Source organism: Methylobacterium sp. Leaf117, from assembly GCF_001422985.1.
GTDB lineage: Bacteria > Pseudomonadota > Alphaproteobacteria > Rhizobiales > Beijerinckiaceae > Methylobacterium.
On the sequence record NZ_LMNL01000001.1, the window covers coordinates 57,268 to 171,433 of the forward strand.

A 114,166-nucleotide genomic window follows, 5' to 3' on the forward strand; every position below is an offset into this window, starting at 1 on the left:
CCGGGCGGCGCACCATCGTGCTGACCCGGGATACCGGCTTCGCGGCGCCGGACGTCGCCGTCGCCCATGACTGGACGGGCGCGCTCGCGGCGGCCGAGGGCGCGGACGAGCTGATGGTGGCCGGCGGCGGCGAGATCTACGCGCTGGCGCTGCCGCATGCCGACCGCATCCACCTCACCGAGGTCGATCTGGCGCCGGAGGGCGATACGGTGTTCCCGACCTTCGATCGCGCGCGCTATCGCGAGACCCACCGCGAGGCCCATCCGCCGGGGGAGCATGACGCCTGCGGCTTCAGCTTCGTCGATCTGGAGCGAGCCGGGTGAGGGACGCGACGCAGGCCGGTCCCGTAAACCATTCCGGCGCGACCCATTGCGCATCGGGTTCCCATGCGGTTGTCTTTCGGCGGTCCGATGCCCAAGTGGCAATCTTGACAGGATTCGGTGCGCCCAGGCAGGTGCCAGGGTCGGGTCACGACGAGATCAATACTCTTGTCCACGCGGGGGAGATCCGGCCCGCCTCCTGAGGAGGCCGGGACGGAGAGCGCGGGTGGGCTTCGTGCGCGGCGCAGACGCTGCTGGAACAGGAGAGATCGGCGAGCATGCCTTGGAGCAATCAGAGCGGCGGCGGTAGCGGCAACGGGGGAGGGCCCTGGGGCCGAGGCGGCGGCGGCAATGGCGGCGGGGGTGGCCCGTGGGGGAATGGCGGCGGCGGTGGCGGCAAGACCCCACCCGACCTCGAGGACCTGCTGCGCCGCAGCCAGGACCGGCTGCGCGGCGTGCTCCCCGGCGGGTCCTTCGGTGGCGGGCGCGGCCTGCTGGTGATCGGCGGCCTCCTGGTCGCGGGCTGGCTTCTCACCGGGTTCTACACCGTGGCACCCCAGCAGGTCGGCATCGAGACGGTGTTCGGTCGCTATCTCAGCACCACCGGCCAGGGCCTGAACTACAACTTCCCGGCCCCGATCGGCGCCGTGACCAAGCCGAATGTCGGTCAGGTCAACAGCGTGCAGATCGGCTACCGCGCCGGCTTCGGCAACCAGACCCGCACCGTCGACAAGCCCGAGGAGAGCCTGATGCTCACGGGTGACGAGAACATCGTCGACCTCGACTTCGAAGTGCAGTGGCGGATCAACCCCCTGAAGGCGTCCGACTTCGTCTTCAACCTCGAGAACCCCGAGGGCACGATCAAGGCCATCGCCGAGAGCGCGATGCGCGAGGTCGTCGGCCGGCGCAACATCCAGCCGATCCTGACCAACGAACAGTCGAGCGTCGCCCAGGAGGTCCGGGAGATCACCCAGAAGGCCCTCGACGAATACGGCGCCGGTGTACGCATCGAACTCGTCCAGCTCGTCAGTGTCCAGCCTCCGCCGGAAGTGCGGCCCGCCTTCTTCGACGTGAACGCGGCGCAGCAGGATGCCGAGCGCGCCAAGAACGACGCGCGGACCTACGAGAGCCAGAAGGTGCCGCTCGCCAAGGGTGAGGCGCAGAAGATCATCCAGGCGGCGGAAGCCTACAAGACGCAGTCGACCGCCGACGCGACCGGTCAGGCCGCCCGCTTCACGCAGGTCTACGAGTCCTACAAGGTCGCCCCGGTGATCAGCCGCGAGCGCATCTTCCTCGAAACGATGGAGCGGGTCCTGGGCTCGGTCAACAAGGTGATCATCGATCAGAACGGGGCCGGCGCCGGTACGGGCGCCAGCGCCGCCGGCGTCCTGCCGGTGCTTCCGCTGACCGAGTTCGGTCCCCGCAACGCTGCCGGTGGAGTGGCCCGATGAACAATCAGACCCTCCGCACCGGCCTGATGATCGCCGCCGCCGCCCTGGTGGTCGGCCTCTACGCGTCGGTCTTCACCGTCGGCCAGATGCAGCAGGCCCTGGTGCTGCGCTTCGGCGGCGTCCGCGCCGTCCTGAACCAGACCGGCACCGACAAGCCCGGCCTCTACTTCAAGCTTCCGTTCCTCGAGAACGTGGTGCTGTTCGACAAGCGGGTGCTCGACCTCGATCTGCCGGTCCAGACCCTGCTCACCACCGACCGCCAGAACCTCGAGGTGGACGCCTTCGCGCGCTACCGGATCATCGATCCGCTGAAGTTCTACCAGTCGGCCAACAACATCGCCCGCGCCAACACCCTGCTGGCGAGCTTCACCAACTCGGCCCTGCGCAACCTGCTCGCCCGCTCCACCCGTGACGCCATCGTGCGGACGCAGCGCGCCGAGCTGATGAACCAGATCCAGGCCGACGTGAACCGGCAGGCGAAGGAGCTCGGCGTCGAGATCGTCGATCTGCGCATGACCCGCGTCGATCTGCCGGCTCAGAACAGCTCGGCGGTCTACAAGCGCATGACGACGGAGCGCCAGCGTGAGGCGGCCGACATCCGCGCCACCGGCGAGCAGGCGGCGGTCACCATCAAGGCCAAGGCGGACCGTGACGTGACGGTGCTGCTCTCGGAGGCCAACCAGACCGCCGAGACCCTGCGTGGTCAGGGCGACGCGGACAAGAACCGCATCCTGGCGGAAGCCTACGGCAAGGACGCGGGCTTCTTCAGCTTCTTCCGCTCGATGCAGGCCTATGAGACCGGTCTGAAGGGCTCCGACACCCGATTGGTGATCAGCCCGTCCTCGGACTTCTTCCGCTACTTCAGCGATCCGCAGGGCAGGACCCCGGCGAGCCCGGCAGCACGCACCCGCGCTCCGGCCGAGCCCGGTACCACCGGTTCGACGGGCGCCACCCGCTGAAGCGGGTGACGTGATCCTGCCGAAACGACCCTGGTACGACATGTCCGGCGGCGGCCTTTGGTCCGCCGCCGGACTCTTGATCGGCGGACGGTGGGGACGATCTAAGAGCGTCCCGAGAGAGATGAGGTCGACCATGGTCCCCGTTGCGAGCGCCGTCCGGGCGCCCCGTTCCCGAGCGCTCCACTGCAGCCTGCGCTCGGTCCTGATGGCCGCCACGCTGGCGACCTCCGTCTCGGTCATGGGCCTCGCCGCCCCCGCCTACGCCAAGGGACCGGAATCGCTGGCCGATCTCGCCGATCAGGTCACCGACGCGGTGGTGAACATCTCGGCCTCGACCACCGTCGACGCCCGACCCAACACCCGCTCGGGTCCCCAGCTGCCGCAGGGCACGCCGTTCGAGGACCTGTTCGAGGAATTCTTCAACAAGCGCGGTCAGCGTGGCGGCGGCGGCGACCGCAGCGAGGCCGACCGGCCGAAGCCGCAGCAGCGCAAGTCGAATTCCCTCGGCTCGGGCTTCATCATCGATGCCTCCGGCATCGTGGTGACCAACAACCACGTCATCGGCGACGCCAACGACATCCAGGTCATCCTCCACAACGGCACCAAGCTGAAGGCCGAGATCATCGGCAAGGATGCCAAGATCGATCTGGCGGTGCTGCGGGTGAAGCCGGAGCCGAACAAGCCCCTGAAGGCGGTCCCGTTCGGTGATTCGGAGAAGATGCGCCCGGGCGACTGGGTCATCGCCATCGGCAACCCGTTCGGCCTCGGTGGCTCGGTCTCGGCCGGCATCGTCTCGGCGCGCGGCCGCAACATCGAATCCGGCCCGTACGACAACTACATCCAGACGGATGCGGCCATCAACAAGGGCAATTCCGGCGGACCGCTGTTCAACATGAACGGTGAAGTCATCGGCATCAACACCGCCATCCTGTCGCCCACCGGCGGCTCGGTCGGGATCGGCTTCGCGGTGCCCTCGAACAACGCCGCGCAGGTCATCGACCAGCTGCGGGAGTTCGGGGAGGTCCGTCGCGGCTGGCTCGGCGTCCGTATCCAAAACGTTGACGAGACGACGGCCGAGGCCCTCGACATGAAGGACGGCGTCAAAGGCGCGCTCGTGGCCGGCGTCGACGAGAAGGGCCCCGCCAAGGCGGCGGGTCTCGAGATCGGCGACGTCATCGTCAAGTTCAACGGCACGGCCGTGAAGTCGTCGAGCGACCTGCCGCGCATCGTCGCCTCGACGCCGGTCGGCAAGACGGTGGACGTGCTGGTCATCCGCAAGGGCGCCGAGACGACGAAGTCCGTCACCCTGGGCCGCCTGGAGGATACGGAGAAGCCGACGCTCGCCAGCGTCAAGCAGCCCGAGGCGGAGAGCGCCGTCCGTCAGGTGCTCGGGCTCAACCTGTCCGGCATCACCGACGAGGCGCGCAAGCGCTTCAGCCTGAAGGACAGCCTGAAGGGCGTGCTCGTCACCCGCGTCGACCCGAACTCGACGGCGGCCGACAAGCAGATCAAGCCCGGCGAAGTCATCGTCGAGGTCGGCCAGGAGGCGGTCAGCGCCCCAGCCGACGTGACCAAGCGCATCGACCAGCTCAAGAAGGACGGCCGCAAGTCCGTCCTGCTCCTGGTCGCCAGCGCGAGCGGTGACGTCCGCTTCGTGGCGCTTGGGATCGACTGATCGTCGAAACGACTCTGTGGATACCAAGCCGCCGCCCGAGAGGGCGGCGGTTTTGTCTTGTCCAGGGGAGCGCTTCCCCTCCCTGTTAGGGGAAGGGCGATTGTCGATGGCATTACACCGTCATTCCGGGGCGCCGAAGGCGACCCCGGAATGACGGAGCGGTGCCCGCTGCGCTCAGCCCACGAACTCGGCCGACGCATAGCCCTGCAGATACAGTAGCGCCGTCAGGTCGCCATGGTCGATGCGGACCTGGGCGGCGGCGGCCACCTTCGGCTTGGCCCGGAAGGCGACGCCGAGGCCCGCCTCGTGCAGCATGTCGAGGTCGTTGGCGCCGTCGCCCACCGCAAGGGTCTCGGACCGATCGAGACCGAAGCGCGTGCGAAGGTTGATCAGCGTCGCACGCTTCGTCTCCTTGTCGACGATCGGCTCGATCACCTCGCCGGTGAGGTGCCCGTCCCGTACGCCGAGGGTGGTGGCGTGGGCCTCGTCGAACCCGATCTGCGCAGAGACCGGTCCGGTGAACAGGGTGAAGCCGCCCGAGATCAGGCAGGTGTGGGTGCCGTGCGCCTTCATGGTCTGCACCAGCGTGCGGCCGCCGGGCGTGAGTGTGATGCGCTCGGCGATCAGCGCATCGATCCGGCCCACGGGCACGTCGCGCAGGAGCGCGACCCGCTCGCGCAGGGCCGGGCCGAACGCGATCTCACCCTGCATCGCCCGCTCGGTGATCGCCGCGACGCGATCCTTGAGGCCGATGGTCTCGGCGAGTTCGTCGATGCATTCCTGCTCGATCATGGTCGAATCCATGTCGGCCAGGAACAGGCGCTTGCGCCGGTGCGGGCCGGCCTCGATCACCGCCACGTCGATCGGCTCGGAGGCCAGGGCCGCGCGCAGGCGCCGGGCCAGGGCCGGCGCATCGGCGGGCGCGCCCGGCAGCAGCACCTCGGCGGCGACCTCGCCGTGCAGGATGCGGGGCTGATGTTCGGTGCGCATCACCGCGCGGGTCTCGGCCAGCACCGCATCGGTGATGGCGGGGCGGCTCTCGTTTGCTATCAGGATCGCGACGAGGGTCATCCGGGAGCTTTCCACGCCAGTGTCGCCGGTCCTACAACGCCCACACGCGCAGGTTCTGCCGGCGGCGATCCTCATCGCAGGGCCGACCGCCTCGGGCAAGTCGGGCCTGGCGCTGGCGCTCGCGCGCGATCTCGACGGGGTGGTGATCAACACCGACTCGATGCAGGTCTATGCCGATCTGCGCCGCCTGTCCGCCCGCCCGAGCGCGGAGGAGGAAGCGCTGGCCCCGCACCGGCTCTACGGCCACGTCGACGGAGCGGAGAACTACTCGGCCGGACACTTCGCCCGCGAGGCCGAGCCGCTGATCAAATCGCTGCGCGGCGAGGGCCGCCCGCCGGTCTTCGTCGGCGGCACCGGCCTGTATTTCCGGGCGCTGGAGGAGGGGCTGTCCGAGCTGCCCCCGGTGCCGGATGCGGTCCGGTCGGCCGTGCGGGCCCGGGCCGAGGGACGGGCGACCGAAGACCTGCATGCCGAACTCGCGCTCTGCGATCCGGCCGGCGCGCTCGGGCTTCGCCCCAGCGACCGGGCGCGGGTGATGCGCGCCCTGGAGGTCTTCGCGGCCACCGGCCGGCCCATCGCCGATTTTCACGGGGCACGCCAACCCGGACCGCTCGCCGGCCTGCCCCTGCTCAAGCTGTTCCTGGCGCCCGAGCGCGAGACCCTGCGGCGAGCCATCGATAGGCGGTTCGAGGCGATGATCGCCGGGGGGGCGCTCGACGAGGTCGCGGCCCTGCGCGACCGCCGCCTCGACCCGATGCTGCCGATCATGCGCGCCCACGGCGTGCCGGGCCTGATCGCCCATCTCGACGGCGCGCTGACCCGTGAGGAGGCGATCCGGCGCGGGCAGGGCGACACCCGGCGCTATGCCAAGCGGCAGTTCACCTGGTTCCGCCACCAGATGGGGGCCGACTGGCTCTGGACCCCACCCGAGGAGGCTCTCGGGCGGGCGCGGGCGCTGCTCACGTCTCCAGGCGTGCGATGAGGGACGAAGTGTCCCAGCGATTGCCCCCCATGGCCTGTACGTCGGCGTAGAACTGGTCGACGAGGGCAGTGACGGGCAATTGCGCGCCGTTGCGGCGGGCTTCGGCGAGCAGGATGCCGAGATCCTTGCGCATCCAGTCGACGGCGAAGCCGAAATCGAACGTGCCCGCGTTCATGGTCTTGCCGCGGTTCTCCATCTGCCAGGAGCCGGCGGCGCCTTTCGAGATGACCTCCAGCACGGCCTCGACATCGAGGTCCGCCCGCTTGGCGAAGTGCACCGCCTCGGACAGGCCCTGGACGAGGCCCGCGATGGCGATCTGGTTGACCATCTTGGTGAGTTGGCCGGAGCCCGACGGACCCATCAGGCGGCTGGCGCGGGCAAAGCACAGAATCGCGGATTCGACCTTCGCGTAGGTCTCAGGCTCGCCGCCGCACATCACGGTGAGCGCCGCGTTCTCGGCCCCGGCCTGTCCGCCCGAGACGGGCGCATCGATGAAGCCGAGGCCGGCGGTCTTGGCGGCATCGGCGAGTTCGCGGGCGACCTCGGCCGAGGCGGTGGTGTGGTCGACGAAGATCGCGCCCGGCTCCATGCCGGCGAAGGCGCCATCGTCGCCGAGGGTGACGCTGCGCAGATCGGCGTCGTTGCCGACGCAGGCGAACACGATGGCCTGGCCCTTGGCGGCCTCGCGCGGGGTGGCGGCGAAGGCGCCGCCCTGCGCGGCGACCCAGGCCTCGGCCTTGGCGGTGGTGCGGTTGTAGACCGTGACCTCGTGGCCCTTGGCGGCGAGGTGGCGGGCCATCGGGCCGCCCATCACGCCGAGCCCCAGAAACGCGACCTTCGCCATCATCATCCCCGTTTGTATCCTGAATACGATCGGGGTCTAGGAGCGATGCTGGCGAGCGTCAAACGTTCGCGAACGCTTATCCGCCGGTGACGCTCATGTGGCGCGGCACGGCGGCCGGGCGCGCCCGCTCGATGACGAAGTCGTGGCCCTTGGGCTTGCGCGCGATGGCGTCGATCACCGCCTGGGTCACCAGGGCGTCGTCGGGGGAAGCGCGCAGGGCCGCGCGCAGATCCGCCGCGTCCTCCTGGCCGAGGCACATATAGAGCTTGCCGGTGCAGGTGAGGCGGACGCGATTGCAGCTCTCGCAGAAATTATGGGTCAGCGGCGTGATGAAGCCGAGGCGACCGCCGGTCTCGGCGATGCGGACATAGCGGGCCGGGCCGCCGGTGCGGTCGGGCAGGGGCGTCATGGTGTAGCGCTGTTCGAGCCGGGCGCGCGCCACCGAAAGGGGCAGGAACTGGTCGGTGCGGTCGCCCTCGATCTCGCCGAGCGGCATGACCTCGATGAGGGTCATGTCCATGCCGTCGCCATGGGCCCAGGCGATCATGTCGGCGATCTCGTCCTCGTTGACGCCCTTCAGCGCCACGGCGTTGATCTTGATCTTGATGCCGGCCTTGCGGGCCGTCTCGATGCCGTCGAGCACCACCTTGAGGTCGCCCCGGCGGGTCACCGCGCGGAATTTCTCGGGGTCGAGGGTATCGAGGGAGACGTTGACGCGGCGCACGCCGAGATCGGCCAGCTCCGGTGCGAAGCGGCCGAGTTGGGTGCCGTTCGTCGTCATCGTCAGCTCTTCGAGGGCGCCCGTATCGAGATGGCGGGACAGGCGCCGGAAGAGATGCATGATGTCGCGGCGCACCAGCGGTTCGCCGCCGGTGATGCGCAACTTTCTGACGCCGCGCTGGATAAAAACGGCGCAAAGCCGGTCCAGTTCTTCCAGAGACAGCAGGTCGCGCTTCGGCAGAAACTGCATGTCGTCGGACATGCAGTAGACGCAACGCAGATCGCAGCGGTCGGTCACCGAAATCCGCAGATAGGTAATCGCCCGTTGAAACGGGTCGATCAGCGGCGCTGGCGCGATCGGAGCGGCATCGTCGGTGGCGCGGGGACCCCACATGCGGGATTCTGTGCTCTGTTGGGGTGCGGAAACGTTGGCGCGGTCGCGTGACGATCCTAACATGACGAGACATATGAGGGTTCGTACGGCCGGGGGCAAGTTTGCGCGGGGCGCAGCACCCGTGCAAGGCAGTCGGGCGACCCGGCGGAAGGATGCGACCATGAATCAACAGGCTGTCGACCCGCATGCGGCCCCGGCCGCTCCCGAGCGCTGGCCGACCGAGATCCGCCTCTCGGGCGATAAACGCACCCTGAACGTCGCCTTCGAGGATGGCGGTCGCTTCGCCCTGCCGGCGGAGTACCTGCGGGTGTCGAGCCCGTCGGCCGAGGTCCAGGGGCACTCGCCCTCCGAGCGCAAGGTCATCGGCGGCAAGCAGGACGTGGCGATCCTCAAGGTCGAGCCCATCGGCAACTACGCGGTGAAGCTGACCTTCGACGACATGCACGATACCGGCCTGTTCGGCTGGGGCTACCTCTACGATCTCGGGCGCGAGTACCGGAACCGCTGGGCGACCTACCTGTCCGAATTGCAGGACCGGGGCCTCAGCCGCGAACCCGTGCGCCGGGCTCCGAAGCCGGCCGCGCCCTCGAGCGAGGGGAGCGGAAGCTGCGGCAGCGGCTGCGGTTGCCACTGACCGCCTGATCCGCGCCCCGATCCCGAAAGCCGACCCCGAAAGCCGTCCGATGATGCCGTCCGCATGACGCCCTCGACTCAGCCGGCGACGAGCCGGCGCGTCCTCGCGCTCGCGCTTCCGATGACGCTCGCCAACGTCACGACGCCGCTGCTCGGCTTCGTCGGCGCCACGGTGATCGGCCGCCTGGGCGACGCGGCGCTCCTCGGGGCGATGGCGCTGGGGGCCGTGATCTTCGACGCGATCTTCTGGTCGTTCGGTTCGCTGCGCATGGCCACCGCCGGACTGACCGCGCAGGCGGTGGGCGCCCGCGATGCGGCCGAGGTGGACCGCACGCTGGCCCGCGCCCTGGCGGCGGCTGTGCTCGTCGGCCTGGCGATCGTGGCGCTGCAGGGGCCGATCGGCCGGGCCGCCTTCTCCCTCAGCGGCGCCAGCCCGGCGGTGATCGCCGGCCTGTCGGCCTACTTCCACATCCGCATCTTCGCCGCGCCCTTCACCCTAGCGAATTATGCCATTCTCGGTTCGGTGCTGGGGCGCGGGCGGACCGATCTCGGCCTGATGCTGCAGGTCGCCATCAATCTCACCAACATCGCGCTCACCCTGGCGTTCGTCCTCGGGGCGGACATGAGCGTGGCCGGGGCCGGGCTCGCCACCCTGATCGCCGAGGCGGCCGGCGCGGGTCTCGGCCTGATCCTGCTGGCCCGGCTCGGCTCGCGCCCCTTCGCGGTGCCGTTCCGGGTGGTGCGCGATCCCCTGGCGCTGGCCCGGATGCTCAGCGTCAATGCCGACGTGATGATCCGGACCCTGCTGCTGGTCGGCTGCATCACCCTGTTCTCCGCGCTCGGCGCACGCTCGGGCGACGTGGTGCTCGCCGCCAACGCCGTCCTGTGGAATCTCTTCATGATCGGCGGCTTCTTTCTCGACGGGTTCGCCACCGCCGCCGAGACCCTGTGCGGGCAGGCCGTGGGCGCCCGGGACGAGGCTCGGTTTCGCCGCGCCGCCGCCTTGAGCCTGCTCTGGTGCCTGGCCTTCGGTGGCGCCATCGCGGTCGGCTTTCTTCTGGCCGGCAACCTCTTCATCGACGCGGTGACCACCAGCCCGGAGGTGCGGGCCATGGCCCGGCTCTACCTGCTGCCGGCGGCCCTGGCGCCCCTGATGGCGGCCGTGCCCTTCGCCTTCGACGGCATCTATATCGGCGCCACCTGGACGCGGGCCATGCGCAACCTGATGCTCGCAGCGAGCGCGCTCTACGGAGTCGCCCTGTTGACCGCCCACGCGGCCGGCCTCGGCAATGGCGGGCTGTGGCTCTCGTTCCTGATTCTCCTGGCCGGGCGCGGGATCAGCCAGGCGCTGGCCTATCCTGGACTGGTGCGCCGGACCTTCGCCGGGCGCGACGCGATGCCTCTGGATAAACGCGTGTCGGATTTCACGCCGGCCTGACACCATTTCGCGATGCGGGTTGAATTCCCTTCGTACGGATAGGCTTTGGACACATACGAAGCGGGTATGAACTGTCGGATCATCATCGATCTACTTGCCTGTTCATGCTCTGCCTCAGTTTGGAATGGTTCTGATTAAGGAACGTGACGAAAAAGCCTCTTTGCTTGTTATGTTCGCTGGTCTACGCGCTAGCCACGATGCGCAAGATTCTTTCCTCCCTTCTCCCCGCCACCTTGGCCGCCACCCTGATTGTCGGAGGCGCCGCGTTCAGCGGGCGCGCCGAGGCGAAGGAGACGCCGATCGGTCCCCACGTGACCCAGAACGGGATCGAGGTCGGCGCCGTCTACCTGCAGCCGATCGAGATGGACCCGCCGGACATGATGCGCGCCGCCGCGCAGTCCGACATCCACCTGGAGGCGGACATCCATGCCGCCAAGGACAACCGCAACGGCTTCGCCGAGGGTGACTGGGTCCCCGCCCTGGTGGTGAATTTCGAGATCACCAAGCTCGAGGGCGAGGCCGCCACCGGGCCGAAGGTCGCCGGTTCGCTGATGCCGATGGTCGCCAATGACGGCCCGCATTACGGTGACAACGTCAAGCTGTCCGGCCCCGGGCGCTACCGCCTGAAGCTGACCGTGGCCCCGCCCGGCGCCAACAGCCATTTCGGTCGCCACGTCGACAAGGAGACCGGCGTCGCCGAATGGTTCAAGCCGTTCGACCTGATTCAGGATTTCACCTTCGCGGGAATCGGCAAGAAGGGAGCCTATTGAGCCCCATGGCCGTTCTGCACCGAACCGTTTTCGCAGCCCTCGCGGCCGGCCTCCTCGCCACCGCCCCGGCGCGGGCCGAGGATCTGCCGGTCATCAAGGTCGAGATGAAGGATGGGGCCATCACCCCGAACGTCATCGAGGTTCCGGCCAATACCCGTTTCAAGCTCGAGATCACCAACACGGGTACCAGTCCGGTGGAGTTCGAGAGCCTGGAACTGAAGCGCGAGAAGGCGCTGGCGGCGGGGGCGACCTCGTCCATCGTGTTCCGCACCGTCGATCCCGGCACCTACGACGTGTTCGACGACTTCCATCCGAACGCGAAAGCGACCCTGGTGGCGAAGTGAATCGCTCCACCCCCCTGAAGCGCGTGACGAAGTGAGCCTCCGGGGGCCGCTTCGACGTTGAACTCTAATCCCGGCGAACTCCGACCCCGGCGAACTCCGACCCTGGCGAACTCCGACCCTGGCGAACTCCGACCCCGGCACAGAACCCCTGGTGAATCGAACCGGAATGGCGGCCTCGACTTCCCTCACGCCGCGCGACGCCCGAGATGCCTGGATCGACGCGAAGCTCGCCGATCTCGGGCAGTGGCTGCAGCGCCATGGCGGCACCATCCGCACCATCCAGTGGGGCGTGGTGGCGGTCTACCTCGTGCTGGTCGCCGTGCCGGCCTTCCTGCCGCTGCCCGATCGCAGCGCCCATCTCTGGAACAATCTCACGGTCTTCGCCCAATTCGCCTTCTGGGGCATCTGGTGGCCCTTCGTGCTGGTCAGCATGGTGGTGGTCGGACGGGCCTGGTGCGGCATTCTCTGCCCCGAGGGCGCCCTGACGGAATTCGCCAGTCGCTGGAGCCTGGGGCGCGCCGTGCCGCGCTGGATCACCTGGGGCGGCTGGCCCTTCGTGGCCTTCGCCGGCACCACGGTCTACGGCCAGATGGTCAGCGTCTACGGCTATCCGAAGCCGGTGCTGGCGGTGCTCGGCGGCTCCACCGTGGCGGCGATCGTCGTCGGGCTGCTCTACGGCCGCAACAAGCGAGTCTGGTGCCGCTATCTCTGTCCCGTCAACGGGGTCTTCGCGGTGCTGGCCAAGCTGGCGCCGGTGAGCTTCCAGGTCGACCACGCCGCCTGGGCCACCTCGCCGAAACCGAAATCATCCCCGAACCAGAAAAGCGAGAGCTTCAACTGCGCGCCCCTGGTGCCGGTGAAGACCATGAACGGCGCCGGCGCCTGCCATATGTGCGGGCGCTGCTCCGGCTATCGCGGCGCCGTGCGCCTCGCGCGGCGCTCGCCCACCCACGAGATCGTCCACGTGGCCGGCTCCGAGCCGAGCCTGGACCAGACCGTGCTGATCCTGTTCGGCATGATGGGCCTCGCGGTCGGCGCCTTCCAGTGGTCGTCGAGCCCCTGGTACATCGACGCCAAGCAAGCGCTCGCCACCTGGTTGATCGAGCACGGCCTCACCTGGCCCCTCGAGACCACGCTGCCCTGGTTCATCCTGACCAACTACCCCGAGCACAACGACGTGCTCAGCCTGCTCGATGGCGGGCTGCTGCTGGGCTACATCGCCGCCGCCGCGGTCGTGCTGGGCGTCTCGCTGTCGGCCCTGGTCGGGCTCGCGACCCTGTCGCTCGGCGGCTGGTCCCTGCGTCGCTTCCACCATCTCACCCAGACGCTGATCCCGGTGGCGGGCTGCGGCGTCTTCCTCGGCCTCTCGGCCCTGACGGTGACGTTCCTGCGCGGCGACGGCATCCACATTCCCTACGTCTCGGAAATGAGGGCCGCGCTCCTTCTGGGTACCAGCCTGTGGAGTGTCTGGCTCGCCTGGTCGGTGGCGGGCCTCTCGGCCGGGGGGCTGCGCCGCCTCGGCGCGACCCTCGGCATCGCGGCGGCCTGCTCGCTCTCGGTCTACGGCTGGGCGCTGCTGTTCTGGATCTGGTAGGGCGACCGGTTCGGTCGCGCGTGCCAACACATAAGGAATCCTCCGCATGATCGGAGCCTTCGTCATCGCCTTCCGCGAAGTCATCGAGGCGGGCCTCATCATCGGCATCGTGCTCGCGGCGACGCGCGGCATCGCCGGGCGCGGCCGCTGGATCGGCCTCGGCGTGGTCGGCGGCCTCGCGGGCGCGGCCCTGGTGGCCCTGTTCGCCGAAAGGATCTCCGATGCCTTCGAGGGCGCCGGCCAGGAAATCCTGAACGCCGCCGTGCTCATCGTCGCCGTGCTGATGCTGATCTGGCACAACACCTGGATGGCTAAGCACGGGCGCGAACTGGCCGGCGAGCTGCGCGCGGCCAGCGAGGCGGTCCGCACCGGTCAGAGCACCGCCGCCGGCCTCGCCCTGGTGGTCGGCGCCGCCATCCTGCGCGAGGGCGCCGAACTCGTGCTGTTCCTCTACGGACTCGTCGCTTCCGGCACCTCCGGGTACGACATCCAGTTCGGCGCCTTGGCCGGCGTCGCGGTCGGCGCCGCCACCTCCGCGGTGAGCTATTTCGGCCTCGCGGCGATCCCGACCCGCTACGTCTTCTCGGTGACGAGCGGCCTCATCGTCCTGCTCGCCGCCGGGCTCGCCGCCCAGGCCGCGCAGTTCCTCACCAATGCGGGTCTGATCACCGTGCTCGACCGGCCACTGTGGAACACCTCCTCTGTCCTGCGCGAGGACAGCATGGTCGGCCGCGTGCTCCACGCCCTGGTCGGCTACACCGACCGGCCGAGCGCCATGCAGGTGCTGGTCTATCTCGGCACCATTCTGGTCATGGTCGCGCTGATGCAGGTGTCCTCTGCCGGCAAGCGCCGCCAGCTCCGCACCGCCTGACCGCCGATGCACGTCAGCCACGCCCCCGACGCGCCGGCCAGCCCGGCCATCGGTTTCGACGCCTTCCTGGCGGTCGACATCCGCGTCGGGACGGTCGTCTCGGCCGAGCCATTCCCGGAGGCGCGCAAGCCCGCCCTCAAGCTCGTCATCGATTTCGGGCCGGTGATCGGCCGGAAGCGCTCGAGCGCCCAGATCACCGAGCATTACCCGGCCGAGGATCTGCCCGGCCGGCAGGTCGCCGCCGTGGTGAACTTTCCGCCCCGCCAGATCGGCAGGTTCCTGTCGGAGGTGCTGACCCTCGGTTTCGCCGATGCCGACGGTGCCGTGGTGCTGTTCCGCCCCGATCAGCCGGTGCCGGACGGCAGCCGCCTGTTCTGAGGACAAAGCGTTCGGAGGGCCGCTTGCCCGGAGCGCGGTTTTTCGCCATCCCTGTCCGATGAGCGACCGCGACGACGACGAATCCGGCATCGAGTGGGACGACGGGTTCGCTGCCGAACTGGTCGGCGCCACGCTGTTCGTCGGCGTCACCTATCTCGACCACGATGGAACCCTGATCCGCCGCCAGCAGGTCTTCGGCCGGGTCGAGACGGTGGATGCCGAGGCCGGAATCACGATCCAGCCCTTCGACGGCGCCGCGTCGTTCACGATGGTGCCGATCCTGGAGGCCATCGAGCCGGCCGATCCCGGTTCGTACCAGCTTTCGCCCGAGGATCCGGTGGTCGAGAACCCGGACTATACGGTGATCTTCAGCCTCACGGCCCCGCTTCGTCACTGACGGGCGCCCGCTTCTAGCGACGCAGGGGGGTTCCATGCGTCCAGTCGGCCAGCCGGGCGGCGAGGGACGGTCCGTCGCCGGAGAGGACGACGATCTTGAGGCGGGCGGTTTCGCCGGAGGCGATCCGGATGTCGGATCGACGGAGCTTCAGGGTCTTGGCCAGATACGCGATCAGCGCCGCGTTGGCCGCGCCCTCCACGGGCGGCGCGGCCACCCGGAGCTGCAGGGCGATCCGCCCCTCCGCATCCGCCACCAGACCGTCCAATCCCTCGCGGCTCGCCCGCGGGGTCAGCCGTACGGCGAGGCGGAGACCCTCGGGGATCTGTTGATAGGGCTCGTCCATCCGTCACCGATGCGGGATCGTATCCGGTCTATCCATGTCTCGGTCTCGACTTGTCTCGTCTCGCCCGGAGCCGGACATCCCTCGGTGATCGCGCGGTGCGCTGCAACAAATTCGGTGGAATGCCACGCTAATCCGGCCGTCCCGGGGTGTCCTGGCCGGCGTGCTGCACTAAGCTTCCGGGAAAACCACAGGAAGCCCCGATGTCCGACCTCCGCCTGCGCCGCAGCGTGCTCTATATGCCCGGTTCGAACCAGAGGGCGCTCGATAAGGCCAAGACCCTGTCCGCCGATTCGCTGATCCTCGACCTGGAGGATGCGGTGGCGCCGGACGCCAAGGATCTGGCGCGCGAGCAGGTCTGCGCGGCGGTGAAGGGCGGCGGCTACGGCACGCGCGAGATCATCATCCGGGTGAACGCGCCGCAGACGCCCTGGGGCGAAGCCGACCTCAAGGCCGCCATCGAGGCGCGGCCCGACGCGATCCTGATGCCGAAGGTGTCCTCGCCGGCGGTGCTGGAGAGCATCGCCAATCATCTCGAAGCCCTCGACGCCCATGAGAGCATCGCCGTCTGGGCGATGATCGAGACCCCGGCGGCGATTCTGAATATCCAGGAGATCGCCAAGGCGCAGCGCGACCGGCGCACCCGGCTGACCTGCTTCGTGCTCGGCACCAACGATCTGGCCAAGGACACCTGGGCGCAGCTCGTGCCCGGCCGGGTGCCGATGCTGCCCTGGATGATGTTCACCCTGGCGGCCGCCCGCTCCGAGGGGCTGACCATCCTCGACGGCGTGTGGAACGACATCGAGGACGTGGATGGCTGCCGGGCCGAGTGCCAGCAGGCCCGCGACCTCGGCTTCGACGGCAAGACCTTGATCCACCCCAACCAGCTCGAGCCGGCCAATACCTGCTTTGCTCCCTCGGACGAGGAGGTCCGCCGCGCCCGGCTGGTGATCGAGGCCTTCGAGAAGGCGGAGAACGCGAAGCGCGGCGCCATCAAGATCGAGGGCCGCATGTACGAGCGCCAGCATATCAGTATGGCCCGCCGCGCGGTGAACTGGCGCGAGGCGATTGCCGCCAAGGGCTACTGACAGCCTCGTGCGGCGGCATGGCGGAACACCCTCGGGCGTCGGTGCTTGTCCCGGCTGAAACCGGGCGCCACCGCGCGCCCGCTCCATCCAGGACAGAGCCGACCGCATGAGCCCGATCCTCCAACCCTTCACCCTGGGCGATCTGACGCTCAAGAACCGCGTCGTGATGGCGCCGCTGACCCGCAGCCGGTCCTCGACCGAGGGGGTGCCGCCGGATTTCGCGGTGGATTACTATGCGCAGCGCGCCAATGCCGGCCTCATCATCAGCGAGGCCACCAACATCTCGCCCCAGGCAGTGGGCTACGCCTACACGCCGGGGATCTGGAGCGACGCGCAGGTCGAAGCCTGGAAGCCCGTCACCGCCGGGGTCCATGCCAATGACGGCCTGATCTTCCTCCAGCTCTGGCACACCGGCCGGATCTCGCACCCGGACGTCCAGCCGGACGGACAGCTGCCCGTGGCGCCCTCGGCGCTGAAGCCCGAGGGCACGGCCTTCACGGAATCCGGGATGCAGCCGCACGTCACGCCGCGTGCCCTGGAGACCGACGAGATCCCCGGCATCGTCGAGGATTACCGCCGGGCTGCCGAGAACGCCAAGCGCGCGGGCTTCGACGGAGTCGAGATCCACTCGGCCAACAATTACCTGCTCGAACAGTTCGTGCGCGATTCCACCAACCACCGCACCGACCAGTATGGCGGCTTGATCGAGAACCGCCTGCGCTTCCCGCTCGCCGTGGTGAAGGCGGTGACCGAGGTCTGGGGCGGCGGCCATCGCGTCGGCATCCGGCTCTCGCCCGCCACCACGGAGCCCGGCAAGACGCCGCTCGACAGCGACCCGAAGGCGACCTTCGGCGCCTATGTCGAGGCCCTGAACGCGTTCGACCTGCTCTACGTGCACACGATCGAGGGGGTGACGCAGCAGACCCGCGACGTGCCGGATTCGGTCGATTTCGGGCAGATCCGCGAGCGCTTCAACGGCGCCTATATCGGCAACAACCAGTACACCCTGGAGCTGGCCGAGAAGGATCTGGCGGAGGGCCGGGCCGACCTCTTCAGCTTCGGGCGCCCCTACATCGCCAATCCGGATCTGGTGCAGCGCCTCGAAACCGGCGCCCCCCTCGCCGAGGCCCCGAAGCCATACTGGTACGGCGGCGGCGCCAACGGTTACTCGGACTGGCCGGGGATGAACGGGCCGGTGGCGATCAAGCGCTGAGCCGCCGATTTCTTCTCCCCCGCCGGGAGGGAGCAAGAGTTGGGGCTTCGCTGAGGGACCTTACAGTCTTGGAAGCTGGCGGAGTCACCTGTCTCGTGACCCTTCCCACGCGGGCAGGTGATCGCAAATGGAACCTCAGGGTCATTCCGGGGCGCCGCAGGCGAGCCCGGAATCCAGAGCCGCTGACGGTGCAACGTCTTGCGCCACCTGCGTTTCTGGGTCCCGGGCTCCGCTGCGCGGCCCCGGGATGACTCGGTGGTAAAATTGATCTTTCGGCACGCACCTCAGCGAATGTCATTTCCTTCCATACCGGGAAAGGATCGACATCGCGGCGTTGGCCGGAACTTCCCAGCTCGGAACGAGATGCCTAACCGTGCAGGTGGGCCAGCACAGCGTCGCCGGCCGCGTTGAGCGCGTAGCGTGTGCGCTGGGTCCTGGCGTTTCGCTCGGTCAGTGTCAGCAGGCCCGCATCGCTCGCCAGGGTCTCGACCGCCCGCAGCACCAGGGCGTGCTCGATGCCGAACACCCGGGCGAAGCTGCGGCTGTCGTCGGCGAGCCGGAGGTGGAGGCCGGCGAGGATGCCCGCCTCCAGGGTCGTGAGCCCGGGCTGAAGCGCGGCCACCGAGTCGGTCGCCGCCAGGAAGGTCTCGGCGTCCGCGGGCGGTTCACTCATGCGGCCATCGGGGCGCGCAGGCGCACAAGGACCGACTTCGAGGTCGGCGTGTCGCTCTCCGCGCCGAAGGTCGAGAGCGGAACGAGCACGTTGAGTTCCGGATAGTACCCGGCCAGCGAGCCGCGCGGCATGTCGAAGGGCACGAGGCGGAAGTTCTCGGCCACACGGGTGACGCCGTCCGCATGGGTGCCGACGATGTCGACCCGGTCGCCGGTCAGAGCGCGGATCTCGGCGAGGTCGTCCGGATGGGCGAAGACCACCCGGCGCTCGCCGTAGACGCCGCGATAGCGGTCGTCGAGGCCGTAGATCGTGGTGTTGTACTGATCGTGGCTGCGGAAGGTCTGAAGCACGAAGGTGCCCGGATCGCGCTTCGCCTGCTGATGCTCCGTGCTCTCCGGCAGCGGATGGGCGGCGAAGTTGGCCCGGCCGGTCGGCGTCTCGAAGTTCCGCTCGGCCGCCAGATTGCGCAGCATGAAGCCGCGCGGGCGCCGGACGCGCAGGTTGTAGCCGGTGAAGCCCGGGATCGTGCGCTCGATCAGGGTGCGGATGCCGTCGTAATCGTCGGCCAGAGCCGCCCAGTCGACCCGCTCCGATCCGACCGTCGCCGCCGCCATGCCGGCGATGATGCCGATCTCCGAGCGCAGTTCGTGCGAGGCCGGCTTGTTGATGCCACCCGAGCCGTGGACCATGCTCATCGAATCCTCGACCGTGACGATCTGGGTCCTGCCCTTCGAGTTGCGGTCGATCTCGGTGCGGCCGAGGCAGGGCAGCAGGTAGGCGACGCGGCCCGGCACGAGGTGGGAGTGATTGAGCTTCGTGGCGATGTGGACGGTGAGGTCGCACGAGGCCAGGGCCTTGGCCACCAGGGTGGTGTCCGGCGTCGCCCGGGCGAAATTGCCACCGAGACCGATGAAGGCCTTCGACGAGCCGTCGAGCATCGCCCCGATGGCGGCGAGCACGTTGTGGCCGTGCTTGCGCGGCGCCGCGAAGCCGAACTCCTGCTCAAGGGCGTCGAGGAGGCTCGCGGGTGGCTTCTCGTTGATGCCCACCGTGCGGTCGCCCTGCACGTTGGAATGGCCGCGCACGGGGCACAGGCCGGTGCCGGGGCGCCCGACATGGCCGCGCAGCAGCATGACGTTCGCGAGTTCGCGGACGGTGGCCACCGAGTGCCGGTGCTGGGTCACGCCCATCGCCCAGGTGCAGATCACCTTGTCGGCGGCGAGGTAGACCCCGGCCGCCACCTCGATATCGGCACGGGACAGACCGGACTGATCCTCGATCGCGTCCCAGGTGGTGGCATCGACGACGGCCCGGTAGGCCTCGTAATCGGCGGTGTGGTTGCGCAGGAAGCTGCGATCGAGCAGCGACGGCTTGCCCGCGGCGAGCGCCGCGTCATCGGCCGCGAGCACGGCTTTCGCGATGCCCCGGAAGGCCGCCATGTCGCCGCCGAGGCGTGGTTGGTAATAGTGGCTCGCCACGGGCGCGCTCGCGCCGCGCAGCATCTCCACGGTGTTCTGCGGATCGGCGAAGCGCTCCAGGCCGCGCTCGCGCACGGGGTTGAACACCACCACCTTGGCGCCGCGCTGGGCGGCACGCCGCAGATCGCCGAGCATGCGGGGATGGTTGGTGCCGGGATTCTGACCGACGACGAAGATCGCATCGGCCTTCTCGAAATCCTCGAGCAGGACGGTGCCCTTGCCGACGCCGATCGCCGCCTGCAGGGCGATGCCGCTGGCCTCGTGGCACATGTTGGAGCAGTCGGGGAAGTTGTTGGTGCCGAAATGGCGCGCGAAGAGCTGATACAGGTAGGCGGCCTCGTTGGAGGCGCGGCCGGAGGTGTAGAACTCGGCCTGATCCGGCGACGCGAGGCCGCGCAGAGTGGCGCCGATCTCGGCGAAAGCGGCATCCCAGGTGGTGACGACGTAGCGGTCGGCAGCCGCGTCGTAGCGCATCGGATGCGTCAGGCGGCCCTCGCCCTCCAGGGCATAGTCGGTCCAGCCGCGCAGCTCGGTCACGGTGTGCTTGGCGAAGAACTTCGGCGGGGTGCGCTTGTCGGTGGCCTCCCACGAGACCGCCTTCACGCCGTTCTCGCAGAACTCGAAGGAGGAGCCGTGCTCCGGATCGCCCCAGGCGCAGCCCGGGCAGTCGAAGCCGTCCGGCTGGTTGGCCTTGAGCATCGCCCGCGCACCCGAGAGCGGCGCCCGGCTCCCCAGGAGATGCTTGCCGCAGCTTTTCAACGCGCCCCATCCGCCGGCGGCGGAGGAACGCTTGGGGGACGCGACCGGATGATCCATCGAGGGTCCTGGCTGAGACACGGGTGCTATCGAAGAGACGAGAACGCTACTCCCGATATCGCAGTGCACCGGAAGGGCTCAACGATGCAAAAACGCAGGCCAGTCCTGCGCTTAGGGGTGCCATGCGTTTCGTGCAGGGCGGCTTTCCGAGAGGTTAAACTCATTCGAAACCGCAACGCCGTTCCGGCTATGCAGGACGCATGGGTCTCGGGCATGGAGAGCGGGCCGGAATAACGAGCAAATCTGGCGGGCACGGTTTTTGAGCAAAATCCGCGCAACGAGGCCGTGGTCTCCGGGACACCCGACATGCCGATGAGATCGCAGCTGCGAAAGCCGACATCATGAGGACGCCCGTTCGGGTCTTTGCCGCCCTGGCCACCGCCATCGCCGTCGGGGTGGCGGTGATGGCGCATGATCGCCAGATCGGGGCCGAGTGGGCCGTCTCCCGCGAGCAGATCGCCGATGCCCAGGCCTACGGCAAGCCGGGCGTCGAGATCGCGCCGGGGCGGATGGTGACCGAGCCGCTGCCGAGCGAGGCGGCGGGACGCCTGCCGTTGAAGTGGATCCTGCTCGGCCTCGCGGCCGGAGGGGCGGTTCTGGCCGGCACGGGGCGACGTCGGCCGCGCTGAGCGGTCTGAATGGGTGGCGCCCCGCGATCGGTGCCGGGCCGACGCAGGTGTCAGCCCGCCATGGTCGCGAGGCTGGAGGCGTCGCGGCCGACGACGGAGGCGAGGCTCGTCGCGTGGTCGGCCTTGAGATGGGCGACGAGGCCGCGCTTGATCTCGGGGATGAGCCCCGGCCCGGCATAGACGAGGCTCGAATAGAGTTGCACCAGGCTGGCGCCCGCCCGGATCTTGGTCCAGGCGGTCTCGGCGGAGTCGATGCCGCCGACGCCGATCAGGGGCAGGCTCGCGCCGACCCGCAGGTAGGTCTCGGCCAGAAGGCGGGTCGACGCGGCGAAAAGCGGCCGGCCCGACAAACCGCCCGTCTCCCGGGCGAGGGCGGTGTCCCGCAGGCTCTCGGGGCGAGCGATCGTGGTGTTCGATACCACCAGGCCCGATACGCCGCGCCGCTGCGCCGTGGCGGTCATGGCGTCGAGGCTCGCCAGCGTGATGTCGGGGGCGATCTTGAGCAGGATGGCGGTGGCCGGATGGACGGCGTCGCGGGCATCGACGACCCGGGCCAGAAGCTCGTCCAGGAAGGCCTCGCCCTGAAGATCGCGCAGGCCCGGCGTGTTCGGCGACGAGACGTTGACGGTGACGAAGTCGACCAGCGGCGCCAGGGCGCGGGTGCAGGTCACGTAATCGGCGAGGCGGTTGGTCGAGTCCTTGTTGGCGCCGATGTTGACGCCGATGCGGCCGGGCCGTCCCTGGCGGGCGGCGAGGCGCGCGCGCACCACGTCGAGCCCCTCGCTGTTCAGGCCGTAGCGGTTGATGACCGCGCCGTCCCGCGTCAGCCGGAAGACGCGCGGGCGGGGATTGCCCGGCTGCGCCTTCGGAACGACGCCGCCGACCTCGACGAACCCGAAGCCGAGACCGAGCAGCGCATCCGGCACCTCGGCCCCCTTGTCGAACCCCGCCGCGAGACCGACTGGATTCGGAAAACGTCGGCCCAGAACCTCGATTTCGAGGCGCGGATCGTCGGCCCTCGGGTCGAGAACCGGCAGGGCGGACAGGCCACGCAATGTGAGATTGTGCGCGGTCTCGGCGTCGAGCCGGTGCAGGAGTGGTTTCGCCAGCGGAAACAGCGCGCCAATCATGCCCGTGCGCCCGAATTCACCGCCTGGGAACTCAGATCGCCCGGGAAGACGTGCCGGCCATCGGCACTGAGCGGCAGGTCGACCACGAAGCGGACCGCGCCGAGATCGAGGGGTCCGTACAGATGCGGGAACAAGTCGCCCCCTCGCGAAGGTTCGTATCGCAGGGCGTCGCCCAGGGCTTCGGCGTCGACGGCCACGAGCAGGAGGTCGTCGACGCCGGCGAAGTGGCGCGCGGCGGTCTCGATCACCTGAGCGGCAGTGGAAAAATGGATGTAGCCATCGGCCAGGTCGATCGGAGCCCCCTCGAAGCGGCCCGCCGCTTCGGCCCGGCGCCAGAGATCCCGTGGAGAGAGCTTGTAGACGATCGACATGCCCGCTCCCTAACGGGTTTCCGGGAGGCGATCAAACCACGTTCCGGGCCGCGAAACCGCAACCTCACCGACCAAGTTAACCGGATGGGTTGTCAGGGTTATCGGGCGCGGACATCCGGCCGCATTTGCATTGCTCACGAGATTGCTATCTAAACGAATTAGTTCTACTTTCCTATCACTAGGCTGGACGTCTTAGCCGTAGCACGCGTTGAGCTTTCGATGCTGTCTCATGAACAGATCTGGACCGCGATCGACCGCTTGGCGGAACGTCACGGATTCTCCGCATCTGGTCTGGCGCGGCGGGCCGGCCTCGACGCAACGAGCTTCAACCGGTCGAAGCGCATCGGACCCGACGGGCGAAAGCGCTGGCCCTCCACCGAATCGGTCTCGAAGGTCCTGTCCGCCACCGGCGCCAGCCTCGATGAATTCCTGAGGCTGATCGAGGTGCGGGAGGGGCCGGCGCGCACCATGATCCCCCTCGTGGGCATGACGCAGGCGGGGGCGGGGCGTCTGTTCACCGACGAGGGCATGCCGACCGGCGGTCCCGGCTGGGAGGAGATCGAGTTTCCCGACCTCGGCGACGACCGCGCCTTCGCCCTGGAGGTGCAGGGCGACTCGATGGCGCCGCTCTACCGCGACGGCGACGTGCTCATCGTGTCACCCACCGCCGGCGTGCGCAAGGGCGACCGCGTCGTGGTGCGCCTCGCCGCCGGCGAGGTCCTGGCCAAGGAGCTGAAGCGCAAGACGGCGCGGACCATCGAGCTGGCCTCCCTCAATCCCGATCATGAGGACCGGGTGGTGAATGTGAGCGATATCGCCTGGATCGGCCGGGTGATGTGGGTGCGGCAGTAGCCCGACCACCCGCGGCTTTGCCGCCCCTGCCGTTACGGCTATGCCTGTCGGCCACAGGGGCCGCGTGCCTCGCAGCGGCGGACAGGCCATGGCATCGCCCCGAACGGACGAGCATGCGGCGGTCGAAGAGACGGCCGGCGAGGGCGCGATCGAGGCCGGGATCGCGGCTTGCGTGGCCGCTTCGGCGGTGCCGACCGCTCTCCTGGCCTCTGAGGAAGCCGGCGGCCGCATCGTCGCCGCCAACCGAGCCCTCCACGCACTCGCCCAACGCGCATCGGACGCGCCCCTCGATGGCGACCTGCGGGCGCTCCTCGGCTTCGATGCGGACCGGTCGGCGGCGACCCCCCTCGACCCTGTTTTGTCCGATCGCTGCCCGGACGGCGTCGAGGTGCTGGTCCGCCCCGCCGGGGGCGCGGCCTTCTGGGCTGAGGTCTTCGTCGTGCCCATCCCCGGAACTCCGTATCGTCTCGCTCAGATCATCGACGTGACCCGCCGGCGCGACGCCGAGGGTGCGTTGGCGCTCTCACGTCAGCGCGAGGCGCTGGGACTGCTCACCAACAGCGTGGCCCACGAGTTCAACAACTTCCTGCAGATTCTCATCGGCTACATCGATGGCCTGAAACGTCGCCTCGGGGACCGGGAGGAGCCCTTCATCCAGCGGGCGATCCTGCGCTCGACCGATGCCGCCGAGCGCGCCACGATCCTCACCCGCCAGCTGCTGGCGTTCTCGCGCCGCATCGCCCCGGATGTCCGCCCCGTGGACCTGAACCGCCTGATCGAAGTGTTCGGCGCCCGCATCGGCCCGACGCTGCCCACGCGCATCACCCTGGAGATCCGCACCATTCCGGGTCTCGCGTGCGGCCTGAGCAATCCGAACCAGATCGAACTGGCGCTCAGCCATATCGTCGCCAATGCCTGCGAGGCGATGCCCGCCGCGGGCCGCATCACCGTGGCGACCTTCTCGGTTCCGCCCGGGGATCGGGCGCTCCAGCGTCCGGGCGACGGCGCGGTCGGGATCACGGTGACCGACGAGGGGCAGGGCATGTCGCCCGAGATGGCGGCCCGGGCGCTTGCCCCCTTCGTCACCAGCCGCGAGGCCGGCCGCGGCACGGGGCTGGCGATCGTGCATGGCCTGGTCAAGCGCCAGAACGGCACGGTGACGATCGACTCGAAGCCCGGGGAGGGCGCCACGGTCCGGATGGTCTTCCCCGCTGCCCTCTAAGCACGCTCAGGGCGGAGCGAGCGGACATCTCCGTTGGAATTCCCGAAGATCAACGGACTAAAACTCCGGCGCGAACGTCACCATATCAGGAGCGGCGTTCGCGCCGAGACTTCCGTGATGTTCATCAGAGGCGTTTTCATGCTCACCTCCACCACTCGCCGTAAGCGCGCGGCGTCCATCCTCGCGCTCGCCGCGACGCTGGCGCTCGCTGCGCCGGTCGTCGAGGCGCGTCCCGGAAGCGGCAGCAGCGGTGGCATGGGCTCGCGCGGGTCGCGCACCTACGCACCCCCGTCGGCGACCACCACGGCTCCCGGCGCTCCGGCTCCGATCCAGCGTTCGCAGACCCAGCCCGGTCCCGCCATGGGCAATCCCGGGATGAACACCGCCGCGCAGCCCGGCCGGCGCTTCGGCGGCGGCTTCATGGCCGGCCTGCTCGGCGCGGGCCTGCTCGGCGCACTCCTGGGCGGCGGCTTCTTCGGGGGCCTCGGCGGCATCGCCTCGTTCCTCGGTTTGATCCTGCAGGTCGGCCTCGTGGTCCTGCTCGTCTCCTTCGCGGTACGCTGGTTCCGCCGGCGCCAGGGCCAGCCCGCCGCCGCCGGCCACGCCCGCCAGAATCTCGACGGCGGCGGCATGAACCCCGGCCCGATACCGGGCGGTTCTCTGGGTGGTGGTCCTCTGGGTGGCGGCTACGGCAACGCCCAGCGCGGTCCCGCTCCGGTCCAGCCGGTTCAGGCGCGTCCGGTCCAGATCGGACCGGGCGATTTCGAGAGCTTCGAGATCAACCTCAACGACGTGCAGGCCGCCTATGGGCGTGAGGATGTGGCCGCACTCCGCAACCTCGCCACCCCGGAAATGGCCGGCTACTTCATCGAGGAACTGCGGGCCAACGAGGCGCGCGGCGTCGTCAACCGGATCTCCGACGTCAAGCTCCTCCAGGGTGACCTGTCCGAGAGCTGGGGCGAGGGCAATGCCGAGTACGCCACGGTGGCGATGCGCTACGCCATCAAGGACGTGACCTTCGACCGCAAGACGCAGCGGGTCGTCGAGACTGGCGAGCCCGAGGCGGTGGAGCTGTGGACCTTCGTGCGCGAGCGCGGCGGCCGCTGGATCCTCTCGGCGATCCAGCAGGGTCGCTGAAGCGACCGGCTTCGAAAGCGAGCCTGTGAACGAAAGGCCCGCGCGCGGAGACATCCGCGCAGGGGCCTTTCGCGTTTCGGAAGGCGGTGATCAGGTCGGCCTGTAGGCCTGCGCCATCGCCACGAAGGCCGAGACCGGAACCTCCTCGGCCCGTGCGGTCTCGGGAATGCCGGCCGCGTCCAGCAGCCGGGCCGGATCGGGAACTGCCGCCTTCAGACTCTGGCGCAGCATCTTGCGGCGCTGCCCGAAGGCCGCCCGGGTGATCGCCTCGAGAGCCTGGACCGAGCAGGGCAGGGGCGCGCGCCGGGGCGTGAGCCGCACGACCGACGACGTCACCTTCGGCGGCGGCACGAAGGCCGACGGCGCCACGTCGAACAGGATGTGCGCCTCCGTCCGCCAGCCGCAGAGGACACCGAGGCGGCCGTAATTGGCGCGGTCGTTCTCGTCCGCCACGATGCGTTCGGCGACTTCGCGTTGGAACATCAGCGTCAGGGAATTCCACCAGGGCGGCCAGGCCGCACCGGCGAGCCAGCCCACCAGTAGGGGCGTGCCGATATTGTAAGGCAGGTTGGCAACGATCCGCGCCGGCCCGGACCCGATCAGCGGCACCGGGTCGAAGGCGAGGGCATCGGCATCGACCACGTCGAGGCGACCGGGATAATGGGCGGCGATCTCGGCCAGCGCCGGAAGCGCACGGGGATCGCGCTCGATGGCGATGACCCGGGCGGCCCCCTCTGCCAGGAGCGCCCGGGTGAGGCCGCCGGGACCGGGGCCGATCTCGACCACGGTGACGCCGTCGAGCGGCCCGGCCGAGCGGGCGATGCGCCCGGTCAGGTTGAGGTCGAACAGGAAGTTCTGGCCGAGCGCCTTCTTCGGCTCGAGGCCGTGCTTGCGCACCACCTCCCGCAGGGGCGGCAGGCCGTCGCTGCTGGTGCTTCCGTCCTCGCTCACGAGCCGGCCTTCACGAGGCGCGCGGCAAGCTGCAGGGCCGCCATCAGGCTGTCGGGCCGCGCGATGCCCTTGCCGGCGATGTCGAAGGCGGTGCCGTGGTCCGGCGAGGTGCGGATGAACGGCAGGCCCAGGGTGACGTTGACGCCCTCGTCGAACGCGAGGGTCTTGATCGGGATGAGGGCCTGGTCGTGGGTCGGCGTCAGCGCGACATCGTAATTCGCCCGCGCCCGCGCGTGGAACAGGGTGTCGGCCGGAAGAGGCCCCCGGATGTCGATGCCCTCGGCCTGCAGCTGAAGCACCGCCGGCTCCAGCACATCGCGGTCTTCGGTGCCCATGGTGGCGTTCTCCCCCGCATGCGGGTTGAGCCCCGATAGAACGAGACGGGGCCGGGCAAGGCCGAAGCGCCGGCGCAGGTCGTGATCGACGATGCGGGCGGTGCGCATCACGAGGTCCTGCGTCAGCAGCTCCGGCACCCGCCGGAGGGCGACGTGGATGGTGACCGGCACCACCGCCAGGGTCTCGCTCCACAGCATCATCACGGGCAGCGGCGGGGTCTCGCCGGGGGGCACCGCGCAGGCGGCCAGGAACTCGGTATGGCCCGGATGCGCGAAGCCGACCTGGGTCAGGACGTATTTGGCGATCGGATTGGTGACGAGGGCGGTGGCGGCCCCGGAGCGGACGAGCTCTACCGCCGTGATGATCGATTCCAGAATCGCGCCGGCATTGGCGGCATCGGGGCGTCCGGCCTCGGCGTGGACGGCCCTGCCGCTCGGCAGGGCCATCACCGGCAAGGCGCGGCCGAACACTTCCGTGGCGAGATCCGGTCCCACATCGGCGATCGGCACCTGCAGGTTCAGCTCGCTCGCCCGCCGCTCGATGAAGGCGGGATCGCCGACGAGGAAGAACGGCGGCAGCCCCGCCCCGGCGTCGCGCAGGCGCCAAGCCATCAGGGCGATTTCAGGGCCGATCCCGGCGGGGTCTCCGAGCGTGAGGGCGATGGGCCCATGCAGGCTGCTCATCGCGATACGCTCCGGGTTCGGACGGCTGTCCGCCTCAACGGACCGTCGAGATGCCATCGGCCGTGATGGCCGTATTCAGGTTCTGGCGGAAATCCGCCTCGCCGAGCGTCTTCAGCTCCAGCCGCAGCAGCACCGTCCGGTTGCGCTCGCTGGTGCCGAGGGAGGCGGCGACCGGCGAGACGATGTAGTTGACCGAGATGGTGGTGCACTCGTCCTGGTAGCCCCCGCCGATGCTCATGCCCGACAGGTAGGCGCGGCCGGGATTCCGATAGACCGGCGCGTCCCCGACCGGGTTGGCAAGGTAGGACGCATAGGCTGTCTGGAAGTTGTCGCGCACGTCGAGATAGTGCGACAGGTCGACCAGGGCCGAGCCGGTGACGAACCAGTTTGGCGTGACGTGGTAGGTGGCCGAGGCGGTCACGCCCTCGCGCCGATTGGCAAAGCCGAGGGCCGGCTGGGCCCGGTAGTAGGAATAGAACGCCGAGAGGTCGATCGGCGCGAACGGCGCCAGTCGGGCGATCACGCCGGTCTCGACCCGGTTCACGCCGAGGTCGGCGTGATCGAAGCGCCCGCGCGTGATGAAGGTGATGTTCTGGTTCGGCGAGAGCTGGAACCGGCCGACGAAATCGGAGGCCCGGCTGTCGAGGCCGGAATCGAGGCCCACATTGGCGATGTCGCCGCGGCGGAACGAGTTGACGCCAGCGATCTGGATCGACTCGCCGAACATCACGTTCGCGTACCAGCCGGCCGGGGTCACGACGGAGTATTGCGCGCCGAGATTGGTGCGGACACCCCCTTCGACCCGGTCGTAGCCCGAGAACTTGTCCCACTCGAACAACGAGGTGTCGTCGAAGATCAGGCTCTGGGCGTCTTCGTTGGGCAGACGGCCGATCCGGGTCTCGCTCGGGCGGGCGATGACCTGGGCGATCGGCTCAAGGGTGTGGACGCCGAGGGGGCCGAAATTGCTGACGAACGGATAGCGGTAATCGAGGCCGACCGCCGGCAGGACCCGGCCGGAAAAGTCCGAATCCTGCGTCGCGATGTTCGTCGACAGGGCGTTCTGGTAGCCCGAATTGCGCGGATCGACGAAGAACGCGTCGGTGCGCAGGTAGGCGAAGGGCGTGAAGACCTGGCCGACATCGTCGATGAAGCTGCGGCGCCAGGAGAGCTGGGCCGACCCGCGGGTGTTGGTTCCGGCAAGGCCCCGGATGACGCACTGGCCGCGCGAGAACGACGTGCAGGTCTCGTAGAGGTAGTAGGTCCGGCCGTTGATGGTCGGAGTCTGCAGGTAGGCGGTCGGCGTTCCGATGGCCTGGAAGTCGGTCGCCTGCCGGTTCAGGCTGGTGATATTGGCCTCGAAGCGGACCTCGCCGCCGAGGAAGCCCGGCCCGTTGATGCGCTTGTCGTAATCGATCACCGGCGCGACGAAGGGCTGCTCCTTCTGCCAGTCGAAGCTCGACAGGCCCTTGAAGTAGTAGCCCCGCGCCTCGAACCACGAGCGGTCGCCCTGACCGATCAGGTAGGCGGTCGACACCGCCTCACGGAAGTAATCCGTCGTGATGCTCTGGTTGCGGATGCGGTAATTGTCGAGGAACCACTTGTCGGTGACGCCGACGATGTCCCAGCCCGTACGCCAGCGGTCGTTGATGTAGAACTGGCCCTTGGTCTCCACCGAGCCGCGGAAGTCACGATCTCCGGCGCCGAGCGGTCCGGGCAGGAAGGCGCTCGGCGTGGTCTGGAAGATGCCGGACAGGCGCAGGTTGTACGAGCCGGATTCCAGCCGATGCCGGAACTCGGCCTGACCGAGTACGCCCTGGTTGCTCAGGAAGGCGGGTGAGAGCGTGAGATCGTAGTTCGGCGCCAGATTGACGAAGAACGGCGTCGCGAGTCCGGAGCCGAGCGCCGTGGAGGTGAGGAAGCGTGGCGTCAGGAAGCCGGTCTTGCGCTTCACCGTCGGGTCGGCGGTCTCGAAATACGGCAGATAGGCGATCGGGATGCCGCCGATCTCGAGGGTCGATTCCTCGAAGGCGACGGTGTGGGTCTCGTTGTTGTGAACGATCTTGGTGGCGCGGATCTGCCAGAGCGGCGGCGTTTCCGGGTTGTTCTTGCACGGCTCGCAGGCGGTGTAGGTGCCGTATTCGAAGCTGGTGCTGTCGCCCTCGATCCGCTCGGCGCGGGGCGCCGAGAACCGGGTCCGCACGGTCTGGCCGTTCAGCTCGACGTTCTGCTGCACCCGCAGCGCATCGATGAAGCCGTTCCGGAAATCGTCGGTCAGCTCCATCTTGGCGCCGGTGACGACGTCGCCCGAGGCTTCGGTGAGGCGCACGTTGCCCTCGGCGAAGACCCGGCTGGCCTTGCGATCGTAGATGACCCGGTCGGCCTGCAAGACGCGCGGGCCGTAATGCAGCTCGGCATTGCCGCGCGCCGTCACGGTGTTGCGGTCGTTGTCGTAGATCAGCTCGGCGGCCTCCACGAGGAGGCGTTCGACGGGTTTGCCGGATTCGACTCTGTTGGATTCGGGTTTTCCCGCGGCGGTTTTCGGCGCGGCCTGCGCGCGGGCCGACCCTCCGAGCGGCGCGGGTGCGACGACGGTGAGCAGTGCCACGAACCCCGTGGCCAACGCGATGTCGGCGACCTTACGCAACGCCAGTCCCAACTCCTGCCAAGGCCCCTGACCCATCCCCATCGCCGAGTCCGACATCAGCCGTCCTCCTGATAGAGAAGCGTGAGCGTACCGAGGAGACTCCCTACCACGGCCGGGAACCAGGCCGCCACAGCCGGCGTCACGATTCCCGAGGCACCGAGGCCTTCCAGCACCTGTCGGGCGACGTACAGCACGAACCCCGCCGCGACGCCGCCCAGCACCAGCTTTCCCACACCACCAAAGCGGAAGAACCTTAAGGAAACGCTGGCCGCCACCAGCACCATGGCCAAGAACAGGACAGGTCTCGCGAGCAGCACATCGTATTGAAGACGGTAGCGGGTGGCATCGAGGCCCGCTCGTTCGGAGCGTGCGATGGTTTCGGGCAGTTGCCAGAAAGGCACGGATTCCGGCGGCGTGAAGCGCTGGCGCACCTGGGACGGCACCAGGGTCGAGGCGATCAGGTAGGTGTCGTAGGTCTCGGCCGGCTGGCCTTGCGCCATCACGCGGGCCTGGCTCAGCTCCCAGTAGCCATCATGCAGGCTGGCCCGCGCCGCCTCGATCTGCGCGGTGAACACGCCCGCCTCGTCGAAGGTGAAGACCGAGACCCCCGCGAGGGCGGTGGTGCCCTCCACCGCCGTATCGGCCCGGATGATCGCCTGCCCGTCGAGGCTGCGCTGGCGGATCCACAGGTCCTTGCCGGAATTGGCCTTGCTGGAGCGGGCGAAGATCTTCGCCTCGATTTCGGTGGAGCGCTGCTTCATCAGCGCCGAGACCGGATTGTAGACGCCCACCGCGAAGACCCCGATGGCGAGCGCCACGAACACGCCGGGCTGGAGGAACTGCCAGGCGGAGATGCCGGCCGCCCGCGCCACCACGAGTTCGAGCTTGCGCGAGAGCTGGAGCAGCGCGGCCATGGACCCGAACAGGATGGCGAAGGGCAGCACGCCCTCGGCCACGGCGGGGGTGCGGTAGAGCGAGAGCTGCGCCATCAGGCCTGGGGATGCACCCTCGGCGTCGCCGGCGCGCCGCAGCAGCTCGACGAAGTCGAGGGTGTAGACCAGCGTGAAGACCGTGAGGAACACCCCCAGGATCGTGCGCACGAAGCGCATGGCGAAGTAGCGGCCGAGGGTGGCGCCGATCAGGATGGACATGCGCGCCTCAGCTCACCCCGAGTCGGGGACGCCGTCCCAGGAGGCGGCCTGCGAACCGGCCCAGGGCCCGTCTCGTCCGCGCGTTCCAGTCCCGCACGGCGGCGCCCTGGAAGATCAGCAGCGCCGAGACGAGGATGGCCAGGAGGGGCACGGTGTAGACCGCGATCACGGCGCCCTGGCTGCGCGCGGCGGCGCTCGACGCGGCAAAGCCGCCGATGCGCACGACCACCACGGCGATCACCGCAGCCGCGACCGCGAGGCCGCGCCCCTGACGCGTGGTGCGCGGATCGCCCAGTGCCGCGAAGGCGATGAAGGTCAGGGCCAGCGGGTAGAGCCAAGACGAGAGCCGGTCGTGTAGTTCCGCCCGAAAGCGCCCCTTCTGCTGATTGTAGTAGGTCTCGCCGGTGTCGGGGAACAGCAGCTGCGCGGTGGCGCGCTCGCGAGGCTTGTAGACCAGCTCCGCATCGGGCGGAGTGAAGGCCGCGAGATCGACGGTGTAGCGCTCGAAGGTGATGATCGAGGCGTCGCGGGAGTCCTTCTGCTGCCGGTGGATGCTGCCCTTCTCCAAGGCGAGATAGCTCTGACCGCCATATTCGAGCGCCTGGCCGCGCTCGGCGAGATAGACCACCGACTTGCCGGCTTCCCGCTTGTCCTGGATGAACAGGCCGAGCAGGGCGCCGCCGGGTCCGCGCTCGCGGAAATGGAAGGTGATGCCGCTGTCGAGGCTGGTGAACTGCCCTTCCTTGACCACGTTGGCGATGAAGTCCCCCCGCACGCGGGTCAGCACGTCACGCAGCTCCTGGAAGGAGGACGGCATGACCTGGATCGTCAGGAAGGCCACCGCGAGGCTGACGGCGAGACCGAGGCTGAGGAACGGACGCAGGATCTGTCGCGGCCGCATCCCGGCGGCCGACATCACGATCAGCTCGGAATCACCGTTCAGCTTGTTCAGGGTGTGGACGACGGCGATGAACAGGGCGACCGGGGCGATGACGGTGATCAGGGTCGGCAGCGACAGCCCGGTAATCAGGAAGAAGATGACCAGCGTCTGGCCCTTCGCGGTAATCAGGTCGAGTTCGCGCAGGGCCTGCGTCACCCAGATCGTGCCCGTGAGGCCGACGAGGCAGGCCAGGAACGCCCCGAGCGCGAGTCTGAAGATGTAGCGCTCGATCTGCGGCATCGAATCTCGTGGATCGGGTTCTCGTGAGTCAGGTTCCGGTGGATCGACCCTCATGGACCGATCTCGCCTCACCCGGCGGGATTCCACCCGCGCGTTTCGACCTGTCCCGCCCCCCGACCGGCCAGCCCGATCCGGGCGCGCCAATTCGGGCGCTTTCACGGCCGTCCGGTCGCGTTGCGTTCTCTGCCTCAACGGGTACACAGAAGCCTTGGGAGGGGCACGTCGAAGCCCGTGTTCCTCCGCACATCCTGCGCGCATCACTTCGAACGCGCCTCTCGTTCGAGCCCAATCCTTCGGAAAGCTAGCGTCATGGCGGACGGAATTTCGATCACGTTCGGGCCTCTCGGCTCGGTGGGCCGGGGCGACGTCGTCCTCTTCGTCGGCGACGATCTCGCCCTGGCACCGTCCGTGGCCCAGGCCATCGGCGGCGGGGTCGCCGATCTCGTCGCGCGCGCAGCCGCCAGCGAGCGCTTCAAAGGCAAGTCCCTGTCGGCCCTGGCGCTACCGGCTCCCGCCGGCCTCGATGCCGACCGCCTCGTGGTGATCGGCCTCGGCTCGGAGAAGGATCGCGCCAAGATCGATTGGACCGCGCTCGGCGGCTACACCGCCAGCAAGGTCGCGGGTCGGAGCGCCCACGCCGCCCTGATCCTCGCCGGCCTCGACGTCTCGGCCGAGAATGCCGCCGATTTCGCCCTCGGCGCCCGTCTGCGGCACTACAGCTTCGATCGCTACAAGACCAAGAAGAAGCCCGAGGGCGATGACGCGAAGGGCACGTCCCTGACCCTGATGGTGGCGGATGTGGCCGCCGCTGAAGCGGCCGCCCAGGTGTCCGAGGCGGTCGCGGACGGCGTCGTCCTGGCCCGCGAACTCATCAACGAGCCGCCGAACGTCCTGTTTCCGGAGGAGTTCGCCCGTCGCGCCGAGGCGCTGACCGACCTCGGCGTCGAGGTCGAGGTGCTTGGCCCCGGCAAGCTCGAAGCGCTCGGCATGGGCGCTCTGCTGGCGGTGGCCCAGGGTTCCGCCCGGGAGGCCCGCGTCGTGGTGATGCGCTGGAACGGGGCGGATGACGCGTCGGACGCGCCGATCGCCTTCATCGGCAAGGGCGTCTGCTTCGATTCCGGCGGTGTCTCGATCAAGTCCGCCGGCGGCATGGAGGACATGAAGGGCGACATGGGCGGCGCAGCCTGCGTCGTGGGCACGATGCATGCGCTGGCGCGCCGCAAGGCGCGGGTCAACGTGGTGGGCGCCATCGGCATCGTCGAGAACATGCCGGACGGCAATGCCATGCGCCCGAGCGACATCGTCACTTCGATGTCGGGCCAGACCATCGAGATCATCAACACCGATGCGGAGGGACGTCTCGTCCTCGCCGACGTACTGTGGCACATCCAGAGCGCCTACAAGCCGAAGTTCATGATCGATCTCGCCACCCTGACGGGCGCCATCATCGTGGCCCTCGGCCAGGATATCGCCGGCTTGTTCTCGAACGACGATGCCCTCTCGGCTAAGATCACCGCCGCCGGCGAAGCAACGGGCGAGGCCGTGTGGCGGATGCCGCTGATCCCGGCCTACGACAAGGCGATCGATTCCAAGTTCGCCGACATGAAGAACTCCGGCGGTCGCCACGGCGGCGCCGCCACGGCGGCCTCGTTCCTGAAGCGCTACGTCAACGACGTGCCGTGGGCCCATCTCGACATCGCCGGCGTGGCGATGTCGTCCTCGCCGAGCGAGATCAACCGGAGCTGGGGCGCGGGCTGGGGCGTGCGTCTGCTCGACCGCCTGGTGCGCGACAACTACGAGGCCTGAGCCGCGTGTGGGCGGCCGTCATCCCGCTGGCGGCCGCGCTCCTGGCGATCGGGGTCGCCTTCGCCACGGGATTCGACCAGCGGACGGTTCTGCCGCCCGAGCTGGAGGCGCGGTTCTACGGCTTCTTCCTCGATCGCTACCCGCTCTTCACCGTGGCGATCGTGTATGGGCTGGCGCGCCTCGGCCTGCGCATCCTGCGACCCGGCCAGGCCGGCTGGCCGCGTCGGCTGATCGGCGGAACCCTCGCGTTCACGGTTTTCCTGGCGGTCTGCCTCCATCCGACCTTCGGCGGCGTCACCCTGCGCCTCGCGTTTGCCAGCGGCGGCACCGCCTTCCTCACGCAGCAGGCGATGCCCGCCGCCTATGCCCTCGGCTCGGCACTCGCCGCGATGGTCTTCGCCACGGCCCTGGCTATCGGTGCGTTGCTGATCGGAAACGCGCCGGCACGCCCCCGGACCTGGCTGCGCGCCGGCCTCGCGATCGTTCTGCGCTATCTCGCGCTGTGGTTCGCCCTCGCGGTGCTCGGCCTGGCCCATGCGGCGGGCTTCGGGAACTGGCCGCGCCGAGCCATGACAGGGGAGGATGCCGTGTTAGCCGCCGCCCTGGCCTGCATCGCCTTCCTACCGCACCTTAGCTGCGTGCGACTGACGACCCGGCGGGATCGTTCCCAGCCTGCACAAGCCGCCGCTTGATCCCGAAGCCGGGATGGCCGAGGATAGTTTAGATGTGAACTAAGGACGCAGGAAGCTGCCGAGTCGCATCGCAGGGAGGAAACACATGTTCGAGTCCCGAAGCGCCGGGCGGCCGTGGCTGTCGGCGTACGCGCCGGGTATTCCGGCGGAACTCGATATCCCCCGTCTCGGAACGCTGGTCGACCTGTTCGAAGAGTGCATGACGCAAACCGCGTCGCGTCCGGCGCTCGAGAGCTTCGGAACCCGCATCTCCTACGCGGCGCTCGGAGACACAGCCGAAGCCGTGGCGGCCTGGCTCGCCGATCAGGGCCTCGTCAAGGGCGACCGCGTCGCGATCATGATGCCCAACGTCATGGCCTATCCGGCGACGATCTTCGGCGCGCTGCTCGCTGGCTGCACCGTCGTCAACGTCAATCCGCTCTACACGCCCCGCGAATTGACGGCGCAGCTGAACGATTCGGGCGCCCGTATCCTCTTCGTCCTGGAAAACTTCGCCCACACGGTGGTGCAGGCCCTGCCGGATCTCAGCCTCGACCGGGTGGTCGTTGCCGGCCCCGGCGACGGCCTCGGTCTCAAGGGTCGGCTGATCACCCTGGCGTCGCGGCACATCAAGAAGGCGGTGCCGGCCTACCGCTTCCCCGCTGGTCTCGCGCTCCGCTTCGATGCGGTGATCAATGCCGGGACCGGCAAGCCCAAGATCCGCGCCGATATCGGGCCGAACGACCTGGCCTTCCTACAGTACACGGGTGGCACCACCGGCATCGCCAAGGCGGCGATGCTGACCCACCGCAACATCATGGCCAACGTCGAACAGAGCCGAGCCTGGTTCCGCGTCTCGGCCGAGTACGGCGAGGGCAAGGTGATGGTCACGGCGCTGCCGCTGTACCACATCTTCGCGCTCACCTGCTGCTTCTTCTTCTTCATGAAGATCGGTGCCTGCTGTCTGCTGATCCTCAACCCGCGCGACGCGGACGGCTTCATCAAGACGCTGAAGAGTACGCGCTTCACCCACTTCTCCGGCGTGAACACCCTGTTCAATCTCCTGATCAATCACCCCAGAATTACCGAGGTCGACTTTTCGAAGCTCGATTTCGTCATCGCCGGCGGCATGGCGGTTCAGGCCACCGTCGCCCAGAAGTGGAAGGCGATCACCGGCCAGGCGATCGTCGAGGGCTACGGCCTGTCCGAGACGTCGCCGGTGGTCTGCGTCAACCCGCTCGACCTTCCGGAATGGAGCGGGACGATCGGCTATCCGCTACCTTCGACGGATGTGGCGGTCCGGGGTCTGGATGGCCGCGACGTCGGCATGGGCCACCCGGGCGAACTCTGCGTCCGCGGACCCCAGGTCATGGCCGGCTACTGGAAGCGCCCGGACGAGACCGCGCGCGCGACGACGCCGGACGGCTACTTCCGAACCGGCGACGTGGCGGTGCTCCAGGAGGACGGACAAGTCCGGATCGTCGACCGGATGAAGGACATGATCCTGGTCTCAGGTTTCAACGTCTATCCGAACGAGATCGAGGATGTGCTCGCGAGCCATCCGGCGGTGCGCGAATGCGCCGTGGTCGGCGCACTCAGCGACGACACCGGCGAGATGGTGGTCGCCCACGTGGTGCGCCGCGACCCGGCCATCACCACCGAGGCGCTGAGGACCTACGCGCGCACGCAGCTCACCGGCTATAAGGTGCCGCGGCAGGTGGTCTTCCACGACGCCCTGCCCAAGACCAACGTCGGCAAGGTGCTGCGGCGGGCACTCCGCGACGAACCGCCCACGGCGTAACCTGCGCGTCCGCGTAACCTCCCGCGGTCCACCATCGAAGAAGTAACTTCGAAGGAGTGACATCGGGACAGCTTGCCGGTCGGTCGGCGCCGCACGATGTCTCGTCTCGACAGTCGTGACGCAGGGGTCACGGCACGCGGATCAGGGCAACACGCCGGCGCATCTCCGGATGTGCCGCACGGGAGGGATCGACATGCTGATCAAGCGCACGCGGGCATGGGAGATGCCCGAACATCTGGCGACGCCGGAGAGCGTTTTTCTCGATCGCCGCAGCCTGCTCGGCGGTGCCGCCGGCCTCGCCGCCGCATCGCTGGTCGGCATCGCGCGGGCCGAGGCCGCGGCCGATCCCACCGCCGACCTCTATCCGGCCAAGCGCAACGAGGCCTATACCCTCGACCGCGCCCTGACGCCCGAGAAGTACAGCGCGGACTACAACAACTTCTATGAGTACGGCACCTCGAAATCGGTCCTGCCGGCGGCCAATGCGCTGAAGACCCGGCCCTGGACCGTCGCCATCGACGGACTCGTCGAGAAGCCGATGACGCTGGGCATCGACGACCTGATCCGGAAAATGCCCTTGGAGGAGCGCCTGTATCGCCACCGCTGCGTCGAGGCGTGGTCGATGTCGGTGCCCTGGACCGGGTTCCCGCTTTCGAAGCTGTTGGCCCTGGCCAAGCCCAGCGCCGGGGCCAAGTACATCCAGATGCAGACCTTCCTCGACCGGTCCATGGCGCCGGGCCAGAAGTCGTTCCTGTATCCGTGGCCCTATACGGAAGGGCTGACCCTGGAGGAGGCCGGCAACGATCTCGCCTTCGTCGCCACCGGCGTCTACGGCAAGCCGCTCGCCAACCAGTTCGGCGCTCCGATCCGGCTCGTGGTGCCTTGGAAGTACGGCTTCAAGTCGGTGAAATCGATCACCAAGATCTCGTTCGTGGCCGAGCGGCCGAAGACCTTCTGGGAAGGGCTGCAATCGGCCGAGTACGGTTTCTGGGCGAACGTGAACCCGGCCGTGTCGCATCCGCGCTGGAGCCAGGCGACCGAGCGGGTGCTGGGCACCGACCAGCGCGTGCCGACCCTGATCTACAACGGCTACGGCGAGCAGGTCGCCGGCCTCTACAAGGGGTTGGAGAAGGAACGGCTGTTCGTCTGACCGGCGCGGCGGCGGGGCAGCCCTCTGCCCCGCCCGCGTCCGTCGATCCCTGCGGGCCTCAATAGGTCCAGCGCTGGGCCTTCGCGACGAGGAAGTCGCGGAATGCCTGGACGCGGGCGACGGTCCGCATCTCCTCGGCGTAGACGAGATAGCTCTCCATGTGGGGCATCTCGGTCTCGCGCATCACCTGAACCAGGCCTGCCTGCCCCTCCGCCGCGTAGTCCGGCAGGATGCCGATGCCGGCACCGGTTTCGATCGCGTGCTGCAGGGCGGTGATGTTGTTGACCGTGAAATGGATGGTCCGGCGCTCCTGACCCTCGCGGCCCACCGTGGCGAGCCAGTGGGTGGCCAGCAGGTAGGACGGCTCGTTGCCGCCGAACGAGACGAGCCTGTGATTGTCGAGGTCGGCGATCGTCTTCGGCTCGCCGAAGCGCTTCACGTAATCCTGCGACGCGAAGGCGTGGTAATGCACCGTGAACAGGCGTCGCTGGATCAGGTCCGGCTGGGCCGGGCGCCGCATCCGGATCGCCACGTCGGCCTCGCGCATGGCGAGGTCGAGTTCCTCGTTGGTGAGGATGAGTTCGACCCGGACATCCGGGTAGAGGTCGAGGAATTCCGCCACCCTTTGGGCGAGCCACGCGGTGCCGAGGCCGACCGTGGTGGTGACCTTGAGGTCGCCGGTCGGGCGCTCGCTGGTCTCGACGAGGCGCGCCTTGGTGTTTTCCAGGCGCAGCTTCATGTCGCGCGCTGCCCGGAACAGGAGATCGCCCTGTTCGGTGAGGATCAGGCCCCGGGCGTGGCGATGGAACAGCGGCGCCTTCAATTCGCGCTCCAGGGCGCTGATCTGGCGGCTCACGGCCGACTGGCTCAAGCCGATGTCGTCGCCCGCCCGCGTGAAGCTGCCGGCTTCCGCCACATTGAGGAAGATGCGGATCTTATCCCAGTCCAAGGCGTCCACTCCCGTACGCAACCCGACGCCGGCTGATCATGCCTCCCCGATCCGCGCCGATTGGCGATCCGGATATCCATGACAGGCCCGAGCGACCGACATCTCCCGATGCGTGCCGGACACGCGGAACGGGGCGACCTCAGTCATGCGGGTGACGCCGACGGCGCATGCCGTCAGCGCTTAGGTTAGGGGGACGACCTTGCGATTGTCTTGATGCCGCACGCAAGACGCCCGGAGCCTTCGTCCGCCGAAATCTTCCTATTCTGCGGCCGCTTGCTGCGGTGTTTCGCCGACATCGAGGGCCGCGAGGTACTTCTCGGCGTCGAGCGCAGCCATGCACCCCATGCCGGCGGCGGTGATCGCCTGGCGATAGACGTCGTCGGTCACGTCGCCGGCGGCATAGACACCGGGGATCGCCGTGTGGGTCGTGCCCGGCGCGGTATCGATGTAGCCGCCGTCGCGCATGGCGAGTTGGCCCTCGAAGACCCCCGTCGCCGGCTGGTGGCCGATGGCGATGAACACGCCGTCGGTCGTGCGCTCGGTGATCTCCCCGGTGCGGGTATCCTTGAGGCGGACATGGGTCACCGAGGGCGGCTTCTCGCTGCCGCAGATCTCCTCGATGGCGTGGTGCCACACTATCTCGACGTTGGGGTGCTTGAACAGGCGCTCCTGCAGGATGCGCTCGGCCCGGAACTCGCCCCGGCGGTGCACGACGATGACCTTGGACGCGAGGTTGGCGAGGTAGAGCGCCTCCTCGACGGCGGTGTTGCCGCCGCCGACCACCACGACCTCCTTGCCGCGAAAGAAGAAGCCGTCGCAGGTGGCGCAGGCGGAGACGCCGAAGCCCTGGAACTTGGCTTCCGACGGTAGACCGAGCCACTTCGCCTGAGCGCCGGTGGCGATAATCAGCGCATCGGCCGAATAGGTTTCGCCCGAATCCGCCTCCAACTGGAAGGGACGGACCTCGAGGTCGACCTTGGTGATGTACTCGGACACGATCCGGGTGCCGACATGCTCGGCCTGGAGCCGCATCTGCTCCATCAGCCAGGGACCCTGGATGGCCTCGGCGAAGCCCGGATAGTTCTCGACGTCGGTGGTGATCATGAGCTGGCCGCCGGGCTGGAAGCCGGAGATCATCAGCGGCTCGACCATGGCGCGGGCGGCATAGATCGCGGCGCTGTAGCCGGCGGGCCCGGAGCCGATGATGATGAGTTTGGAATGGGTGTGCGCCATCGCTCTCGTCTCCTTCAGGCCCATCGCGCGCGGTGGTCGGCATAGGCCTTGGCCATCGCCTGCGCGATGACGGGGGTCGCATCCAGGGGTGTGTAGTGCAATGCCTCCAGGCGACCGACGAAGGGCTTCAGGGCCCCTGCCATCGCCAGGCCCGCGAAGAGCCGCCTGTGACGGATATAGGTCTTCGGCAGGTCGAACAGGAGGACCGGCGCGCCGGTGCTGACGGACTCGCCGACCATGTTGGCGGAATCCGAGGTGACCACGATCGCGTCGGCGATCGCCAGCATCGGAACGTAGGGGTTCGAGCTGGCGCCATCCCAGTAGAAACCACCCTTGGTGGCGACCAGGGTTCGCAACGCGTCGCGCAGGTTCTGCGGGGTGCGCCGCGACACCGTCACCATCAGGCTGCACCCGCCATCGGTCAGCTTGGTGAGATCGCGCAGGAGCCGGCGCATGTCGGCCGGACGGTAGCTCAGATGGCGGCTGTCGCCCCCGATCAGCACCGCGATGCGGGGCCAGGGCAGGGCGGCGAGGCGTGGGTCCGGATTTCTACGCGCCTCGTCCAGGCGCTCCGGGGTGACCTGATGCGGCGGCGTCAGGGTGGTGAACACGTTGGGGCCGCGCAGATCGTCGTAATCCGGCACCCAGACGAAGTTCGCGGTGTCGTGGCCCGTACGCGGATCCTTCAGGAACGCCGTGAAGGTCCGGCCCTGCGACGCCTCGCGGACGGCGCGCAGGTATGGCACGGATCGGCGACCGGAGGCGATCAGCAGATCGGGCAGGGGTCCGGCGAGGCTCCCGCGCCTGTCGCCGGGCTGGTCGCGCGGATCGACGGGTCCCCAGGGCGCCATCCAGCCGAAGGGGGGACGGGGTGAAACCCGCCGGACCTCGAAGGGGAGATCGAGGGTTTCGGCCAGTCCCACGCACTGGTTCTCGTCACCCGCCTTGCCGTCGGTGACGATCCAGGTCCGGGCCTGCGACAGGTCGGGGAGCGGCGCAGGGGCCGCGTTGGGGGAGGGCATCGCGGACGCTGCCGACATCAGGTGATCCAGGTCAATCCTTGGGCGTCGCCGGGGGCGCCTCGTCCACCTAATCCTCGGGGAGGGCGCGCCGCAGCCAGCCGGCGTAATGCGCGGCGAGAGCCGTCACCCGCCGCCGCTCGGAGGCGGGATCGTACCAGGCTCCCCCCGAACTGGCCGGGACGGCGGAGAGCTGGGGATGGCGGGCCAGAATCTCGCCCCGCCGCCCGACAAGCAGGGCCTCGCCTTCGAGGTAGTCGCTCTGGGTTCCGCCACCGAGCCGCCCACGCCCGCCATCGCCGCCCGCGTAGGGGTTGAGCGACAGGCCCGTGATCCGCACTACCAGAACCGGCCCGCGGCCGCCGAGCTGGCGGGCGAACTCCGTCCGGAGAGCGGCGAGCAGGTCATCGCGGAGATCCTCCGCCGGAACTCCGCCGCCCTTCGCGAGCAGCGGTTGCACGTCGACCCGTACGCCGGACAGGCGCTCGCCGCCGAGGCTGGGGAGGCCCGCCGCCCGGGCGAGACCCGGAAGAAGGGCGGCCCCCAGCAGGAGGACGAGGGATGCGGCCACCGCGCGAAAGGGGCCGCGCCGCATGCCCGACTCAGACGCCGTACTGGACAGCGACGACTTCGTATGACTTGCCACCGCCCGGGGTCGTCACCTCGACGGTGTCGCCGACGCCCTTGCCGATCAGCGCGCGGGCGATCGGGGAGGTGATCGAGACGAGGCCCGAGCGCACGTCCGCCTCCGGCTCGCCGACGAGCTGGTAGGTCTTCTCCTCCTCGGTGTCCTCGTCGAGGAGCTTCACGGTCGCGCCGAACTTGATCTTGGTGCCCGACAGCTTGGTGACGTCGATCACCTCGGCCCGCGAGATCATGCTCTCCAGTTCGAGGACACGGCCCTCGTTGTGGGACTGGGCCTCCTTGGCGGCATGGTATTCGGCATTCTCCGAAAGGTCGCCGAGCGCGCGCGCCTCAGCAATCGCCTGGATGATGCGCTGGCGCTCCACTTGCTGGCGGTGCTTCAACTCCTCCTCCAGCGCTGCGTAACCGCGCACCGTCATCGGAACCTTGTCTATCGTCATCGTCTCGCGCCACAATGAATAGGCCCGGCCAGGAGCACTGTGCTCCCTCCGGGCCAGAGTAAGAAAGTCCTGAACTGCAAACGACACGGCTCCCGATCAAGACGGAAGCCGCGCGTCAATTCAGGCCGCGAAGTATTCCTGCAAGGCGCGGACCTTGAGATCGCCTCCGAGATAGGCCTTGATCCCTTCGGCCGCCGCCATCGCCCCCGCAAGAGTGGTGTAGTACGGCACTTTATGCAAGAGGGCAGCGCGCCGGAGCGAGCGCGAGTCCGAGAGGGCGCCGGCGCCCTCCGTGGTGTTGAACACCAGCTGGATGTCGCCGTTCTTGATCGAGTCGACCACGTGCGGCCGGCCTTCCAGGACCTTGTTCACCCGCTCTGTCGGAACGCCCTGGTCGGCGAGGTAGCGCTGGGTGCCGCTGGTGGCGACGATGGTGAAGCCGAGTTCCGACAGGAGCCGGATGGCCGGCAGGATGCGCTCCTTGTCGGCATCGCGCACCGACACGAACACCGCGCCGCCCTTCGGCACCAGGGTGCCCGAGCCGAGCTGGCTCTTGGCGAAGGCGACGCCGAAGCTCGAATCGAGCCCGATGACCTCGCCGGTCGAGCGCATCTCCGGTCCGAGCAGCACGTCGACACCGGGGAAGCGCGCGAAGGGGAACACCGCTTCCTTGACGGCGATGTGGTCGAGCACCTTCGGCTTCAGATCGAAGCTCGCGAGCGATTCGCCGGCCATGACCCGGGCGGCGATCTTGGCGATCGGATCGCCGATCACCTTGGCGACGAACGGCACGGTGCGGGAAGCGCGCGGATTGACCTCCAGCACGTAGATCACGCCGTCCTTGATCGCGTATTGCACGTTCATCAGGCCGCCGACCTGCAGAGCCAGCGCCATCGCGCGGGTCTGGCGCTCCAGTTCCGCGATGATCTCCGGCGAAAGCGAGCGCGAGGGCAGCGAGCAGGCGGAATCGCCCGAGTGGATGCCCGCCTCCTCGATGTGCTCCATGATGCCGGCGATGAAGACATCCTTGCCGTCGCAGATCGCGTCGACGTCGATCTCGGTGGCGTCGGACAGGTAGCGATCGAACAGGAGCGGGTTCTTGCCCAGCACCGTGTTGATCTGCCCCGTCTTGTCGTTGGGGTAGCGCGCCTTCACGTCGGAGGGGATCAGGCTCGGCAGGGTATCGAGGAGGTAGTCGGCGAACTGCGCCTCGTCGCGAATGATCGCCATGGCGCGGCCGCCCAGAACGTAGCTCGGCCGCACCACGAAGGGCAGGCCGAGATCGGAGGCGATCAGCCGGCTCTGCTCCACCGAGTAGGCGATGCCGTTCTTGGGCTGCTTCATCCCGAGCTTGTCGAGGAGGCGCTTGAACTGGTCGCGGTCCTCGGCCAGATCGATGGCGTCAGGCGAGGTGCCGAGGATCGGCACACCGGCGGCCTCCAGAGCGCGGGCCAGCTTCAGCGGGGTCTGGCCGCCGAACTGGACGATGACCCCGTGCAGGGTTCCGGCCTGGCGTTCGGTCTCGATGATCTCCAGGACGTCTTCCTGGGTCAGCGGCTCGAAATAGAGGCGGTCCGAGGTGTCGTAATCGGTCGAGACCGTCTCCGGGTTGCAGTTGACCATGATGGTCTCGTACCCGGCTTCCGACAGCGCGAAGCAGGCGTGACAGCAGCAATAATCGAACTCGATGCCCTGGCCGATCCGGTTCGGACCGCCACCGAGGATGATGACCTTCTTGGCATCGGTGGGACGCGCCTCGTCCACCACCGTGCCGGCGAAGGGCGCCACATAGGTCGAGTACATGTAGGCGGTGGGCGCCTGGAACTCGGCCGCGCAGGTGTCGATGCGCTTGAACACCGGGCGTACGCCCAGCGCCCGGCGCGCCGCTCGCACGCTGTCCTCGTCGGTCTTGGCGAGCACGGCGAGGCGAGCGTCGGAGAAGCCGGCCGCCTTGAGCTGACGCAGCGCCCCGGGGGTGTTCGGGATGCCGTGCGCCTTGACCCGGTTCTCCAGGTCGATGATCGCCTGGAGCTGCTCCAGGAACCACGGATCGATCTTGCAGGAGGCATGGACCTCCTCGTGGCTCACGCCGAGGCGCAACGCTTGACCGACCTTGAGGAGGCGATCCGGCGTCGGGGTGCCAAGGGCGGCCTTGATGGCGTTGTGGTCGTCGCCCTTGCCCAGTCCCTCGATCTCGATCTCGTCGAGGCCGGTGAGGCCGGTCTCAAGGGAGCGCAGAGCCTTCTGGAGCGATTCGGCAAAGCAGCGGCCGATCGCCATGGCCTCGCCCACCGACTTCATCGCAGTGGTCAGCGTCGGCTCGGCGCCGGGGAACTTCTCGAAGGCGAAACGCGGGATCTTGGTGACGACGTAGTCGATCGACGGCTCGAACGAGGCCGGCGTCGCGCCGCCCGTGATGTCGTTGGCGATCTCGTCGAGGGTGTAGCCGACGGCGAGCTTGGCCGCGACCTTGGCGATCGGGAAGCCGGTGGCCTTCGAGGCCAGGGCGGAGGAGCGCGAGACGCGCGGGTTCATCTCGATGACGATCATCCGGCCGGTGGCCGGGTCGATGGCGAACTGCACGTTCGAGCCGCCGGTCTCCACGCCGATCTCGCGCAGCACGGCCAGGGATGCGTCGCGCATCACCTGATATTCCTTGTCCGTGAGCGTCAGGGCCGGCGCGACGGTGATGGAATCGCCGGTATGGACGCCCATCGGGTCGATGTTCTCGATGGAACAGACGATGATGCAGTTGTCGTTTCTGTCGCGAACGACCTCCATCTCGTACTCTTTCCAGCCGAGAACGCTCTCCTCGATCAGGACCTCGTTGGTCGGCGACGCGTCGATGCCGCGCTCGACGATGTCCAGGAATTCTTCCCGGTTGTAGGCGATGCCGCCGCCGGTGCCGCCCATGGTGAAGGAGGGGCGGATGATGGCCGGCAGGCCGACCTCGGCCAGCGCGATCAGCGCCTGCCCGATCGCGTGTTCACCGTAGCGCTTCCGCCGCTCCGACTCGCCCCGGTGCCAGGTCTTCTCGAAGGCGGCAAGGGCGGCAGTGCGGGCTTCGCCCTCGTTCGCGGCCTCGATGCGGGCGATCTCGGCGAGGTACTTCGCGCGGTCGGCCTTCTTCGCCGCGGAGGCGTTGGCGAGGGCGGATTTCGGCGTCTCCAGGCCGATCTTGGTCATGGCGTCGCGGAAGAGGTGACGGTCCTCGGCCTTGTCGATCGCCTCGGTGGTGGCGCCGATCATCTGGACGTCGAATTTTTCGAGCACGCCCATCTTCTTGAGGGAGAGGGCGCAGTTCAGCGCCGTCTGGCCGCCCATGGTGGGCAGCAGCGCAAAGCCGCCCGGGATGGCGTAGCGCTCCTTCTCGATGATCTTGGCGACGATCTCGGGCGTGATCGGCTCGACATAGGTCGCATCCGCCATGTCCGGGTCGGTCATGATCGTGGCCGGGTTCGAATTCACCAGCACGATCCGGTAGCCCTCCTCGCGGAGGGCCTTGCAGGCCTGGGTCCCGGAATAATCGAACTCGCAAGCCTGACCGATGACGATCGGCCCCGCACCGATGATCAGGATCGAGGAAATATCGGTGCGTTTCGGCATCGGGCGCCTTGGCTGCAGGCACGCGCGCCCAGCCATGCACGGTGCCGGATCGGCGGCACGGGCCTGGGGGCGCTAGCGGCGTGGATTGTCGTTGATCCTGGCACTTACACGCAGCCCGTCGCCATTGGAAGGGCGCACGTTGAAGGTGAAGCGCCGTTGCGGCTCAGAAGCCGAGGTAGAGAACCGACACCGCGCGGTCGATGGAGAGATAAAACACCCCGAAGGCCACGATTGCGGCGGCGGCGAATTCAAGAGCGGCATTCGAGAGGGTCTGGCTGCGGCGCAGCATCTCGCGGCCGAAATACAAGCCGATCCAGGCGAGCGTCATCACCACCGGCAGGGCGAACAGGAACGACCAGGTGCTCTCGACCCGGTCGAGGCCGGTCGACGGATCGATCAGCGCCCGGATGTTGCGGACCCAGGGGGCGTAGCAGGCGGAGTAGAGGGCGGTCATCCACGCGAGGCCGACGGCCACGCCGAGATGGAACGTGAAGAGGCGATGCAGGCGCGAGAAGTCGTCGCGCGCGTCGTCGAACGTCATGTGGAAATCCCCGTCCAGAACCGGATGCGATCACGCCACGATCCTCGACGGACGTCGTTAGCGCGTCGTTAACGGCGCGGAAATGCCCCAAAATGCCGGGTTTTTTATGACGAGGCGGGAACCATTCTGTGATTCCCGCCTCGGGTGGTTTTGGCTTAAGATGCAATTCAATCATGCAGACGTCGCAAGGGCCGGGCGGAGTCCGCCCGGCCGCCGTCAGTCCGCGATGGTGACCAGCGTTTCGGGCTTTCCGGCCTTCATCAGGGCGACGAAGCGCTCGAACATGTAGTGGCTGTCGCGCGGGCCCGGCGAGGCCTCCGGGTGGTGCTGCACCGAGAAGGCCGGTCGGTCGGTGAGCGTAAGACCGCAATTCGAGCCGTCGAAGAGCGAGACGTGGGTCTCCAGCGCCGTCTCGGGCAGGCTCGCCGGATCCACCGCGAAGCCGTGGTTCATCGACACGATCTCGACCTTTCCGGTGGTCTTGTCCTTTACCGGATGGTTCGCGCCGTGGTGGCCCTGCGCCATCTTCACGGTGCGCCCGCCCAACGCCAGGCCCATGAGTTGGTGCCCGAGGCAGATGCCGAAGGTCGGCACCTTTTCCTCAAGCAGTGCCCGGATCACCGGAACCGCGTATTCGCCGGTGGCGGCCGGATCACCGGGGCCATTCGACAGGAACACGCCGTCGGGCTTCATCGCCATGATCTCGGCGGCGGTGGTGGTGGCGGGCACCACGGTCACGTCGCAGCCGGCTTCGGCCAGAAGCCGGAGGATGTTGCGCTTCACGCCGTAATCGATGGCGACGACCTTGAGGCCTGTGCCCGGCTTGCGATCACCGTAACCGGCCTTCACGTCCCAGATGGTCTGGGACCATTCCGAACGCTCCCGGCTGGTCACCGGCGGCACGAGGTCGAGGCCTTCCATCGGGGCGAGGGCGGCTGCCCGCGCCTTCAGGGCCTCGCGGTCGAAGCGACCGTCCGGATCGTTGGCGATGATCGCGTTCGGCATGCCGTGGTCGCGGATCAGTGCGGTGAGCGCCCGCGTGTCGACACCGGTGATGCCGACGATGCCGCGGGCCTTCAGCCAAGCGTCGAGATGGCTCGACGAGCGCCAGTTCGACGGGTTGGTCACGGCCGACGCGATCACGGTGCCCCGCACCCCGGAGGCCGGTGCCGCGTCGAGGCTCTCGAGATCCTCGTCGTTGGTGCCGGTGTTGCCGATATGCGGGAAGGTGAAGGTGACGATCTGGCCCGCGTAGGACGGGTCGGTCAGAATCTCCTGATAGCCCGTCATCGCGGTGTTGAAGCAGACTTCACCATCGGCGATTCCGGTCTGGCCGATGCCAAATCCCTCCAGCACGGTGCCGTCGGCCAGGACCAGGAGGGCGGTGGCGAGGGGTTCGGCCCAGGGAGCGGGGGGCGCGGGCACGGCAGGCGTATGGACGCCTTCATCTTGCAGCATCGGCGTGATCTCGCTTATGTCCGGCCGATCCCGGCGCCGTAGAGCGGCACATGCGGGCGGCTTGTCGTGCGGCGCTCATAGCGAGCGTGCCGCGTTAGGGTCAATGTGGCCCTCGCGTCGGCGCGTCTCAAGAACCCCGGTTCGCGCAGCAATTCGCAGACCACGCCGTCGATTCGCTACCCTGGGTTCATTTTTCAGGAGTCACACGATGCTGCGCGCCCGTCTCACCACCGAGATGAAGGAAGCCATGAAGGCCGGCGACAAGGCGAAGCTCGCCACCGTCCGGATGATGCAGGCCGCCCTCAAGGATAAGGACATCGAGGCGCGCGGCCTCGGCAAGGAGCCGGCTTCCGAGGAGGAGATCCTCGCGCTCCTGCAGAAAATGATCAAGCAGCGCAACGAATCGGCCGCGGTCTACGATCAGGGCGGCCGGCCGGAACTCGCCGAGAACGAGCGCAACGAGGTCGCGATCATCCAGGGCTTCCTGCCGCAGCAGATGGACGAGGCCGAGACCCGCGCGGCCATCGACAAGGCGGTGTCCGAGACCGGCGCTGCCGGTCCGAAAGACATGGGCAAGGTCATTGCCGCCCTGAAGGGCGCCTATGCGGGCCGCATGGATTTCGGCAAGGCCAGCGGACTCGTGAAGGATGCGCTGAACGCCAAGGCTTAAGGCCGGTCGCCCAACGCCGTTTCCGGGCGTTGGGGACTCCTTAAGCCGGGGCTGCTAAGATGCACAGTCGCAGAGGTTCGGTTCCTGCCGTGCGTTACCCGCCCCACATCCTCGAAGAGATCCGTGCGCGCCTGCCCGCATCCGACATCGTGGGGCGGCGCGTCCGGCTGAAGAAGGCCGGTCGCGAGTGGCGCGGCCTGTCGCCGTTCAATGCCGAGAAGTCGCCATCCTTCTACGTCAACGACCAGAAGCAGTTCTACCACTGCTTCTCTTCGGGCAAGCACGGCGACGTCTTCACCTTCCTGATGGAGACGGAGGGCCTGAGCTTTCCCGAGGCGGTCGAGCGTCTGGCGGCGGAGGCGGGCGTGTCCCTGCCGGCGCCCAGCGCCGATGCCCGAGAGCAGGAGACCAAGCGCGCCGGAGCGCTCGACGTCATGGAGATGGCGGCCGCCTTCTTCGAGGAGCAGCTGGCGGGCCGCGCCGGCATCGAGGCGCGCGCCTATCTCGATCGGCGCCAGCTCGGGCCGGAAATCCGGTCGCGCTTCCGCCTCGGCTACGCGCCCGGCGACCGTTATGCCCTGCGCGACTTCCTCGCCGCGAAGGGCGTGGACAAGGATCTGATGGCCGAGGTCGGTTTGCTGAGTTCGGGCGACGACATCAAGGTTCCGTTCGACAAGTTCCGCGACCGGGTGATGTTCCCGATCACCGATTCACGTGGACGCGTCATCGCCTTCGGCGGCCGGGCGCTGCAGAAGGATGCCAAGGCGAAGTACATGAATTCGCCGGAGACGCCGCTCTTCCACAAGGGGCAGCTGCTCTACAACCTGCACAATGCCCGCAAGCCGGCGCATGACCGGGGCGTGATCATCGCCGTCGAGGGCTACGTCGACGTCATCGCGATGACCATGGCGGGTCATCCCAATGCCGTGGCGGGCCTCGGCACGGCTCTGACCGAGGAGCAGATCGGTCTGCTGTGGCGGAATGCCGATGAGCCGATCCTGTGCTTCGACGGTGACGGAGCCGGTCAGCGCGCCGCTTTCAAGGCCCTCGACGTGGCCCTACCGGGACTCACGCCGGGCAAGTCCCTGCGCTTCGCCATGCTGCCCGAGGGCCAGGACCCGGACGATCTCCTGCGCTCCGAGGGCAAGGGGGCGATCGATCGGGTCCTGGAGGGGGCGCGCCCCCTGGTCGAGATGCTGTGGTCGCGCGCCACGGACGGGGCGCCCCTCGACACCCCGGAGCGCCGAGCCGGCTTGGCCAAATCGGTGCGCGAGATGGTTGCCTCGATTCGCGACGAGACCGTGCGCGGGTTCTATCGCGACGAGATCGAGGGCCGGCTTCGGGCCTTGTCGCCCCAGGCGAGCCAGGGACGGCGCGGGCCCTGGGAACCGCGCACCGCGTCCGCGCGCCCCGCCTTCCAGCGGACGCCGCGACCCGGGGACCCGCCGCCCTCGCCGCGAATCACCACCAAGTTCAACCCGCTCTTTGCCGGGGAGACCAGCGCTTCGGGGCCGGTCGCGTACCGGGATCGCGAGGCGATGATCGTGTCCAGCCTTCTGGTCCACCCGGAACTGCTCGGGATCGAGGCGGAGGATCTGGCAGAACTCGAACTCGGCGACCCGGACGCGCAGGCGCTACGATCTCTCTTGCTCGACAGCCATGCGGATGCGGATCAGCCCGGCGTCGAGGTGCTGGAGAGCCGCTTGAAGCGGGCCGGACTGATCGAAGCCGCCGCCCGCCTGGCCAGCCATGTTCGCCCCGGAGACCGATGGACCCTTGACGCGCATGCCGATCCTGTGCGTCTCGAAGACGCATTGCGTCAGGCCGTGATCTTGCACCGCAAGGCTGGCGCGCTAAATAGCGAACTCCGCCTCGCGGAACGGGCGCTGGTCGAGGACGAGACGGAGGCGAACTTCGCTTGGCTGTGCGACGTGAAGGCCCGTATGGCAGTCATCGCGGGTGCGGAGGCGGATGAAGTGGTGCCGGACGCGGATGAGGCGTCCGCATCCTGATCATCCGTCGCGAACGAATTCGGCCGCTCTTGGCGGCTATGGTTAACAATCGGTCAAGCGTCTCGCTTGCATACCGGGATCTGACATCGACGCGGCTGTCACTTCGACGGTCCGCACATCACATGCATTGCAGCGTCGATGACGCGGAGTGGGCGACACGCTCCCGCGCGACACTGACACGACAACCATAGGCGGACCATGGCGACGAAGGCAACGGAACGGGACGAAACGGATGCTGCTCCGGAGCAACAGACCGACGGGCCGCTTCTCGATCTGACGGATGCCTCCGTCAAGCGGATGGTGAAGCTCGCCAAGAAGCGCGGCTACATCACCTACGAGGAGATCAACGAGGTTCTGCCCGACGGCCAGTCCGATCCCGACCAGATCGAGGACGTGCTGTCCCAGCTGTCCGAGATGGGCATCAACGTCGTCGAGGCGGAAGAGACCGAGGAGACGACGGAGACCAAGGCCAGCGGCGAATCCGAGGACGAGGACGGCGCCGAGGGAACCGAGGTCGCCGAGATCGCGCCGACGAAGCCCGTCGCCCTGCGCGCCGAGACCACCAAGGAGCCGACCGACCGCACGGATGATCCCGTGCGGATGTACCTGCGCGAGATGGGTTCGGTCGAACTCCTGTCCCGCGAGGGCGAGATCGCCATCGCCAAGCGCATCGAGGCCGGTCGCGAGGCGATGATTGCCGGGCTCTGCGAGAGCCCGCTGACCTTCCAGGCCATCATCATCTGGCGCGACGAACTCGTCGACGGCCGGGTGCTCCTGCGCGAGATCATCGATCTCGAAGCCACCTATGCGGGACCCGACGCGAAGAACGCGATGGCGATCGCCGACGGCGCCGAGGAGACCGAAGAGGGCGAATCCGATACTCCGACGCCGCCCGAGGGCGACGATGACGACGACATGGAGAACAACGTCTCCCTCGCCGCCATGGAGACCGAGATCAAGCCGCGCGTCCTCGAGACGTTCGACAACATCGCCAACAACTACCGCAAGCTGCGCAAGCTGCAGAACGAGCATGCCGAGCTCAAGGCCTCGGGCGGCACCCGCACCGATTCGCAGGAGCGCAAGCAGGACGAGCTGAAGGACGCCGTCGTCACCGACGTGAAGTCGCTCTCCCTCAATGCCAACCGCATCGAGGCCCTCGTCGAGCAGCTCTACGACATCAACAAGCGCCTCATCTCGCATGAGGGCCGGCTGATGCGCTACGCCGAGAGCCACGGCGTCGCCCGCGACGAGTTCCTGCGCCACTACCAGGGCTGGGAGCTCGATCCGAACTGGATGGAGCGCGTCGGCAGCCTCGGCGGCCGCGGCTGGAAGAATCTCGTCGAGAAGGGCTCGGGCGAGGTCGCCCGCCTGCGCGAGCAGATTCTGACCCTCGCCTCCGAGACGGGCCTGGAGATCGGCGAGTACCGCAAGATCGTCAACATGGTCCAGAAGGGCGAGCGCGAAGCCCGGCAGGCCAAGAAGGAGATGATCGAGGCGAACCTGCGCCTCGTGATCTCGATCGCCAAGAAGTACACCAACCGCGGCCTGCAGTTCCTGGACCTGATCCAGGAGGGCAATATCGGCCTGATGAAGGCGGTCGATAAGTTCGAGTATCGCCGCGGCTACAAGTTCTCCACCTACGCCACCTGGTGGATTCGTCAGGCGATCACCCGCTCGATCGCCGATCAGGCCCGCACCATCCGCATACCGGTGCACATGATCGAGACGATCAACAAGATCGTCCGCACCTCGCGCCAGATGCTGCACGAGATCGGCCGCGAGCCGACGCCGGAGGAATTGGCCGAGAAGCTGGCCATGCCGCTGGAAAAGGTCCGCAAGGTCCTCAAGATCGCCAAGGAGCCGATCTCCCTGGAAACGCCCATCGGCGACGAGGAGGACAGCCACCTCGGCGACTTCATCGAGGACAAGAACGTCGTCCTGCCCATCGACGCGGCGATTCAGAGCAATCTTCGTGAGACGACGACACGTGTCCTCGCCTCGCTGACCCCGCGCGAAGAACGCGTGCTGCGCATGCGCTTCGGCATCGGCATGAACACCGATCACACCCTCGAAGAGGTCGGCCAGCAGTTCTCGGTGACCCGCGAGCGCATTCGTCAGATCGAGGCGAAGGCTCTGCGTAAGCTCAAGCACCCGAGCCGTTCGCGCAAGCTCCGCAGCTTCCTCGACAACTAGCGCCTCAAACCACCCGCTAGACCGTGTGCTGACGATCAATCATGGGAGGGCCGGCGCTTCGGGGCGCCGGCCTTTTTCATGGGCGGACCTTCGGCCTTGCCCATCACATCTGCGCTGGTCCCGCCCGTCAGCTGTACGGTTGAAGGTGCCGGGTCCGCGCGATACTCACAAAAGGCGTCGGCGGCCGTTGCCGGATGCCGCCACTCAACCCACCTTGGCCATATGCTCGATCGAGGCCCGCCCCAGCCTTCTCCCACCGCCGAAGCCGACGGCTCGGAGGCGGCCGACGTTCCCTTCGGCGCCCTCCAGCAATGCGTGGCCCTGCGAGACTGGCTGCTGAGCGAGGGGGCTCGGATGCCGAAGGCGGAGGACCTGCTGTCGGGTCTTGCCGAGCGCCTGATCCGCCTCGACGTGCCGGTGGACCGCGCCACCACCGCCATCGACGCGCTGCATTCCGAATATTCCGGCGTCGGCCGCTTCTGGACCCGCGAGACCGGTTCCACCGTCCGGCTGTTCCCGCACGGGGAAGCGTCCGACAAGGCCTATCGCGAGAGCCCGTTCCACCGGGTGCACGAGACCGGCGAATGGCTGATCCTCGACCTCGCCGAGACGCCGGACGACGCCTACGCGGTGATCCCGGACCTGAAGGCCGAGGGCTACCGGCACTACATCGTGGCGCCGCTGTTCTTCACCAACGGCACCCGCAACGGCATCTCCTTCGCCACCCGGTCCCCGGACGGGTTCCGCGACGAGGACGTGGCGATCATGCGCTTCGTCATGCCGACGCTCGCCGCCGTGATGGAGATGCGCAGCGTCAACAAGCAGCTCGACCACGTGCTGCGGATCTATGTCGGCGACGAGCCGCACAAAGCCATCCTCGGCGGCTCGATCCGTCGCGGCCATGTCCAGCGCATCCGCTCGGCGATCCTGTTCGCCGATATGCGCGACTACACCCGGATTTCGGCCGACATGACGCCGGAGGAAGCGGTCGACCTGCTGAACATCTTCTTCGACTGTCTTGTGCCCGCCATCGAGCGCGAGGGCGGAGAGGTCCTGAAATATCTTGGCGACGGCCTGCTGGCGATTTTTCGCGAGCCGGGAGACGATCTTGGGGGCGCGGCCAAGGGCGCACTCACCGCCTCGCAGAGCGCCATGGCGGCGCTCGCCGAAGCCAATTCACTCGGTCACTTCGCCAACCCGGTCGCGGCCGGCATCGCCCTCCATCACGGTGAGGCCGCCTACGGCAATGTCGGCTCGGGCGCCCGCCTCGACTTCACCGTCATCGGTCGCGACGTGAACCTTGCGAGCCGCGTCGCCCGCCTGAATCGGACGCTCGGTGAGCCGATCCTGATGACGAAGCCGTTCGTCGATTTCCTCTGGGACATGCCGGAACCCCTCGGCGAACATGCCCTCGACGGGTTCGCCGAGCCGATGGGCGTCTATCGTCCGACGCGCCCTCCGGTGGCCTGAGGCCACCCCGCGAGCCGTCCTCTCGGCCAAGCCCTGCTGTTGGCCAAGCCTTGCTGTTGGCGAGTCGTGGCTGTGGCCAGTCGTGGCCCTTCCCGAGTGTTGGCATCGGCCATGACGGGGATTGACCCCGGCGGGCGGACGGCCCACATCAGGAGCGTTCCAGGGAGATCCCCGGCAAGGGGCTGAGAAACCGATGGCCGTCCGTTCGCGGATGGCGGCGCGGAAATCCTTCGAACCTGACCCGGTTCATACCGGCGTAGGGATTGGACCGCGGGTTTCTCATCAAGCCCGGCACGCTTCACAGCCTGAAGCTGCAGCCCCACCAATCTCGACGCCCGTGGCGGAGATTGCGTTGGACGTGACCTCGAAGGCTTTCCTTAACCTGCGACGGACGCATGGTGCTGCGCCGCCCGTCGCCGTCCCTCCGGCGCGCAGCGACGTCGTCGTGGTCGGCGGGGGCCTGATCGGCCTCTCGGCCGCCTGGCGCCTGGCGCAGGGCGGTCGGTCCGTCACCGTCCTGGAGCGTGACACCATCGGCGCCGGAGCGAGCCTGGCCGCCACCGGCATGCTCGCCCCTGCCGCAGAGCACGAGCCCGGCTCCGATCCGCTGCTGCCGCTCGCCCTCGAAAGCCTGTCGCGCTGGCCGGGATTTCGCGACGATCTTCAGGCCGCGTCCGGTCTCGATATCGATTACCGGCAGGAGGGCACCCTGGTGCTCGCCCTCGGCCGCGACGAGGTCGAGCGCCTGCGCTTCCGCCACGATCTCCAGAAACGCTCGGGCCTCGATGCGCGCTGGCTCACCGGCCCGGACGTCCGCGCCCGCGAGCCGCGCTTGCGGCCGGCCGTCACCGCCGGTCTGTTCTGTCCGCACGATCATCAGGTCGATCCGGCTCGGGTGATGGCGGCCCTGGTGCAGGCCTGCCTTGGGGCCGGCGTCACCCTCGTGGAGGGCTGCCCGGTCGCGGCGCTCGACTGGAGCGCCAGCCGGGTCACGGGCGTGCGCCATGCCCACGGACTCACCCTCGCGGACACCATCGTGCTCGCGACCGGTGCCTGGAGCGGCGAGACCGGTCTGCTGCCTGATTCGCTCGCCCTGCCGGTCCGACCCCTGCGCGGCCAATCCCTGGCCCTGCGGACCACAGCCCGCACCGGAACCCTCGCCCATATGGTCTGGACCGAGCAGGTCCACATGGCGCCGAAGAGCGACGGTCACCTCATCGTCGGAGCGACGGTGGAGGATTGCGGCTTTGTCGCCGGTGTCACCGCCGGTGGCCTCTTTGCCCTGTTGGAGGGCGCCCGCCGCGTGCTGCCGGGTATCGAGGAGATGGCGGTCGAGGCGGTGTGGAGCGGATTCCGCCCGACTTCCGACGACGACGCCCCGATCATCGACGCGCTGGCGCCCGGCCTCGTCGTCGCCACCGGCCATCATCGCAACGGCTACCTGTTGGCTCCGGCCACCGCCGACGCGGTGGCGGCCCTGGTCGCCGACGGGACGCTTCCGGCTTACGCACGCGACTTCGGGCTCGCCCGCTTCGCGAAGCCTGAACCCGCGAGGGCCTTCGCGTGAGGCTCACCGTCAACGGACAGGCCCGCGACAGCGCCGCCGCCGATCTCGACGCCCTGTTCCGGGAGGAGGCCGAGGAAACCGGCCTCGACAGCCCGCAGGGCATCGCCATCGCGCTCAACGGCGCGGTGGTCCGGCGGCGCGATTGGGCCGCGACCCGGCTCGCCGAGGGCGACCGCGTCGAGATCGTCCGTGCCATGCAGGGAGGCTGAGGAATGACTGAACCCGCGAACGACACCGATGCGCTGGTGATCGGCGGCGTGAGCCTGGGCTCGCGCCTGTTTATCGGCACGGCCGGCTACCCGACCCAGAGCATCCTCTTCGAGGCGGTGGCGGCCTCCGGCGCCGAAGTGGTCACGGCCTCGATCCGCCGCGTCTCGCTGCAGGGACACGGATCGGACACCCTGCGCCGGCTGAAGGGGCACCGGTTCCTGCCCAATACGGCCGGCTGCGAGACGGCGCGAGACGCGATCATGACCGCTGAACTCGCCCGCGAGGCGCTCGACACCACCTGGATCAAGGTCGAGGTCATCGGTGACCGCGAAACGCTGTATCCCGACGTCGCCGAATTGTTGGAGGCCTGCCGCCACCTGGTCGATGACGGGTTCACGGTGCTGCCCTATTGCAACGACGATCCGGTGGTGTGCCAGCGTCTCGCCGATCTCGGCTGCGCTGCCGTGATGCCGATGGGCTCACTGATCGGTTCGGGCATGGGGGTGGCCAATCCCGCCAACCTGGAACTCATCTGCCGCCGCTCCCCCGTGCCGGTGATCGTCGATGCGGGCATCGGCACGGCCTCCGACGCCGTGATCGCCATGGAACTCGGGGCTGCGGGTTGCCTCCTCAACACCGCCGTGGCCAAGGCGGACGATCCCGTCCGCATGGCCCGCGCCATGCGCAGCGCCGTCCAGGCCGGCCGCGACGCGCATCTGGCCGGCCGCATTCCGAGGCGCGGCCGGGCCGAACCGTCCAGCCCGCAGCTCGGCCTCGTCGGCTCATGAGCCGGTTCGGTTTGGGCGAGCCGTCCACCCGTTGCGGGCGTCGGCCGGCATGAGATCGCTGCCGGCATCGCTGCTGGCGGTAACGGAGCGTTCTTCCGTGGCGCCACCGGACCTCGCCGCCCGCCAACTCCTGGGCACGCTCGAAGGCCTGATGCGGGGTGGTGTGCGCTGGGTCTGGTTCCGGGAGCGGGACTTGGCCCCGGACGAGCGTCGCGCACTGGCCCGCGACGTCGTCGACCTCGTCGGAGCCCGGGGCGGGTTCGTTTCGATCGGGGGTGATCCCGCCCTGGCGCGGGATCTCGGAGCCGAGGGCGTTCACCTGCCCGGCGGGGCAACCCCAGTCGATGTGGCGTCGGCACGCGAGCGTCTTCCGCACGGCTGCCTCGGAGTGTCGGCCCACAGCCTCGCCGAGGTCGAGGCTGCGGCGCGGGCAGGCGCCGATTATGTCACCCTGAGTCCGATCTTCGCGACCGCGAGTAAACCGGGCTACGGTCCGGCCCTCGGGCCGCAGGCGCTGGCGGCGGCGGGGGCGTTCGGCATCCCGGTGATCGCGCTCGGAGGCATGACCCCCGACCGCGTCGGACTCTGCCGCGAGGCCGGGGCCGCCGGCATCGCGGTGATGGGCGGGCTGATGCGCAGCCCCGATCCCGAGGCGGAGGCGCGGGCCTACGGCGCGTCGCTCGATGTGCGATCCGGCCGCGGCGGATCGGGGAGAGGTTGAGCGATGTGGGGTCCCAACCGTTTCCTCGACCTGGTGCCGGTGCAGCATCCGATCATCCAGGCGCCGATGATCGGGCCGAAGCCGGCGCTCGCAGCCAGCGTCAGCGCGGCGGGCGGGCTGGGCTCCCTGGCCTGCGCGGCGATGACACCTGACCTCGTGCGGACCGAAGTCGCGGCGCTGCGCGCGCGCTCCGAGCGGCCGTTCAATCTCAACTTCTTCTGCCACGCGCCGGAGGCGCCGGACGTCGCGCGCGAGGCGGCCTGGCGCAGCCGGCTCGAACCCTACTACGCGGAGTTCGGGCTCGACCCGGCCGCACCCATCGCCATGGCGCAACGCGCGCCCTTCGATGCGGCCATGCTGGCCGTCGTGGCGGATCTCAGGCCGCCGGTCGTCAGCTTCCATTTCGGCTTGCCGGAGCCGAGCCTCCTGTCACCCCTGCGGGCGCTCGGCTGCCGCATCCTCGCGTCGGCGACGACCGTGCGCGAGGCGCGCCGGCTCGCCGAGCGTGGAGTCGACGCCATCATCGCCCAGGGAGCCGAGGCGGGCGGCCATCGCGGCACGTTCCTCGGCGGTGATCCCGCGACGCAGGTCGGCACGATGGCGCTGGTGCCCCAGGTGGTCGATGCGGTCGCGGTCCCGGTCATCGCCGCCGGCGGGATCGCCGATGCGCGCGGGATCGCGGCGGCCTTCATGCTCGGCGCCTCGGCCGTCCAATTGGGGACCGCCTATCTCCTCACCCCGGAGGCGGGATTGTCCGCTCCCCATCGCGACGCATTGCGCCGGGCGCGGGACGAGGACACCACGATCACCAACGTGCTGACAGGCAAGCCGGCGCGGGGCGTGATCAACCGTGCGATCCGTGAACTCGGGCCGCTTCGCGCGGACGCTCCCGTCTTCCCCGCAGCCGCCATCGGTTTGCAGCCCCTGCGGATCGAGGCCGAACGGCGCGGGTCGGGCGACTTCTCGCCGCTCTGGGCCGGTCAGGCCGCGCCGCTCGCCCGCGACATCGACGCCGGACGCCTGACTGTCGAGCTGGCAGAGCAGACGCTTCGACGCCTGCGGCCGGGCTAGGGCGAGAAGCCTCGGAAGGCATGCACGCGACCCGCCGCGCTCGAGCGTCTTCCGATCGCCCCGACCTGCGATAATCGGCCGAATGTTTCGCCCGATCCTTGTCGATTTCCCGCCTGAGTTGCACAAGCCTCTTGCGCCTCCGGCCGGGCGCGATGCGACAGGTGTGACGATGCGATTGCAACAGGCTCCTCTGAGTTGGTCCTGGATCGTCCGATCGCTTCTGCTTCGGCCGGGTGCCTGTGGGGTCCTCCTCCTTCTGATGGTCGCCGGAGATGGTGTTGGCCTGATCTTCCCCATCGTCACGCAGCGCATCGTCGATGCGATCGTTTCGGGCCGGGCCGAGACGAATCTGCTCTGGCTTTCGCTTCTCGCCGTCCTGGCGATTGCCGGCGAACTCGCCATCGCATCACGGCGGAAGAAGAGCTTGACCCAACTTGGACTTTTTCTGGTCAAGCGGATCGCCCGGCGCGTGTTCACCCATCTGCTGAGGGTGCGGATTGATGGGCCAGCCTTTAGGACCGGCGACATCCTCAATAGTTTTGGTCATTTGTCTAAAATCAGGGAATTTACGCTCTACCAGGCGCCCCAATCCATTGTCGGACTAGGTTCTGGTCTCGTCGCACTCGCGCTTGCCCTGTATTATGATCGTGTCGTCGGCATTGCCTTGATGCTTTATATTCCGGTCATTATATATTTTACCTCTATCAATTTCAGGCGATGGCACTCTTCGTCGGACGCATACTATGCCGCATCGGGACGTCGGACCAGCTTGGTTTCTGAAACCGTGCATGGCCTCCCGACGGTCAAGTCGCTGGCCCTCGAAGCCGCACAGATGCAGCGTTGGCAAATCATCGAGAGAAACATCTCCGTCCAGTTCCAGGCTGTCGAGGAGAACGCCCGTCGCACGGTTCTGCGGATGAACGCACTCTCCCAGAGCATGACACTGATCGTCATAGGTCTCGGGTGCTGGCGTCTCTACGGCGGCTTCATCTCGGTTGGGGAGCTGATGGCGCTCCTGGTCCTTTCGAGCCGATTCACCGAGCCGCTCTTCGTTGCGGCCGATCTCATTCGTGGGTTCCAAGAGACCAATGTTGCGGTCACGCGTCTCCGCGAGTTCCTGGCCATGCCGCGTGAGGAGGCCGATCGGAAACCGCCACTGCGCCGGATGGAGTCGGGCCGCGTGGTTCTGGAAGAGCTGTCGATGACCTATCCGGGAGCGCTGCGTCCCGCCCTGGACACCGTGAACGTCACGATGCCGCCGCGTGGCGTCGTGGCGATCGTAGGTCGGAACGGTTCCGGAAAGTCGACACTCCTGAAGATCCTTCTCGGGCTCCGAAGGGACTATATGGGGCTCGTCACCATCGGGGGGGCGAACGTGAAAGATTACGATCCCCGGTGGCTGCGCGGGCAAATCGGAACCGTCGATCAGGAGACCTTCCTGTTCTCAGGAACGGTGCGCGACAACATCTCCGCGGGCCTTGCGCGGGACGACACGGTGTTGCGTGCAGCGCTGGACTTCGCCGGAGCCACGGACTTTGTGGAGGCGTTGCCCAACGGGTGGGATACCGAACTCGGCGAGAACGGCCGCAGCCTGTCGGGCGGCCAGCGCCAGCGTCTCTCGATCGCCCGTGCGGTGATTCGTGATCCGGCCCTGGTGCTCCTCGACGAACCGAGCGCCTTCCTGGATCCCGAGGCCGCTCTGGCCCTGGAGCAGAAGTTGGCCGGATGGGGACGGGACCGCCTGCTGATCCTCGTCACCCACCATCTCGCCGCGGCCCGGCAGGCTGACCAGATTCTCGTCCTGGACGCCGGTCGCCTCGTGGGCAGCGGACGCCACGACGATCTGATCGAGCGGGTTCCGGTCTACGCCTCGCTGTGGAGCGATTACGTCCGATCCCTGGAAAACGGGCCAGGCGACCGCTCGGCCGATGCCGTCGATCGTGCCGCTGATCCCCGTCCCTATTTTCCCGTAGACGGCCCGTAGGGCGGCCGCGGGATCGCCCGGTGGGCCGCGCGCAGGGCCGCGGACCAACGCTCGCGCAGGTCGTGGAAGTAGCTTTCGCCGGCCTCGATCCGGTGGTTCACCTCGAGGTCGAGGGCGTTGCGGCGGGCGAGCGCGATGTCGATGGGCAGGCCGACGCCGAGATTCGAGCGCATGGTCGAGTCCATTGAGACCAGCCCGACCTTGAGAGCGTCGTAGAGATCGGTCTCGTATTTCACCGCGCGGTCGAGGATGGGCTTGCCGTATTTGTGCTCGCCGATCTGCAGGAAGGGCGCATCGCCGCTGCATTCGATGAAGTTGCCGGCCGAATAGATCAGGTAGAGCTTCATCGGATCGGTGCCGATCTGGCCGCCGAACAGCAGCGAGACCGAGAAACGCAGGTTCGCCGCCTCGAAGCCGGCTTTCTCGATCTCCCGCACCCGGCGGATGGCGCGGCCGACGAGCTGGGCCGCCTGGAACATGGTCGGCGCCTCGACGAGCTTCATCGTCGGCTCGCCGGCATCGCCCTCGACGCCCTCGGACAGGAGGCTGAGAACCGATTGGGTAATCGAGAGATTGCCGGCGGAGGCCAGCATCATCACGCGCTCGCCCGGCACGTTGAAGTGGTGAAGCTTGCGATAGGTCGAGATGTCGTCGAGCCCGGCATTGGTCCGGGTGTCGGCGATCATCACAAGGCCCTCTTCCACGAGGACGCCGACACAATAGGTCATGATGCGATCTTTCCCGCGCGGCCGCCTGGAATCAGGACTGGACGCTGGCCTGTGCTTGCTCGACGCGGAGGGTCACGTCGAGGGTCTCTGTCCCGCCACCGAGGCGGCTGCCGCGGATCGGGGCCGCGCCGAGATAGTCGAGGGCGACCGCCACGCGGATATGGGCCTCCGTGGTGGCGATGCCGTGGGCCGCATCGAAGCCGATCCAGCCCAGGCCCGGCACCAGGGACTCGGCCCAGGCATGGCCGGAGCCCTGATCCGCGTCGTCGTCGGCGTGGTGGAAGTAGCCCGACACGTAGCGCGTCGGAATTTCGAGGTGCCGCGCCGCAGCGATGAACAGGTGGGTGAGGTCCTGGCAGACGCCCTTCTCCTGGCTGAAGGCCTGCGCCGCGTTGGTGCTGGCGCTGGCCGGACCCGGCACGAACGCGACCCGCTCGTGAACGGCGGCGAGCAGGCGATGCAGGCAGGGCAGGGGCGCCGGATCGCCGGCGGCCGCGATCTCGCGCGCGAAGTCCTGGATCGCGTCGTTGGCCAGGGCGAGATCGGAATCGCGCAGGTAGAACACGTCCGGCAGCCGCTCGATGGTGCCGCGCACGATGCCGTGCATCTCAAGGGTATCGACTTCGCCCGTCACCCGGATCGACAGGGCCTCGGCCGGCTCGTCCGCCGTGAACCAGTGCACCACGTTGCCGAAGCCGTCCTCGCGCTCGCTGACCCGGCCATCGACGGAGGGCTCGATGCGCCAGCGCCGCACGTACTGCCCGTCATGGTCGCGCGGGCGCAGGCGCAGGACCTGGATCAGGCCGCGAGCCGGCTGCTCGTAGGTGTAGTTGGTCTCGTGAAAGACGCGGATTCGCATGCAACGACCTTTGCGCGGCGTCGGGTTCGAGCCGGCCCTATACCAGATATTGCTCGATCACCGCGGCGCCGAGACGATTGTTCTCGACGATGAACTCCGTCACGAACTCATGGAGGCCCGACGAGAAGATGCGGTTGATGTTCTCGCCTTCGAGACGCGCCAGCGTGTTGCTGGCCAGGCGCTGGCTCGCGCCGCGCCGGCCATAGGCATCGGCGATGAGATCGAGATGCTCCACCAGCATGCCGTAGCAATTGGTGAAGGAGCGCGGCATCTGCCGGTTGAGAATCAGCAGGTCGGCCACCAGCAGGGGCTTCACGCTCTCCCGGTAGACCCAGTGATAGGCGTTGAAGGCCGAGACCTCGCGCAGGATCGTGGTCCACTGGAAGTAGTCGAGGCTGCCGCCGATCTTCTCCGTGGCGGGGAGCAGGATGCGGTACTTCACGTCGAGGATGCGGGCGGTGTTGTCGGCCCGCTCGATCGCGGTGCCGAGGCGCGTGAACCAATACGCGTCGTTGCGCAGCATGGTGCGGTAGGCCGAGCCGTCGAAGGCGAGCGAGACGCCCTTCACCCAGTCGAGAAAGCGGGTGAACTCGTCGCGATTGAGCTCGCGCCCCTCGTAGTTGCGCAACTCGAGCCAGGCCCCGTTGATCGCGTCCCACATCTCGGTGGTCAGCGCGGTACGCACGCTGCGGGCGTTCTCGCGCGCGGTCTCGATGCAGGAGCGGATCGAGGATGGGTTGTGCGGGCTGAACGCCAGGAAATCGCACACGGTGGCTTCCGTGACGCTGTCGTAGAGCGGCTTGAACACCTCCGGGTCGCCCGCCGACGCCAGGGCCGAGGCCCACTCGTTGGTCTCGCCGCCGCCATAGCTGGACGGCAGGGCGGCGAGGCGCAGAGCCGCATCGAGGATGCGGGCCACGAACTCCGCCCGCTCGGCGTAGCGCGAGAGCCAGTACAGGTTGTCGGCGGTCCGGGACAGCATGGGGTTCCATCGGGACGTCGGCCGGCGTCGGATCACGCAGGCCGCAGGGCGGGGAGGACTATGCGGGTGGGGGCACCGCGTTGAAAAGGCGTCCGACGCGAAACGTCGTGTCGGACGCCCGTCGATGTCTCAGGCGTCGAGGACCCAGGTGTCCTTGGTGCCGCCGCCCTGGCTCGAATTGACCACCAGCGAGCCCTCCTTGAGCGCGACCCGGGTGAGGCCGCCGGGCACGATGCGGATCTCGTCCGAGCCGCACAGGACGAACGGGCGCAGATCCACGTGCCGGGGCGCCACGCCGGAGGCGACGAAGGTCGGGCAGGTGGAGAGCGCCAGGGTCGGCTGGGCGATGAAGCCGTCCGGCGCGTGTTTCAGCTTGCGCCCGAACTCCTCGATCTCGCGCTTGGTGGCGTGCGGCCCGACCAGCATGCCGTAGCCGCCCGACCCGTTGACCTCCTTCACGACGAGTTCGGAAAGGTTGTCCATCACGTACGCGAAGGCCTCCTTCTCGCGGCAGCGATAGGTCGGCACGTTGTGCAGGATCGGCTCCTCGCCGGTGAAGAACTTCACGATCTCCGGCATGTAGCTGTAGACCGCCTTGTCGTCGGCGATGCCGGTGCCGACCGCGTTGGCCAGCGTCACGGTCCCGCGCTCGTAAGCGTTCATGATGCCCGGAACGCCGAGGACGGAATCCGGGCGGAACACCAGCGGGTCGAGGAAGTCGTCGTCGAGGCGGCGATAGAGCACGTCGACCCGGCGCGGACCTTCCGTGGTGCGCATGTAGACGACATCGTCCTTGGTGAAGAGGTCGGAGGCCTCGACGAGGTCGACGCCGAGTTTGTCGGCGAGGAACGAGTGTTCGTAGAAGGCCGAGTTGTAGCGGCCGGGTGTGAGCAGGGCGACGGTGGGATCGCGGGTCGCCGTCGACGGCGCCAGACTTCGCAGGGTCGCCAGCAGGGCGTCGGGATAGTTCTCGACCGGGGCGACCCGGTGGCGGGAGAACAGCTCGGGGAACAGCCGCAGCATCACCTCGCGGTTCTCCAGCATGTAGGACACGCCGGACGGGGTCCGGGCATTGTCCTCCAGCACGAAGAAGTCGTTCTCGCCGGTACGGACGATGTCGATGCCGGCGATGTGGACGTAGAGGTCGTGCGGCACCCGGAAGGCGCGCATCTCCATGCGGTAATGTGGATTGCGGTAGACGAGGTCGGCCGGGATCACGCCGGCCTTGATGCATTCCTGGGCGCCGTAGATGTCCTTCAGGAAGGCGTTGATCGCGGTGACGCGCTGCTTCAGCCCGCGCTCGAGAAAGCTCCATTCCGGCTTGGTGATCACCCGCGGGATGATGTCGAACGGGATCAGGCGCTCGGTGGATTCGTTCGCCCCGTAGACCGCGAAGGTAATGCCGATGCGCCGGAACAGCATCTCGGCTTGGCTGCGGCGCGTGTTGAAATGCTCGGGCGGCGTGGTGTCGAGCCAGTGTTTCAGGCTGTCGTAGGCTTCGCGCACGGCGGGGTTGCTCAGCGCCCCGTCGGGCAGCCCGGTCATCTCGTCGAATGCAGCGAGCGCCATTCGCGTCTCCCCCTTGAACACCGTCTAGCTAGGCAAGACACGCGCCAGCGATCGGACATCGGCCCCGAAGGTACCGCCCTGGCGTGTACGGTAGCACGTTCAGATCAACTTCAAGCCCTTGAAGCTCGCGTGTCCCTCGCGACCCAGGATAATGTGATCGTGAATGACGATGCCGAGGGGATCGAGCACTCCCAGGATCTCGCGGGTCATGCGGATGTCGGCGGCCGAGGGCGTCGGATCGCCGGACGGGTGGTTGTGGGCCAGGATGATCGCCGTCGCCGAGAGTTCGAGGGCGCGGCGCGCGACTTCCCGCGGATAGACCGGAGTGTGATCCACGGTGCCGCGACCCTGAACCTCGTCGGCGATGAGGTGGTTGCGGCGGTCGAGGAACAGGATGCGGAACTGCTCGCGCGGAGCGAAGGCCATGGTGGCGCGGCAATAGTCCAACACGGCGCTCCACGAGGAGAGCAGCGGCCGATCGGCGATGGCGCCGCGCGCCAGCCGGTGACCTGCCGCTTCGATGAGCTTCAGGTCGGCGATGACCCCGGCGCCGATGCCTTCAATTTCAGCAAGTCGCGCGGGTTCGGCGCTCACCACCTCGGCGAAGCTGCCGAAGCGCCGGATCAGGGCCTTGGCCAGGGGCTTCACGTCCCGGCGCGGAATCGCCCGGAACAGCGCCAACTCGAGCAGTTCGTAATCCGGCAGGGCATCGGCCCCGCCCTGGGCGAAGCGCGCCCGCAAACGGTCGCGGTGCCCGAGGTAGTGGGGCTCCGCCGGGCCGCCGCCGGCCTCCTCCGGCCCACCGTCCGGTCGTCGGTCAGGTCTGGGAGGCGGCCGGTCCGTCACGGCGTCGCGGTCAGGCGGCGGTGGGCGCGGGCTGGTGCAGTCCCTTGGGCGACAGGGTGAAGATCTCCGCCCCCGTCTCCGTCACCGCCACCGTGTGCTCGAACTGCGCCGAGAGCGAGCGGTCGCGCGTCACCGCCGTCCAGCCATCGGACAGCACCTTCACCGCCGGGCGGCCGAGATTGATCATCGGCTCCACGGTGAAGAACTGGCCGGGCTGGAACTTCACGTCGTAGCTCGGCTCGACGTAGTGCAGGATGGTCGGGGCATCGTGGTAGGTGCGCCCGAGGCCGTGGCCGCAGAAGTCGCGCACCACGGAACAGCGCTCCGATTCAGCATAGGCCTGGATCGCCCGGCCGATATCGGTGGTCGAACCCCCGGGCTTGATCGCCGCGATGCCGCGCATCAGGCATTCGTGGGTGATCTCGCACAGGCGCTGGGCGCGGCGCGGCACCTCGCCGACATACGCCATGCGGCTCGAATCGCCGTGCCACCCGTCGACGATGAGGCAGATGTCGAGATTGACGATGTCGCCTTCGCGCAGGGGCTTGTCGTTCGGGATGCCGTGGCAGACGACGTGGTTGATCGAGGTGCAGATCGACTTCGGATAACCGCGATAGAGCAGGGAGGCCGGGTAGGCGCCGTGGTCCATGGCGAAGGTGTAGGCGAGCCTGTCGAGATGTTCGGTGGTGACGCCGGGGGCGGTCGCCTCCATCAGCACGTCGAGGGCTTCCGCGGTGAGCCGGCCGGCCTTGCGCATACCCTCGAACCCCTCCGGGCCATGGATCGGCGGCTGGGGCGCCCGCCGTCCGCTGTCGGAGACGGCCTGTTCGTTCTGGGTCATGGAAAAATTTCGCGAAGCGGTCCGGGGCTGGCTCGACCCCTATGTACGGTGAGGTCGGCGCGAGGCCAACCCTCGCTCCGTTTTCACGCGGCTCGCGCCGTCCGCACTAGGCTTGCGCCGGGCGAGCGGCTAGAGACGGATCTCGGCAGACCCCACGACACGGATGCCCGATCGGGACGATGGCCCGGCGGGCCGGCAGGCAGGACGAGGCGATGGCTGACAAGGCGGTGCCGCATTTCCACAACGAGCCCGGCGTGGCCGTGATCCATGTCGGCTCGAAGGAGTTCATGTGCATCGGGGCCAAGCCCCCGTTCGACCATCCGCACATCTTCCTCGACATGGGCGCCGAGGACGAGATTATCTGTCAGTATTGCTCGACGCTGTACCGCTACCGCCCGACCCTGGCCGCCGGCAACGCCGACCCCGCCATCTGCGTGTGGGACGACCGGACCCCGGCCGCCGCCTGACCGGGCGGATTGGCTCCGTGCCGGGCGACTTCGTGCCAGCATTAAGCATCGCCATCGTGGGGGCGGGGATCGGCGGCCTCACGGCGGCGTTGACCCTCGACGCCGCCGGCCACGCCGTGACCCTGATCGAGCGCCGGACCGGCTTCAGCGAGGTCGGCGCCGGCATTCAGATTTCGCCGAACGCCAGCCGGGTGCTGATCGGGCTCGGCCTCGGGCCGGCCCTGCGCCGGGCGGCGAGCGAGCCCCCCGGAGTCGTGGTGCGGGCGCTCGCCTCCGGCCACGTCATCGGCGGCGTCGCCCTGGGCGCCAGCCTGCGCGAGCAGTTCGGCGCGCCCTACTATGTGATCCACCGGGCCGACCTGCAGACCCTGCTCCTCGACGCCGTGCGCGGGCGCCCCAACATCCGCCTCCTGGTCGGACGCGACGTCACCGCCCTCGCCGAACGGCCGAACGGCATCGACCTCACCCTGGAGAGCGCAAGCGGGTCGCGCAGCGAAACCTTCCCGGCCGATCTCGTCATCGGCGCCGACGGGGTCCGGTCCCGCCTGCGCGGGCATCTCGACGGCCACCGCCTGCGCTCCAGCCGCGCGGCGGCGTGGCGGGCGATCGTGCCACGCGAGGCCTTCCCGTCCGAACTCGACGGGGATTCGACGGGCTTGTGGCTCGGGCCGGCGCGGCACGTGGTGCATTACCCAATCCGGGGCGGCCAGCACGTCAACGTGGTGGCGGTCATCCCGGAGCGGACCGGCAGCCAGGGCTGGGGCCAACTCGGCGAGCCCGCCGTGCTGCGCGCCCGGTTTCGCGATGCGGCGGCGCCACTCGCGGCCCTCCTGGCAGTGCCGGATTCCTGGCTGGTCTGGTCCCTCGAGGACCGCGACGCGTCGCGGCCGATGGCCCGCGGCCGCCTCGCCCTCCTGGGCGATGCCGCCCACCCGATCCTGCCGTTCCTGGCTCAGGGCGCGGCGCTGGCGATCGAGGATGCGGCGACCCTGGCCAGGGTCCTCGACCCCCGCGAAGGCCCGCTCGATCCCGGCGCGGCGCTGGCGCGCTACAGCCGCCTGCGCACGGCCCGGGTCCGCCGGGTCCGCCGTGCCGCCCGCGCCAACGGTCGCACCTACCATGCCGGCGCTCTGGTGGCCCCGATCCGCAACGCCGTGATGCGCCGTCTCGGACCCGAGGGCATGAACCGCCGCTACGCCTGGCTCTACGGCTGGACGCCCTGATCCGGCCCGTCCGGACGGGACGTCTTGATCTCCGGATGCGGCCCCGCTACCGCTGATCCCGGCATGCGGACGTGGCGAAACCGGTAGACGCACGAGACTTAAAATCTTGCGGCTGAAAGGCTGTGCGGGTTCGAGTCCCGCCGTCCGCACCAACCCGTAATCGCCCGAACGGCCTCGCCCCCAAGCCCGCCAAAAAATCTCAAAAGCTGTAGCCGACCCTGAGTCGCATCTGGTGGCGGTCGAAGTTTGTCAGGTCGAGGGGGCCGGGCTCGGTGACGGCGGTTCCGGCCACCTGGAAACTCCAGGTGACGGAGGCCCAGGCATGGGGGGAGAGCGTCGTGTAGAGGGTCGGCCCGAGATAGACGGCCTGGCCGGCGAGGCGACCGAGGGTCAGCCCGTCATAGGTGCGCGCGTATCGCGCTTCTCCGCCGACGAACAGGCCGGGGCGAACCTGGTAGGCGAGGGCGCCTGCCCATTCGGTGCCCGAGGCGAGCGCGAGGTCGTCGCCCGCGTCGAGCCGCGTCGACGCGAAGGCGACGGTGGCGTTGAGGGCGGCGACGAGCCGGCCCGGGATCAATTCGTAATCCGCCAGCAACCCGATTTCGGTGCCGACGCTGCGGGCCCTCGCTCCGGACCCGCTGTCGACGGCGCTATAACTGGGGACGATGTTGAGGGTGAGCCCGAACGGGCCGGTCCGGCGATCGAGAAGGCGCAGGCGGGTTTCCAGGAAGGCGCCCGCCGGGCCGCCGCTCAGCCGCGCCGGATGTCCCGGCACGTCGATCTCGTAGGCATTGAAGGTGATGCCGGGGGCGAGCCGGACATTGCTCGTCAGGGGCACCTTCAGCGCCAATCCGCTGTCGATGGCGACGAACCGCCCGAGACGCTTGCCCAGACGCCCGGAGGTTTCCCATTCCAGCTCCGCCTCACCGGGGACGCCGAGGTCGCTGCCCTCGGTGAAGCCGAACAGGTGCTCGCTGTCGAGGTCACCGGGGGTGAGGTTTTCCGCGGCCGTCGGAAGGGTCTGTGCCTGGGCGCCGGATGGAAGAAGCGCCTGTCCGCCGGCCAGCGAAACGGCCGCCCATAGCGCGGCGAATGCCGAGCGCGCGTTCGGAACCTCCCAACCCTGCATCGTCACCCCTCATATTATAGCCAGTGCTATATGAGTAAGGGTGAGCGGTGTGATTAAGTCAATGCTGTCCGGCGCTGCCGAACCGTGCGCGATCGGCCACCCCGAGGCCGGCAGGATGGATCAGCCGGAGGGTCGATGACCGGACTTGACTCGACCGAGCCGGCTGCGTCGGGGGGCGGAGCAGGGCGCGGCTCGAGATGCCGCGCTTAGCGTCGCTTCCGCCGGAGATAGGCGAGCGCCGCCGCGACACCCAACACGGCCGCGCCGATCACCAGCGGCGAGGCTCCCGGTTGGCGGCGTTGGTCCCGGTCGATTCCCGGCCCGAGAATCCATGCGAGGGAGCGCCGCAGTTCCGCCGGCGCGTCCCGGTCGAACCATTGCCCGTGCGCGAAGATGACCCTGTCCGGGTGGAAGGCCACCAGCCGCTGCGCCGCGCTCAGGATTGCCCGATGGTTGGTGCGCAACAGGAGGCGGAGGTAGAGCGGCGCCTTGCCGTCCGGTGCGACGATCCCGAGGAGGCGCGCGACCGGGCGCATGATCACCGGCAGGAGGTCGCCTTCCAGGTTGATGACGAGATCGGTGAGAAGCAGCGTCCGGCTCGGCCGATGGAACAGGCAGATTTCCCGGAACACCGGCCCGGTGATCAGCACTTGGTCGATCTCCTCGGCCCAGACCCGCGGCGACCGGTCCGTCAACTCTGCATCGATCCGGACACCCGAGCGGCGCACCTGTCCCCGATCCTCGAGTCCCGGCACCGCCCAGGTGATCGCGTTGGGGCAGGCACCCTGCCAGTCCCGCAGGAACATCCAGTGCCCCACGCTCGGCGCCACCAGGTGGCCGATGCGTCCCAGCCGCTCCAAGGCGCGCTGAAGCTCCGGGCGGTACGGGACCGGCGAATGCAAAAGCAGCTCGCCGCCGGCTAGCCGCAGCACCGTCATGCGGATCGGCAGCGGCAGGCCGCCCGCATGGATCGGCGCCGCATCGACGATCCAGACACCATCGGTGACCGGCTTCGGAATGTTCAGGGGCGGATAGCTGATGTCCTGAGCATCCTGGATCTCTCGGGTGTCATGATACTCGTGGGCCAAGCGCTCGAACTCCCTCGCGGATGTGGTCGCCTGGGAGAACGCGAAGCCGCAACCCCGGGGTCCCTGCGCCGAATCGCGGGGGCGGTTTTCGGGCCGTCTCGCGAATGCCCGTCCCTCACCACCGGACCGCGACAGGGCCGGTCCCGATGCACGCATCGGTTCCGTCCGGTGCTCCGGGCGTGACGGAATTCACCGATCTGTCTCGTCGTTCGTCGGCATGGCCGGGGTTCGGGCTTGAGCGACCTTGCCGCTGACCAGTAAACGGGACCATGTCGCGCCGTATTCGCGCGACCGTCTTTCCCTGAGGAGCCCGCATGACCCCGGATCAGGTGATTCTCGTTCAGGACAGTTTCGCCAAGGTCCGGCCCATCGCCGACACGGCGGCGGATCTGTTCTATGGCCGGCTGTTCGAGATCGCTCCTCAGGTTCGCCCGATGTTTCCCGATGACATGCGGGAACAGAAGAAGAAGCTGATGGCGATGCTGGGCCTGGCGGTGACCAATCTCCACAAGCCGGAGACCGTGGTGCCGGCCCTCCAGACCCTCGGCCGCCAGCACGTGTCGTTCGGAACCCAGGCCGCCCATTACGAACCCGTCGGTGCGGCCCTCCTTTGGACCCTGGAGCAGGGCTTGGGGCCGGATTTCACCCCGGAGGTGCGCGAGGCTTGGGTGGAGACCTACGGCTTGGTCGCGAGCGTCATGAAGGCCGCGGCGGCCGAGGTCCGGCCCCCCGCCGCCCCCAGCGCAGCATGATCCGGCCTCGCGGCCTCTCGGGGGCTCCGGAACCAACCGGCCGGACACGCGTCTGCGTGATGGTTTCCCATGTGCAAAGGGCCCCGATGCGCCGCCGCCTGTCGCCCCTTCTCTCCGGCCTCGTCGCCGCCCTGGTCCTGGCCTGTCCCGCCGCCGCCGAGGTTCTGATCTCGGTCGACAAGGACGCGCAGCGCATGATTGTCGCGGTCGACGGTCAGACCCGCTACACGTGGCCCGTCTCGACCGGCGCCGACAGCTACGACACTCCGAGCGGAGCCCACCGGCCGTTCCGGATGGAGCGCACCCATTTCTCCCGCGAGTTCGACGACGCGCCGATGCCCAATGCGATCTTCTTCACCGGGCAGGGACACGCCATCCACGGTACCAACCAGACCCGCCGGTTGGGCAGCGCGGCCTCCCATGGCTGCGTCCGACTCGCGCCGAAGAATGCCGCGACCCTGTTCAACCTCGTGAAGGCCGAGGGCATGGCCCGGACGCGGGTGGTCATCGAAGGCAGCGCGATCATGGCCTCCCGCCGCCGCCGCCAGGACGACGACGGCATCATGTCGGCGGGGATGCAGATGGGACGCGAGCCCTCCGGTCGTGTCGAGCGACCGGTCGTGGCCTTTCGCGCGGTCCCGCGCCGATCGTCCGCCTACGATGTCGGCGATCCGGGCTTCGACGGTGGTCCCTACGGTGTCGGCGACGGCCTCGATTGATCCGTCAGGGCCGCGTTCACGACGCGCCTCATCGCCACGCATTCGCCCGCTGCGTGTCGTGATCTGGCGCGTCGTGGTTTGACGCATCCTCTACGGATGCGTCGTGTACTGACGCGTCTTGGACCGGCGCGGCGAGAGACAGGATGACGGTCTCGACCCGGTTCCGCCCCGCGCGCTTGGCCCGGTAAAGGGCATCGTCGGCGGATCGCAGGAGATCGTCGGCCCCGGTCGCCAGCCTTCCGAGATGACCATGGGCCGTCGCGACGCCGACGCTGACCGTGACGCAGGTGCCGCCCGGCAGTCCTGGATGCGGATAGGCGAGGCGCAAGACCGCCGCGCGCAGGCTCTCGGCGATGGTCGCGGCCTGGCCGGGATCGTTGCCGGGCAGGAAGGCGATGAACTCTTCGCCGCCGTAGCGCGCGACCTGCGCCCCATAGGCCCCGGCTGAGTCGGCCAGAGCCTCGGCCACGCAGCGCAGGCAGCGGTCGCCCTCGAGGTGTCCGGAGGTGTCGTTGAGACGCTTGAAGGCGTCGATATCGATGAGGGCCAGGGTTGCCCATTCTCCGCGGGCGCAGGCCTCCTGCCAGCCGGCCTGCAGCCGCAGCGTCGCACTGCGGCGGTTGGGCAGCCCGGTGAGCGCATCCGTTTCGGACAGGATGGTCAGGCGCGCATTCGCCTCGGCCAGGTCCACCTCGCGGGCCGCCTTCTCCAGGGTGAGCAGGAAGGATTCCTTACGGGTCCATTCGCGCGAATAGGCGAGCTTCAACGGGACCAGGATGAGGCTGGCGATCAGCAGGGGCAGGCCGGTGGCCTCGCTCCGCGGAAGTGCGATCCCGATCACGTAGGTCGCGTAGAGGGCCAGGGCGCTGCCGGACAGCACAAGGCTGTGCCGGAAGGACAGCGGTGCGATCATACCGACCACCATGGGCACGATCACCGCGATGACCAGATAAGTGTCCGCGTGGGCCGGCGGGGCGATCCGGGCGCTGTTCAGCACGATGGCCATGTCGAGCAACGCCACGCCCGTCACGAGGGCGGCCTGACGCCGGGCCGTCGTGATGCCGCCCAGGGCCAGGATCGCCAGCGTGCAGAGGGGGATGAACACGGCCAGCGTCAGGAAGGCCGGAATGAAGAACCGTTCGGAACCGAACAGGTCGTAGTCCATCTTCAGGGAAATGACGTTGAAGACGATGAAGATCAGGAGCCAGGACTGAATATAGGTGCCCGACGACCACCGGATCGTGGCGTCGAACTGGTGTTCGAGGTCTCCCGGCAGGCGAAGACGGTACCAGGGCCTGCAACGGGCTCCTTCGATCAGGCTTGGCCCGATCAGACATGGCCCGATCAGACATGGCCCGATCAGACTTGGCTCGATCAGACTTGGCCCGTTCAAAATTGGATTTACGGTGTCCATGGAGATCTGCCAGCTTCAGTGCCGGGACTATAGGCCATGGCTCGGGAGAGACCTGTAAAAATTCCACCGGTCCTGACGATTTCCCGTTCAGAAATCTCCGGCGTCGTGTCGTAGCGAGATCGGAGCGCGTTCCATCGGTCGCAGATGCGCCCGCGTTGCATTCATGCGCGATCCTGATAAGGCTGACCGAATGCTGAAGGATCGAGCCAGATTGTACGCACGGCCAACGCCGCCGTAGCCGTCGCTCTCCCACGAACATCACTCGCATCTCCGTCGCTTGCTGCCGCAATGGGCAGGTGACGTCCAATTCGTCTTTCCGTCACGCCGGTCGTGCGGGAACGCCTGGATCGTTTCAAATCATGTCCCTGACGAACCTGCGGAGCCAATGGGCTCCCGATATCACGCGCGAATTGCTGGCCGGCACCGTGGTCGCCCTGGCGCTGATCCCCGAAGCCATCGCCTTCTCGCTCATCGCGGGGGTCGACCCCAAGGTCGGGCTCTACGCCTCGTTCTGCATCGCGGTCATCACCGCCTTCGCGGGCGGGCGGCCGGCGATGATCTCCGCCGCCACCGGCGCCATGGCGCTGGTGATGGTCACCCTGGTGAAGGATCACGGCCTCGGCTACCTCTTCGCCGCCACCATCCTGACCGGCCTGTTGCAGATGGCGGCGGGTGCCCTGCGTCTCGGCAACCTGATGCGCTTCGTTTCGCGCTCGGTCGTCACCGGCTTCGTCAACGCGCTGGCGATCCTGATCTTCCTGGCGCAGATGCCGGAACTGATCGGACAGGGAAATACCGTCTACCTGATGACGGCGGTCGGCCTCGGGCTGATCTACGGGTTGCCCTACCTCACGAAGGCGGTGCCGTCTCCGCTCATCGCCATCCTGCTCCTCACCGCCGTCTCGATGGCCATGGGGCTGCCGATCCACAAGGTCGGTGACATGGGGGCGCTGCCCACCGAATTGCCGTTCTTCGCGCTGCCGCAGGTGCCCTTCACCCTGGAGACCCTGCGCATCATCCTGCCCTACGCGCTCACGCTGACTATGGTCGGCCTGCTGGAGAGCCTGATGACGGCGGCCATCCTCGACGAGATGACCGACACCGGTTCGAACAAGAACCGCGAATGCGCCGGACAGGGCCTCGCCAATGTCGGGGCCGGTCTGTTCGGCGGTATGGCGGGCTGCGCCATGATCGGGCAATCGGTGATCAACGTCTCGTCCGGCGGCCGCGGTCGCCTCTCGACGCTCTGGGCCGGCGCCTTCCTGCTCTTCCTCATCGTGGTGCTCGGCCCCTACGTGGCACAGATCCCGATGGCTGCCCTGGTGGCGGTGATGATCATGGTGTCGATCAACACCTTCCAGTGGGGGTCCCTGCGGACCCTGCTGACCCATCCGAAGAGTTCGAGCTTCGTCATGCTCGGCACGGTCGCGGTGGTGGTGGCGACGCACGATCTCGCCAAGGGCGTCCTGTTCGGCGTGGTTCTCAGCGGATTGTTCTTCGCCCACAAGGTGACCCGGTTCTTCGCCGTCACCTCCGATCGGACCGGGACGGTGCGGACCTACCGGGTCACCGGGCAGATCTTCTTCGCCACGGCGGAAGCCTTTCACGCCGCTTTCGATTTCCGCGAGGTCGAACTGACCGGGATCGTGATCGACCTGTCGGAGGCCCATTTCTGGGACATCACCGGCGTCAACGCCCTCGACCGCGTGGTCCTCAAGTTCCGCCATCACGACATCGCGGTGGAGATCGTCGGCATGAACGCCGCCACCGCCACGATGGTCGAACGCCTGGGAACCCATCACAGGCCGGGCGCGGCTCTGGCCGCGGGTGGTCATTGAGGGGCCTCGTTCGGAGGCCGCCGGGGCGGGCGACGACCGGGAAGCGGGGGCTGGCCCGCAACCTGCAGCGGGTCGGGCTGGCGCGGGTCGGGTGCGGGTCGCATCCCGGCGCCATTGACCGACCCGAGACCGGGCTGACATCAGACACAACAATCGCATGACCGTCGCGCTGGCGCGCTACGGTCATGCTGGCGCAACCTGCCGCGGCTGAGGCAAGCTGCGTCGGGATCCGCCCGGACGCGAGGAGACAGAGGTCATGAGCGCGCTTCACCCGGAAATCGCCGCCGTCACGGCGCGCATCATCGAGCGCTCGGCCCCCTCGCGAAAGGCCTATCTCGACCTGATCGCGCGCGAGCGCGAATCCGGCGTCCACCGGCCCATGCTCAATTGCGGCAACCTCGCCCACGGCTTCGCCGCGTCCGGCGAGGACAAGACGGTGATCAAGTCCGGGCGTGCGATGAACCTCGCCATCGTCACCGCCTACAACGACATGCTGTCGGCGCATCAGCCCTATGGCCGCTACCCCGAGCAGATGAAGCTGTTCGCCCGCGAGGTCGGCGCCACGGCCCAGGTGGCCGGCGGCGTTCCGGCCATGTGCGACGGCGTCACGCAAGGGCAGCGCGGCATGGAGCTGTCGCTGTTCTCGCGGGATACCATCGCGCTGTCCACGGCGGTGGCCCTCAGCCACGGCATGTTCGACGGGGCGGCGCTGCTGGGCATCTGCGACAAGATCGTGCCGGGGCTGCTGATCGGCGCGCTCCGCTTCGGCCACCTGCCGATGATCCTGATCCCGGCCGGGCCGATGCCCTCGGGGCTCGCCAACAAGGAGAAGCAGCGCATCCGCCAGCTCTATGCCGAGGGCAAGGTCGGGCGCGACGAACTGCTGGAGAGCGAATCCGCCTCCTATCATGGAGCCGGCACCTGTACGTTCTACGGCACGGCGAACTCGAACCAGATGATGATGGACGTGATGGGCGTCCACATGCCCGGCGCATCCTTCATCAACCCTGGCACGAAGCTGCGCCAGGCCGTGACGCGGGCGGCGGTCCATCGCCTCGCTGAGATCGGGGCCAACGGCAACGATTACCGGCCCCTCGGCCACTGCATCGACGAGAAGGCCATCGTCAACGCGGTCGTCGGGCTGCTGGCGACCGGCGGATCGACCAACCACGCCATCCACCTGCCGGCCATCGCGCGGGCGGCCGGCATCGTCCTCGACTGGGCCGATTTCGACCGGCTCTCGGCGGTCGTGCCCCAGGTCGCGAAGGTCTATCCCAACGGTTCTGGCGACGTGAACCATTTCCACGCGGCCGGCGGCATGTCCTACGTCATCGCCAGCCTGATCGATGCCGGGCTCCTGCACGACGACATCCTGACCGTGGCCGGGAGCCGCCTGCGCGACCATGCCCGCGACCCCAAGCTGATCGACGACCAGCTCGTCTACGAGGACGCGCCGGAGCGCTCGCATGACGAGACCATCCTGCGCAGCCCGGCGGAGGCCTTCCAGCCGGATGGCGGCATGCGCCTCGTCAAGGGCAATCTCGGCCGCGCCACCTTCAAGACCAGCGCCGTCGATCCGTCGCGCTGGACCGTCGAGGCGCCGGCCCGCGTCTTCGACGACCAGGACGACGTCATGGCGGCGTTCAAGGCCGGGGAACTCGAACGGGACGTGGTGGTGGTGGTGCGCTTCCAGGGACCGCGCGCCAACGGCATGCCCGAACTGCACAAGCTCACGCCTCAGCTCGGCGTGCTGCAGGATCGCGGCTTCCGCGTCGCTCTCGTCACCGATGGGCGCATGTCGGGCGCCTCCGGCAAGGTGCCGGCGGCGATCCATCTGAGTCCGGAAGCACTCGGCGGCGGCCCCCTGGCCAAGCTGCGCGATGGCGACATCGTGCGCCTGAGCGCGGAGGCCGGAACCCTCGAAGCCCTGGTCGACCCGGCTGAATGGGCGGGCCGGACCGACGCCGTGCCGCCGCCGCCGGCCTTCGGCACCGGTCGCGAGCTCTTCGCCTTCCTGCGCCACGGCGCCGACGGGGCCGAGCAGGGCGCCTCCGCCATGCTCGCCGCCGCCGGCCTCTGACACTCGCCTCCGCCCAGCCAAGGATGCCGTCCATGACCACCATCGACACCCTGATGCGCTCCGTCCCCGTCATTCCGGTGCTGGTGGTGGAGGATGTCGCCCAGGCCGAGCCCATCGCCCGCGCCCTGGTGGCGGGTGGTCTCACCGCCCTGGAGGTGACCCTGCGGACGCCCGCCGCCCTCGACGTCATCCGGGCCATGGCGCGGGTGGAGGGCGCCGTGGTCGGCGCCGGGACCGTCCTCAATGCCCGCGACCTCGACGCGGCGCTCGAGGCGGGCGCGCAGTTCATCGTCAGCCCCGGCCTCACCGATCCGCTGACCCGGGCCGCGCTTGCTCGCGGCGTCCCCTACCTGCCGGGGGTCGCCAATGCGGCCGACATCATGCGCGGCCTCGATCACGGCCTCGATCGTTTCAAGTTCTTCCCGGCGGAGGCTTCCGGCGGCATCAAGGCGCTCAAGGCCCTGGCAGGCCCCTTCGGGCAGGTCCGGTTCTGCCCGACCGGCGGCATCTCCGAGGCCACGGCGCCGGATTGGCTCGCCCTCTCGCCGGTGCTCTGCGTCGGTGGCAGCTGGGTGGTTCCCCCGGGCGTGCCGGAGCCGGACCTGATCCGCCGCTCGGCCGAGGCGGCCAGCCGCCTCACGGGCTAGATCCCGTCGATCTCTCCGAGACCCGCAGCCGCCGGCCGTGGAGGAATCGGCCAGCGGACACGTCGGTTTCGCGTCCGTCGGCCAAGAGGATCGGCGAGTCACGGATGCCTGCTGTGTCGATCCCGGCCGGTCTCTTGTGATCCGTCACGAAGGGTATCTGATTCTCATCCCTGGGACCCGCAAGCGGAGCTTCGCGAATCGTGCCGCGCGGCTCGTTTCCCGTCCTGAGCCGGTCATCCACATCCCAAAGATCTGCTTGAGATCATTTTGGTATGCCAGCGGACAAAGCGTCGGTTTGAGACCATTCGCTGAGCAATCGGGATGGAGCCGGATTGTCTGCGGCCTTCTCAGAAGTGTCATAAATCACAGATTATTCCGTATTTCCTGAGACTTGCAGCTCATCCCGGACCACCCGACCGGCGCGGAAAACAGGCACCGCTTCGAAAAAGCTGCCCTCAGAACAGTCACTTAGCCACCTGTTCAACGTTGCAAGCCCGCAACAGCAGGCCGGAACCGCCGCCGCGATCACGATTCCGAGTTGCCGCAAAGAAGGCGCTCGCACACAGTGATTGGGCGTTGGGGGCAACTCCGGGGCAATCAACAATTTCCGGCGGTAACGCCTGGTCATTCAAGAACAAAGGGCGACGCGACATCGAGATCCTCGAAGATCTCGGGCGTAGTACGCTTTCCTCGGGTCTCGAAGCTTTTGGAGAATTCAATGAAGCTCTTGAAGAGCTCGCTTCTCGCCTCCGCTGCAGGATTTGCCGCGGTCGCCGGAGCACAGGCAGCCGACCTTCCGGTCAAGAAGGCTGCCCCAATCGAATACGTCCGTGTCTGCTCCGCCTACGGCGCAGGCTTCTTCTACATCCCCGGCACCGACACCTGCATCCGTCTCTCAGGCCGCGCCCGTATCGACGTCGGCTACCAGCCGACCGATAGCCGCTCCGGCTCGAACGGTGACACCACCGGTTATATCGGCCTCGCCCGCATCAACGTCGATGCCCGCACGCAGACCGCCTACGGCACCCTGCGCGCCTTCGTGCGCCTCCAGTTCGCCTCGCGGACCGGTGCTACCGGCGGCCTTCGCTCGGGCACCCAGGAGCGTATCGGCAACGCCTTCGGCGCCACCGGCCAGGACCAGAACGGTCGCGCCCAGCAGTTCGTGAACACCGACAAGGCGTTCATTCAGTTCGCCGGCCTCACCGCCGGTCGCGCGTCGTCGTTCTTCGACTTCTACGCCCACGATTTCGAGTTCGCCGGCGCCACCGCCAACTCGGACCTGCAGTCCACCAACCTGCTCGCCTACACGAGCAAGCTCGGCGGCAGCGGCCTCTCGGCCACGATCTCGCTGGAAGACCCGACCTTCCGCCGCAACACCATCTATTCGCAGGTGTTCGGTGCCAACACCACGTTCACCCCCGCTGGCTCGCAAGTTGGCATCAACGTCGCCAACACCGGTGCGCCGTCGCCGATCTTCACGGGTAACGGGTTCTCCAACGTCGATGTCGCGCAGCGTAACCGCATGCCCGACTTCGTCGGTGTCCTTCGGTACGATGCCGCCTGGGGCTCGGCGCAGATCTCCGCCGCCGTCAAGGAGCTGAACACCGGCAACTTCATCTCGGGCGCCGCTCTCGGCCCGAACGGAACGGCGCTTGCTCCGAACCTCGCCGGTACCGGTTTCGCCGGTCTGGCCGGCACGCTCCAGCGTCCCGCCAGCGAGTACGGCTGGGCCGTTCAGGCCGGCGCCAAGATCAACATGCCCTTCATCGCACCCGGCGATACCCTGTACCTCCAGGGTGCCTACGGCGAAGGCGCGACGCTCTACACCGGCTACTCTTCCTACAATGGCAGCTACGCGTCGCGCGCCAGCACCATCAACGGCGCTGCGTTCGACCCTTACATGTCCGATGCCACGCTCAACCCCTTCACGGGCAAGATCGAGCTGTCGACCAGCTTCACGGTTGTCGGTTCGTTCCTGCACTACTGGGCTCCCGAGTGGCGTTCGGCCGTGTTCGCCAGCTACGGCGAGCTGAACTTCGCTCGTGGCGCCCGCGCCGCCAATGCCGCCGTGTTCCAGTCGACCGGCTCGACCGGTCAGTTCACGGGTGTTCCCGGCCAGGTGTCCTTCAACGTCAGCCCCGTGCTGCGTGACAACTATCAGATCGTCGCCGGCGCCAGCATCATCTGGTCGCCCGTCAAGGATCTCGATATCGGTCTCGAAGGCTTCTACACCAAGGTTGGTGTCCAGAACGGTCGCGTCGTCGACATGACCCGTTCCAACGGCGCCGTCACGGCCGCCAACATTGCCAACGGCAGTGTCCGGACCGTCACCGCAGACGACACCTTCCAGCTGCGCGCGCGCGTCCAGCGCGACTTCTAAGCGACGGAACGGTCCGGTCCGGGCTCCCGCTGAGCCCGGACCCTCCATCTTCGAGACAGGCGAACTGGCCCGGCTGCAAAGTCGGGCCTTTTTGCATGTGCGCAGCATCGCCCGATGGGAGCGTGGCGGCAGGACAGTCTGAGGCTCGGGACGCCATGTCTGAGGCTTTAGAAGTCCTGTTGACGCTTCGCGGCACGCCCCTTGCCAGGGCGGGAAGCGTTTCCGTCTTGGACAGCGCGAAAACAACGATTGCGGCGGCAAAGTCCCCTGCTACGTTGCTTATGTAAGTCTCAGTGATCGCCGGTGCGGCGATCGACCCTCCGGAGTCAGCCTGCAGATGCGTTCGTGCCATCAGAGATCCACCCTGCCTGCCGTCGCCCTCAGCTTCGCGCTGTTGGTGCTCGCGGGAGGGAGCGCCCAGGCGCAAGACCTCACCGGGACCCTGAAGAAGATCAAGGAAACCAATTCGATCACGATCGGCTACCGGGACGCGTCCGTGCCGTTCTCGTATCTCGACGGCGATCAGAAGCCGGTCGGTTACGCCCTTGAGATCTGTCAGAAGATCGCCGAGGCGGTGAAGACCAACCTCAAGATGCCCAATCTCGAGGTGAAGCTGAACCCCGTCACCTCCGCCACCCGCATCCCGCTGATCGCCAACGGCACCATCGATCTCGAATGCGGGTCGACGACCAACAATCCCGACCGTCAGAAGCAGGCCGCCTTCACCAACACGCACTTCCTGACCGCGACCCGCTTCGTCGCCAAGAAGTCGGCCAAGCTCGACAAGATCGAAGATCTGAAGGGCAAGACCGTGGTCTCGACCTCGGGCACCACCAACATTCGGCAGATCAACGAGGTCAACACGGCGCGCAACCTCGGCCTGACCATCCTGCCGGCCAAGGACCATGCCGAAGCCTTCCTGATGGTCGAGACCGGCCGGGCCGCCGCCTTCGTGATGGATGACGTGCTGCTGGCCTCCCTCGCCGCCAGCTCGAAGGACCCCGGTGCCTACGCGATCTCCAGCGAGGCGATCTCGAAGCCCGAGCCCTACGGCATCATGCTGCGCAAGGACGACGCTCCGTTCAAGGCCGTGGCCGACGAGGCGACCGCCAAGCTCTACAAGAGCGCCGAGGGCCGGGCGCTCTACGACAAGTGGTTCACCAAGCCGATCCCGCCGCGCGGCATCAACCTGAACCTCCCGATGAGCGAGGCCATGATCAAGGCCTTCGCCTCGCCGAGCGACAGCCCGGACCCGGCCGCCTACTGAACCGAACCATCCGGACGACCATCCACCGACGCCTCGCCCTTCCTCAGGGCGGGGCGTTTCGCGTCCTGGCGTCTGTCAGGGATCCGTCGAAATCCGATGATCCCCACAAGACAAACGAAAGACGCGAACCCCCGCGCCGAATCTCATCGCCCGGCCGTCTCACCCCCTGCGGCCGAGTGCTCTCCTCCGGCAGAGCCCGCGAGCCGTTCCATCGTGGCGAAGAGCACCGACCAGTCCACCGGCTTGGCCACGTGGGCGTCCATGCCGGCAATCCGGCAGCGCTCGATCTCCTCCGGCATGGCATTGGCGGTCAGGGCGATGATCGGCGTGCGCGGCCGGCCCTCCAGGCGCTCGCGGAGGCGGATCGCCTGCGTCGCCGCCAGCCCGTCCTGTCCCGGCATCTGGACGTCCATGAGGACGAGGTCGCGGGGACGGTCGAAGGCCGCCGTCACCGCCTGCTCGCCGTCGTCGACCACGTCGACCACATGCCCCTTCTGGCGCAGCACCGTGCCGATGATCTCCTGGTTGATGGCGTTGTCCTCCGCCAGCAGCACCCGCCAGCTCGGACCGGCCCGCCGAGCCAGCGTCGTCGGGGTCGGCGCCGCCGCGGCATCCGCGCCGGCCGCGCGGTGCAGCGGTAGCCAGAACCAGAAGGTCGATCCCTCGCCGAGCCGGCTCTCGCCGCCGATCTCGCCACCCATCAGGTGCACCAGCCGTCGGCAGATGGTGAGTCCGAGGCCGGTTCCGCCGTACTGGCGCGAGGTCGAGCCATCGGCCTGGGCGAAGCGTTCGAAGATTTGGGACAGCGTCTCCGGCGCGATCCCGATCCCGGTGTCGATCAGGGCGATCCGCAGGGTCGCGCCCGGGCGCGGCGCATCGTCGGGCGCCGGTGCCCAGGTGACCCGGAGGGTCACCGAGCCCGCGGGCGTGAACTTGATCGCGTTTGTGGCGAGGTTGAGGATGACCTGCCGCAACCGGGTGGGGTCGCCGAGAAGCCAGTCCGGCACGTCGTCGGCGATCTCCGTGACGAATCGGACATCGCGGACCTGCGCGATCTCCGCGCTGAACTCCCGGCAGGCCTCGACCAGGGCCCGCAGGCTGAACGGCACGGATTCGATGACGAGCTGGCCGGCCTCGATCTTCGAGAAATCGAGGATGTCGTTGACGATGGTGAGCAGGGAGCGGCCGGATTCCTGGGCCAGCCCGACCAGACGCGCCTGATCCGGTGTGAGCTGCGCGTCCCCGCGCAGGAGATCGTGGACCCCGAGGATGCCGACGAGCGGGGTGCGCAGTTCGTGGCTCATATTGGCCAGGAACTCCGCCTTCGCGCGGGCGCCGGCCTCGGCGGCGACGCGGGCCCGCTGCAGGTCGGCTTCCTGGCTCTGGCGTTGTGACACGTCGCGGATGGCCTGGATGATCTGGACGTCGCCCCCTTCCTCAATGCGCCGGAAGGCGGCTTCGACCCAGATGTCGGACCCGGATTTGTGGCGCATCCGATAGATGACCGACCCGGTCGGCTGCTCGGGGCCGAGGGCGTGCAGGGTGGCCGAGAGATTGGCGATGTCCTCGTGATGCACGAGGGTGCGCAGGCCGAGGCGATTGGCCTCGACGGCATCGTAGCCGAGCATCCCCGTCACGGCCGGGGAGATGTAGAGGTGGCGCCCGGAGGCATCGTCGAGGACGATCAGGTCGGCGGTGTAGTCGGCGAGCAGGCGATAGCGCGCCTCGCTCTCCCGCAACTGCTCGTCGGAGTGACGGCGGTGCGTGATGTCGGTGAGGGTCTGAAGGTGCCCGTCGCCGTTCAGCATCGGCAGCGAGCGGATCTCGATCACCCGTCCGTCGGCCCGTCGGCGCTCGGAGCGCAGTTCGGTGGTGCGCCGGTTCTCGTCGAGGTGCCAGTGCTTCGGGTCCTGGATCAGGGTACCCCAGGTGCCGGTTTCGCGCAGATGCTGGCGGAGAATGCGATAGTCCGGCTTGGTCGCCAGGATCTCGGGCGAGATCGCCAGGATCTCTATGGCCCGGCGATTGATGACGGGGATGTGCCCGGTCCCGTCGATTCTCAGCAGCCCCTGATCCATGCTCTCGAGGGTCGCTTCGAGCAGCGCGGATTTCTCGGCCAGGGCACGCTCGGCCTGCTTCAGCTCGGCGATGTCGGCAAACACGCCGAAGATCGCCTCCGGCTGGGTGCCGTCGGAGGGATCGCGGCCGGACCGCTCGGGCAGGCAGAGGCCGCGCACGAGAACGTCCCGCACCTCGCCGGACGGCCGGACCAGCCGCAGGGCGATGTCGAACCCCTCGTGCCGGCGCAATGCGCGGGCGATCCGCCGCACCATGCCGCGACGGTCGTCCGGGTGGCAGGCGGCGATACTGCCCGGGATGGTGGGAACGAAGCTCTGCGGCTCGTGCCCGTGGATCCGGTAGACTTCGTCGGACCACGTCAGGACGCGCGAGGCCAGGTGGAGATGCCAGTGGCCGATATGGGCGACCTGCTCGGCCAGGACGAGGCGGCGGTTGGCATCCAGGGTTTCGGGCTCCGCCTGTGCGAGGTGGCTGATGTCACGCCGGGTGACGAGGACGCGATCCACCGGGCCGGTGCCGGGTCGTCGTAGGGGCACACAGGTGGTTTCCGTCGCGGGCGCCGCCGATGATCCGTCCGCCGGTATCTGGCTCCGCACCGTCGTTCCGGTCGCAGCCGCCTGGGCGAGATCCCGCCGCATCGCCGCACCCTCGGATGCGGGCAGCAGCGCCGAGACGTCGCGACCGAACCGGCCGTCGTCGCCCCCGAAGGCGGCCGCTGCCGCAGCATTCCAGGCGGCGAGACGGAAACCGCCATCCGGCGAGACCGCGAAGACGAGGTGCGGATCGGCCGAGGCATCGAACACGGCGTTCAGCAGACCGGCGTTGCGGCCCGCTGCGCCTGCGGCCCGTCGACGCCGCCACCGGACGAGCCCGAGCGTGCCTGCGCCGACCAGGGCTGCCAATCCGACGCCGATCCCGAAGCTGCCCGGTGACCACGCCTGCAGGGACCCGGTTTCGATCGCGGATGCGGGTTGAGCGGCAAACAGGAAGACCGGCGTGCCGCGTGCGGCCCCAACTGCCATCCAGCGCGGGACCCCGGCGAGGCTAGGTCTGAATTCCGACGGGCGGATCTTCACGCCGTCCGATGCTCCCCAAGCAGGTGCCGTCGCAACGGGAGAGGCAGTACCGCCGCCACCGGGGAGGCTCCGATCGCGGCGCCGATGCGAGTGGCGTGGACAATCCGCGACGCGGCGGTGCCGCCCTTCTGGGCCATCGGGATAGCGACGAAGTTGGTGTGAACCGCCCGCCACAGGGGCACGCGCTCGTCGACGACGGAATCGGCCTCGTCCGTGCCGACGCCAAGCCTCGCCGCGGTGACGGCCAGCAGGACGCCGCCGGCAATTCGCAGCCCGTCCGGGGTGAAGGGCGGATCGGTGACGTCCATGAGTCTCTCGGCGTCGGCGGCCTGACGAGACGGTCAAGCTATGCGGTTCCGGGTAGCGCATCTGCGCGGTTGCGCACAGGCGGCAAAAGCGGATGCGACGCAGGGTGATCGCAACCCCTGGCCGGCAGCCATCGTCGCATGGGTGTCCAGCACGATCCGGGCCGGACCGGTCGCCGGACCCTGGAGCGGCCATCGATGGCGCCGTGAACGGAGCAGGCCGACCTGCGATATTATTCATGGTCCGGACGGCATCCGCCTCCACGCCGAGCGCATGGCAAGACCAGCGAACGCGCCCGAGACTCGCCCTTCTGCATGGCTCGGAGGACCCCCGCGCGGCACTGCCGCAACGCTGCTGCGCCAAGGTCGGAAACGGCCGATTCAGAACGGGTTCGCGCCTTGACTTCGGGTGACGCGGGGTCGCATTGCACAATGCTGTGGGATGGTGCTTCCGTCCCGCCGGGCTGACTTTCCTTTGAAAGCCTCTAAGGTCCCGTCTGGCCGATTCCGCACCCGGAATGAGGCTCATCCGGCGCAATCATGCTTGGAGTGTGACACTTGGCGAACACGGCAGCCGATCCCGAGAACTCTCACGGCGCGCCGGACGGCACGCGACGTGACTTCATGTTCCTCGCGACGGGAGCGGCCCTGGCCGTCGGCGCCGGCGCGCTCGCCTGGCCCTTCGTCGCCTCGATGGCGCCGGACGCCGAGACCATCGCGGCCGGTGCTCCGCTCGAAGTCGATCTGGCGCCGATCCAGGAAGGTCAGATCGTCAACGTGTTCTGGCGCGGCAAGCTCATCTTCGTGCGCAACCGCTCGGAGAAGGAGATCAAGGAAGCCGGCGAGGTGAAGATGGCGGATCTCATCGATCCGCAGACGGACGCCGCCCGCGTGAAGCAGGGCCACGCCAAGTGGCTCGTGGTCTACGGCAATTGCACCCATCTCGGCTGCGTGCCGATCGGCCATCAGGGCCAGTACGAAGGCTGGTCCTGCCCCTGTCACGGCTCCCTCTACGACACGTCAGGCCGGGTGCGCCGGGGGCCCGCCCCGACGAACCTGCCGATCCCGCCCTACATCTTCGAATCGGATTCCAAGATCCGGATCGGCGAAGAGGGCGGCAAGGCCGTCGCCTGACACCCTGAAACAGGATTTGGAGCGGGTCGCCCCATGAGCGGACACGGCAATATCTACGTTCCCAAGAGTGCCTTGGCGAAGTGGTTCGAATCGCGCCTGCCCCTGATCGGGCTGGTGCATTCGTCCTTCGTCTCCTTCCCGGTGCCGCGGAACCTCAACTACTTCTGGACCTTCGGCGCGATCCTGATCGCCATGCTGGTGTCGCAGATCGTCACCGGCGTCTGGCTGGCGATGCACTACGATCCCTCCGCCGCCAACGCCTTCAACTCCGTCGAGCACATCATGCGCGACGTGAATTACGGCTGGCTGCTGCGCTACATGCACGCCAACGGCGCGTCGATGTTCTTCGTGGCGGTCTACGTTCACATCTTCCGGGCGTTGTATTACGGCTCGTACAAGGCCCCCCGCGAGGTGCTCTACATCCTCGGCGTGATCATCTACCTGCTGATGATGGCGACCGCCTTCCTTGGCTACACCCTGCCGTGGGGCCAGATGAGCTTCTGGGGCGCCACCGTCATCACCAACATCCTGGCGGCGATCCCGGTGGTGGGCGACACCATCCAGAGCCTGCTCTGGGGCGGATACTCGGTCGGCAACCCGACCCTGAACCGCTTCTTCTCGCTCCACTACCTGCTGCCGTTCATGATCACCGGCGTGGTGATCCTGCACGTCTGGGCGCTGCACGTGACGGGCCAGAACAACCCGGCCGGCATCCCGATCAAGACCGGCAAGGATGCGGTTCCCTTCACGCCCTACGCGACCGTCAAGGACGTGTTCGCCTCGGTCGTGTTCTTCGCCTTCTTCGCCTACTGGATCTTTTACCAGCCGAACTACCTCGGCCACGCCGACAACTACGTGCCGGCCAACCCGGCCGTGACCCCCGCCCACATCGTTCCGGAATGGTACTTCCTGCCGTTCTACGCGATCCTGCGCGCGGTGCCGGACAAGCTCGGCGGCGTCATCCTGATGTTCAGCGCAGTGCTGATCCTGGCGCTGGCGCCGTGGCTCGACACCTCCCGGGTGCGTTCGTGCAACTACCGCCCGATCTATCGCCAGTTCTTCTGGCTGTTCGTGGTGGTCTGCGTGGTGCTCGGCTGGCTCGGCGCGAAACCGCCGGAGGGTGGCTACGTCATCGCGGCCCGGATCTGCACGGCCTATTACTTCCTGCACTTCCTGCTCGTGATGCCGCTGGTCGGCCTGTTCGAGACGCCGAAGGCTCTTCCGGGCTCGATCCTCGAGACCGTGACCGGTCCCGGCAAGCAGATCAGCGGGTCCGGCATGCCGGTTGGTGCGGCGGCCGCACCATCGTCCAAGGGTTGAGGGCAGGGGACTTTTAAGAACCATGAAAACAACCCGCCTTCTCGCCGCGTCCCTGCTCGCGGCCGTCATGAGCATCTCTGCCGTCCAGGCAGAGGAGGAGCATGGCCCACCGAACCCGCCCCGCGAAACGTGGAGCTTCGCCGGGACCTTCGGGCGCTTCGACCAGGCCCAGCTTCAGCGCGGTTTCCAGGTCTACAAGGAAGTCTGCTCGAGCTGCCACGGCATGAGCCTCGTGCGCTTCCGCAACCTCTCGGAGGAGGGGGGGCCCGGCTTCACCACCGGGCAGGTCAAGGAGCTTGCCGCCCAGTACAAGGTGAAGGAGCAGAACGATGCGGGTGAGGACGTCGAGCGTCCCGCCCGTGCCGCCGACGCCTTCCCGTCGCCCTTCCCGAACGAGAAGGCGGCCGCCGCCGCCAACGGTGGCAAGGCCCCGCCCGACTTCTCGGTGCTGGCGAAAGCCCGGACCTACGAGCGCGGCTTCCCGTGGTTCGTCTTCGACGCGATGCCGTTCATCGGCTTCTCGGAGCAGGGCGTGGACTACATCCACGCGCTCCTGAACGGCTACGAGGATCCGCCGGCCGGCAAGGAGATTCCGGCAGGGACCTACTACAACAAGTATTACGCCGGTCACCTGATCGCGATGCCGAAGCCGATCAGCGACGGGCAGGTAACGTACGCCAAGAACGACAAGGGTGAGCCGGTGGTGCCGGAGACCACGGAGCAGTATTCCAAGGACGTCGCGGCGTTCATGGCCTGGGCGGCCGAGCCCCACATGATGGCGCGCAAGGCCCTCGGCCTGCGGGTGATCCTGTTCCTGCTCGTGCTGGCCGGCCTGCTCTACTACGTGAAGAAGAAGATCTGGGCGAAGGTCGGCGGCGAGGTCCACGGCCTCCAGCCCGAGCTGCACAAGACCTACTGAGCAAGCGCCGAGCGGTCGGTTCGACCCGGCCTTGCTTCCTGGCCTCGCTTCGTTGACACGACCCGCGCCGGCGCCCCAAGGAGGGGCGACCGGCGCGAACTTTTGGAGATGGGGATGACGGCAGCGGTGCTCGGCGTGATGGGCGGGTCCGGGGTCTATGACCTGCCCGGCCTGGAGGATGTCCGCGAGGAGCGGATCGAGTCTCCCTGGGGCGAGCCCTCGGACGCCCTGCGCATCGGCCGCATCGGCGAGACCAAGGTGGTGTTCCTCGCCCGCCACGGGCGGGGCCACCGCTTCTCACCGTCCGGCATCAATTATCGGGCGAATATCGACATCCTGAAGCGGGCCGGGGTCACGGACCTCGTCTCGCTGTCGGCTTGCGGCTCGTTCAAGGCGGAGCTGCATCCCGGCCTCTTCGTCCTCGTCGACCAGTTCGTCGACCGGACCCACGGCCGCGCCGCGTCCTTCTTCGGCGACGGCTGCGTCGCCCACGTCTCCCTGGCCCACCCGATCGGTCCCGCCTTGCAGGGCCGCATCGCCGAGGCGGCGCAGGCCGAGGACATCGCGGTCCATCGCGGCGGGACCTATGTCTGCATGGAGGGGCCGCAATTCTCGACCTACGCGGAATCCACCACCTACAAGGCCCTCGGCTACGACGTCATCGGCATGACCAACATGCCGGAGGCCAAGCTCGCCCGCGAGGCCGAGATTACCTACGCGACCATCGCCATGGTGACCGACTTCGATTGCTGGCACCCGACCCACGAGGCGGTGGACGTGGCCGCCGTGGTGGCGGTGGCGCGCGCCAATGCCGACAAGGCCGCTCGGCTCGTCGCCCGTCTCGCCCGCGACTTCCCGGCCGAGCGCGTGGCCTGTCCGGCGGGCACCGAGCGGGCCCTCGACGGCGCCATCATGACCGCCCCGGCGCAGCGCGATCCGGCCCTACTGGCCAAGCTCGATGCCGTGGCCGGACGAGTCCTCTCCGCCTGACGTGATCGGCGCGCCGGTGGATTCGGCATTGGGCGCCCTTCACGGGGGCCGGTCTTCGCACTAGAAGGCGGGCTCGTCTCGAAGAACCGGAACCGATCAGTGACCCAAGAGGCCAGGCGCTTCGCCAGCATCAGCCGCAAGACGGCGGAAACCGACGTCCGCGTCTCGGTCGATCTCGACGGAACCGGACGCGCCACCGTCTCGACCGGCGTCGGTTTCTTCGATCACATGCTCGAACTGTTCGCCCGCCACGGCCTGTTCGACCTCGACGTCGCGGTGTCCGGCGATCTCCACGTCGACCATCACCACACGGTGGAGGACACCGGCATCGCCCTTGGGCAGGCGGTTGCGCAGGCCCTGGCCGACAAGCGCGGCATCGCCCGGTATGCGGACATCCACTTACCCATGGACGAGGCGCTGACCCGCGTCGCCATCGACATTTCCGGCCGCCCGTTCCTGGTGTTTCGCACCGAGTTCCGGGTCGAGAAGATCGGGCAGTTCGACACCGAACTGGTGCGCGAGTGGTTCCAGGCCTTCGCCATGAATGCCGGCCTCACTCTACATGTCGAGACGCTGTACGGCGACAACGCCCACCACATCGCCGAGAGCTGCTTCAAGGGCTTGGCCCGCGCCTTGCGCCAGGCGGTGGCGATCGATCCCCGCGAGGGTGGTCGGGTTCCCTCCACGAAGGGATCGCTCTGATCCGCCTCGGGGCGGCTCGGCAGGGAGGATGCGAGACGTGATGCGCACCTATACGTTGCACCCGGAGCGGGACGCCCTGGCCGGCGAGGCTTACGGCCTCGAACGCGCGCACCTGGTGCCGGACGGCTTCTCCTGGCCGGCCTTCGCCTTCGGACCCCTGTGGTTCTTCTTCCACCGTCTCTGGCTCGCGGGCCTCGGCGTGCTGGTGCTCCTCGCCGGCGTGGCGCTCGGTGGACGCCTCCTCGGCCTGACGCCGGTGGCGGCGTCGATCATCGCGCTCCTGGTCTCGATCCTGATCGGCCTCGAAGCCTCCTCCCTGCGGCGCTGGACCTATGCCCGGGTCGGGCGACCGGTCCGGGATGCGGTGATCGCCGCGAGCACCGAGGAAGCCGAGATGAAGGCCTCCGCCCGCTGGCTCGAAGGCGCGCCCCCCGCACGGCCGTCCTCGGCCCCCTCTGGCGGACTTGCTGTCCCACCGAGCGATCTCGCCATCGGCATGTTCCCCTTCAGCGAGACGCGCCGGTGAGCGTCGAGACCGTCGCCATCATCGATTACGGCTCGGGCAATCTGCACTCCGCCGCCAAGGCCTTCGAGCGCGCCGCGCGCGAGGCCGGCTTGGATGCGACGCGGATCGTCCTGACCGACGAGGCCGAGACCGTCGCGCGGGCCGACCGGGTGGTTCTGCCCGGCGTCGGCGCCTACGCCGATTGCCGCCGTGGCCTCGACGCCGTGCCCGGCATGGTGGAGGCGATGACCCATGCGGCGCATGCGCGGGGTCGCCCCTTCCTCGGCATCTGCGTCGGCATGCAACTCCTCGCGACGCGCGGCCTCGAATACGACACGACGCCGGGCCTCGGCTGGATTCCCGGCGATGTCGGACCGATTCAGCCGTCCGATCCGGGCCTCAAGGTGCCGCATATGGGCTGGAACACCCTGCAGGTGGACCGCGAGCACGCGCTGCTGGCCGATATCCCCACCGGCGAGGGAGGCCTGCATGCCTACTTCGTGCACAGCTACGCGCTGTCGCCGGAGCGGTCCGAGGACCGGGTCGCCCATAGCGATTACGGTGGAGCGGTGACCGCGATGGTGGCGCGCGACAACGTCGCCGGCACCCAGTTCCATCCGGAGAAGAGCCAGCACCTCGGCCTCGCGCTCCTCGCCAACTTCCTGCGCTGGCGCCCCTGAGACCCGCACCCCACTTTTGAACCGTCCACCCGAAAGCGAACCGACGCGTGATCCTGTTCCCGGCCATCGATCTCAAGGAAGGACGCTGCGTCCGCCTCGTCCAGGGCGACATGGCCCAGGCCATCGTGTTCAGCGATGACCCGGCCGCGCAGGCCGCCGTCTTCGAGGAACAGGGCTTCTCCTGGCTGCATGTGGTCGATCTCGACGGCGCTTTCGCGGGCGCCCCGATGAATGCCGACGCCGTCGACGCGATCCTGGCCCGCACCAGGCTGCCGGTGCAGCTCGGCGGCGGGATCCGCGAGATGCGTACGCTGGAGGCCTGGATCGCCAAGGGCGTCAGCCGCGTCATCATCGGCACCGCCGCCGTGCGCGATCCCGCCTTCGTGCGCGAGGCGGCCCGTCTCTATCCGGGCAAGATCGCGGTCGGCATCGACGCCAAGGACGGCCGCGTCGCGGTCGAAGGCTGGGCGACCACCTCCAGCATGACGGCGGAGGAACTCGGTCGCCGGTTCGAGGATGCCGGCGTCGCGGCCATCATCTACACCGACATCGCCCGTGACGGCATCCTGAAGGGCCTCAACATCGAGATGACCCTCGGCCTCGCCCGCGCCGTCACCATCCCGGTGATCGCGTCCGGCGGCCTCGCCTCGATCGAGGATGTCCACCGCATCCTGGAGCCGGATTGCGCGCTGCTCGCCGGCGCCATCACGGGCCGCGCCCTCTACGACGGCCGCATCGATCCGCGCGAGGCTCTGGCGGCGATCCGGCGCGCCACCGGCGCGGCCGATGCCGGTCCGGCGGCCTGATCCGGTTCGAGGACCCCCGTGCTCAAGACCCGCATCATCCCCTGCCTCGACGTCAAGGACGGTCGCGTCGTGAAAGGCGTGCAGTTCCTCGAACTGCGCGATGCCGGCGATCCGGTCGAGGCCGCCAAGGCCTATGACGCGGCCGGAGCCGACGAACTCTGCTTCCTCGACATCACCGCGAGCCACGAGGATCGCGGCACGCTGCTCGACGTGGTCAGCCGCACCGCCGAGGCCTGCTTCATGCCGCTCACCGTCGGTGGGGGCATCCGCACGGTGGCGGATATCCGCACGCTGCTGCTGGCCGGGGCCGACAAGGTCTCGATCAACACCGCGGCGGTCAACGATCCCGATTTCGTGGCGCGCGGGGCGGAGAAGTTCGGCAGCCAATGCATCGTCGTGGCGATCGATGCCAAGCGCACCTCCGCGCCCGACGCGCCGCCGCAATGGCAGATCTTCACCCATGGCGGACGCAAACCGACCGGCATCGACGCCATCGCCTTCGCCCGCACCGTGACCGCCCGCGGCGCCGGAGAATTGCTGGTGACCTCGATGGATCGGGACGGGATGCGCTCCGGCTACGACATCGGCCTGACCCGGGCCATCGCCGACGCCGTCTCGGTGCCGGTCATCGCCTCCGGCGGCGTCGGTGGTCTCGACGATCTGGTGGCGGGCGTGCGCGATGGCGGCGCCAGCGCGGTCCTGGCCGCCTCGATCTTCCATTTCGGGCAGCACACCGTTTCCGAGGCCAAGGCCCACATGGCCGCGGCCGGCCTTTCCATGCGCCTCGATCCCTGAGGCCGAGTTGTCGCAGCCCTTGCGTCATGATCCATCGTGCCGCACGCTTGGTTGCATGGCACGATAAGCCCGGTTCGCCGGGATCAGGATGGTATGACCCAATTTACTCTCAGCGACCTCGAAGCCCTGGTCGCGGACCGTGCGGCGGCCTCCCCCGAGACGTCCTACACCGCAAAGCTCCTCTCCGGTGGCCCCGCCCGGGCTGCCAAGAAACTCGGCGAGGAGGCTGTCGAGGCCGCGATCGCCGCGGTCCAGGGTGATCGCGCCGCGCTGGTGAGCGAATCGGCGGACGTGCTCTATCACCTCCTGGTTGTGCTGCGCGGGGGCGGCATCGCCCTCGACGAGGTCCTGGCGGAATTGCAGAGGCGGACGGTCCAGAGCGGGATCGCCGAGAAGGCCGCACGGAGGCCCGCGTGAACGCCGAGCCCCCCATGCCGATGGGCCGGCCCGAACGTCCCGTCATCCGGGGACAGAATCCGGTGATGGGTCACGACCCGGTCACCGGCGAGGGCTCCGAGCGGCTCTCGCCCTATCGCCTCTTCAACCGCGAGGAATGGGCGCAGCTGCGCGCCGACACCCCGCTGACCCTGGCCGCCGAGGAAGTGGCCCGGCTCCAATCTCTCAACGATCCGATCTCGGTGGAGGAGGTCGAGGCGATCTATCTGCCGCTGTCGCGGTTGCTCTCGCTCTACGTCGCGGCGACGCAGGGGCTGTTCAAGGCGACCCAGCGCTTCCTGCTGGCCGAGCACGAGACCAAAGTGCCCTACATCATCGGCCTCGCCGGTTCGGTCGCGGTCGGCAAATCGACCTCGGCCCGCGTGCTGGCGGCGCTCCTGGCGCGCTGGCCCAACACCCCGAAGGTCGACCTCATCACCACCGACGGCTTTCTCCTGCCGAATGCCGAGCTGAAGCGCATGGGCGCGATGGAGCGCAAGGGCTTCCCGGAAAGCTACGACACCGCCGCGCTGCTGCGCTTCCTCACCGACATCAAGGCCGGCAAGAAGCGCGTGGCCGCCCCGCTATACTCGCACCTCGTCTACGATGTGGTGCAGGGCGAGGAGCGAATCATCGAATCGCCCGACATCCTTATCGTCGAGGGTCTGAACGTGCTCCAGCCCGCGCGCCTGCCGCGCGACGGCACCGCGATCCCGTTCGTGTCCGACTTCTTCGACTTCTCGATCTATCTCGACGGCCACGAGGACGACCTGCATCGCTGGTACGTCAACCGCTTCCTGCGCCTGCGCCAGACAGCCTTCCGCGATCCGCTGTCCTACTTCCGCAAGTATGCCGAGGTGACGGAGGCGGAGGCGATCGAGATCGCCGACACCCTGTGGACGACGATCAACCTGCCCAACTTGCGGGACAACATCCTGCCGACCCGCCAGCGGGCCAGCCTGATCCTCGCCAAGGGGGCGAGCCACCGCATCGAGACGGTGGCCCTGCGCCGGCTCTGAGACCGGCGCGCGATCGGCCGGTCATCCCAGCGGATAAGCGGCCTCGACCACGTAGGGGCCGCCGCCCTTCGACTCGCGCGCCGAGAACAGCGCGACCCGCTCCACCGTGAAGGTCAGCGATGTGAACAATCCGCGCTCACCGAGATAGGCGGCGACATCCTCCGCGCCGGCCTCGCGGCGCAGGCGCGCCAGGGTGACGTGGGGCGTGAATTTTCGTCGCTCGGCTTCGGCCCCCGCCTGGCGGGCGAGGCGCTCGTGCTCGGCCTGGAGATCGCCGAGTTCGGCATTCGGCGCCACCGTGGCGAGGATCGCCCGGGGCTTGTCGCCCCCGAAACTCGCCAATCCGTCGAGGGTGACGGCGAAGGGCGCCCGGGGCCGCGCCTCGGCCAGCCGCGCGTGCAGGGCTTCGGCGATCTCGACCTCGACGTCGCCGAGGAACCGCAGGGTGACGTGATAATCGGATGGCTCGATCCAACGGCTGCCGCGCAGGGCACCGCGCTTGAGGGACAGCGCCTCGGCGACGTCCGGCGGGATCTCCAGCCCGGTGAACAGGCGGGGCACGGCCTCAGCGCCCCTGCGGCGTCAGGCGATCGAGGAAGCTCTCGACCGTGGGCAGGATGCCGGCCACGATGGCCTGCACCCCCTTGGCGTTCGGGTGCAGGCCGTCATCGAGGTGGGCCTGCCGATCGCCCAGGATGCTCTCGAGGAAGAACGGGTAGAGGACGAGGCCGTAGCTCTTGGCGAGGTCCGGATAGATCGCATCGAAGCGCGCCACGTAATCCGGCCCGAGATTGGGTGCGGCCTTCATGCCCGCGAGGAGGACCGGGATTCCGCGCGCCTTCAGCCGGGCGATCATCGCGTCGAGGGCCTTGCGGGTCACCGCCGGGTCGGTGCCGCGCAGCATGTCGTTGGCGCCGAGTTCCAGGATGACCCCGTCCGTCCCGTCCGGGATCGACCAGTCGAGGCGGTCGAGCCCGCCCGTGGTGGTGTCTCCCGAGACGCCCGCATTGGCGATCGAGACGGCGCGACCGCGGGCCTTCAAGGCCCGTTCCAGCACGGCCGGGAAGGCGGCATCCGCCGGCAGGCGATATCCGGCCGTGAGGCTGTCGCCGAAGGCCACGAGCTTCACGGGGGGCGTGTCGGCGGCGGCGCGCGCGGGCGTATCGCCCGGCCCGAGTGCGGCAAAGAGCGTCATCAGGGCCGCGAGGCCGAGACCGGCATGGCGCGCCGCTTGCGCCCGGACCATATCGGCGAGACGTGAGACTCCACACAGACCCATTCGATCACAACCCCGACCCTCGGTTCACCATGACCTCAGTTGCCCACAGATCGGTCGCCCGTTGAAGTCCGACAAGCCCACGGCGCCGACGGCGCGGACCATCGCCCTCTCCGACATCGACCTGAGCCTCGGCCGCGGCGCGGCGCGCGTCCACGTCCTGCGCGGAATCTCCCTCGACGTGGCGCCCGGTGAGGCGGTTGGCCTGGTCGGCCCGTCCGGATCGGGCAAATCGACCCTCCTGATGGTGATGGCGGGGCTTGAGCGGCCCGATGCGGGTCGCATCGTCGTGGAGGGCACGGATCTCGGCACCCTCGACGAGGACGCCCTGGCGCGCTTTCGCGGGCGTCGCATCGGCATCGTGTTCCAGGCCTTCCACCTGGTGCCGACCATGACGGCCCTGGAGAACGTGGCCCTGCCCCTCGAACTCGCCGACCAGCCCGATGCCCATCGCCGGGCCCAGGCCGAGCTGGAGGCGGTCGGCCTCGGCCACCGGCTGCACCATTACCCGGCCCAGCTCTCCGGCGGCGAGCAGCAGCGGGTCGCCATCGCGCGCGCCATCGCGCCGAACCCGGCGATCCTCGTGGCCGACGAGCCGACAGGCAATCTCGACGAGGCGACCGGTCGGCAGATCGTCGACCTGCTGTTCGCCCTCAAGCGGGACCGCGGCGCCACCCTCGTGCTGGTCACGCACGATCCCGGCCTCGCGCGCCTATGCGACCGCACCGTCCGCCTGCGCTCCGGCCGGGTGGAAGCGCCGGCGCCGGTCCAGGCCTGATCCGATGCACGGCACCCTTCCCGAAACCGCGACGCCCCGGCGGGCTGGCCCCCGCGTCCCGCTCACCCTGCGGCTCGCCCTGCGCGAATTGCGCGGCGGTCTCGCGGGCTTCACCGTCTTTCTCGCCTGCATCGCGCTCGGCGTCGCCGCCATCGCGGGCGTCGCCTCGATCTCGCGCTCGCTGACCGACGGGCTCGGCCGCGAGGGCGCCCGAATCCTCGGCGGCGACCTCACCTACAGCCTGATCAACCGGGAGGCGACGCCCGAGGAGCGGGCTGCCCTCGACGCCCAGGGCGGGGTCTCCGTTGTGACCACCCTGCGGGCGATGGCGGTGGCGGGCGAGACCGGTGCCGCCCTGGTCGAGCTGAAGGCGGTCGGCGCCGATTATCCCAGCGCCGGCGACCTCGTCACCGATCCGGCCGAGCCCCTGGCGGATCTGCTGGCCGAGCGCGACGGCGCCGCCGGTGCGGTGGCGGACCCCGTGCTGCTGACGCGCCTCGACCTCAAGGTCGGCGACCGGATCACCATCGCGGGCAAGCCCTTCGCGATTCGGGCCACCCTGGTGTCGGAGCCCGACCGCATCGCCAACGGCATCGGCTTCGGGCCGCGCGTGCTGATCTCGCACGCGGCGCTCGCGGCTTCGGACCTGATCCGGCCCGGCAGTCTCAATCGCTGGAGCTACCGCCTGCAGGTCCCGAACGTCGCCGATGCCGAACTCGACACCCGCGTCGCCGCCATCGCCAAGGCGGCCCCGGATGCCGGCTGGGAGATGCGGGCGCGGACCAATGCGGACCCGCGCTTCGCCAAGAGCATCGAGCGTTTCACCCAGTTCCTGACCCTGGTCGGGCTCACCGCGCTCATCGTCGGCGGCGTCGGCGTCGCCAATGCGGTCGCGGCCTTCGTCGAGCGCAAGCGCGGCGCCATCGCCACCCTGAAGAGCGTCGGCGCGCCGGGCGGGCAGGTCGTCGTTCTCTATCTCACCCAGGTTCTGCTGATCGCCGCTCTCGGCATCGCGATCGGGCTGGCGGTCGGCGCGGCGCTGCCTTTCGGCCTCGACGCCGTGTTCCACGATGCCCTGCCGCTGCCCCTCAATCCGACGCTGGCGCCGGGCGAACTGGCCCTGGCGGCGGCCTACGGCTTCCTGACCGCGCTCGCCTTCGCGATCCTGCCCCTCGGCCGCGCCCACGACATCCCGGTCTCGGGCCTGTTCCGCGACGTGGTCGATCCGGGCTCGATCCGGACGCGGCTGCGCTATCGCCTCATCCTGGGCGCGGCCCTGGCCGGGCTCGTCGCCCTGGCCCTGGTCACCGCCTTCGACCGGCGTCTGGCGCTGATCTTCATCATCGCCGCCGGGCTCGCCTTCGGGCTCCTGCGCCTCGTCGCCGTCGGGCTGATGGCGCTCGCCCGCCGCCTGCCGCGCCCGCGTCGGGCCGCGCCCCGGATGGCGCTCGCCAACCTGCATCGCCCGGGGGCGCTCACCCCCGCCATCGTGCTCTCCCTCGGCCTCGGCGTGACCCTCCTGGTCACCCTGAGCCTGATCGACGCCAACGTGCGGCGCACGCTCACCAACTCCCTGCCGGCCAAGGCCCCGAACCTGTTCTTCCTCGACATCCCGTCCAGCGACGCGGATGCGTTCCACGGCTTCCTCGGCGCACAGGCCCCGGGCGCCAAGATCGAGCGGGTGCCGATGATGCGCGGACGGATCACCGCCCTGAACGGCGTCCCGGCGGGCGAGATCAAGCCGCCGGAGGATGCCGCCTGGGTCCTCGACGGCGATCGGGGCATCACCTACGCGGAGGATCTGCCCGAGGGCTCGTCCCTGGTCTCCGGCACGTGGTGGAATGCCGAGGAGGCGCGGACGCCGCTGGTCTCGTTCGATGCCGAACTGGCGGGCAAGCTCGATCTCAAGGTCGGCAGCACCGTGACGGTCAACGTCCTCGGGCGCACCCTGACGGCGAAGATCGCCAACCTGCGCAAGGTCGAATGGCGCTCGCTCGGCATCAACTTCGTCATGGTGTTCACGCCCGGCACCTTCCGGGGCGCGCCGCATTCCGACCTCGCCACCCTGACCCTGCCCAACGGCTCGGACGCGAAGGCCGAGGCCACCATCCTGCGGGATGTCGCCCGGGCCTATCCGTCCGTCACCAGCGTGCGGGTGAAGGAGGCGCTGGAGGCCGTCAGCGACATCGTCGCCAAGCTGGTCCTGGCCATCCGGGGCGCCAGCGGCATCGCCGTGGTGGCCAGCCTGTTCGTGCTGGCGGGTGCGCTGGCGGCGGGCCACCGCGCCCGGCTCTACGATGCCGTCGTGCTCAAGACCCTGGGCGCCACCCGGTCCCGCCTGCTCGCGGCCTACACCCTCGAATACGGCGCCCTCGGGCTGGCGACGGCGATCTTCGGTCTCGCTGCCGGCACCCTTGCCGGCTGGGTGATCGTCACCCGCGTGATGAAGCTCGAGTTCACCCTTGACCTGTCGGGCGCGATCGTGGCCGCCGCGCTGGCGGTGGCCTTCGCGATCGTCCTCGGCCTCGCCGGCACCTGGCGCATCCTCGGCCAGAAGCCCGCGCCCTACCTGCGCCAGTTCTGAGGCACCGGGTTCACAGCACCTCGATGCCGGCGGTTCCACCCTCGGCATAGCGGGCACCGGCGACGGCGCCGGGATCGAACAGGGCGTCGAGTTCGGCGATCTCGGCCGGCGTCAGCGCGAGGTCCATCGCCGCGGCGTTCTCGGCCAGTCGGACCGCCCGCCGGGTGCCCGGGATCGGGACCACGCCCGGCCCCCGGTCGACGAGCCACGCGAGGGCGATCTGCCCCGCACTGGCGCCCCGGCGCGCCGCGATGGCACCGAGCCCGTCGAGCAGGCGCTGGTTCCGGGCCAGCGCATCGGCCTGGAAGCGTGGATTGCCCCTGCGGAAATCGTCCGCCGCGAGTCCGGCCGTGTCGAGGCCGCCGGTGAGGAAGCCGCGTCCGAGCGGCGAGTAGGCCACGAAGGTGACGCCGAGTTCGCGGCAGGTCTCCAGCATCCCGTCCTCGGGCGCCCGGCTCCACAGAGAATATTCGCTCTGCACCGCCGCGATGGGGTGGATCGCGTGGGCGGCCCGCAGAGTTTCGGGCGAGACTTCGGACAGGCCGAGCCCCCGCACCTTGCCCTGCTCCACCAGCCGCGCCATCGCGCCCACCATCTCGGCCAGCGGGGTCTCCGGATTGCGGCGATGGCAATAATAGAGGTCGATGGTTTCGACGCCGAGGCGGGTCAGCGAGGCTTCGCAGGCGCGGGCGATGTAGGCCGGCGTATTGTCGATGCGCCGCTCTGTGCTGTCGGGCGGGCGCACGATGGCGAACTTGGTGGCGAGAACGACCCGGTCGCGCCGGCCCCTCAGGAAGCGGCCCAGCAGGGTCTCGTTGTGGCCGAGGCCGTAGGTGTCGGCGGTGTCGAGAAAATCGTAGCCGCGATCGAGCGCCGCCGCGAGCACCGCGAGCGATTCTGTCTCGTCGGACGGACCATAGAACTCCGACATGCCCATGCAGCCGAGGCCCGGGACGGAGACGGTGAGGCCGGTCTGGCCGAGGGGTTGCTGTCGCATGGGCGGCTCCTGGTTTCGAGATTGGCCCCCGCGATGTGCCATGCGGGACCTGAGGCGATAAGATCGACCCGCCCGGACGAACCGTTGAGCGAGATTCATCAATGCAGCGCAGCGATCTCGCCGACCTCACGGTGTTCGCCGCCATCGCCCGGCATGGCAGCTTCCGCCGGGCGGCCCTCGAACTCGGCGTCTCCACCTCGGCGCTGAGCCACGCCCTCCGGGGCCTGGAGACCCGGATGGGCCTGCGGCTGCTCCATCGCACCACCCGGAGCGTCGCTCCGACCGAGGCGGGAGCGGCGCTGCTCGCCCGGATCGCGCCGGCCCTGGCCGAGATCGCCGAGGCGGTGGGGGCGGCAGGAGCGTTCCGGGCGACGCTTGGGGGCGCCCTGCGGATCAACGCCCCGCGCTCGGCCTGTCGCTTCGTCCTGATGCCGCTGGTGGCGCGCTACCTCGCCCGTTATCCGGCTGTCCGCGTCGAGGTCGTGGCCGACGATGCCATGACCGATGTGGTCGCCGGCGGCTTCGATGCCGGGGTGCGCTTCGGCGAGCATCTTGCCGGCGACATGATCGCGGTGGCGCTCGGCGGGGCGCAGCGCTTCGCCGTGGTGGGGTCCCCGGATTACCTCGCCGGGCGTTCGCACCCGGAAGGTCCGGACGACCTTGGCCGGCACCTCTGCATCCGGCAGCGCTTTCCGGGTGGTGCGATCTATCGCTGGGAACTGGAGAAGGAGGGGCGGGCGGTGGCGGTCTCCGTCGACGGACCGCTCATCGTCAACGACCAGGAGATGATCGTTCAGGCGGCCCTCGCGGGCCTCGGCCTCGGACTGGTCTTCGAGGAGGGCGTCGTCGAGCACCTGGCTTCCGGGCGGCTGGTCCGCCTGATGCCCGATTGGTGCCCGAGTTTCCCCGGGCTGTTCCTGTATTATGCCGGCCGGCGCCAGATCCCGCCGCCGCTCCAGGCCTTCATCGATCTGGTGCGCCGGCCCGAGCCCGACCTCACGGCCACACCTTGATCGCCAGGGTCCGCCGCAGGAGGTCGCGGTCGGAGGTGATGCTGCAGCCCTCGGTGCGCAGGGTGACGTAGGTCAGGATCGCGCGATCGCCGGTATCGTCGAAGTTGCGCCCCTGCGCGTCCGGATCGAGCAGTGACGGATAGGCGATCAGGCCGCCGGGCGCTCGGCAGGGATCGTCGTAGAGGGTCGCACCCGCCAGCAGCAGCCGGGGCTGGTCCCAGGCCAGGAGGTCGCGGGAGGTGGTCCAGTAGAAGCCCGATTGCGGAAAACCCTCGCCGGCCTTGGCCATGAAGACCGCGATCCAGGCGCCGCTGGCCCGGTGCCGCACCACCGCGCCGACCGGGGTCGGAAACGGCGCGATCGGCGCGCAGGTGGCCGGCCGCTTGGGCGACCTCGCATAGGGATCGGGGAAGGCGGCGGTGAAGCCGGTTCCAGTCCAGGCCCGCCACAGCGTCGGATCGGCGGGATTGTCCGAGCGGAACAGGCAGACCCCGGCCGATTGGTCGCTGCCCGGCAGGCTCCATCCGGTCGTGGAGGCCAGGAAATAGCGCCACCTTCCGTCGCCGACGATGTTCGAGGGATTGAAGAAGCCGCGATGGCGGCCCTGATCGACCTCCTGCCGGAAGGGCGCGCCGGCCACCACCACCGGGGGACTCGCCCGGCTGAAGCTGCGCCCGCCATCCGGCGACGTCGCCGCGATCACGCTGTTGTACCAGCATTCCAGGTAGACCGCGGAACGGCAGCGGCCCGGATGCTCGTTGGCCCTGTACTCGTGATGGACCAGAGCGGCGACGCGGCGCCCGTCCTCGGTCCAGGTGGCGGTGATCCAGGAGGCGTCGTCATAGGCGGCGGGATCGGCCTGACCGCCGGAATCGAGCACCACCGCGCAGTCGAGTTTGAGCGCATCCAGGCTCGGGCCGCGAAAGGCGCGGTTGCGGTAGTGCATCCCGAACAGCGCCACCGCCCCGGACGCCTCGCGAAACGCCCGCGCCGAGGCATCCGGCACGTCGTCCCCGTCGCAGGCGTCGCGGGTCGCCTTGAACATCACCACCGGAGGCCCGACCAGCGTCAGGGCCGAGAGCGGCGGTTCGGGCGCCGCCGGCGCGGACCCGGCGCCGAGCAGCCAACCGAGGGCGAGAACCGGCCCGAGGGCGGCGAGGCGGGACGGGCGCGTCATCGGGGAAGCCTGGACATCGGACCAGGATTGGGTTTTGAACCGTTACAGTCTGCTTGTCCCGGCATCGGCGGCTCCGAGCTTATCCACACCGACGCCCATTTCTCGCGAAAGCCCCCCATGTTGATCCTCATTCTCGGCCTCGTGCTGTTTCTCGGCACGCACGCCTTCTCCATGGCGCGGACCAAGCGGGCCGAGGTCGTCGGCCAGGTCGGGGAGGGGCGCTTCAAGCTGGCCTACACCCTGGCCTCCCTCCTCGGGCTGGTGCTGATCGTCTACGGCTTCCACCTCTACCGCGAATCCGGCTACATCGCCGTCTGGGACCCGCCGGTCTGGACCCGCCACCTGTCCCTGCTGCTGACGGCGCTCGCCTTCATCGTGCTCGCCTCCGCCTACCTGCCGGGGCATATCCGCGCCAAGGCCAAGCACCCGATGCTGCTGGCGGTGAAGATCTGGGCCACCGCCCACCTTCTCGCTAACGGCGACCTCGGCTCGATCCTGCTGTTCGGCAGCTTCCTCGCCTGGGCGGTGGTGGCCCGCATCAGCGCCAAGCGCCGGGCGCTCTCGGCCGGTGCGGTCGCGGCCCAGCACGGCGGCCCCGTGGCGGCGCCCGCCGGCTGGCGCAACGATGCGCTCGCGGTGATCGTCGGCCTCGGCGTCTGGTTCGTGTTCGGGAAGTACCTGCATCCGCTGCTGATCGGCGTCGCCGCCTGGCCGGGCCAGGCCTGAGCCGTTTCGAAGCCGGTCGCCAAGGGCCTAAGCCTGTGCTAGGCGCAGGCCTTCCACTTTCTTGAGCGGCCGCCGGGGTTTCGGGCGGCGTGAGACGACATGGCCGAAAACAACGAGTTCATCCGCGAGGTCAACGAGGACTATCGCCGCGATCAGGTCGCCGAGATCTGGCGCCGCTACAGCGGCGTGATCATCGCCCTGGCGATTCTCGTCGTGGCCGGCGTGGGCGGATGGCGCTACTGGCAGCACGACCAGCGCGTGCGCGCCGAGGCCGCCTCCGAGCGCTTCGAGGTCGCCAACCGCCTCGCCCGCGAGGGCAAGTCCGCGGAGGCCGACAAGGCGTTCGAGGCGATCGAGAGCGATGCGCCCGCCGGCTATGCCCTTCTGGCCCGCTTCCGCTCGGCGGCCGAGACCGGCAAGACCGATGCGAAGGCCGGTGCCGCCGAGTACGACGCCCTCGCCAACGACACCTCGGTCAGCACCGGCCTGCGCGATCTCGCGCGCCTGCGCTCCGCCCTGCTGCGGCTCGATGGCACCGACCCCGATGCCGCGCTGGGCACCCTCCAGGGCCTCGCCGCGCCGAACGCCCCGTTCCGCCACACCGCCCGCGAGATGCTCGGGCTCGTCGCGCTGAAGCGTGGCGATTACGAGGGCGCCGGCCGCTGGTTCGACCAGATCAACGCCGATTCCCAGACGCCGCAGAACCTGCGCCAGCGCATCGAAGTCTACGCGGCCTTGGTGGCCGGCGGACCCGTCACCGTGACGGCGGCGGCTCCGGCCGCGCCGGCCGCTCCCCCACCCGTCACGCGCTGAGCCCTCGACCTTCTTCTCACGTACGCCTGATCGAAACGAGCACACCATGGATATGCCGACCGTCGCGATCGTCGGACGGCCGAACGTCGGCAAGTCGACCCTGTTCAACCGCCTCGTGGGCAAGAAGCTCGCGCTGGTGGACGACCGCCCCGGCGTGACCCGCGACCGGCGCGAGGGCGACGTCAATTTCGGTGGTCTCGTCTTCCGCATCATCGACACCGCCGGCCTCGAAGAGGCCGATCCGGGTTCGCTGCTCGGCCGCATGCGCGCCCAGACCGAAGCGGCGATCCTCGAAGCCGACGTGGTGCTGTTCGTGATCGACGCCCGCGCGGGCGTGCTTCCGGCCGACCAGCCCTTCGCCGATATGGTGCGCCGGGCCGGCTGCCCCGTCATCCTCATCGCCAACAAGGCGGAGGGCGGCGCCGGCATGTCCGGCGCCTACGAGGCGTTTTCCCTCGGGCTCGGCGACCCGATCCCGTTCTCGGCTGAGCACGGCGAGGGCACCGGCGAACTGCACGACGCGCTGATCGAGGCGCTGCCCAAGCTCGACGACGAGGACGAGGCATACGACGACGATCCGTCGAACCGCTCGCTCAAGGTCGCCATCGTGGGCCGGCCCAATGCGGGCAAGTCGACCCTGATCAACCGGATGCTCGGCGAGGATCGTCTGCTGGTCGGACCCGAAGCCGGCATCACCCGCGATTCGATCTCCCTCGACTGGGAATGGCGCGGCCGCCGGATCAAGCTGCACGACACCGCCGGCATGCGCCGCAAGGCGCGGATCGACGACAAGCTCGAGAAGCTCGCGGTGACCGACGGCCTGCGCGCCGTGCGCTTCGCCGAGGTGGTGGTGGTGCTCCTCGACGCCACGATCCCGTTCGAGAAGCAGGACCTGACCATCGTCGACCTGATCGAGAGCGAGGGCCGCGCCCTGGTGATCGGGCTGAACAAGTGGGATCTTGTCGCCGACCAGAACGGCCTGCTCAAGAAGCTGCGCGAGGATTGCACCCGCCTGCTGCCGCAGGTGCGCGGCGTCGCCGTGGTGCCGCTCTCTGGCCTCGCCGGCGAGGGCATCGACAAGCTGATGCAGGCCGTGACGAACGCCGAGGAGATCTGGAGCACCCGCGTCTCCACCTCGCGGATCAACGACTGGCTGAGCGCCGCCACCCAGCGCAATCCACCCCCGGCGGTGTCGGGCCGCCGGATCAAGATCCGCTACGCCACCCAGGTGAAAGCGCGCCCGCCGCACTTCGCCCTGTTCGGCAATCAGCTCGACGGCCTGCCGAAATCCTACACCCGCTACCTCGTCAACGCCCTGCGCGAGGCCTTCGAATTGCCGGGCACGCCGATCCGGCTGTCGCTGCGGACCTCGAAGAACCCGTTCGACCGCGAGAACAAGGGCTGAGGACAGGGGTCACGGCGGCCCACGCGTCGTCTCCGCCAGCCAGTCCACCACCGCGTCGAGGGCCTGCCGGTTCGAGGTGTCGCCGTTGCGGGTGGCCTCGAAGGTGGCGACCTGTCGCTCGGCGCTGGTGCCGTGATCGAGGATGCGGCGGGCCTGCGCCACCTCCGCTTCGCAGTGAAGCGCGGCGGCGTCCTCGGCGATGAGGGTCAGCAGCGTGTCCAAAGCCTGGGAGAAGGGCACGGCCTCCTCGCTCGCCTCGTCGATCAGCTCGGCCTCGGTGCCGCTGCGCTGGGCGCGCCACAGGTTCTCCTGCGCCAGCGCGCGCGAGACGCCGTCGAGGCCGGCATTCAGCTCCGGCCGACGCACGACGAGCCGCACGAGGCAGCGATAGAGCGCCGCGATGGCGAGGGCGTCGTCCAGGCGGGTGCAGGAATCGGCGATCCGCAATTCGAGCGTCGGGAACTTGATCGAGGGACGAAGCGACCACCACAGGAAGCTGGCATCCTGGATCGAGCCGGCCTGGGTCATGATCCGCACGTAGCGCGCATAGGCGGCCGGGTCGGCGAACAGCTCCGGCAGCCCGGTGCGGGGCAACTCGCCGAAGGCGCTGAGGCGATAGGCGCTGAGGCCGGTGGGCTTGCCCTGCCAGAACGGCGAGGATGCCGAGAGCCCCAGCAGCATCGGCTGGAAGGGCAGCAGCCGGTTCATGAGGTCGACCCGCCGGTCCGGGTCCGGCACCTCGACATGGACATGCATGCCGCAGATCAGGCTGCGCCGTCCGGCCAGGCCCACGTCCCGCAGGATGCCGCGATAGCGGTCGCCCTTGGTGGGGAGTTGGCGCGCCCAATCCGCGACCGGATGCGTGCCGGCCGCGAAGACCAGGAGGCCGTGTTCGCGCCCGAGCTTGGCCAGCGCCGCCCGCTGCCGGGCCAGCACCTCCCGGGCCCCGGCGAAGTCGGTCGAGGGCGGCGTACAGACCTCGACCTGACATTGAAGCAGTTCGCGCCCGATCTCGGGCAGTTCCTCGCCGGCCTGGACGTGGAAGGGCTTCACCGAGCGCCGGGGCGTGCCGCGCGTCTCCGCATCCGCCAGGAAATATTCCTCCTCGATGCCGAAACGGAAGGGGGCGGACGTCATCGGGAGCCTTGTCGGTTGCTTGCTCCCCTCAACCCGTCAGGCGGGCATTTGTGCCCGGGCCGGGCCGCCGACGAGCCAGGCCGGATCGAACCAGCGATCGGCCTCGCCGTCATAGGGCAGGCGGGTGACGTCCCAGTGCTGGATATAGCGGGCGTAGACGTTCCAGACCGCGATGCCGCCGCCGACGAAGATGCGCCGTCCGGGATAGCGTGCCAGAACCGCCTCCGGGTCCTCGTGGCTGCGGATGACGTCGATGGTGCGGTCCTTGAACGCAAACTCGGGCACCGACGCGATGGTCTTGGGGCCGGCGATCAGGACGTGCCCCATGGTGATGGCGAAGAAGCGCGTCACGTCCTCGACGAAGAGCGGGTCGGTGTTGCCCTCCCAGGGCAGGTGTCCCTTGAGGCCGAGCTGGCCGCGAAGGCCGATGGCGCAGATGCAGCGAACGTCGATCATGAGAGGCTCGTCCGAAGAGGGGAGTGGAATGGCGCGACCTGCCGATGGAGGGTCGCACCGATGGCACCGGCAAGGATCGGGGTGCTGCGGCTCGCTCTCGGATCGGGCCGCCGCACGGACAGGGTCCATCGGCTGATGGCAGATCTGGATCGTCAGAGCGATTGCGAATCGCAATTTCGCGCCCGTGCGGGGACAATTCGTCCCGATCGATGACGCCGCGCCGGGTACCGCCAATGCCCCACGGTGAGCCCCCCAGGTGAGGGCCGGACCTCAGTTCGTCTGCGGCAGATAGGGTTTCGTGGTCTCGGGCGTTTGCAGCAGGCGCCGGCGGAGATCCGCATACGGCACATCCTGCACCGCCAGAAAGCAGGGATGCTCCGCAATCATCGCGGCGGCCATGCCGAGGGATTGGCCGACCTGCATCAAGGTCAGTTCCATCCGGAATGCGCCGAAGGCCTCGTGCGTGGCACTGACGCAGAAGGCCACCACGAGGTTTCGACATTCGGCGCGCCGAGGAACCGTGACCTCGTAGGGGATGGGGAAGATCTTGTCCTTTCCGCCATTCCCGACCTCGAAATTGCCCTCGTTGCGAACGTGCCAGACCGGGAGCGGAACCGCGATCCGTTGCGTGTGATGACTGTCCCGATTGTAACTTCCGGCCGCGATCGTACCGAGGCTGCGCGGCTCCGAGCCGTCACGAGCCGCGATATCGGCGCCGTGGAGCACGAAATCCGACACCATGCGCTGGGATTCGCGGACGTAGAGCTGGTAGGGCCAATGGCGTTCGTCGCCGGGAAACGGGTCGAGGTAGTGATTGTCCGCCAGGCCGAAGGCCCGCATGGATTCCCGGACGGATTCCGGCACCCGCGGGTCGTTCTCGTGCTGGAAGGCATAGAAGAGGCCGCGAATCCATCGCTCGTGCTCCTTCCAGATCAGGCCTCTCTCCGCATAGCTTGCGGAGGGATAGGACCAGGAACTGCCGACATGGTCGAGGGATACCGCTCCCCGGTTGTTCACGTCGTAGAGGCCGTCGCCGATGTTGTTGCAGAGCAGAAAATTCTCTTCTGCCATCGTCGAGGTCGGCTTCAGGAAGCCACCGTCCCGCAGCGCTTCGAGATAGCGGAATAGAATTTCGTAGTTAGCTTTCTTGTAGCCGTCCGGCGGGGTGCTCGCGAACGGCACCCGGGCACGCGGGTCCCGCGTCATGGTCAGGCGGAAGTTGTAGGCCTGAACGGCGCCGTCCCCCGAGGCGGAGGCCAGTTGCGGGCGTTCGCGAACGCCCGGCAACAGGCCGGATGCCGGATCGGAGGGCGTGACGAACGGATCGAGATAGATGTGGCGGTCGGCGAGGAATTTGAGGAAGAAGCGCGGCCGGACGAAGTTGTGATTGCTTCCCCCGCCGTCGTTGAAGACGTTCCGGTAGCCATTGTAGAAGTCCTGCGGCGACGCGGCCTCGCGACCGATGAAGGTCGTCACTCCGGCCTTGTCGGCCAGGTCGCCCTCGTACGATGCGTCGATGAAGACTTTCGCCGCGAAAGTCTGTCCCATCGTCGTCGCAATCGCGACGATCAGGCCGTTCTCCTTGCGAACCTGGGTGACCCCCAGTGACCAGAACACCGGAATATCGTGTCGTGCCAGCAGATCCTGGAACACGGCTTCGGCGAATCGCGGCTGGAACGCGAAGGTCCCCGGGGGATGTCCGGCGCGTTCGTTGATGCGGTCGATCACGTAACGGGCCAGCCCACCGTAGGCGCGCGGCGAGTCCACATCGGAATACCCGAGCCCGCCCGACATCATGCCGCCCAGGTGACTCTCCCGCCAACCGCCGACCAGCGCGACGGAGCGACCCTGGCGCTTGGCCTCGAACGCCGCCGCGATACCGCCGCTGGTCGCGCCGTAGACGACGATGTCGAAGCTCAAGTGTCCGGCCCGAGCGGAGAGCGGATAGAGAAGCGTTGCGGCGGCACCCCCGAGAAAAGAACGTCGCGAAACCATGATGGGGAGTCTCTCGGAGTTTCTTCAAAAGCGCGATCGACGATCATACAGAACGGAAAACCACATATCGGCTTGTCACATATGGTCAATGAGTCGAATCGGATTCTGCGCAGTCTGACCTTTCGAATTTATTCGCGATCGGAAACAGAAAAATGCTCCTGTTTATATAAGGCAACTTGAAAATTGATAAATGTGATCCCACGTTCTGGCCGACTATTTGATAAAAATTGTTTCTTCTCAAAGTGCCATCTCTCGCAGCAGATCTGATTAGATCAGCAACGATGTTTATGCCTCGGGCGTGATCGTGGGCGGACCCATCGTCTCGCGCTTCGCGGCGTTGCGAGACCACCCGGGAGACGGGAAGGAGTTCGACCGCTGGTCGGGGCGAGGCAAGGGTCCGGGCAAGGCAAGGGTCCGGGCGAGGCAAGGGGCCGGTCGAGGGGCTTCTGGCCGGGAAGGCACCCAAATACCGCATCTGCGCGAGAGACGTCCCAAGCCTTGGCCTTGGTGCAGATCGATCGCGAACGGTTTGATCCCGGCAGATCGGGATGGCCCGCTCGCTCGATGCACGAGCGGCCCTCATGCGCCGCTGTCATCCGCCTCGCCGGGCGGCGGCGACGATGCCGCGCGGGGGCATGGGTCCATCTGGTGGCGACCGAGCCTCGATAGCCTCCGCCCATGGTTCGGCCGTCCGAGGCGAACCGGGTCGTCGGAGAGAGCCAGCGGGACGATCGCGCGGAGGCGATGTCCCGGTCGCGCGATGCCGGGAGGGGGGAGGGCGGCTTCGGAACCGAGCGGGGCTGCCTTCACCGGTGATCGGTCGCGGCCGGGGTCCGGCGGCGACTGTGCCGACGCTGCGGCGTCAGCCTGCCATCTGGGGCGTCAGGATCCGGTCGCTCGGGAAGTCGTAGATCTTGCCCGATTCCGAGAAATCCGGGCTCGCGAGGCGCACGAAGTGCGAGGCGAGGTCTTCCGGCGTCTTCAGGGTCATCTCGTCCTCGCCCGGCATCGCCGCCTTGCGCATGGAGGTGCGCAGGGGGCCGGGGTTGAGCAGCATGGCGCGCACCGGTGTCGTCGCGGTCTCGGCTGCGTAAGTCCGCACCAGGGCATCGAGAGCCGCCTTGGACACCGAATAGGGGCCCCAATAGGCCCGGCACTTCTGCGCCGCCCCGGAGGTGACGAAGATGGCGCGGCCGGCGTCGGACATCCGCAGCAGCGGATCGAGGGAGCGGATCAGCCGGTAATTGGCGGTGACGTTGATCTCCATCACCTGCGCCCAGGTCTTCGGAGTCACGTGCCCGATCGGTGTGAGATTGCCCAGGATGCCGGCATTGCCCACCAGGATGTCGAGGCGCTTCCAGCGTTCGTGAATGCCGGCGCCGAGCCGGTCGATGGCGTCGTAATCGGTGAGGTCGAGGGGCACGAGGGTGGCGCTGCCGCCGCGCGCCCGAATGGCATCGTCGAGCTCTTCCAGGCCGCCCTGCGTGCGGGCGACCGCGACGATGTGGGCGCCGGCCTCGGCCAGCGCCAGGGCGGCGGCATGGCCGATGCCCCGCGACGCCCCGGTGACGACGGCGACGCGGCCGGCGAGGGTTTTTTCGGGCGTGCTCATCGGCCGGCTCAGTCCGCTTCGGCCAGCATGGCGAGGCGGCGCGGCCCCGCGATGGCCAGATCGGTCAGGCCGGTCGGGTAGTCGCCGGTGAAGCAATGGTCGGTGTATTGCGGGCAGGCCTCGTCGCGGCGGGCCTCGCCCATGGCCTTGTACAGACCGTCGATGGACAGGAAGGCCAGTGAATCGGCACCGATGTAGCGGCGCATCCCCTCGAGGTCATGGGTGGCGGCCAGCAGCTTCTCCCGCTCCGGCGTGTCGATGCCGTAGAAGTCCGGATAGGTGATCGGCGGCGAGGCGATGCGGAAATGCACCTCCTTGGCACCGGCCTCCCGCATCATGCGGACGATCTTCACCGAGGTGGTGCCGCGCACGAGGCTGTCGTCGACCAGCACGATGCGCTTGCCCTCGACCACGGCGCGGTTGGCCGAATGCTTCATCCGCACGCCGAGTTCGCGCACCGACTGGGTCGGCTGGATGAAGGTGCGGCCGACATAGTGGTTGCGGATGATGCCCATCTCGAAGGGCAGGCCGGTCTCCTGGGCGAAGCCGAGGGCGGCGGGCACACCGGAATCCGGCACCGGAATGACCACATCGGCCGCAGTCGCCGATTCGCGGGCCAATTCGTGGCCGATATTCTTGCGCACCGCGTAGACGCTCTTGCCGTTCACCACCGAATCGGGGCGCGCGAAGTAGATGTACTCGAAGATGCACGGGCGCATCGGCTGCGCGGGCGCGAAGCGGATCGACTCGATGCCCTCTTCCGAGATCACCACGATCTCGCCGTTCTCGATGTCGCGGATGAACTTGGCGCCGATGATGTCGAGGGCACAGGTCTCGGAGGCGAGGATGTAGCGGCCGTCGAGTTCGCCGAGCACCAGGGGGCGGATGCCCAGCGGATCGCGGGCGCCGATCAGCTTCTTGTTGGTCAGCGCCACGATGGCGTAGGCGCCCTCGATCTGGCGCAGGGCCTCGGTGAAGCGCTCGACGATGCGGGGCGCGCGGGAGCGCGCGGCAAGATGCAGGATCACCTCGGTGTCGGAGGTCGATTGCGTGATGGCACCGTCGCGCACCAGGTCGCGGCGGATCGACAGGGCGTTGGTGAGATTGCCGTTGTGGGCGACCGCCAAGCCCCCACTGGCCAGCTCGGCGAAGAGCGGCTGCACGTTGCGCAGGATGGTGCCGCCGGTGGTGGAGTAGCGCACATGGCCGATGGCGGCCGGGCCTTCGAGATGCTCGATGGTCGAGCGGTCCGAGAACGAATCGCCGACGAGGCCCGGACGACGCTCGGAATGGAACACCGCCCCGTCGAAGGAGACGATGCCGGCCGCTTCCTGGCCCCGGTGCTGCAGGGCATGGAGCCCCAGCGCGACGATGGCGGAGGCGTCCGGGTGGCCGAAGATGCCGAAGACGCCGCACTCTTCGCGCAGCGTATCGCCGTCGCGGTCGAGCCCGTCCACGACCTCGACCGGGGGACGGGCACTCGACTTGGCTACAGACATGATGATGTCGTTCCCTGGTTGGCCCCGTGCGAATCCCCGCGCAGGCGCCGTCAGATGACCGTCATGTAATCGGCCTTCGCCGCGCGACCAAGCGCACGGCGACGCAGATCAGCGTCGCGGGGCGGGCGTGGCTGGCGCCTCGGTGCGGCGCTGGGCCGGAACCTCGCCTTCCGGCGGCTCGACCGGATCGGCCGGCGTATCGGCCTTCGGCTTCTTGAACTGCTTCAGAAGACCCTCGGGATTCTCCGGGAGCTGCGCCACCAGGGCCTCGCCGGACTTCTCCAGCATCGGCCGGCTGCGCGCCTCGGAGGCCCAGGGCGGCATCTTGCCCTGTACCAGCCAGGCCAGGAACACCCAGCCGATGACGCAGATCAGGAAGCCGCGTCCGGCCCCGAACAGGAAGCCCAGCGAGCGGTCGATGGCGCCGATGCGCGAATCGAGGATCATGTCCGACACCTTCACGGTGAGGATGGACACGACGATCAGGGTGAGCAGGAAGATCGCCGCGATCGAGGCGACGAGGGCCACGGTCGGGTTGCTCACATGCTGGCTGACCGTGGGCAGCAGAAAGGGATGGAATTTCCACGCGATGGCGGCGGCCGCGACCCAGGCGATGATGGCAAGCACTTCGCGGGTCGCGCCACGGACGGCGGCCAGCAGCGCCGAGACCACGACAATACCCAGCACGACGAGATCGAGAACGGAGAACGGCATCTCTGACGATTGTCACTTCATGGGGCGGAGCGGCGACGATGACCGGATCGTGCGGCTTCCCCCGGCCGCGGCTCTGTATATCGTGCGGAACCTCGGCCGTCACCCTGGCGCGGGATGCCATCCCCGGCCGGGGTCCGGCCAGGTTTGACCCCGGTCGGGGGGGCGTCGCGATGCATCGTCCCTGGCAACATGACATCGTGCCCCGGTCTCCGTGGTCCGGTGGGAGGCCCTGATCTTCGGTGCCGACGAGATCGTCTTGCCGCGATCTTCCCGTTCCGGCGCGCGTCGCGCCAAGTCTGTCCCGTCAATCGTCGTCGCCATAATCCGGCGGGTTGTGGCCCCGGCGCGATCCGACCCGGCGCGGGCCGCCGCTGGCGATGCCCGCCACCATGTCGGCGATGTGGCGGAGCGCCTCCGTCGACAGGCCGCCGTCGCCGCCCTCGCCGCGCCCCTGCGGCATCACCGCCTTGGCGAAGCCGAGCTTCAGCGCCTCCTTGATCCGGGCCGGAGCCTGCGCCACCGGGCGGACGGCGCCCGACAGTCCGATCTCGCCGAAATACACCGTCTCGGGTGGCAGCGTCGCGCCGGAGAGGGACGAGACCAGGGCGGCGGCGACGGCGAGGTCGGCGGCGGGTTCGGAGATGCGCAGGCCGCCCGCCACGTTGAGATAGACGTCGTGGGTGCCGAGGCGGATGCCGCCATGGGCCTCCAGCACCGCCAGCACCATCGACAGGCGGTTCGGGTCCCAGCCGACCACGGCCCGTCGCGGCATGCCGAGCGACGAGGGCGCGACCAGGGCCTGGATCTCCACCAGCAGGGGCCGCGTCCCCTCCATACCGGCGAACACCGCCGTTCCGGGCGCGGCGTGGTCGCGCCCGGCCAGGAACAGGGCCGAGGGGTTCGGCACCTCGGCCAGCCCCAGATCGGTCATCTCGAACACCCCGATCTCGTCGGTGGGTCCGAAGCGGTTCTTCACCGCGCGCAGGATTCGGAAGTGGTGGCCCTGGTCGCCCTCGAAGGAGGCGACCGCGTCGACCATGTGCTCGACCACCCGGGGGCCGGCGATCTGCCCGTCCTTGGTCACGTGCCCGACCAGGATCACCGCCGTGCCGCTGGTCTTGGCGAAGCGGATCAGGGTCTGGGCCGAGCCGCGCACCTGCGTGACGGTGCCGGGGGCCGATTCCACCGTCTCGGTCCACATGGTCTGGATCGAATCGATGATGGCCAGCGCCGGCGGGCGCCCCTGCGACAGCGTCTCGACGATGTCCTCGACATTGGTCTCGGCCGCCAACTCGACCGCCGCCGAGGTCAGGCCCAGGCGCTCGGCCCGCAGCCGCACCTGCGCCACCGCCTCCTCGCCCGAGATGTAGACCACGCGTTCGCCGGTCCGGGCCATGGCGGCGGAGGCCTGCATCAGCAGCGTCGACTTGCCGATGCCGGGGTCGCCGCCGAGCAGGATCACCGAGCCGCGCACGAAACCGCCGCCGGTGACCCGATCGAGTTCGTTGATCCCGGACGGGATGCGCGGCGCTTCCCGCACCTCACCGGTCAGGCCCTCCAGGGCGAAGACCCGACCGCGCGCCCGGCTCGGCCGCGTCTTGACCGGACCCGATTGGGGGCCGGTGGCGCCGGTCTCTTCGACGATGGTGT

102 protein-coding genes, 1 tRNA gene and 1 riboswitch (2 of these 104 running past the window's edge) are annotated in these 114,166 nt (G+C 68.5%); of the genes, 60 read left to right on the forward strand and 43 right to left on the reverse strand.

Features of this window, described 5'->3' with window-relative positions; translation table 11 throughout:
- The 4 genes from ASF57_RS00245 to ASF57_RS00260 all read left to right on the forward strand — a co-directional run.
- Nucleotides 1-323 carry the 3' portion of a dihydrofolate reductase gene (locus ASF57_RS00245; protein WP_056478767.1) on the forward strand. It extends 175 nt beyond the left edge of the window, so only the last 323 of its 498 coding nucleotides appear in the window; its start codon lies off the left edge, out of view; the stop codon is at nt 321-323.
- A 275-nt stretch (nt 324-598) separates the two neighbouring features.
- The gene (gene hflK / locus ASF57_RS00250; protein WP_056189837.1) at nt 599-1,771 is read left to right on the forward strand and encodes an FtsH protease activity modulator HflK; all 1,173 of its coding nucleotides are present in this window, start codon (nt 599-601) and stop codon (nt 1,769-1,771) included.
- Nucleotides 1,768-2,730 carry a protease modulator HflC gene (locus ASF57_RS00255; RefSeq protein ID WP_056478770.1) on the forward strand — a complete coding sequence of 321 codons (963 nt, stop codon included), beginning with the start codon at nt 1,768-1,770 and terminating at the stop codon, nt 2,728-2,730. Before hflK ends, ASF57_RS00255 begins: the two co-directional genes overlap by 4 nt.
- A gap of 133 nt (nt 2,731-2,863) precedes the next feature.
- Nucleotides 2,864-4,405, forward strand: a complete 1,542-nt coding sequence (locus ASF57_RS00260) for a DegQ family serine endoprotease (protein WP_056478775.1) — start codon at nt 2,864-2,866, stop codon at nt 4,403-4,405.
- 174 nt (nt 4,406-4,579) lie between these two features.
- Here ASF57_RS00260 and serB read toward each other — a convergent pair whose 3' ends face one another.
- Nucleotides 4,580-5,476: a phosphoserine phosphatase SerB gene (gene serB / locus ASF57_RS00265; protein WP_056478778.1), complete on the reverse strand. Its 897-nt coding sequence runs from the start codon at nt 5,474-5,476 to the stop codon at nt 4,580-4,582.
- A 19-nt stretch (nt 5,477-5,495) separates the two neighbouring features.
- Between serB and miaA the strand changes: the two genes are divergently transcribed.
- The gene (miaA, locus tag ASF57_RS00270; protein ID WP_244476751.1) at nt 5,496-6,458 is read left to right on the forward strand and encodes a tRNA (adenosine(37)-N6)-dimethylallyltransferase MiaA; all 963 of its coding nucleotides are present in this window, start codon (nt 5,496-5,498) and stop codon (nt 6,456-6,458) included.
- On the opposite strand, the gene ASF57_RS00275 is transcribed toward miaA, so the two are convergent.
- A complete protein-coding gene (locus ASF57_RS00275; protein WP_056480059.1) occupies nt 6,436-7,302 on the reverse strand; it encodes an NAD(P)-dependent oxidoreductase in 867 nt (288 codons plus the stop codon). The two genes, miaA and ASF57_RS00275, sit on opposite strands and share 23 nt — an antisense overlap.
- Before the next feature lie 76 nt (nt 7,303-7,378).
- Nucleotides 7,379-8,416 carry a GTP 3',8-cyclase MoaA gene (moaA, locus tag ASF57_RS00280; protein ID WP_056478781.1) on the reverse strand — a complete coding sequence of 346 codons (1,038 nt, stop codon included), beginning with the start codon at nt 8,414-8,416 and terminating at the stop codon, nt 7,379-7,381.
- 160 nt (nt 8,417-8,576) lie between these two features.
- Between moaA and ASF57_RS00285 the strand changes: the two genes are divergently transcribed.
- The 8 genes from ASF57_RS00285 (at nt 8,577) to ASF57_RS00320 (ending at nt 14,841) form a co-directional block, all read left to right on the forward strand.
- Entirely contained in the window at nt 8,577-9,050 is a 474-nt protein-coding gene (locus ASF57_RS00285; RefSeq protein ID WP_056189848.1) for a DUF971 domain-containing protein, read from the forward strand.
- A gap of 63 nt (nt 9,051-9,113) precedes the next feature.
- Complete coding sequence (locus ASF57_RS00290; RefSeq protein ID WP_056478784.1) at nt 9,114-10,487, forward strand: MATE family efflux transporter; 1,374 nt, start codon at nt 9,114-9,116, stop codon at nt 10,485-10,487.
- A gap of 197 nt (nt 10,488-10,684) precedes the next feature.
- Nucleotides 10,685-11,257, forward strand: coding sequence for an iron transporter (locus ASF57_RS00295; RefSeq protein WP_056478787.1), 573 nt, complete (start codon nt 10,685-10,687; stop codon nt 11,255-11,257).
- Nucleotides 11,258-11,262: 5 nt separating this feature from the next.
- On the forward strand, nt 11,263-11,601 hold the full coding sequence (locus tag ASF57_RS00300) for a cupredoxin domain-containing protein (protein WP_056478790.1): 339 nt from the start codon (nt 11,263-11,265) through the stop codon (nt 11,599-11,601).
- Nucleotides 11,602-11,767: 166 nt separating this feature from the next.
- Nucleotides 11,768-13,195 carry a 4Fe-4S binding protein gene (locus ASF57_RS00305; RefSeq protein ID WP_056478793.1) on the forward strand — a complete coding sequence of 476 codons (1,428 nt, stop codon included), beginning with the start codon at nt 11,768-11,770 and terminating at the stop codon, nt 13,193-13,195.
- Nucleotides 13,196-13,241: 46 nt separating this feature from the next.
- Complete coding sequence (locus ASF57_RS00310) at nt 13,242-14,066, forward strand: FTR1 family protein (protein WP_056478796.1); 825 nt, start codon at nt 13,242-13,244, stop codon at nt 14,064-14,066.
- 6 nt (nt 14,067-14,072) lie between these two features.
- Nucleotides 14,073-14,444, forward strand: coding sequence for a tRNA-binding protein (locus ASF57_RS00315; RefSeq protein WP_056478800.1), 372 nt, complete (start codon nt 14,073-14,075; stop codon nt 14,442-14,444).
- 58 nt (nt 14,445-14,502) lie between these two features.
- Nucleotides 14,503-14,841 (forward strand): hypothetical protein, encoded by a 339-nt coding sequence (locus tag ASF57_RS00320; RefSeq protein ID WP_056189868.1) that lies wholly within the window; start codon nt 14,503-14,505, stop codon nt 14,839-14,841.
- A gap of 13 nt (nt 14,842-14,854) precedes the next feature.
- Here the strand turns inward: ASF57_RS00320 and ASF57_RS00325 are convergent, their stop codons facing one another.
- A complete protein-coding gene (locus ASF57_RS00325; protein ID WP_056478803.1) occupies nt 14,855-15,184 on the reverse strand; it encodes a DUF167 domain-containing protein in 330 nt (109 codons plus the stop codon).
- A gap of 200 nt (nt 15,185-15,384) precedes the next feature.
- On the opposite strand from ASF57_RS00325, the gene ASF57_RS00330 reads away from it, so the two are divergent.
- Together ASF57_RS00330 and ASF57_RS00335 are read left to right on the forward strand one after the other, a co-directional pair.
- On the forward strand, nt 15,385-16,269 hold the full coding sequence (locus ASF57_RS00330) for a CoA ester lyase (RefSeq protein ID WP_056189874.1): 885 nt from the start codon (nt 15,385-15,387) through the stop codon (nt 16,267-16,269).
- A 106-nt stretch (nt 16,270-16,375) separates the two neighbouring features.
- Entirely contained in the window at nt 16,376-17,482 is a 1,107-nt protein-coding gene (locus ASF57_RS00335; protein ID WP_056478806.1) for an alkene reductase, read from the forward strand.
- A gap of 367 nt (nt 17,483-17,849) precedes the next feature.
- Here ASF57_RS00335 and ASF57_RS00340 read toward each other — a convergent pair whose 3' ends face one another.
- Nucleotides 17,850-18,155 (reverse strand): hypothetical protein, encoded by a 306-nt coding sequence (locus ASF57_RS00340; RefSeq protein WP_056478809.1) that lies wholly within the window; start codon nt 18,153-18,155, stop codon nt 17,850-17,852.
- A complete protein-coding gene (locus ASF57_RS00345; RefSeq protein WP_056478812.1) occupies nt 18,152-20,449 on the reverse strand; it encodes an FdhF/YdeP family oxidoreductase in 2,298 nt (765 codons plus the stop codon). Before ASF57_RS00345 ends, ASF57_RS00340 begins: the two co-directional genes overlap by 4 nt.
- Before the next feature lie 341 nt (nt 20,450-20,790).
- On the opposite strand from ASF57_RS00345, the gene ASF57_RS00350 reads away from it, so the two are divergent.
- Entirely contained in the window at nt 20,791-21,078 is a 288-nt protein-coding gene (locus tag ASF57_RS00350) for a hypothetical protein (RefSeq protein WP_056189890.1), read from the forward strand.
- 50 nt (nt 21,079-21,128) lie between these two features.
- Here the strand turns inward: ASF57_RS00350 and ASF57_RS00355 are convergent, their stop codons facing one another.
- A complete protein-coding gene (locus tag ASF57_RS00355) occupies nt 21,129-22,208 on the reverse strand; it encodes a quinone-dependent dihydroorotate dehydrogenase (RefSeq protein WP_056478815.1) in 1,080 nt (359 codons plus the stop codon).
- Nucleotides 22,205-22,579: a DUF952 domain-containing protein gene (locus tag ASF57_RS00360; protein ID WP_056478818.1), complete on the reverse strand. Its 375-nt coding sequence runs from the start codon at nt 22,577-22,579 to the stop codon at nt 22,205-22,207. The genes ASF57_RS00355 and ASF57_RS00360 overlap by 4 nt, the downstream gene beginning before the upstream one ends.
- A 219-nt stretch (nt 22,580-22,798) precedes the next feature.
- Here ASF57_RS00360 and ASF57_RS00365 point away from each other — a divergent pair, with 219 nt between their 5' ends.
- From ASF57_RS00365 to ASF57_RS00375, 3 genes are all read left to right on the forward strand, one after another.
- Complete coding sequence (locus tag ASF57_RS00365; RefSeq protein WP_056189898.1) at nt 22,799-23,431, forward strand: helix-turn-helix transcriptional regulator; 633 nt, start codon at nt 22,799-22,801, stop codon at nt 23,429-23,431.
- 88 nt (nt 23,432-23,519) lie between these two features.
- Nucleotides 23,520-24,653 (forward strand): ATP-binding protein, encoded by a 1,134-nt coding sequence (locus ASF57_RS00370; RefSeq protein WP_056480062.1) that lies wholly within the window; start codon nt 23,520-23,522, stop codon nt 24,651-24,653.
- A gap of 138 nt (nt 24,654-24,791) precedes the next feature.
- On the forward strand, nt 24,792-25,790 hold the full coding sequence (locus tag ASF57_RS00375; protein ID WP_056480065.1) for a TIM44-like domain-containing protein: 999 nt from the start codon (nt 24,792-24,794) through the stop codon (nt 25,788-25,790).
- Nucleotides 25,791-25,880: 90 nt separating this feature from the next.
- On the opposite strand, the gene rsmA is transcribed toward ASF57_RS00375, so the two are convergent.
- The 5 genes from rsmA to lptF are packed head-to-tail and all read right to left on the reverse strand — an operon-like array spanning nt 25,881 to nt 32,735.
- Complete coding sequence (rsmA, locus tag ASF57_RS00380) at nt 25,881-26,741, reverse strand: 16S rRNA (adenine(1518)-N(6)/adenine(1519)-N(6))-dimethyltransferase RsmA (protein ID WP_056478821.1); 861 nt, start codon at nt 26,739-26,741, stop codon at nt 25,881-25,883.
- Complete coding sequence (pdxA, locus tag ASF57_RS00385) at nt 26,738-27,760, reverse strand: 4-hydroxythreonine-4-phosphate dehydrogenase PdxA (protein ID WP_056478824.1); 1,023 nt, start codon at nt 27,758-27,760, stop codon at nt 26,738-26,740. Before pdxA ends, rsmA begins: the two co-directional genes overlap by 4 nt.
- Before the next feature lie 34 nt (nt 27,761-27,794).
- Complete coding sequence (locus tag ASF57_RS00390; RefSeq protein ID WP_156375935.1) at nt 27,795-30,404, reverse strand: LPS-assembly protein LptD; 2,610 nt, start codon at nt 30,402-30,404, stop codon at nt 27,795-27,797.
- Nucleotides 30,405-30,460: 56 nt separating this feature from the next.
- A complete protein-coding gene (gene lptG, locus ASF57_RS00395; RefSeq protein ID WP_056480068.1) occupies nt 30,461-31,549 on the reverse strand; it encodes an LPS export ABC transporter permease LptG in 1,089 nt (362 codons plus the stop codon).
- Between the two features lie 13 nt (nt 31,550-31,562).
- Nucleotides 31,563-32,735, reverse strand: a complete 1,173-nt coding sequence (lptF, locus tag ASF57_RS00400) for an LPS export ABC transporter permease LptF (RefSeq protein WP_056478827.1) — start codon at nt 32,733-32,735, stop codon at nt 31,563-31,565.
- Between the two features lie 309 nt (nt 32,736-33,044).
- Here lptF and ASF57_RS00405 point away from each other — a divergent pair, with 309 nt between their 5' ends.
- The 4 genes from ASF57_RS00405 (at nt 33,045) to msrP (ending at nt 38,163) form a co-directional block, all read left to right on the forward strand.
- On the forward strand, nt 33,045-34,541 hold the full coding sequence (locus tag ASF57_RS00405; RefSeq protein ID WP_056478830.1) for a leucyl aminopeptidase: 1,497 nt from the start codon (nt 33,045-33,047) through the stop codon (nt 34,539-34,541).
- A gap of 5 nt (nt 34,542-34,546) precedes the next feature.
- Entirely contained in the window at nt 34,547-35,233 is a 687-nt protein-coding gene (locus ASF57_RS00410; RefSeq protein WP_056478833.1) for a hypothetical protein, read from the forward strand.
- 85 nt (nt 35,234-35,318) lie between these two features.
- Entirely contained in the window at nt 35,319-37,013 is a 1,695-nt protein-coding gene (locus ASF57_RS00415) for an AMP-binding protein (protein WP_056478836.1), read from the forward strand.
- 193 nt (nt 37,014-37,206) lie between these two features.
- Nucleotides 37,207-38,163, forward strand: coding sequence for a protein-methionine-sulfoxide reductase catalytic subunit MsrP (msrP, locus tag ASF57_RS00420; RefSeq protein ID WP_056480071.1), 957 nt, complete (start codon nt 37,207-37,209; stop codon nt 38,161-38,163).
- Nucleotides 38,164-38,221: 58 nt separating this feature from the next.
- On the opposite strand, the gene ASF57_RS00425 is transcribed toward msrP, so the two are convergent.
- The 8 genes from ASF57_RS00425 to carA all read right to left on the reverse strand — a co-directional run bounded on the left by ASF57_RS00425 (nt 38,222) and on the right by carA (nt 48,054).
- Nucleotides 38,222-39,112 carry a LysR family transcriptional regulator gene (locus ASF57_RS00425; protein WP_056190100.1) on the reverse strand — a complete coding sequence of 297 codons (891 nt, stop codon included), beginning with the start codon at nt 39,110-39,112 and terminating at the stop codon, nt 38,222-38,224.
- Nucleotides 39,113-39,370: 258 nt separating this feature from the next.
- Nucleotides 39,371-40,345: a thioredoxin-disulfide reductase gene (gene trxB, locus ASF57_RS00430; protein ID WP_056480074.1), complete on the reverse strand. Its 975-nt coding sequence runs from the start codon at nt 40,343-40,345 to the stop codon at nt 39,371-39,373.
- Nucleotides 40,346-40,359: 14 nt separating this feature from the next.
- Entirely contained in the window at nt 40,360-41,367 is a 1,008-nt protein-coding gene (locus tag ASF57_RS00435; RefSeq protein WP_156375936.1) for a mitochondrial fission ELM1 family protein, read from the reverse strand.
- Nucleotides 41,368-41,434: 67 nt separating this feature from the next.
- Nucleotides 41,435-41,959, reverse strand: a complete 525-nt coding sequence (locus ASF57_RS00440) for a hypothetical protein (protein WP_056189928.1) — start codon at nt 41,957-41,959, stop codon at nt 41,435-41,437.
- A 7-nt stretch (nt 41,960-41,966) separates the two neighbouring features.
- The gene (gene greA, locus ASF57_RS00445) at nt 41,967-42,443 is read right to left on the reverse strand and encodes a transcription elongation factor GreA (RefSeq protein ID WP_200935803.1); all 477 of its coding nucleotides are present in this window, start codon (nt 42,441-42,443) and stop codon (nt 41,967-41,969) included.
- A gap of 126 nt (nt 42,444-42,569) precedes the next feature.
- Nucleotides 42,570-46,055 carry a carbamoyl-phosphate synthase large subunit gene (carB, locus tag ASF57_RS00450; RefSeq protein WP_056478842.1) on the reverse strand — a complete coding sequence of 1,162 codons (3,486 nt, stop codon included), beginning with the start codon at nt 46,053-46,055 and terminating at the stop codon, nt 42,570-42,572.
- Nucleotides 46,056-46,218: 163 nt separating this feature from the next.
- A complete protein-coding gene (locus tag ASF57_RS00455; RefSeq protein WP_056189936.1) occupies nt 46,219-46,596 on the reverse strand; it encodes a hypothetical protein in 378 nt (125 codons plus the stop codon).
- Between the two features lie 216 nt (nt 46,597-46,812).
- Nucleotides 46,813-48,054 (reverse strand): glutamine-hydrolyzing carbamoyl-phosphate synthase small subunit, encoded by a 1,242-nt coding sequence (gene carA, locus ASF57_RS00460; protein WP_056478845.1) that lies wholly within the window; start codon nt 48,052-48,054, stop codon nt 46,813-46,815.
- A 208-nt stretch (nt 48,055-48,262) separates the two neighbouring features.
- Between carA and ASF57_RS00465 the strand changes: the two genes are divergently transcribed.
- The 10 genes from ASF57_RS00465 (at nt 48,263) to ASF57_RS24260 (ending at nt 60,740) form a co-directional block, all read left to right on the forward strand.
- Nucleotides 48,263-48,724 (forward strand): GatB/YqeY domain-containing protein, encoded by a 462-nt coding sequence (locus tag ASF57_RS00465; RefSeq protein WP_056478848.1) that lies wholly within the window; start codon nt 48,263-48,265, stop codon nt 48,722-48,724.
- 89 nt (nt 48,725-48,813) lie between these two features.
- Nucleotides 48,814-50,736, forward strand: coding sequence for a DNA primase (gene dnaG / locus ASF57_RS00470; RefSeq protein ID WP_056478851.1), 1,923 nt, complete (start codon nt 48,814-48,816; stop codon nt 50,734-50,736).
- Between the two features lie 198 nt (nt 50,737-50,934).
- Nucleotides 50,935-52,929, forward strand: a complete 1,995-nt coding sequence (gene rpoD, locus ASF57_RS00475) for an RNA polymerase sigma factor RpoD (RefSeq protein ID WP_056189947.1) — start codon at nt 50,935-50,937, stop codon at nt 52,927-52,929.
- A gap of 222 nt (nt 52,930-53,151) precedes the next feature.
- Nucleotides 53,152-54,399 carry an adenylate/guanylate cyclase domain-containing protein gene (locus ASF57_RS00480; protein ID WP_056189950.1) on the forward strand — a complete coding sequence of 416 codons (1,248 nt, stop codon included), beginning with the start codon at nt 53,152-53,154 and terminating at the stop codon, nt 54,397-54,399.
- A 152-nt stretch (nt 54,400-54,551) separates the two neighbouring features.
- Nucleotides 54,552-54,680: riboswitch (TPP riboswitch) on the forward strand.
- A gap of 101 nt (nt 54,681-54,781) precedes the next feature.
- On the forward strand, nt 54,782-55,966 hold the full coding sequence (thiO, locus tag ASF57_RS00485) for a glycine oxidase ThiO (RefSeq protein WP_056480082.1): 1,185 nt from the start codon (nt 54,782-54,784) through the stop codon (nt 55,964-55,966).
- Nucleotides 55,963-56,175 carry a sulfur carrier protein ThiS gene (thiS, locus tag ASF57_RS00490; protein WP_056189952.1) on the forward strand — a complete coding sequence of 71 codons (213 nt, stop codon included), beginning with the start codon at nt 55,963-55,965 and terminating at the stop codon, nt 56,173-56,175. Before thiO ends, thiS begins: the two co-directional genes overlap by 4 nt.
- Before the next feature lie 3 nt (nt 56,176-56,178).
- Nucleotides 56,179-56,964: a thiazole synthase gene (locus ASF57_RS00495; RefSeq protein ID WP_056189954.1), complete on the forward strand. Its 786-nt coding sequence runs from the start codon at nt 56,179-56,181 to the stop codon at nt 56,962-56,964.
- 97 nt (nt 56,965-57,061) lie between these two features.
- Entirely contained in the window at nt 57,062-57,685 is a 624-nt protein-coding gene (locus tag ASF57_RS00500) for a thiamine phosphate synthase (RefSeq protein ID WP_244476752.1), read from the forward strand.
- 3 nt (nt 57,686-57,688) lie between these two features.
- Nucleotides 57,689-58,756, forward strand: coding sequence for a nitronate monooxygenase (locus ASF57_RS00505; protein WP_056478854.1), 1,068 nt, complete (start codon nt 57,689-57,691; stop codon nt 58,754-58,756).
- Nucleotides 58,757-58,838: 82 nt separating this feature from the next.
- The gene (locus ASF57_RS24260; protein ID WP_082503602.1) at nt 58,839-60,740 is read left to right on the forward strand and encodes an ATP-binding cassette domain-containing protein; all 1,902 of its coding nucleotides are present in this window, start codon (nt 58,839-58,841) and stop codon (nt 60,738-60,740) included.
- Here the strand turns inward: ASF57_RS24260 and ASF57_RS00515 are convergent.
- The 6 genes from ASF57_RS00515 to map all read right to left on the reverse strand — a co-directional run bounded on the left by ASF57_RS00515 (nt 60,716) and on the right by map (nt 66,565).
- Nucleotides 60,716-61,468, reverse strand: coding sequence for a hypothetical protein (locus ASF57_RS00515; RefSeq protein WP_056478861.1), 753 nt, complete (start codon nt 61,466-61,468; stop codon nt 60,716-60,718). The two genes, ASF57_RS24260 and ASF57_RS00515, sit on opposite strands and share 25 nt — an antisense overlap.
- Nucleotides 61,469-61,499: 31 nt before the next feature.
- The gene (locus ASF57_RS00520) at nt 61,500-62,327 is read right to left on the reverse strand and encodes a transglutaminase family protein (RefSeq protein WP_056189966.1); all 828 of its coding nucleotides are present in this window, start codon (nt 62,325-62,327) and stop codon (nt 61,500-61,502) included.
- A 37-nt stretch (nt 62,328-62,364) separates the two neighbouring features.
- Nucleotides 62,365-63,309, reverse strand: a complete 945-nt coding sequence (locus ASF57_RS00525; protein WP_056189969.1) for an alpha-E domain-containing protein — start codon at nt 63,307-63,309, stop codon at nt 62,365-62,367.
- A 129-nt stretch (nt 63,310-63,438) separates the two neighbouring features.
- Complete coding sequence (locus ASF57_RS00530; RefSeq protein WP_056189972.1) at nt 63,439-64,878, reverse strand: circularly permuted type 2 ATP-grasp protein; 1,440 nt, start codon at nt 64,876-64,878, stop codon at nt 63,439-63,441.
- Between the two features lie 99 nt (nt 64,879-64,977).
- The gene (gene radC / locus ASF57_RS00535; protein WP_056478864.1) at nt 64,978-65,724 is read right to left on the reverse strand and encodes a DNA repair protein RadC; all 747 of its coding nucleotides are present in this window, start codon (nt 65,722-65,724) and stop codon (nt 64,978-64,980) included.
- A gap of 10 nt (nt 65,725-65,734) precedes the next feature.
- Complete coding sequence (gene map, locus ASF57_RS00540) at nt 65,735-66,565, reverse strand: type I methionyl aminopeptidase (protein ID WP_056189977.1); 831 nt, start codon at nt 66,563-66,565, stop codon at nt 65,735-65,737.
- Between the two features lie 212 nt (nt 66,566-66,777).
- Between map and ASF57_RS00545 the strand changes: the two genes are divergently transcribed.
- The 3 genes from ASF57_RS00545 (at nt 66,778) to ASF57_RS00555 (ending at nt 68,407) form a co-directional block, all read left to right on the forward strand.
- Nucleotides 66,778-67,032: a zinc-finger domain-containing protein gene (locus ASF57_RS00545; RefSeq protein WP_056190104.1), complete on the forward strand. Its 255-nt coding sequence runs from the start codon at nt 66,778-66,780 to the stop codon at nt 67,030-67,032.
- Between the two features lie 32 nt (nt 67,033-67,064).
- On the forward strand, nt 67,065-68,255 hold the full coding sequence (locus tag ASF57_RS00550) for an FAD-dependent monooxygenase (protein WP_056480091.1): 1,191 nt from the start codon (nt 67,065-67,067) through the stop codon (nt 68,253-68,255).
- Nucleotides 68,256-68,320: 65 nt separating this feature from the next.
- Nucleotides 68,321-68,407 (forward strand) — tRNA-Leu (locus ASF57_RS00555).
- Nucleotides 68,408-68,454: 47 nt separating this feature from the next.
- Here ASF57_RS00555 and ASF57_RS00560 read toward each other — a convergent pair.
- Together ASF57_RS00560 and ASF57_RS00565 are read right to left on the reverse strand one after the other, a co-directional pair.
- The gene (locus ASF57_RS00560) at nt 68,455-69,384 is read right to left on the reverse strand and encodes a hypothetical protein (RefSeq protein ID WP_056478867.1); all 930 of its coding nucleotides are present in this window, start codon (nt 69,382-69,384) and stop codon (nt 68,455-68,457) included.
- Nucleotides 69,385-69,590: 206 nt separating this feature from the next.
- Nucleotides 69,591-70,472 carry a DUF4336 domain-containing protein gene (locus ASF57_RS00565; RefSeq protein ID WP_244476753.1) on the reverse strand — a complete coding sequence of 294 codons (882 nt, stop codon included), beginning with the start codon at nt 70,470-70,472 and terminating at the stop codon, nt 69,591-69,593.
- Nucleotides 70,473-70,786: 314 nt separating this feature from the next.
- Here ASF57_RS00565 and ASF57_RS00570 point away from each other — a divergent pair, with 314 nt between their 5' ends.
- Together ASF57_RS00570 and ASF57_RS24265 are read left to right on the forward strand one after the other, a co-directional pair.
- Nucleotides 70,787-71,224 (forward strand): globin family protein, encoded by a 438-nt coding sequence (locus ASF57_RS00570; RefSeq protein ID WP_056189981.1) that lies wholly within the window; start codon nt 70,787-70,789, stop codon nt 71,222-71,224.
- 86 nt (nt 71,225-71,310) lie between these two features.
- Nucleotides 71,311-71,943: a L,D-transpeptidase gene (locus ASF57_RS24265; protein ID WP_244476754.1), complete on the forward strand. Its 633-nt coding sequence runs from the start codon at nt 71,311-71,313 to the stop codon at nt 71,941-71,943.
- A 28-nt stretch (nt 71,944-71,971) separates the two neighbouring features.
- On the opposite strand, the gene ASF57_RS00580 is transcribed toward ASF57_RS24265, so the two are convergent.
- Nucleotides 71,972-73,357, reverse strand: coding sequence for a GGDEF domain-containing protein (locus ASF57_RS00580; RefSeq protein ID WP_156375907.1), 1,386 nt, complete (start codon nt 73,355-73,357; stop codon nt 71,972-71,974).
- A gap of 359 nt (nt 73,358-73,716) precedes the next feature.
- Here ASF57_RS00580 and ASF57_RS00585 point away from each other — a divergent pair, with 359 nt between their 5' ends.
- From ASF57_RS00585 to ASF57_RS00605, 5 genes are all read left to right on the forward strand, one after another.
- Entirely contained in the window at nt 73,717-75,195 is a 1,479-nt protein-coding gene (locus tag ASF57_RS00585; protein ID WP_156375908.1) for a SulP family inorganic anion transporter, read from the forward strand.
- A gap of 256 nt (nt 75,196-75,451) precedes the next feature.
- On the forward strand, nt 75,452-77,275 hold the full coding sequence (gene edd / locus ASF57_RS00590; protein ID WP_056189983.1) for a phosphogluconate dehydratase: 1,824 nt from the start codon (nt 75,452-75,454) through the stop codon (nt 77,273-77,275).
- A 32-nt stretch (nt 77,276-77,307) separates the two neighbouring features.
- Complete coding sequence (gene eda / locus ASF57_RS00595; protein WP_056189985.1) at nt 77,308-77,922, forward strand: bifunctional 4-hydroxy-2-oxoglutarate aldolase/2-dehydro-3-deoxy-phosphogluconate aldolase; 615 nt, start codon at nt 77,308-77,310, stop codon at nt 77,920-77,922.
- 718 nt (nt 77,923-78,640) lie between these two features.
- Nucleotides 78,641-80,302, forward strand: a complete 1,662-nt coding sequence (locus tag ASF57_RS00600) for a porin (protein ID WP_056478870.1) — start codon at nt 78,641-78,643, stop codon at nt 80,300-80,302.
- A 337-nt stretch (nt 80,303-80,639) separates the two neighbouring features.
- The gene (locus ASF57_RS00605) at nt 80,640-81,569 is read left to right on the forward strand and encodes an amino acid ABC transporter substrate-binding protein (RefSeq protein WP_056478873.1); all 930 of its coding nucleotides are present in this window, start codon (nt 80,640-80,642) and stop codon (nt 81,567-81,569) included.
- A gap of 143 nt (nt 81,570-81,712) precedes the next feature.
- Here ASF57_RS00605 and ASF57_RS00610 read toward each other — a convergent pair whose 3' ends face one another.
- Entirely contained in the window at nt 81,713-84,670 is a 2,958-nt protein-coding gene (locus tag ASF57_RS00610; protein WP_056478876.1) for an ATP-binding protein, read from the reverse strand.
- A 50-nt stretch (nt 84,671-84,720) separates the two neighbouring features.
- A complete protein-coding gene (locus ASF57_RS26155) occupies nt 84,721-85,032 on the reverse strand; it encodes a hypothetical protein (protein WP_056478879.1) in 312 nt (103 codons plus the stop codon).
- Nucleotides 85,033-85,587: 555 nt separating this feature from the next.
- On the opposite strand from ASF57_RS26155, the gene petA reads away from it, so the two are divergent.
- The 11 genes from petA to coaA all read left to right on the forward strand — a co-directional run bounded on the left by petA (nt 85,588) and on the right by coaA (nt 94,334).
- Nucleotides 85,588-86,163, forward strand: coding sequence for a ubiquinol-cytochrome c reductase iron-sulfur subunit (petA, locus tag ASF57_RS00620; protein ID WP_056189994.1), 576 nt, complete (start codon nt 85,588-85,590; stop codon nt 86,161-86,163).
- A gap of 33 nt (nt 86,164-86,196) precedes the next feature.
- A complete protein-coding gene (locus ASF57_RS00625; RefSeq protein ID WP_056189996.1) occupies nt 86,197-87,483 on the forward strand; it encodes a cytochrome b N-terminal domain-containing protein in 1,287 nt (428 codons plus the stop codon).
- A 22-nt stretch (nt 87,484-87,505) separates the two neighbouring features.
- On the forward strand, nt 87,506-88,402 hold the full coding sequence (locus ASF57_RS00630; protein WP_056189998.1) for a cytochrome c1: 897 nt from the start codon (nt 87,506-87,508) through the stop codon (nt 88,400-88,402).
- A 114-nt stretch (nt 88,403-88,516) separates the two neighbouring features.
- Complete coding sequence (locus tag ASF57_RS00635; RefSeq protein ID WP_056190000.1) at nt 88,517-89,392, forward strand: S-methyl-5'-thioadenosine phosphorylase; 876 nt, start codon at nt 88,517-88,519, stop codon at nt 89,390-89,392.
- A gap of 99 nt (nt 89,393-89,491) precedes the next feature.
- Nucleotides 89,492-90,094 carry an imidazoleglycerol-phosphate dehydratase HisB gene (hisB, locus tag ASF57_RS00640; RefSeq protein WP_056190002.1) on the forward strand — a complete coding sequence of 201 codons (603 nt, stop codon included), beginning with the start codon at nt 89,492-89,494 and terminating at the stop codon, nt 90,092-90,094.
- Between the two features lie 40 nt (nt 90,095-90,134).
- Entirely contained in the window at nt 90,135-90,620 is a 486-nt protein-coding gene (locus ASF57_RS00645; RefSeq protein ID WP_056190005.1) for a DUF2628 domain-containing protein, read from the forward strand.
- Nucleotides 90,617-91,279 carry an imidazole glycerol phosphate synthase subunit HisH gene (gene hisH / locus ASF57_RS00650; protein ID WP_056190007.1) on the forward strand — a complete coding sequence of 221 codons (663 nt, stop codon included), beginning with the start codon at nt 90,617-90,619 and terminating at the stop codon, nt 91,277-91,279. Before ASF57_RS00645 ends, hisH begins: the two co-directional genes overlap by 4 nt.
- Before the next feature lie 47 nt (nt 91,280-91,326).
- Nucleotides 91,327-92,085, forward strand: coding sequence for a 1-(5-phosphoribosyl)-5-[(5-phosphoribosylamino)methylideneamino]imidazole-4-carboxamide isomerase (hisA, locus tag ASF57_RS00655; protein WP_056190008.1), 759 nt, complete (start codon nt 91,327-91,329; stop codon nt 92,083-92,085).
- Between the two features lie 18 nt (nt 92,086-92,103).
- Nucleotides 92,104-92,880, forward strand: coding sequence for an imidazole glycerol phosphate synthase subunit HisF (hisF, locus tag ASF57_RS00660; RefSeq protein WP_056190010.1), 777 nt, complete (start codon nt 92,104-92,106; stop codon nt 92,878-92,880).
- A 93-nt stretch (nt 92,881-92,973) separates the two neighbouring features.
- Nucleotides 92,974-93,297 carry a phosphoribosyl-ATP diphosphatase gene (locus ASF57_RS00665; RefSeq protein WP_056478883.1) on the forward strand — a complete coding sequence of 108 codons (324 nt, stop codon included), beginning with the start codon at nt 92,974-92,976 and terminating at the stop codon, nt 93,295-93,297.
- A 65-nt stretch (nt 93,298-93,362) separates the two neighbouring features.
- A complete protein-coding gene (coaA, locus tag ASF57_RS00670; RefSeq protein WP_056190110.1) occupies nt 93,363-94,334 on the forward strand; it encodes a type I pantothenate kinase in 972 nt (323 codons plus the stop codon).
- A gap of 21 nt (nt 94,335-94,355) precedes the next feature.
- Here coaA and thpR read toward each other — a convergent pair whose 3' ends face one another.
- Both thpR and ASF57_RS00680 read right to left on the reverse strand, forming a co-directional pair.
- The gene (thpR, locus tag ASF57_RS00675) at nt 94,356-94,895 is read right to left on the reverse strand and encodes an RNA 2',3'-cyclic phosphodiesterase (RefSeq protein WP_056190014.1); all 540 of its coding nucleotides are present in this window, start codon (nt 94,893-94,895) and stop codon (nt 94,356-94,358) included.
- Nucleotides 94,896-94,899: 4 nt separating this feature from the next.
- Nucleotides 94,900-95,613 (reverse strand): arylesterase, encoded by a 714-nt coding sequence (locus ASF57_RS00680; protein ID WP_200935787.1) that lies wholly within the window; start codon nt 95,611-95,613, stop codon nt 94,900-94,902.
- A 61-nt stretch (nt 95,614-95,674) separates the two neighbouring features.
- Between ASF57_RS00680 and ASF57_RS00685 the strand changes: the two genes are divergently transcribed.
- On the forward strand, nt 95,675-96,388 hold the full coding sequence (locus tag ASF57_RS00685) for an ABC transporter ATP-binding protein (RefSeq protein WP_056190016.1): 714 nt from the start codon (nt 95,675-95,677) through the stop codon (nt 96,386-96,388).
- A gap of 4 nt (nt 96,389-96,392) precedes the next feature.
- Nucleotides 96,393-98,972: an FtsX-like permease family protein gene (locus ASF57_RS00690; RefSeq protein WP_056478886.1), complete on the forward strand. Its 2,580-nt coding sequence runs from the start codon at nt 96,393-96,395 to the stop codon at nt 98,970-98,972.
- A gap of 10 nt (nt 98,973-98,982) precedes the next feature.
- On the opposite strand, the gene ASF57_RS00695 is transcribed toward ASF57_RS00690, so the two are convergent.
- Entirely contained in the window at nt 98,983-99,969 is a 987-nt protein-coding gene (locus ASF57_RS00695) for an aldo/keto reductase (protein ID WP_056478889.1), read from the reverse strand.
- Nucleotides 99,970-100,070: 101 nt separating this feature from the next.
- On the opposite strand from ASF57_RS00695, the gene ASF57_RS00700 reads away from it, so the two are divergent.
- A complete protein-coding gene (locus ASF57_RS00700; protein WP_056478892.1) occupies nt 100,071-100,982 on the forward strand; it encodes a LysR family transcriptional regulator in 912 nt (303 codons plus the stop codon).
- Here the strand turns inward: ASF57_RS00700 and ASF57_RS00705 are convergent.
- Nucleotides 100,966-102,159, reverse strand: a complete 1,194-nt coding sequence (locus tag ASF57_RS00705) for a hypothetical protein (protein WP_056478895.1) — start codon at nt 102,157-102,159, stop codon at nt 100,966-100,968. The two genes, ASF57_RS00700 and ASF57_RS00705, sit on opposite strands and share 17 nt — an antisense overlap.
- A gap of 117 nt (nt 102,160-102,276) precedes the next feature.
- On the opposite strand from ASF57_RS00705, the gene ASF57_RS00710 reads away from it, so the two are divergent.
- From ASF57_RS00710 to der, 3 genes are all read left to right on the forward strand, one after another.
- Nucleotides 102,277-102,885: an NnrU family protein gene (locus ASF57_RS00710; RefSeq protein WP_056478899.1), complete on the forward strand. Its 609-nt coding sequence runs from the start codon at nt 102,277-102,279 to the stop codon at nt 102,883-102,885.
- A 99-nt stretch (nt 102,886-102,984) separates the two neighbouring features.
- Complete coding sequence (locus tag ASF57_RS00715; protein WP_056190026.1) at nt 102,985-103,698, forward strand: tetratricopeptide repeat protein; 714 nt, start codon at nt 102,985-102,987, stop codon at nt 103,696-103,698.
- A 46-nt stretch (nt 103,699-103,744) separates the two neighbouring features.
- Entirely contained in the window at nt 103,745-105,103 is a 1,359-nt protein-coding gene (gene der, locus ASF57_RS00720) for a ribosome biogenesis GTPase Der (RefSeq protein WP_056190028.1), read from the forward strand.
- A gap of 9 nt (nt 105,104-105,112) precedes the next feature.
- Here der and ASF57_RS00725 read toward each other — a convergent pair whose 3' ends face one another.
- The 7 genes from ASF57_RS00725 to radA form a co-directional block, all read right to left on the reverse strand.
- Nucleotides 105,113-106,240, reverse strand: a complete 1,128-nt coding sequence (locus ASF57_RS00725; protein WP_056478901.1) for a carboxylate-amine ligase — start codon at nt 106,238-106,240, stop codon at nt 105,113-105,115.
- A gap of 36 nt (nt 106,241-106,276) precedes the next feature.
- Nucleotides 106,277-106,696 carry a dihydrofolate reductase gene (locus ASF57_RS00730; protein WP_056478903.1) on the reverse strand — a complete coding sequence of 140 codons (420 nt, stop codon included), beginning with the start codon at nt 106,694-106,696 and terminating at the stop codon, nt 106,277-106,279.
- A 270-nt stretch (nt 106,697-106,966) separates the two neighbouring features.
- Complete coding sequence (locus tag ASF57_RS00735) at nt 106,967-108,691, reverse strand: FAD-dependent oxidoreductase (protein WP_082503605.1); 1,725 nt, start codon at nt 108,689-108,691, stop codon at nt 106,967-106,969.
- Nucleotides 108,692-109,553: 862 nt separating this feature from the next.
- Entirely contained in the window at nt 109,554-110,303 is a 750-nt protein-coding gene (locus ASF57_RS00740) for an SDR family NAD(P)-dependent oxidoreductase (RefSeq protein WP_056478908.1), read from the reverse strand.
- Nucleotides 110,304-110,311: 8 nt separating this feature from the next.
- Entirely contained in the window at nt 110,312-111,802 is a 1,491-nt protein-coding gene (purF, locus tag ASF57_RS00745) for an amidophosphoribosyltransferase (RefSeq protein ID WP_056190038.1), read from the reverse strand.
- A 108-nt stretch (nt 111,803-111,910) separates the two neighbouring features.
- Nucleotides 111,911-112,516: a CvpA family protein gene (locus ASF57_RS00750; protein WP_056190039.1), complete on the reverse strand. Its 606-nt coding sequence runs from the start codon at nt 112,514-112,516 to the stop codon at nt 111,911-111,913.
- 304 nt (nt 112,517-112,820) lie between these two features.
- On the reverse strand, nt 112,821-114,166 hold the 3' portion of the coding sequence (gene radA / locus ASF57_RS00755) for a DNA repair protein RadA (RefSeq protein WP_056190041.1). Its footprint extends 91 nt past the window's final position; the window shows 1,346 of its 1,437 coding nt (coding positions 92-1,437); the start codon falls outside the window, past its right edge; the stop codon is at nt 112,821-112,823.

Excerpts from the sequence above, each read along its gene's own strand:
- hflK (WP_056189837.1), top strand. The coding sequence starts at position 599 with ATGCCTTGGAGCAATCAGAGCGGCGGCGGTAGCGGCAACGGGGGAGGG.
- ASF57_RS00255 (WP_056478770.1), top strand. The coding sequence starts at position 1,768 with ATGAACAATCAGACCCTCCGCACCGGCCTGATGATCGCCGCCGCCGCC.
- ASF57_RS00260 (WP_056478775.1), top strand. The coding sequence starts at position 2,864 with ATGGTCCCCGTTGCGAGCGCCGTCCGGGCGCCCCGTTCCCGAGCGCTC.
- serB (WP_056478778.1), bottom strand. The coding sequence starts at position 5,476 with ATGACCCTCGTCGCGATCCTGATAGCAAACGAGAGCCGCCCCGCCATC.
- ASF57_RS00275 (WP_056480059.1), bottom strand. The coding sequence starts at position 7,302 with ATGGCGAAGGTCGCGTTTCTGGGGCTCGGCGTGATGGGCGGCCCGATG.
- moaA (WP_056478781.1), bottom strand. The coding sequence starts at position 8,416 with ATGTGGGGTCCCCGCGCCACCGACGATGCCGCTCCGATCGCGCCAGCG.
- ASF57_RS00285 (WP_056189848.1), top strand. The coding sequence starts at position 8,577 with ATGAATCAACAGGCTGTCGACCCGCATGCGGCCCCGGCCGCTCCCGAG.
- ASF57_RS00290 (WP_056478784.1), top strand. The coding sequence starts at position 9,114 with ATGACGCCCTCGACTCAGCCGGCGACGAGCCGGCGCGTCCTCGCGCTC.
- ASF57_RS00295 (WP_056478787.1), top strand. The coding sequence starts at position 10,685 with ATGCGCAAGATTCTTTCCTCCCTTCTCCCCGCCACCTTGGCCGCCACC.
- ASF57_RS00300 (WP_056478790.1), top strand. The coding sequence starts at position 11,263 with ATGGCCGTTCTGCACCGAACCGTTTTCGCAGCCCTCGCGGCCGGCCTC.
- ASF57_RS00305 (WP_056478793.1), top strand. The coding sequence starts at position 11,768 with ATGGCGGCCTCGACTTCCCTCACGCCGCGCGACGCCCGAGATGCCTGG.
- ASF57_RS00310 (WP_056478796.1), top strand. The coding sequence starts at position 13,242 with ATGATCGGAGCCTTCGTCATCGCCTTCCGCGAAGTCATCGAGGCGGGC.
- ASF57_RS00315 (WP_056478800.1), top strand. The coding sequence starts at position 14,073 with ATGCACGTCAGCCACGCCCCCGACGCGCCGGCCAGCCCGGCCATCGGT.
- ASF57_RS00320 (WP_056189868.1), top strand. The coding sequence starts at position 14,503 with ATGAGCGACCGCGACGACGACGAATCCGGCATCGAGTGGGACGACGGG.
- ASF57_RS00325 (WP_056478803.1), bottom strand. The coding sequence starts at position 15,184 with ATGGACGAGCCCTATCAACAGATCCCCGAGGGTCTCCGCCTCGCCGTA.
- ASF57_RS00330 (WP_056189874.1), top strand. The coding sequence starts at position 15,385 with ATGTCCGACCTCCGCCTGCGCCGCAGCGTGCTCTATATGCCCGGTTCG.
- ASF57_RS00335 (WP_056478806.1), top strand. The coding sequence starts at position 16,376 with ATGAGCCCGATCCTCCAACCCTTCACCCTGGGCGATCTGACGCTCAAG.
- ASF57_RS00340 (WP_056478809.1), bottom strand. The coding sequence starts at position 18,155 with ATGAGTGAACCGCCCGCGGACGCCGAGACCTTCCTGGCGGCGACCGAC.
- ASF57_RS00345 (WP_056478812.1), bottom strand. The coding sequence starts at position 20,449 with ATGGATCATCCGGTCGCGTCCCCCAAGCGTTCCTCCGCCGCCGGCGGA.
- ASF57_RS00350 (WP_056189890.1), top strand. The coding sequence starts at position 20,791 with ATGAGGACGCCCGTTCGGGTCTTTGCCGCCCTGGCCACCGCCATCGCC.
- ASF57_RS00355 (WP_056478815.1), bottom strand. The coding sequence starts at position 22,208 with ATGATTGGCGCGCTGTTTCCGCTGGCGAAACCACTCCTGCACCGGCTC.
- ASF57_RS00360 (WP_056478818.1), bottom strand. The coding sequence starts at position 22,579 with ATGTCGATCGTCTACAAGCTCTCTCCACGGGATCTCTGGCGCCGGGCC.
- ASF57_RS00365 (WP_056189898.1), top strand. The coding sequence starts at position 22,799 with ATGCTGTCTCATGAACAGATCTGGACCGCGATCGACCGCTTGGCGGAA.
- ASF57_RS00370 (WP_056480062.1), top strand. The coding sequence starts at position 23,520 with ATGGCATCGCCCCGAACGGACGAGCATGCGGCGGTCGAAGAGACGGCC.
- ASF57_RS00375 (WP_056480065.1), top strand. The coding sequence starts at position 24,792 with ATGCTCACCTCCACCACTCGCCGTAAGCGCGCGGCGTCCATCCTCGCG.
- pdxA (WP_056478824.1), bottom strand. The coding sequence starts at position 27,760 with ATGAGCAGCCTGCATGGGCCCATCGCCCTCACGCTCGGAGACCCCGCC.
- lptF (WP_056478827.1), bottom strand. The coding sequence starts at position 32,735 with ATGCCGCAGATCGAGCGCTACATCTTCAGACTCGCGCTCGGGGCGTTC.
- ASF57_RS00405 (WP_056478830.1), top strand. The coding sequence starts at position 33,045 with ATGGCGGACGGAATTTCGATCACGTTCGGGCCTCTCGGCTCGGTGGGC.
- ASF57_RS00415 (WP_056478836.1), top strand. The coding sequence starts at position 35,319 with ATGTTCGAGTCCCGAAGCGCCGGGCGGCCGTGGCTGTCGGCGTACGCG.
- msrP (WP_056480071.1), top strand. The coding sequence starts at position 37,207 with ATGCTGATCAAGCGCACGCGGGCATGGGAGATGCCCGAACATCTGGCG.
- trxB (WP_056480074.1), bottom strand. The coding sequence starts at position 40,345 with ATGGCGCACACCCATTCCAAACTCATCATCATCGGCTCCGGGCCCGCC.
- ASF57_RS00435 (WP_156375936.1), bottom strand. The coding sequence starts at position 41,367 with ATGCCCTCCCCCAACGCGGCCCCTGCGCCGCTCCCCGACCTGTCGCAG.
- ASF57_RS00440 (WP_056189928.1), bottom strand. The coding sequence starts at position 41,959 with ATGCGGCGCGGCCCCTTTCGCGCGGTGGCCGCATCCCTCGTCCTCCTG.
- carB (WP_056478842.1), bottom strand. The coding sequence starts at position 46,055 with ATGCCGAAACGCACCGATATTTCCTCGATCCTGATCATCGGTGCGGGG.
- ASF57_RS00455 (WP_056189936.1), bottom strand. The coding sequence starts at position 46,596 with ATGACGTTCGACGACGCGCGCGACGACTTCTCGCGCCTGCATCGCCTC.
- carA (WP_056478845.1), bottom strand. The coding sequence starts at position 48,054 with ATGCTGCAAGATGAAGGCGTCCATACGCCTGCCGTGCCCGCGCCCCCC.
- ASF57_RS00465 (WP_056478848.1), top strand. The coding sequence starts at position 48,263 with ATGCTGCGCGCCCGTCTCACCACCGAGATGAAGGAAGCCATGAAGGCC.
- rpoD (WP_056189947.1), top strand. The coding sequence starts at position 50,935 with ATGGCGACGAAGGCAACGGAACGGGACGAAACGGATGCTGCTCCGGAG.
- ASF57_RS00480 (WP_056189950.1), top strand. The coding sequence starts at position 53,152 with ATGCTCGATCGAGGCCCGCCCCAGCCTTCTCCCACCGCCGAAGCCGAC.
- ASF57_RS00495 (WP_056189954.1), top strand. The coding sequence starts at position 56,179 with ATGACTGAACCCGCGAACGACACCGATGCGCTGGTGATCGGCGGCGTG.
- ASF57_RS00505 (WP_056478854.1), top strand. The coding sequence starts at position 57,689 with ATGTGGGGTCCCAACCGTTTCCTCGACCTGGTGCCGGTGCAGCATCCG.
- ASF57_RS24260 (WP_082503602.1), top strand. The coding sequence starts at position 58,839 with ATGTTTCGCCCGATCCTTGTCGATTTCCCGCCTGAGTTGCACAAGCCT.
- ASF57_RS00515 (WP_056478861.1), bottom strand. The coding sequence starts at position 61,468 with ATGACCTATTGTGTCGGCGTCCTCGTGGAAGAGGGCCTTGTGATGATC.
- ASF57_RS00520 (WP_056189966.1), bottom strand. The coding sequence starts at position 62,327 with ATGCGAATCCGCGTCTTTCACGAGACCAACTACACCTACGAGCAGCCG.
- ASF57_RS00525 (WP_056189969.1), bottom strand. The coding sequence starts at position 63,309 with ATGCTGTCCCGGACCGCCGACAACCTGTACTGGCTCTCGCGCTACGCC.
- ASF57_RS00530 (WP_056189972.1), bottom strand. The coding sequence starts at position 64,878 with ATGGCGCTCGCTGCATTCGACGAGATGACCGGGCTGCCCGACGGGGCG.
- map (WP_056189977.1), bottom strand. The coding sequence starts at position 66,565 with ATGACCCAGAACGAACAGGCCGTCTCCGACAGCGGACGGCGGGCGCCC.
- ASF57_RS00545 (WP_056190104.1), top strand. The coding sequence starts at position 66,778 with ATGGCTGACAAGGCGGTGCCGCATTTCCACAACGAGCCCGGCGTGGCC.
- ASF57_RS00560 (WP_056478867.1), bottom strand. The coding sequence starts at position 69,384 with ATGCAGGGTTGGGAGGTTCCGAACGCGCGCTCGGCATTCGCCGCGCTA.
- ASF57_RS00570 (WP_056189981.1), top strand. The coding sequence starts at position 70,787 with ATGACCCCGGATCAGGTGATTCTCGTTCAGGACAGTTTCGCCAAGGTC.
- ASF57_RS24265 (WP_244476754.1), top strand. The coding sequence starts at position 71,311 with ATGCGCCGCCGCCTGTCGCCCCTTCTCTCCGGCCTCGTCGCCGCCCTG.
- ASF57_RS00580 (WP_156375907.1), bottom strand. The coding sequence starts at position 73,357 with ATGGACACCGTAAATCCAATTTTGAACGGGCCAAGTCTGATCGAGCCA.
- ASF57_RS00585 (WP_156375908.1), top strand. The coding sequence starts at position 73,717 with ATGTCCCTGACGAACCTGCGGAGCCAATGGGCTCCCGATATCACGCGC.
- edd (WP_056189983.1), top strand. The coding sequence starts at position 75,452 with ATGAGCGCGCTTCACCCGGAAATCGCCGCCGTCACGGCGCGCATCATC.
- eda (WP_056189985.1), top strand. The coding sequence starts at position 77,308 with ATGACCACCATCGACACCCTGATGCGCTCCGTCCCCGTCATTCCGGTG.
- ASF57_RS00600 (WP_056478870.1), top strand. The coding sequence starts at position 78,641 with ATGAAGCTCTTGAAGAGCTCGCTTCTCGCCTCCGCTGCAGGATTTGCC.
- ASF57_RS00605 (WP_056478873.1), top strand. The coding sequence starts at position 80,640 with ATGCGTTCGTGCCATCAGAGATCCACCCTGCCTGCCGTCGCCCTCAGC.
- ASF57_RS00610 (WP_056478876.1), bottom strand. The coding sequence starts at position 84,670 with ATGGCAGTTGGGGCCGCACGCGGCACGCCGGTCTTCCTGTTTGCCGCT.
- ASF57_RS26155 (WP_056478879.1), bottom strand. The coding sequence starts at position 85,032 with ATGGACGTCACCGATCCGCCCTTCACCCCGGACGGGCTGCGAATTGCC.
- ASF57_RS00625 (WP_056189996.1), top strand. The coding sequence starts at position 86,197 with ATGAGCGGACACGGCAATATCTACGTTCCCAAGAGTGCCTTGGCGAAG.
- ASF57_RS00630 (WP_056189998.1), top strand. The coding sequence starts at position 87,506 with ATGAAAACAACCCGCCTTCTCGCCGCGTCCCTGCTCGCGGCCGTCATG.
- ASF57_RS00635 (WP_056190000.1), top strand. The coding sequence starts at position 88,517 with ATGACGGCAGCGGTGCTCGGCGTGATGGGCGGGTCCGGGGTCTATGAC.
- ASF57_RS00645 (WP_056190005.1), top strand. The coding sequence starts at position 90,135 with ATGCGCACCTATACGTTGCACCCGGAGCGGGACGCCCTGGCCGGCGAG.
- ASF57_RS00665 (WP_056478883.1), top strand. The coding sequence starts at position 92,974 with ATGACCCAATTTACTCTCAGCGACCTCGAAGCCCTGGTCGCGGACCGT.
- coaA (WP_056190110.1), top strand. The coding sequence starts at position 93,363 with ATGGGTCACGACCCGGTCACCGGCGAGGGCTCCGAGCGGCTCTCGCCC.
- ASF57_RS00680 (WP_200935787.1), bottom strand. The coding sequence starts at position 95,613 with ATGGGTCTGTGTGGAGTCTCACGTCTCGCCGATATGGTCCGGGCGCAA.
- ASF57_RS00690 (WP_056478886.1), top strand. The coding sequence starts at position 96,393 with ATGCACGGCACCCTTCCCGAAACCGCGACGCCCCGGCGGGCTGGCCCC.
- ASF57_RS00695 (WP_056478889.1), bottom strand. The coding sequence starts at position 99,969 with ATGCGACAGCAACCCCTCGGCCAGACCGGCCTCACCGTCTCCGTCCCG.
- ASF57_RS00700 (WP_056478892.1), top strand. The coding sequence starts at position 100,071 with ATGCAGCGCAGCGATCTCGCCGACCTCACGGTGTTCGCCGCCATCGCC.
- ASF57_RS00705 (WP_056478895.1), bottom strand. The coding sequence starts at position 102,159 with ATGACGCGCCCGTCCCGCCTCGCCGCCCTCGGGCCGGTTCTCGCCCTC.
- ASF57_RS00710 (WP_056478899.1), top strand. The coding sequence starts at position 102,277 with ATGTTGATCCTCATTCTCGGCCTCGTGCTGTTTCTCGGCACGCACGCC.
- ASF57_RS00715 (WP_056190026.1), top strand. The coding sequence starts at position 102,985 with ATGGCCGAAAACAACGAGTTCATCCGCGAGGTCAACGAGGACTATCGC.
- der (WP_056190028.1), top strand. The coding sequence starts at position 103,745 with ATGGATATGCCGACCGTCGCGATCGTCGGACGGCCGAACGTCGGCAAG.
- ASF57_RS00725 (WP_056478901.1), bottom strand. The coding sequence starts at position 106,240 with ATGACGTCCGCCCCCTTCCGTTTCGGCATCGAGGAGGAATATTTCCTG.
- ASF57_RS00730 (WP_056478903.1), bottom strand. The coding sequence starts at position 106,696 with ATGATCGACGTTCGCTGCATCTGCGCCATCGGCCTTCGCGGCCAGCTC.
- ASF57_RS00735 (WP_082503605.1), bottom strand. The coding sequence starts at position 108,691 with ATGGTTTCGCGACGTTCTTTTCTCGGGGGTGCCGCCGCAACGCTTCTC.
- ASF57_RS00740 (WP_056478908.1), bottom strand. The coding sequence starts at position 110,303 with ATGAGCACGCCCGAAAAAACCCTCGCCGGCCGCGTCGCCGTCGTCACC.
- purF (WP_056190038.1), bottom strand. The coding sequence starts at position 111,802 with ATGTCTGTAGCCAAGTCGAGTGCCCGTCCCCCGGTCGAGGTCGTGGAC.
- ASF57_RS00750 (WP_056190039.1), bottom strand. The coding sequence starts at position 112,516 with ATGCCGTTCTCCGTTCTCGATCTCGTCGTGCTGGGTATTGTCGTGGTC.